This window comes from Streptomyces roseolilacinus (assembly GCF_014649335.1).
In the GTDB taxonomy this organism is placed as follows: Bacteria; Actinomycetota; Actinomycetes; order Streptomycetales; family Streptomycetaceae; genus Streptomyces; species Streptomyces roseolilacinus.
In genome coordinates this window covers 513,500-625,234 of the sequence record NZ_BMSV01000002.1, presented here as the reverse complement: position 1 = coordinate 625,234, position 111,735 = coordinate 513,500, and the positions used below count along the sequence as shown (strand labels likewise).

The 111,735-nt window shown below is 74.8% G+C and carries 102 protein-coding genes and 3 pseudogenes (2 of these 105 only partly in view); 55 read left to right on the top strand and 50 right to left on the bottom strand.

From position 1 onward, the window contains the following. Window positions 1–77: the final stretch of a hypothetical protein gene (locus tag IE106_RS06975; protein ID WP_189530926.1), read on the top strand. 418 nt of this gene lie to the left of the window's left edge; the window shows 77 of its 495 coding nt (coding positions 419–495); its start codon lies beyond the left edge, outside the window; it ends in the stop codon at window positions 75–77. Window positions 78–265: 188 nt separating this feature from the next. Here IE106_RS06975 and IE106_RS06970 read toward each other — a convergent pair whose 3' ends face one another. After that, complete coding sequence (locus IE106_RS06970) at window positions 266–727, bottom strand: ester cyclase (RefSeq protein WP_189530924.1); 462 nt, start codon at window positions 725–727, stop codon at window positions 266–268. An 89-nt stretch (window positions 728–816) separates the two neighbouring features. Here IE106_RS06970 and IE106_RS06965 point away from each other — a divergent pair, with 89 nt between their 5' ends. Continuing rightward, window positions 817–1,284, top strand: coding sequence for a MarR family winged helix-turn-helix transcriptional regulator (locus tag IE106_RS06965; protein ID WP_189530922.1), 468 nt, complete (start codon window positions 817–819; stop codon window positions 1,282–1,284). A 205-nt stretch (window positions 1,285–1,489) separates the two neighbouring features. Here the strand turns inward: IE106_RS06965 and IE106_RS06960 are convergent, their stop codons facing one another. Continuing rightward, on the bottom strand, window positions 1,490–2,389 hold the full coding sequence (locus tag IE106_RS06960) for a LysR family transcriptional regulator (RefSeq protein WP_189530920.1): 900 nt from the start codon (window positions 2,387–2,389) through the stop codon (window positions 1,490–1,492). Window positions 2,390–2,537: 148 nt separating this feature from the next. Here IE106_RS06960 and IE106_RS06955 point away from each other — a divergent pair, with 148 nt between their 5' ends. Further along, a complete protein-coding gene (locus tag IE106_RS06955; RefSeq protein ID WP_189530918.1) occupies window positions 2,538–3,590 on the top strand; it encodes a YncE family protein in 1,053 nt (350 codons plus the stop codon). Window positions 3,591–3,980: 390 nt separating this feature from the next. Here the strand turns inward: IE106_RS06955 and IE106_RS06950 are convergent, their stop codons facing one another. Together IE106_RS06950 and IE106_RS06945 are read right to left on the bottom strand one after the other, a co-directional pair. Then, on the bottom strand, window positions 3,981–4,943 hold the full coding sequence (locus tag IE106_RS06950; protein ID WP_189530916.1) for a S1 family peptidase: 963 nt from the start codon (window positions 4,941–4,943) through the stop codon (window positions 3,981–3,983). Window positions 4,944–5,197: 254 nt separating this feature from the next. Then, entirely contained in the window at window positions 5,198–5,707 is a 510-nt protein-coding gene (locus IE106_RS06945; protein WP_229840110.1) for a GNAT family N-acetyltransferase, read from the bottom strand. Between the two features lie 184 nt (window positions 5,708–5,891). Between IE106_RS06945 and IE106_RS06940 the strand changes: the two genes are divergently transcribed. The 4 genes from IE106_RS06940 to IE106_RS06925 all read left to right on the top strand — a co-directional run bounded on the left by IE106_RS06940 (window position 5,892) and on the right by IE106_RS06925 (window position 11,173). Next, window positions 5,892–6,959: an ADP-ribosylglycohydrolase family protein gene (locus tag IE106_RS06940; protein WP_189530912.1), complete on the top strand. Its 1,068-nt coding sequence runs from the start codon at window positions 5,892–5,894 to the stop codon at window positions 6,957–6,959. A 64-nt stretch (window positions 6,960–7,023) separates the two neighbouring features. After that, a complete protein-coding gene (locus IE106_RS06935; RefSeq protein ID WP_189530910.1) occupies window positions 7,024–8,463 on the top strand; it encodes a hypothetical protein in 1,440 nt (479 codons plus the stop codon). 104 nt (window positions 8,464–8,567) lie between these two features. Continuing rightward, entirely contained in the window at window positions 8,568–9,803 is a 1,236-nt protein-coding gene (locus tag IE106_RS06930) for a sigma 54-interacting transcriptional regulator (protein ID WP_189530909.1), read from the top strand. Window positions 9,804–9,868: 65 nt separating this feature from the next. Further along, the gene (locus IE106_RS06925; protein ID WP_189530906.1) at window positions 9,869–11,173 is read left to right on the top strand and encodes a vWA domain-containing protein; all 1,305 of its coding nucleotides are present in this window, start codon (window positions 9,869–9,871) and stop codon (window positions 11,171–11,173) included. Between the two features lie 304 nt (window positions 11,174–11,477). Here IE106_RS06925 and IE106_RS06920 read toward each other — a convergent pair whose 3' ends face one another. From IE106_RS06920 to IE106_RS06905, 4 genes and pseudogenes are all read right to left on the bottom strand, one after another. Further along, window positions 11,478–11,690: a DUF4287 domain-containing protein gene (locus IE106_RS06920; protein ID WP_189530904.1), complete on the bottom strand. Its 213-nt coding sequence runs from the start codon at window positions 11,688–11,690 to the stop codon at window positions 11,478–11,480. After that, window positions 11,687–12,007: pseudogene (locus IE106_RS06915) on the bottom strand (DUF998 domain-containing protein); the annotation flags it as partial. The pseudogene IE106_RS06915 and the gene IE106_RS06920, both read right to left, overlap by 4 nt. A 218-nt stretch (window positions 12,008–12,225) precedes the next feature. Next, complete coding sequence (gene pepN, locus IE106_RS06910) at window positions 12,226–14,694, bottom strand: aminopeptidase N (protein ID WP_189530900.1); 2,469 nt, start codon at window positions 14,692–14,694, stop codon at window positions 12,226–12,228. 334 nt (window positions 14,695–15,028) lie between these two features. Continuing rightward, complete coding sequence (locus IE106_RS06905; protein WP_189530899.1) at window positions 15,029–15,805, bottom strand: aminotransferase class IV family protein; 777 nt, start codon at window positions 15,803–15,805, stop codon at window positions 15,029–15,031. A 265-nt stretch (window positions 15,806–16,070) separates the two neighbouring features. On the opposite strand from IE106_RS06905, the gene IE106_RS06900 reads away from it, so the two are divergent. Genes IE106_RS06900 through IE106_RS06875 form a run of 6 tightly spaced genes read left to right on the top strand, consistent with a single transcriptional unit; the run spans window position 16,071 to window position 21,274 of the window. Continuing rightward, window positions 16,071–17,375, top strand: coding sequence for an ATP-binding protein (locus IE106_RS06900; RefSeq protein ID WP_189530896.1), 1,305 nt, complete (start codon window positions 16,071–16,073; stop codon window positions 17,373–17,375). After that, window positions 17,372–17,779, top strand: a complete 408-nt coding sequence (locus IE106_RS06895; protein WP_189530894.1) for a roadblock/LC7 domain-containing protein — start codon at window positions 17,372–17,374, stop codon at window positions 17,777–17,779. Before IE106_RS06900 ends, IE106_RS06895 begins: the two co-directional genes overlap by 4 nt. Further along, window positions 17,776–18,144, top strand: coding sequence for a DUF742 domain-containing protein (locus tag IE106_RS06890; RefSeq protein WP_189530892.1), 369 nt, complete (start codon window positions 17,776–17,778; stop codon window positions 18,142–18,144). The genes IE106_RS06895 and IE106_RS06890 overlap by 4 nt, the downstream gene beginning before the upstream one ends. Beyond that, window positions 18,122–18,715: a GTP-binding protein gene (locus IE106_RS06885; RefSeq protein ID WP_189530890.1), complete on the top strand. Its 594-nt coding sequence runs from the start codon at window positions 18,122–18,124 to the stop codon at window positions 18,713–18,715. Before IE106_RS06890 ends, IE106_RS06885 begins: the two co-directional genes overlap by 23 nt. Next, complete coding sequence (locus IE106_RS06880; RefSeq protein WP_189530888.1) at window positions 18,712–19,977, top strand: cytochrome P450 family protein; 1,266 nt, start codon at window positions 18,712–18,714, stop codon at window positions 19,975–19,977. Before IE106_RS06885 ends, IE106_RS06880 begins: the two co-directional genes overlap by 4 nt. A gap of 7 nt (window positions 19,978–19,984) precedes the next feature. Then, window positions 19,985–21,274, top strand: a complete 1,290-nt coding sequence (locus tag IE106_RS06875) for a cytochrome P450 family protein (protein WP_189530886.1) — start codon at window positions 19,985–19,987, stop codon at window positions 21,272–21,274. Between the two features lie 189 nt (window positions 21,275–21,463). Here the strand turns inward: IE106_RS06875 and IE106_RS06870 are convergent, their stop codons facing one another. Continuing rightward, window positions 21,464–21,847: a hypothetical protein gene (locus IE106_RS06870; protein WP_189531238.1), complete on the bottom strand. Its 384-nt coding sequence runs from the start codon at window positions 21,845–21,847 to the stop codon at window positions 21,464–21,466. A gap of 267 nt (window positions 21,848–22,114) precedes the next feature. Continuing rightward, window positions 22,115–23,755, bottom strand: coding sequence for an alpha/beta hydrolase (locus tag IE106_RS06865; RefSeq protein ID WP_189530883.1), 1,641 nt, complete (start codon window positions 23,753–23,755; stop codon window positions 22,115–22,117). A gap of 399 nt (window positions 23,756–24,154) precedes the next feature. On the opposite strand from IE106_RS06865, the gene IE106_RS06860 reads away from it, so the two are divergent. From IE106_RS06860 to IE106_RS06830, 7 genes are all read left to right on the top strand, one after another. After that, complete coding sequence (locus IE106_RS06860; RefSeq protein ID WP_189530881.1) at window positions 24,155–25,030, top strand: GNAT family N-acetyltransferase; 876 nt, start codon at window positions 24,155–24,157, stop codon at window positions 25,028–25,030. A 355-nt stretch (window positions 25,031–25,385) separates the two neighbouring features. Further along, window positions 25,386–26,663 (top strand): wax ester/triacylglycerol synthase domain-containing protein, encoded by a 1,278-nt coding sequence (locus IE106_RS06855; protein WP_189530879.1) that lies wholly within the window; start codon window positions 25,386–25,388, stop codon window positions 26,661–26,663. A gap of 37 nt (window positions 26,664–26,700) precedes the next feature. After that, window positions 26,701–26,976, top strand: a complete 276-nt coding sequence (locus IE106_RS06850; RefSeq protein WP_189530877.1) for an acyl carrier protein — start codon at window positions 26,701–26,703, stop codon at window positions 26,974–26,976. Beyond that, the gene (locus tag IE106_RS06845; RefSeq protein ID WP_189530876.1) at window positions 26,973–28,181 is read left to right on the top strand and encodes a beta-ketoacyl-[acyl-carrier-protein] synthase family protein; all 1,209 of its coding nucleotides are present in this window, start codon (window positions 26,973–26,975) and stop codon (window positions 28,179–28,181) included. The genes IE106_RS06850 and IE106_RS06845 overlap by 4 nt, the downstream gene beginning before the upstream one ends. Window positions 28,182–28,203: 22 nt before the next feature. Next, entirely contained in the window at window positions 28,204–29,463 is a 1,260-nt protein-coding gene (locus tag IE106_RS06840) for a wax ester/triacylglycerol synthase domain-containing protein (protein WP_189530874.1), read from the top strand. Between the two features lie 399 nt (window positions 29,464–29,862). Continuing rightward, window positions 29,863–30,495 carry an HD domain-containing protein gene (locus tag IE106_RS06835; RefSeq protein ID WP_229840108.1) on the top strand — a complete coding sequence of 211 codons (633 nt, stop codon included), beginning with the start codon at window positions 29,863–29,865 and terminating at the stop codon, window positions 30,493–30,495. Between the two features lie 460 nt (window positions 30,496–30,955). Continuing rightward, a complete protein-coding gene (locus IE106_RS06830; protein ID WP_229840106.1) occupies window positions 30,956–31,141 on the top strand; it encodes a hypothetical protein in 186 nt (61 codons plus the stop codon). Window positions 31,142–31,349: 208 nt separating this feature from the next. Here IE106_RS06830 and IE106_RS06825 read toward each other — a convergent pair whose 3' ends face one another. Next, on the bottom strand, window positions 31,350–32,033 hold the full coding sequence (locus IE106_RS06825) for a TetR/AcrR family transcriptional regulator (RefSeq protein WP_189531199.1): 684 nt from the start codon (window positions 32,031–32,033) through the stop codon (window positions 31,350–31,352). A gap of 107 nt (window positions 32,034–32,140) precedes the next feature. Here IE106_RS06825 and IE106_RS06820 point away from each other — a divergent pair, with 107 nt between their 5' ends. Continuing rightward, a complete protein-coding gene (locus IE106_RS06820; RefSeq protein ID WP_189530868.1) occupies window positions 32,141–33,118 on the top strand; it encodes an alpha/beta fold hydrolase in 978 nt (325 codons plus the stop codon). Window positions 33,119–33,307: 189 nt separating this feature from the next. Here the strand turns inward: IE106_RS06820 and IE106_RS06815 are convergent, their stop codons facing one another. Then, window positions 33,308–34,360, bottom strand: coding sequence for a VOC family protein (locus tag IE106_RS06815; protein WP_189530866.1), 1,053 nt, complete (start codon window positions 34,358–34,360; stop codon window positions 33,308–33,310). 188 nt (window positions 34,361–34,548) lie between these two features. Beyond that, window positions 34,549–35,169: a hypothetical protein gene (locus IE106_RS06810; protein WP_189530864.1), complete on the bottom strand. Its 621-nt coding sequence runs from the start codon at window positions 35,167–35,169 to the stop codon at window positions 34,549–34,551. A gap of 439 nt (window positions 35,170–35,608) precedes the next feature. On the opposite strand from IE106_RS06810, the gene IE106_RS06805 reads away from it, so the two are divergent. The 4 genes from IE106_RS06805 to IE106_RS06790 all read left to right on the top strand — a co-directional run bounded on the left by IE106_RS06805 (window position 35,609) and on the right by IE106_RS06790 (window position 39,694). Continuing rightward, window positions 35,609–36,508 carry an NAD-dependent protein deacetylase gene (locus tag IE106_RS06805; RefSeq protein WP_189530862.1) on the top strand — a complete coding sequence of 300 codons (900 nt, stop codon included), beginning with the start codon at window positions 35,609–35,611 and terminating at the stop codon, window positions 36,506–36,508. 947 nt (window positions 36,509–37,455) lie between these two features. After that, complete coding sequence (locus tag IE106_RS06800; protein WP_189530858.1) at window positions 37,456–38,496, top strand: vWA domain-containing protein; 1,041 nt, start codon at window positions 37,456–37,458, stop codon at window positions 38,494–38,496. A 153-nt stretch (window positions 38,497–38,649) separates the two neighbouring features. Continuing rightward, window positions 38,650–39,246 (top strand): hypothetical protein, encoded by a 597-nt coding sequence (locus IE106_RS06795; RefSeq protein WP_189530856.1) that lies wholly within the window; start codon window positions 38,650–38,652, stop codon window positions 39,244–39,246. Window positions 39,247–39,457: 211 nt separating this feature from the next. Continuing rightward, window positions 39,458–39,694, top strand: coding sequence for a hypothetical protein (locus tag IE106_RS06790; protein ID WP_189530854.1), 237 nt, complete (start codon window positions 39,458–39,460; stop codon window positions 39,692–39,694). 283 nt (window positions 39,695–39,977) lie between these two features. Here IE106_RS06790 and IE106_RS06785 read toward each other — a convergent pair whose 3' ends face one another. After that, a complete protein-coding gene (locus IE106_RS06785; protein ID WP_189530852.1) occupies window positions 39,978–41,504 on the bottom strand; it encodes a PH domain-containing protein in 1,527 nt (508 codons plus the stop codon). Continuing rightward, on the bottom strand, window positions 41,501–42,064 hold the full coding sequence (locus IE106_RS06780; RefSeq protein WP_189530850.1) for a PH domain-containing protein: 564 nt from the start codon (window positions 42,062–42,064) through the stop codon (window positions 41,501–41,503). Before IE106_RS06780 ends, IE106_RS06785 begins: the two co-directional genes overlap by 4 nt. Before the next feature lie 123 nt (window positions 42,065–42,187). On the opposite strand from IE106_RS06780, the gene IE106_RS06775 reads away from it, so the two are divergent. Next, window positions 42,188–42,865 carry a TetR/AcrR family transcriptional regulator gene (locus IE106_RS06775; RefSeq protein WP_189530848.1) on the top strand — a complete coding sequence of 226 codons (678 nt, stop codon included), beginning with the start codon at window positions 42,188–42,190 and terminating at the stop codon, window positions 42,863–42,865. Window positions 42,866–43,001: 136 nt separating this feature from the next. Here the strand turns inward: IE106_RS06775 and IE106_RS06770 are convergent, their stop codons facing one another. Continuing rightward, complete coding sequence (locus tag IE106_RS06770; protein ID WP_229840105.1) at window positions 43,002–43,505, bottom strand: DoxX family protein; 504 nt, start codon at window positions 43,503–43,505, stop codon at window positions 43,002–43,004. Between the two features lie 36 nt (window positions 43,506–43,541). Beyond that, window positions 43,542–44,417, bottom strand: a complete 876-nt coding sequence (locus tag IE106_RS06765; protein ID WP_189530846.1) for a VOC family protein — start codon at window positions 44,415–44,417, stop codon at window positions 43,542–43,544. An 85-nt stretch (window positions 44,418–44,502) separates the two neighbouring features. Here IE106_RS06765 and IE106_RS06760 point away from each other — a divergent pair, with 85 nt between their 5' ends. Next, window positions 44,503–45,489, top strand: a complete 987-nt coding sequence (locus IE106_RS06760; protein WP_189530844.1) for an Lrp/AsnC family transcriptional regulator — start codon at window positions 44,503–44,505, stop codon at window positions 45,487–45,489. A 130-nt stretch (window positions 45,490–45,619) separates the two neighbouring features. Here the strand turns inward: IE106_RS06760 and IE106_RS06755 are convergent, their stop codons facing one another. Continuing rightward, window positions 45,620–46,852 carry an FAD-dependent oxidoreductase gene (locus IE106_RS06755; protein WP_189530842.1) on the bottom strand — a complete coding sequence of 411 codons (1,233 nt, stop codon included), beginning with the start codon at window positions 46,850–46,852 and terminating at the stop codon, window positions 45,620–45,622. 97 nt (window positions 46,853–46,949) lie between these two features. Here IE106_RS06755 and IE106_RS06750 point away from each other — a divergent pair, with 97 nt between their 5' ends. Further along, window positions 46,950–47,954, top strand: a complete 1,005-nt coding sequence (locus IE106_RS06750; protein ID WP_189530840.1) for a helix-turn-helix transcriptional regulator — start codon at window positions 46,950–46,952, stop codon at window positions 47,952–47,954. A 214-nt stretch (window positions 47,955–48,168) separates the two neighbouring features. On the opposite strand, the gene IE106_RS06745 is transcribed toward IE106_RS06750, so the two are convergent. Both IE106_RS06745 and IE106_RS06740 read right to left on the bottom strand, forming a co-directional pair. Next, window positions 48,169–49,104, bottom strand: a complete 936-nt coding sequence (locus IE106_RS06745; protein ID WP_189530838.1) for a TIGR04222 domain-containing membrane protein — start codon at window positions 49,102–49,104, stop codon at window positions 48,169–48,171. Between the two features lie 150 nt (window positions 49,105–49,254). After that, complete coding sequence (locus tag IE106_RS06740) at window positions 49,255–51,627, bottom strand: bifunctional serine/threonine-protein kinase/ABC transporter substrate-binding protein (protein WP_189530836.1); 2,373 nt, start codon at window positions 51,625–51,627, stop codon at window positions 49,255–49,257. Between the two features lie 476 nt (window positions 51,628–52,103). Between IE106_RS06740 and IE106_RS06735 the strand changes: the two genes are divergently transcribed. Then, window positions 52,104–52,526 (top strand): ATP-binding protein, encoded by a 423-nt coding sequence (locus IE106_RS06735; RefSeq protein WP_189530834.1) that lies wholly within the window; start codon window positions 52,104–52,106, stop codon window positions 52,524–52,526. Window positions 52,527–52,756: 230 nt separating this feature from the next. Here IE106_RS06735 and IE106_RS06730 read toward each other — a convergent pair whose 3' ends face one another. Then, window positions 52,757–53,122 (bottom strand): YybH family protein, encoded by a 366-nt coding sequence (locus tag IE106_RS06730; RefSeq protein ID WP_189530832.1) that lies wholly within the window; start codon window positions 53,120–53,122, stop codon window positions 52,757–52,759. A gap of 98 nt (window positions 53,123–53,220) precedes the next feature. Here IE106_RS06730 and IE106_RS06725 point away from each other — a divergent pair, with 98 nt between their 5' ends. Beyond that, window positions 53,221–54,114 (top strand): LysR family transcriptional regulator, encoded by an 894-nt coding sequence (locus IE106_RS06725; protein WP_189530830.1) that lies wholly within the window; start codon window positions 53,221–53,223, stop codon window positions 54,112–54,114. A gap of 293 nt (window positions 54,115–54,407) precedes the next feature. Here IE106_RS06725 and IE106_RS06720 read toward each other — a convergent pair whose 3' ends face one another. From IE106_RS06720 to IE106_RS06710, 3 genes are all read right to left on the bottom strand, one after another. Further along, the gene (locus IE106_RS06720) at window positions 54,408–55,289 is read right to left on the bottom strand and encodes a D-alanyl-D-alanine carboxypeptidase family protein (RefSeq protein WP_189530827.1); all 882 of its coding nucleotides are present in this window, start codon (window positions 55,287–55,289) and stop codon (window positions 54,408–54,410) included. Window positions 55,290–55,741: 452 nt separating this feature from the next. Beyond that, on the bottom strand, window positions 55,742–56,161 hold the full coding sequence (locus IE106_RS06715; RefSeq protein ID WP_189530826.1) for a subtilase-type protease inhibitor: 420 nt from the start codon (window positions 56,159–56,161) through the stop codon (window positions 55,742–55,744). Window positions 56,162–56,597: 436 nt separating this feature from the next. Further along, a complete protein-coding gene (locus IE106_RS06710) occupies window positions 56,598–57,563 on the bottom strand; it encodes a YihY/virulence factor BrkB family protein (RefSeq protein ID WP_189530823.1) in 966 nt (321 codons plus the stop codon). Window positions 57,564–58,016: 453 nt separating this feature from the next. Between IE106_RS06710 and IE106_RS06705 the strand changes: the two genes are divergently transcribed. After that, window positions 58,017–58,697: a helix-turn-helix transcriptional regulator gene (locus IE106_RS06705; protein ID WP_189530821.1), complete on the top strand. Its 681-nt coding sequence runs from the start codon at window positions 58,017–58,019 to the stop codon at window positions 58,695–58,697. Between the two features lie 32 nt (window positions 58,698–58,729). Then, on the top strand, window positions 58,730–59,284 hold the full coding sequence (locus IE106_RS06700) for a DUF3291 domain-containing protein (protein ID WP_189530819.1): 555 nt from the start codon (window positions 58,730–58,732) through the stop codon (window positions 59,282–59,284). Window positions 59,285–59,432: 148 nt separating this feature from the next. Here the strand turns inward: IE106_RS06700 and IE106_RS06695 are convergent, their stop codons facing one another. Next, window positions 59,433–59,639 (bottom strand): hypothetical protein, encoded by a 207-nt coding sequence (locus IE106_RS06695; RefSeq protein WP_189530817.1) that lies wholly within the window; start codon window positions 59,637–59,639, stop codon window positions 59,433–59,435. A 154-nt stretch (window positions 59,640–59,793) separates the two neighbouring features. Beyond that, entirely contained in the window at window positions 59,794–60,411 is a 618-nt protein-coding gene (locus IE106_RS06690) for a TOPRIM nucleotidyl transferase/hydrolase domain-containing protein (RefSeq protein WP_189530815.1), read from the bottom strand. A gap of 307 nt (window positions 60,412–60,718) precedes the next feature. Between IE106_RS06690 and IE106_RS06685 the strand changes: the two genes are divergently transcribed. After that, a complete protein-coding gene (locus IE106_RS06685; RefSeq protein ID WP_189530813.1) occupies window positions 60,719–61,384 on the top strand; it encodes a maleylpyruvate isomerase family mycothiol-dependent enzyme in 666 nt (221 codons plus the stop codon). A gap of 340 nt (window positions 61,385–61,724) precedes the next feature. On the opposite strand, the gene IE106_RS06680 is transcribed toward IE106_RS06685, so the two are convergent. Together IE106_RS06680 and IE106_RS06675 are read right to left on the bottom strand one after the other, a co-directional pair. Further along, window positions 61,725–62,150: a DUF4259 domain-containing protein gene (locus tag IE106_RS06680; protein ID WP_189530811.1), complete on the bottom strand. Its 426-nt coding sequence runs from the start codon at window positions 62,148–62,150 to the stop codon at window positions 61,725–61,727. Between the two features lie 205 nt (window positions 62,151–62,355). Continuing rightward, window positions 62,356–62,526, bottom strand: a complete 171-nt coding sequence (locus IE106_RS06675; RefSeq protein ID WP_189530809.1) for a hydrophobic protein — start codon at window positions 62,524–62,526, stop codon at window positions 62,356–62,358. 139 nt (window positions 62,527–62,665) lie between these two features. On the opposite strand from IE106_RS06675, the gene IE106_RS06670 reads away from it, so the two are divergent. Continuing rightward, a complete protein-coding gene (locus IE106_RS06670; protein WP_189530807.1) occupies window positions 62,666–62,839 on the top strand; it encodes a CsbD family protein in 174 nt (57 codons plus the stop codon). A 410-nt stretch (window positions 62,840–63,249) separates the two neighbouring features. Here the strand turns inward: IE106_RS06670 and IE106_RS06665 are convergent, their stop codons facing one another. Then, the gene (locus IE106_RS06665; protein WP_189530805.1) at window positions 63,250–63,666 is read right to left on the bottom strand and encodes a hypothetical protein; all 417 of its coding nucleotides are present in this window, start codon (window positions 63,664–63,666) and stop codon (window positions 63,250–63,252) included. A 139-nt stretch (window positions 63,667–63,805) separates the two neighbouring features. Between IE106_RS06665 and IE106_RS06660 the strand changes: the two are divergent. Further along, window positions 63,806–64,372, top strand: a pseudogene (locus IE106_RS06660) (alpha/beta fold hydrolase); the annotation flags it as partial. Between the two features lie 514 nt (window positions 64,373–64,886). Here IE106_RS06660 and IE106_RS06655 read toward each other — a convergent pair. Continuing rightward, window positions 64,887–65,291, bottom strand: a complete 405-nt coding sequence (locus IE106_RS06655; protein WP_189530802.1) for a DUF6463 family protein — start codon at window positions 65,289–65,291, stop codon at window positions 64,887–64,889. Between the two features lie 178 nt (window positions 65,292–65,469). Here IE106_RS06655 and IE106_RS06650 point away from each other — a divergent pair, with 178 nt between their 5' ends. From IE106_RS06650 to IE106_RS06640, 3 genes are all read left to right on the top strand, one after another. Further along, window positions 65,470–66,057: a TetR/AcrR family transcriptional regulator gene (locus IE106_RS06650; RefSeq protein ID WP_189530800.1), complete on the top strand. Its 588-nt coding sequence runs from the start codon at window positions 65,470–65,472 to the stop codon at window positions 66,055–66,057. 108 nt (window positions 66,058–66,165) lie between these two features. After that, a complete protein-coding gene (locus IE106_RS06645; RefSeq protein ID WP_189530798.1) occupies window positions 66,166–66,996 on the top strand; it encodes a S1 RNA-binding domain-containing protein in 831 nt (276 codons plus the stop codon). A 468-nt stretch (window positions 66,997–67,464) separates the two neighbouring features. Then, a complete protein-coding gene (locus IE106_RS06640) occupies window positions 67,465–68,163 on the top strand; it encodes a GNAT family N-acetyltransferase (protein WP_229840104.1) in 699 nt (232 codons plus the stop codon). Between the two features lie 131 nt (window positions 68,164–68,294). On the opposite strand, the gene IE106_RS06635 is transcribed toward IE106_RS06640, so the two are convergent. From IE106_RS06635 to IE106_RS06610, 6 genes are all read right to left on the bottom strand, one after another. Beyond that, window positions 68,295–68,597: a sulfurtransferase TusA family protein gene (locus tag IE106_RS06635; RefSeq protein ID WP_189530794.1), complete on the bottom strand. Its 303-nt coding sequence runs from the start codon at window positions 68,595–68,597 to the stop codon at window positions 68,295–68,297. Beyond that, window positions 68,594–69,868: an MFS transporter gene (locus IE106_RS06630; RefSeq protein WP_189530792.1), complete on the bottom strand. Its 1,275-nt coding sequence runs from the start codon at window positions 69,866–69,868 to the stop codon at window positions 68,594–68,596. The genes IE106_RS06635 and IE106_RS06630 overlap by 4 nt, the downstream gene beginning before the upstream one ends. A 233-nt stretch (window positions 69,869–70,101) precedes the next feature. After that, complete coding sequence (locus IE106_RS06625) at window positions 70,102–70,791, bottom strand: ArsR/SmtB family transcription factor (RefSeq protein WP_229840103.1); 690 nt, start codon at window positions 70,789–70,791, stop codon at window positions 70,102–70,104. A gap of 256 nt (window positions 70,792–71,047) precedes the next feature. Further along, entirely contained in the window at window positions 71,048–71,431 is a 384-nt protein-coding gene (locus tag IE106_RS06620) for a hypothetical protein (protein WP_189530790.1), read from the bottom strand. Between the two features lie 57 nt (window positions 71,432–71,488). Continuing rightward, a complete protein-coding gene (locus tag IE106_RS06615; RefSeq protein WP_189530788.1) occupies window positions 71,489–72,244 on the bottom strand; it encodes a trypsin-like serine protease in 756 nt (251 codons plus the stop codon). Window positions 72,245–72,277: 33 nt separating this feature from the next. Beyond that, window positions 72,278–73,030, bottom strand: a complete 753-nt coding sequence (locus IE106_RS06610) for a DUF4232 domain-containing protein (protein WP_189530786.1) — start codon at window positions 73,028–73,030, stop codon at window positions 72,278–72,280. 746 nt (window positions 73,031–73,776) lie between these two features. Here IE106_RS06610 and IE106_RS06605 point away from each other — a divergent pair. Then, window positions 73,777–74,199 carry a hypothetical protein gene (locus IE106_RS06605; protein WP_189530785.1) on the top strand — a complete coding sequence of 141 codons (423 nt, stop codon included), beginning with the start codon at window positions 73,777–73,779 and terminating at the stop codon, window positions 74,197–74,199. Window positions 74,200–74,265: 66 nt separating this feature from the next. Here the strand turns inward: IE106_RS06605 and IE106_RS06600 are convergent, their stop codons facing one another. Then, window positions 74,266–74,928, bottom strand: coding sequence for a hypothetical protein (locus IE106_RS06600; protein ID WP_189530784.1), 663 nt, complete (start codon window positions 74,926–74,928; stop codon window positions 74,266–74,268). Window positions 74,929–75,226: 298 nt separating this feature from the next. Here IE106_RS06600 and IE106_RS06595 point away from each other — a divergent pair, with 298 nt between their 5' ends. The 9 genes from IE106_RS06595 (at window position 75,227) to IE106_RS06555 (ending at window position 87,486) form a co-directional block, all read left to right on the top strand. After that, the gene (locus IE106_RS06595) at window positions 75,227–75,538 is read left to right on the top strand and encodes an ArsR/SmtB family transcription factor (RefSeq protein WP_189530783.1); all 312 of its coding nucleotides are present in this window, start codon (window positions 75,227–75,229) and stop codon (window positions 75,536–75,538) included. Then, window positions 75,535–75,927, top strand: coding sequence for a VOC family protein (locus tag IE106_RS06590; protein WP_189530782.1), 393 nt, complete (start codon window positions 75,535–75,537; stop codon window positions 75,925–75,927). Before IE106_RS06595 ends, IE106_RS06590 begins: the two co-directional genes overlap by 4 nt. A gap of 1,416 nt (window positions 75,928–77,343) precedes the next feature. Further along, a complete protein-coding gene (locus IE106_RS06585; RefSeq protein WP_189530781.1) occupies window positions 77,344–77,538 on the top strand; it encodes a thiazolylpeptide-type bacteriocin in 195 nt (64 codons plus the stop codon). A gap of 54 nt (window positions 77,539–77,592) precedes the next feature. Continuing rightward, entirely contained in the window at window positions 77,593–77,775 is a 183-nt protein-coding gene (locus tag IE106_RS06580) for a thiazolylpeptide-type bacteriocin (RefSeq protein ID WP_189530780.1), read from the top strand. 137 nt (window positions 77,776–77,912) lie between these two features. Next, the gene (locus IE106_RS06575; protein ID WP_189530778.1) at window positions 77,913–80,720 is read left to right on the top strand and encodes a lantibiotic dehydratase; all 2,808 of its coding nucleotides are present in this window, start codon (window positions 77,913–77,915) and stop codon (window positions 80,718–80,720) included. A 32-nt stretch (window positions 80,721–80,752) separates the two neighbouring features. Then, window positions 80,753–81,901, top strand: a complete 1,149-nt coding sequence (locus IE106_RS06570) for a lantibiotic dehydratase C-terminal domain-containing protein (protein WP_189530777.1) — start codon at window positions 80,753–80,755, stop codon at window positions 81,899–81,901. Continuing rightward, entirely contained in the window at window positions 81,898–83,751 is a 1,854-nt protein-coding gene (locus IE106_RS06565) for a hypothetical protein (protein ID WP_189530776.1), read from the top strand. Before IE106_RS06570 ends, IE106_RS06565 begins: the two co-directional genes overlap by 4 nt. Next, window positions 83,748–85,697: a TOMM precursor leader peptide-binding protein gene (locus IE106_RS06560; RefSeq protein WP_189530775.1), complete on the top strand. Its 1,950-nt coding sequence runs from the start codon at window positions 83,748–83,750 to the stop codon at window positions 85,695–85,697. The genes IE106_RS06565 and IE106_RS06560 overlap by 4 nt, the downstream gene beginning before the upstream one ends. 97 nt (window positions 85,698–85,794) lie before the next feature. Next, window positions 85,795–87,486: a thiopeptide-type bacteriocin biosynthesis protein gene (locus IE106_RS06555; protein ID WP_189530774.1), complete on the top strand. Its 1,692-nt coding sequence runs from the start codon at window positions 85,795–85,797 to the stop codon at window positions 87,484–87,486. Between the two features lie 56 nt (window positions 87,487–87,542). Here IE106_RS06555 and IE106_RS06550 read toward each other — a convergent pair whose 3' ends face one another. Continuing rightward, on the bottom strand, window positions 87,543–88,214 hold the full coding sequence (locus IE106_RS06550; RefSeq protein ID WP_189530773.1) for a class I SAM-dependent methyltransferase: 672 nt from the start codon (window positions 88,212–88,214) through the stop codon (window positions 87,543–87,545). Window positions 88,215–88,714: 500 nt separating this feature from the next. On the opposite strand from IE106_RS06550, the gene IE106_RS06545 reads away from it, so the two are divergent. Next, on the top strand, window positions 88,715–89,419 hold the full coding sequence (locus IE106_RS06545) for a hypothetical protein (protein WP_189530772.1): 705 nt from the start codon (window positions 88,715–88,717) through the stop codon (window positions 89,417–89,419). Between the two features lie 26 nt (window positions 89,420–89,445). Here the strand turns inward: IE106_RS06545 and IE106_RS06540 are convergent, their stop codons facing one another. The 4 genes from IE106_RS06540 to tap all read right to left on the bottom strand — a co-directional run bounded on the left by IE106_RS06540 (window position 89,446) and on the right by tap (window position 95,767). Beyond that, window positions 89,446–89,727, bottom strand: a complete 282-nt coding sequence (locus IE106_RS06540) for a hypothetical protein (protein WP_189530771.1) — start codon at window positions 89,725–89,727, stop codon at window positions 89,446–89,448. Window positions 89,728–89,834: 107 nt separating this feature from the next. Next, entirely contained in the window at window positions 89,835–92,132 is a 2,298-nt protein-coding gene (locus tag IE106_RS06535) for an ATP-binding protein (RefSeq protein ID WP_189530770.1), read from the bottom strand. Between the two features lie 758 nt (window positions 92,133–92,890). Further along, complete coding sequence (gene tpg, locus IE106_RS06530; RefSeq protein WP_189530768.1) at window positions 92,891–93,448, bottom strand: telomere-protecting terminal protein Tpg; 558 nt, start codon at window positions 93,446–93,448, stop codon at window positions 92,891–92,893. Between the two features lie 219 nt (window positions 93,449–93,667). Continuing rightward, the gene (gene tap / locus IE106_RS06525) at window positions 93,668–95,767 is read right to left on the bottom strand and encodes a telomere-associated protein Tap (RefSeq protein WP_189530766.1); all 2,100 of its coding nucleotides are present in this window, start codon (window positions 95,765–95,767) and stop codon (window positions 93,668–93,670) included. 443 nt (window positions 95,768–96,210) lie between these two features. Between tap and IE106_RS06520 the strand changes: the two genes are divergently transcribed. Next, a complete protein-coding gene (locus IE106_RS06520) occupies window positions 96,211–97,065 on the top strand; it encodes an alpha/beta fold hydrolase (RefSeq protein ID WP_189530764.1) in 855 nt (284 codons plus the stop codon). A 321-nt stretch (window positions 97,066–97,386) separates the two neighbouring features. Continuing rightward, window positions 97,387–98,193 (top strand): SDR family NAD(P)-dependent oxidoreductase, encoded by an 807-nt coding sequence (locus IE106_RS06515; RefSeq protein ID WP_189530762.1) that lies wholly within the window; start codon window positions 97,387–97,389, stop codon window positions 98,191–98,193. 515 nt (window positions 98,194–98,708) lie between these two features. Here the strand turns inward: IE106_RS06515 and IE106_RS06510 are convergent. The 4 genes and pseudogenes from IE106_RS06510 to IE106_RS30175 form a co-directional block, all read right to left on the bottom strand. Further along, entirely contained in the window at window positions 98,709–99,266 is a 558-nt protein-coding gene (locus IE106_RS06510; protein WP_189530760.1) for a hypothetical protein, read from the bottom strand. A 177-nt stretch (window positions 99,267–99,443) separates the two neighbouring features. Continuing rightward, window positions 99,444–100,232: a class E sortase gene (locus IE106_RS06505; protein WP_189530757.1), complete on the bottom strand. Its 789-nt coding sequence runs from the start codon at window positions 100,230–100,232 to the stop codon at window positions 99,444–99,446. Between the two features lie 491 nt (window positions 100,233–100,723). Beyond that, window positions 100,724–101,788: an alpha/beta hydrolase gene (locus tag IE106_RS06500; protein WP_189530755.1), complete on the bottom strand. Its 1,065-nt coding sequence runs from the start codon at window positions 101,786–101,788 to the stop codon at window positions 100,724–100,726. A gap of 874 nt (window positions 101,789–102,662) precedes the next feature. Beyond that, window positions 102,663–102,905 (bottom strand): annotated as a pseudogene (locus IE106_RS30175) (NUDIX hydrolase); the annotation flags it as partial. 265 nt (window positions 102,906–103,170) lie between these two features. On the opposite strand from IE106_RS30175, the gene IE106_RS06490 reads away from it, so the two are divergent. Next, window positions 103,171–103,986 (top strand): GNAT family N-acetyltransferase, encoded by an 816-nt coding sequence (locus IE106_RS06490; RefSeq protein ID WP_189530751.1) that lies wholly within the window; start codon window positions 103,171–103,173, stop codon window positions 103,984–103,986. Between the two features lie 302 nt (window positions 103,987–104,288). Beyond that, complete coding sequence (locus IE106_RS06485) at window positions 104,289–104,900, top strand: DinB family protein (RefSeq protein WP_189530749.1); 612 nt, start codon at window positions 104,289–104,291, stop codon at window positions 104,898–104,900. A gap of 72 nt (window positions 104,901–104,972) precedes the next feature. Here IE106_RS06485 and IE106_RS06480 read toward each other — a convergent pair whose 3' ends face one another. Then, complete coding sequence (locus IE106_RS06480; RefSeq protein WP_189530747.1) at window positions 104,973–106,076, bottom strand: NAD(P)H-dependent flavin oxidoreductase; 1,104 nt, start codon at window positions 106,074–106,076, stop codon at window positions 104,973–104,975. Continuing rightward, window positions 106,073–106,687 carry a flavodoxin family protein gene (locus IE106_RS06475; RefSeq protein ID WP_189530738.1) on the bottom strand — a complete coding sequence of 205 codons (615 nt, stop codon included), beginning with the start codon at window positions 106,685–106,687 and terminating at the stop codon, window positions 106,073–106,075. Before IE106_RS06475 ends, IE106_RS06480 begins: the two co-directional genes overlap by 4 nt. A gap of 118 nt (window positions 106,688–106,805) precedes the next feature. On the opposite strand from IE106_RS06475, the gene IE106_RS06470 reads away from it, so the two are divergent. Further along, the gene (locus IE106_RS06470; RefSeq protein WP_189530736.1) at window positions 106,806–107,405 is read left to right on the top strand and encodes a TetR/AcrR family transcriptional regulator; all 600 of its coding nucleotides are present in this window, start codon (window positions 106,806–106,808) and stop codon (window positions 107,403–107,405) included. Window positions 107,406–107,680: 275 nt separating this feature from the next. Here IE106_RS06470 and IE106_RS06465 read toward each other — a convergent pair whose 3' ends face one another. Next, window positions 107,681–108,133 (bottom strand): DUF1801 domain-containing protein, encoded by a 453-nt coding sequence (locus IE106_RS06465; RefSeq protein WP_189530734.1) that lies wholly within the window; start codon window positions 108,131–108,133, stop codon window positions 107,681–107,683. A 525-nt stretch (window positions 108,134–108,658) separates the two neighbouring features. On the opposite strand from IE106_RS06465, the gene IE106_RS06460 reads away from it, so the two are divergent. Continuing rightward, entirely contained in the window at window positions 108,659–110,191 is a 1,533-nt protein-coding gene (locus IE106_RS06460; RefSeq protein WP_308427862.1) for a hypothetical protein, read from the top strand. Between the two features lie 218 nt (window positions 110,192–110,409). Here IE106_RS06460 and IE106_RS06455 read toward each other — a convergent pair whose 3' ends face one another. Then, window positions 110,410–111,735, bottom strand: partial view of an aminotransferase-like domain-containing protein gene (locus IE106_RS06455; protein ID WP_189530732.1) — the 3' portion only. Its footprint extends 159 nt past the window's final position; the window shows 1,326 of its 1,485 coding nt (coding positions 160–1,485); the start codon falls outside the window, past its right edge; its stop codon occupies window positions 110,410–110,412.

Below are 111,735 nucleotides of genomic sequence, written 5' to 3'. Positions count from 1 at the left end.
TCCTGCTGGTCGTCCTGGGCCACGGGCTGGTCTGGAGGTTCATGGCCGGTGAGGGCCGGCCCGCCGACGCGGACTGAGCGGTTCCTCCGGGGTTCCGGTCCGCGCCGGCGGGCGCGTGGGGCCGGGCCTGCTCGGCGTCCGAGGACGCCGCGACCGCCGCGTCCGCCGCCGAGGGCGGGCCGTCGGGGTGGCGGTGGAGGCGGGGCCCGGCCCCGCGCTCCGGCGGTGGAGTCGCCGGCGGCCGGTCGGCCCGGGCGCCGTCCGCTCAGTGCCGGGCGGGGCCGTTGGGGCCGGAGACGGCGCCGAGCTGGGACAGGCCGTCGAGGATGTCGGTGCAGGTCCAGTACTCGACGAACCGGCCGTCCCGGACGCGCAGGATGTCGTGGCCGCTGAAGGAGACCTTCGTGCCGACGGGGGCGGTGGCCTGCGGGATGCCACCGGTGTAGGTGGCGCGCATGGTCCAGCGGGCGGCGATCAGGTCGCCGTCGACGATCGGGCCGAGGTCGACGGTGAGGGCGATGTCGCCGAAGGCGGCCATGGTCTGCTCGATCTCGGGCAGCAGGCGCTCGGGGCCGGTGACGGCCTCGGAGTCGCTGCCGTCGGGGCGGGCCTGGTGGACGACGAAGCCGGGGGCGAGGATCTCCTCGGCGTGGGCGAAGTCGCCGCGCCACAGGTCGCTCCAGCGGCCGTAGAGGGCGCGCAGTTGCTCGGGGGTGCGGGCGGTCATGGGTGCTCCCTGGGTGGTGTGCTACAAAGAATCTACGCCACACAGTATCTGTGCGACGCAGATAAAAAATAGGACGTGAGGGTGGTTCGATGTCAAACCGAACACGTGAAGAGCTGGTCTCGGCGGTCACCACGGCGGCCCGGCGCCACCATGCCGCCTACACGCTGTTCAACCAGGCCATGGCCGAACACCTCGGCCTGCACCCCACCGACCTGCAATGCGTCAGCCTGCTCGCCCTGGAGCCCGGTCCCCGCACCACCGGGGAGATCGCGGAGCTGACCGGGCTGACCTCCGGATCGGCCACCCGCCTGGTCGACCGCCTGCAGAAGGCCGGCCTCGCCGAACGCCGCCCCGACCCCCACGACCGGCGCAAGACGCTGGTCGCCCTCACCGCCGGCCGCACTCCCGAGGTCGAGGCCGCCTGGGACGCCCCCGGCAGGGCCTTCGAGCGGGCCCTGGACGACTTCACCGACGACGAACTCACCGTCATCGAGCGGTACCTGCGGCGCACCACCGACGTCGGCGCCGAACAGACCGCGCGCCTGCGCGGCGACTGACCCGGCGGCGGCCCGGCCGGTCCACGCGCCCCCGCGCACCGCCCCGGGGCGGACCGTGCCGGAGAGCCGAGCCGCGCCCCCTACCCGCGGGGGCGCCCTTCGGAAGGCCTCGGCGGCCCCAGGCGGACAGCGCGCCACCGCGGTCAGGCTGCCGCCCCGGGGGCCCGCGGGCGCGGGGCGTCCGCGGATCGTGGGTGGCCGGTCGTCAGGAACCGCCGGCCGGGGCCAGGACGGCGGACGCCAGGTGTTCGCGGAACCAGCGGTGTCCCGGGTCCGCCGAGTTGCGGGGGTGCCAGGCCATCCCGAGGTCCAGGGGTTCCAGGTCGAGGGGGACGGGGAACGTCCGCAGGCCCATGGCCGCGATGGTGTCGGGGAGCCAGTCGGCCAGGCTGAGCGCGACGAGGTCGGTGTCCCGGGCGAGCATCATCGCGCTCGTGTGGCTGGGCACGACCACCGCGGTCCGGCGGCGCAGCCCGAGTTCCGCGAGGGCGCTGTCGATGGGTCCGAGGCGCTTGCCGAGTCGGGAGATGCCGATGTGGTCGGCCGCGGCGAAACGGCGGGCGTCGATCCGCCCGTCGAAGAGGGGGTGGCCGCTGCGGGCGATGCCGACCAGCGTCATCCGGGTGAGCTGCCGGGTCCGGATCTCCGGGTCCAGGTGTCCGAGGACGCCGAGTTCGACGTCCACCCAGCCCTGTCGCAGCCCGGGGCCGCCCTCCAGCGCCTCCGGCAGGAAGACGATGTCCACCTGCGGGGCCTCCGCGTGGATCCGCTCGGTCAGGCTCCCGGCCAATCCCACCAGGAGCAGATCGGCGGCCTGCACCGTGAACGTGCGCCGGAGGTGCGCGGCGTCGAATCCGGCGCCGGGTCGCAGCACGTCGTCGCAGCCGCGCAGCAACGCCCCGACCTCCTCCCGGAGTTCCACGGCGCGCGGGGTCGGGACCAGCCCCTGGCCGGCTCGGACCAGCAGCGGGTCGCCGACGGTACGGCGGAGCCGGGCCAGGGCGCGGCTCACCGCCGCGGGCGAGGTGCCGAGGCGCTCCGCGGCGCGGGTCACGCTGTTCTCCTGCAGCAGCGCGTCCAGGACGCGCAGCAGGTTGAGATCCACCGGTTCCTCTCCCCCGAACTGCGTTTTTACGCTTGCGGCAATGATGGGATGCCCATCTTTGCATTGCTGTCGCACCTGCCGGCGCCGGAGAGTGGAGACGCCCGCGAAGACGCGGGGCGTTCCCGCTTCCCCGTTCTAAGGAGCCGCTGTGCAGCAGTCCCCCCGTACCGGTCGGGAAGGCGATGTCCTCGCCGTCGTCAGTCAGAGCGGACCGACGGTGTCGTTCTTCGACGCCGCCTCCGACCGGCGCCTCGGCGACGTGCGGGTCTCCGCCGAGCCGCACGAGTTGTGCTACGACCCGACGCGGCGGCTGCTGTGGTGCACGCTGACGTACCGCTCGGGCTACTACCACGCGAACGGCGGCCGGCGCACCGAGCTGGTCGTCATCGATCCCGACAGCCGCCGCATCGTCGAGGTCGTCGACCTCGCCCCGGAACACGGGCCGCACGGGCTGGCGCTGGACACGGCACGCGGGCGGCTCTACGTCAGCGTGGAGGGCGCGGAGGACCGGCCCGGCGGTGTCGTGGTGATCGACACGGGGACCCGCCGACCCCTGGGCAGGATCGACACGGACGCGCCCGGCCCGCACTGGTTCGCGATCGATCCGGCGGGGCGGACGGGTTACGCCACCAACAAGGAAGCGCCGTTCGTGTCCGTCGTGGACCTCGAACGGGGCGTCCTCACCGCGAAGGTCGAGGTCCCGGGCAGCGAGGGGCTCGCCGTCTCCGCCGACGGCACGCACGTCTTCGTCGCCGCGCCGTACGGCGACTTCTCCGGCGGCGCCGAGGGCCGGCCGGCCACCGGCATCCGCGTCATCGACCCCCGGACGGCGTCCGTCGTCGACATCCTGCCCACGGAGCACGTCATCCTGCCGGTGCACCTGACGTCGACGGGCAAGCTGCTCGCGGGCGAGTCGCGCATGACCGCCGCCCCGGAGGCGCGGCTCGGGCGCCACGCACCGGGCCGCCTCAGCGTCTTCGGTGCCGACACCCGCAAGCGGCTCGGTGAGGTCGAGGTCGGGCTCTTCCCGCTGACCGTCACCTCCTCCCCCGACGGCCGGCTCGGCTACGTGGCCTGTGTCGTCTCCTCCACCGTCGACATCGTCGACTTGGAGACGCTGGAGCGCTTGGCCCGGCTGGACATCGCCAGGCTCGGCGAACCCGGCGCCCACGGCCTGGCGTACGTCCCACGCCCCGCTTGACCGCCGGGGAGACCGGTGAAGGCGCCGGGGTGCGGATCGCGGGAACGGTGATGCACCGCCAGGAAGCGTTCGGTGCCGAGACGGAGCCCGTTCGCTCGTTGCCGCCCCGGCCCGCGACGGTGCCGGACGCCCGCTCGCCGTGGCTCTGACGGGCGGGAACACCCACGACCGCACGCGGTTCACCGCTGCGACGGACGCGCCCCGGTACCCGTCCGCATCAGGGGCACGACGGCCCCTCGACCGGGGTCCCTGCCGTTTCCGGTCGCGTCCCGGGGCCGGGGTGCGTGGTCCCGGGGGTACGGCACGGGCCCCGCTCACCGTCGTGGCCGCGCGCGGGGCCGCGGCGGCGTTGCGCGTCAAGTGCCCGCCGGCGCCTGTCCGTACGGCGCGTCAGGCGGAGCGGCCGGCCTTCTTGCGGCGCAGCGCGACGGTGGTGCCGGCACCGGCGAGGACCAGTGCCGAGGCCACGCCGACGAGCACCGCCGCGCTGTCGTTCGCACCGGTCCCGGCGGGGTCGGAGCCGCCTTCCGCGGGCGTTCGGGCGCTGACGCTCCTCATGGTCTTCCGGATCCAGGCGGCGTAGGCGGGTGCGTCGGTGTAGAGGCCCGGTCCCTTCGAACACGGCACCTTCGGGGCGCCGGGGCCCGACGTCACGCCGATGAGCTCCCACCGTCCGTCCCGGCCCTTCTGGAGCTGCGCGCCGCCGGAGTCCCCGGAGCACGCCATGGCCCGGGGAACGGTGCTGATCGTGCACAGCCGGGTCCGGTCCGCGTACCCGGGAGCGCACTCGGACTCGGTGCCCCTGCGGGTGTCCAGCTCCCGCAGCCGGTCCGAGAACTCCATCCGGCCGTCGACGGTGGTGCCGAAGCCCACGATCCGCGTCGGGGTACCCGCCCGGCCCGTCTCCTTCGCGATCCGGACCGGCTTCTGGAGGACCGGGCGGTCGAGGCGGACGAGCGCGATGTCGTCCCGGTTGGCGGCCTTCGTGTCGCCGTTCGCGTAGCCGGGGTGGACGAAGGTCCGGTCGATCCTCCGGACGGTGCCCCCGGACTTCCGGCGGTCGCTGCCGATCCGGACGGCGCCCTCCAGCCGGAGGCCGTCGCCCGTCACGCAGTGGGCCGCCGTCAGCACCCACCGCGGATCGATCAGCGACGCCCCGCAGACGCCGTCGAACAGGCCGTACCGCGGAGCGGACTCCGGGATCGTCGCCATGAACGGGTAACTCTCGGTGGCGTCCTTCCCGTTGACGATCGCTCCGGCGCTTCCGGTCATGAGGGTGGCGCAGGCGGCGACGAGGACGCTGACGGCGGCAGTGCGCGCCGTACCGCGGCGCACCGGCTTCAGGACGGACACGGGGACTTCCCTTTGCTCGAAGGATCCGTACGCGTCCAGCCTGCTCGCCGGGGATCCGCCGGACCACGGTGGCAGCAGGTGGACACGCGGCCCGGGCAGCGGGTCCGCGGGGGGTGGGGGTGTCCCCCCCCGTCGTACCCGGGCGAGGCGGGAACGGCCGCCGGGGCGTTCCCACGCCGCTCATCCACGTGTCTCCCTCGTGCGGCGGCACGCGCGTCGTCGGCAGCGGCCGCCGTTCGCCGGTCGCGCGGGGCTCAGAGGTCCCTTCGCATGAGCACGCACATCGTCTCGTGGCGGCGGATCGATCCGTCGGGCCCCTCCTCGTCCCAGGCGTCCGGCGCACGGCCGTACGCGACGTAGCCCAGGCGCTCGTACAGGGCGCGGGCCCGGGGGTTGTCCTCCTCGACGGCGAGTTCCGCCCTGCGCAGCCCGCGGCCTCGGATCCGCTGTTCGGCTGCGCGTACGAGCAGCGTCCCCAGGCCGCAGGACCGCAGCGCGGGGAGCACGGCGAGCTGCCACAGGGTTCCGGCTCCCTCGGAGACCCGGTAGTCGACGCCGCCGATCGCCACCGGCAGGTCCGCCGGGGTGCACACCGCGAGGTAGTCCACCTCGCCCCGCGCGGCCCGGGCCAGTTCCCGCTCCACGTGGCGCAGGTGGGTGGCGGATCCGGACCAGGTGCACGCCGGCAGGTCCCGGGGGGACAGGTCGCGCACGCCGACCGGCAGGACGACGGTGGCGGCGGTGGGGTCGGCTTCAGCGGTCATGACCCGGAGCATGCCGACGGAGGCGACGGCACGACAACGGATTTCCCGCCCCGGCCCCGCGCGCCGGCGCCGGCCGGGCTCGCGGCGGTGCGCCGCCGCTTCCCGTGGGCGCGTCGTACTCGCTGCCGGGGGCCGGGGAGCCGAAGAGGGAACAGGGCCGCGTGGGCGCGGGTAGCCTGCGCGGATGAAGCGGATCCAGCGAGTCGCCGGCGCGGTCGTCGGCGCGGCGGTGGGGGACGCGCTGGGCGGCCCCTTCGAATTCGGTCCCCCGGGTGCGTTCTCCGCGCGGTTCCCCGTACCCGGTACCGGCGGCGAGATGGCCGGGGGCGGCGGCTGGGACCCGGGCGAGGCCACCGACGACACGCAGATGGCCGTCCTGGTCGCGGAGTCGCTGCTGGAGCGGGGCGGGCTGGACCTGCCGGACGTCTTCGCCCGTTTCCAGCGATGGGCGGCGTCCGACCCCAAGGACATCGGCCTGCAGACCGAAGAGGTCCTGACCAGCGGCATGCCCTGGGACCGCGCCGCCGCGATCCATTTCCAGGTCAGCCGGCGCGCCGCGGGAAACGGCTCCCTGATGCGCGCGTCGACCTCCGCGGTCCACTTCGCGCCCGCGGGCCGGGAGGCCACCATGGAGGCGGCCCGCCGCCTCGCCGCCCTCACCCACGGCGACCGCGCGGCCTGGGAAGGCACCGCGGTCTTCCACGAACTCGTCCGTGTCGCGCTCGAAGGCGCCGACCCCCTCACCGCGCTCCCGGACGTCCTGGACCTGGTCCACCCCGACCACCGCGGGCGCTACGCGACCGTCCTCGCACCCCACTGGCACCCCGGGCAGGCGACCGAGTTCAACGGTGCCGTCTGGCCCTGCCTAGGCTCCGCGGTCTGGGCCCTGCGCACCACCACCGGTTTCGAGCAGGCGATACGCGCGGCGATCGACCTCGGTGGTGACACGGACACCGTCGCCGCGGTGACCGGAGGACTGGCGGGGGCGTACTACGGGCTGGACGCGATCCCCGCCCGCTGGACCCGGCCGCTCCACGTTCCCCTCCCGGGATTCGGCGGGCGGGTGCTGCACCTGCCGGATCTGCTCCGCCTCGCGCACCGCCTCGGAGGGCGACCGGGGTCCGTCCGCCGGCCGGTCGGCGAGCGGGACGGGTGCGCGGCGGCGCGCGGCCGGACCGCCCGTCGTGACGGCGCCGCCCCGGGGCCCGGGACGGAAAAGGGAACTGACAGTCCGTCCCCGGGCTGCCTATGATGCCGGCGATGACGAACTTCTCCTCTCACGGATTGGGGGAATCGTCCGCGCAAGGTGAGTGCTGATGGCACATCACCCCGCGAAGACGATTCCGCCCCGCCTCTCGATGTGGCAGCGCGTACGCGAGTACGCCGTGCCACCGTCCATGATCGAGACCGCGACCGCACGGCGTGCGGTCGGTGACTGGGCGGGGGCTTGCGCCGCCGCCCGGATCGACGTCGACCTCGATCTGCGCGCCGTGCGCGACCGCCACGGCACCGACCTCGTCCACCGCCTCCGCGCGGACCTGCGCCGACTCGCGCCGGATCTGCTGCGGTGGCACATGCCCCGCATCGCCCCCGACGGGAGGCTCCGGCCCGGCCTCACCCTGTCGCTGGCCCGGTACCGGGGTCACGGCGCGCCGGCGGCGCAGCTGGTGGTGCGTACCCCGCCCGCCTGGGCGGACGCCGGGCAGCGGATGTCCCTCGCGCTGTGGGACGGTTCCGGCGGCGGCGACGCCCGGCACCACCCGCACCCGCATCCCGACCGGCGCTTCCGGCTCGACCTGCACCGGCACCTCTGGGACTCCTCCCGGAGCAGCGAACTGGCCCTGCGGTGCGGCACGCCGGGGGCCCCGCCCGGGGCACGGCCCGACCGGCCCACCGGCCACGACGGACCGTGGGCGGTGGACCGCTGGGCCGCCGAGGCGGAGCTCCTGCTGCGTGCGGAAGGACTCCCCCGGGGGGCCTTCGCCGTGCGGCTCGGTGCCCGAAGCCGCGCCGTGCTCGAACTGGTCGCGCCCGACGACAGCCATGCTCCGGCGTGCCGGGCGCTGCCCGGGCCGCGGTCCCCGCGGGGGGTCGCGGCGCTGCCGGTACTGCCGGAGGCGGCGGCCCGGGTCCTGCCCGACCTGGAGCTGCTGCGGGCCGGACTGGTCACGCCCGAGCGGTTGCACCCGCTCGTCGCCACGTCGCTGGCGGCCCGCCCCGGCGCGACGGCCGGCCCCGCGCCGGATCCCGGCACCCTCGGGTCCGAGCCCGCCGATCCGCACCGGGTGGAGTGCCGGGGCGAGGTCCACCGGATCGCCCTGAGGGACGGGGTGCTGACGGCGGTCGACCACGATCCGGCCCAGTTGCGGCGGGAGGGCCTGCTGGTGGCGCTCGGCGGGCCGCCGCTGCCCTGCCTGCGGGCCATCGACGCGGTGCACCGCGATCCGCAGGCCCTGCCCGCGGTCCGGGAGAGGCTCCGCCACGGCGACGTCACCGGGGCGCTGGACGTCGTCGAGGGGCTGCTCGGTCCCGGTGCGGTCCTGCGGGACGGACCGCTGCGGGACGCACTGGAGTCGGCGGCGCTCCGCCGCGTCGACCACGGACTGTTCCGCTCGGGGCTGGTCTCCGCGCGTCCCGCCCCCGCCGGCCGGGACGCGCAGCCGGGCCGCCGTCCCCGGATCGACCGCCGTACGCCTCCCGCCGTCCGGCGCAAGAGGGAAAACCGCGCCCGGCCCCGCACCGGGCTGACCGTCTGACCGGCCGCTTCCGCGCCTCCTCCGTGCCGTGCGCGGCGCCGTACGCCTCCACGTCCCCGGGGACGAGCCGTCCCGTCCCCCCTCCCACACACCAGGTGATGCCCATGTCCTCCCACGCCCAGCTCGCCCTCGCCGACGACCTGCTCGCCCTCCTCCGGACCACCACCACCGAGCCGCGCCCCGACGAGCAGCTCGAAGCGCTCACCCTGGCCGTCGCCGCCGACCTGCCCGTCCTGCTCTGGGGCGAGCCGGGCATCGGCAAGACCGCGGCCCTCACCCAGCTCGCCACCTCCCTCGACCTGCCGCTGACGACCGTGATCGCCAGCGTCCACGAACCGTCCGACTTCTCGGGGCTGCCCGTCGTGGGCGACGACCCGGCCGTCCAGGGGGTGCCGATGGCGCCACCGCGGTGGGCCGTGGAACTGGTGCGCGCCGGACGGGGATTGCTCTTCCTGGACGAACTCTCCACCGCCACCCCCGCCGTCCAGGCCGCGCTGCTCAGGGTCGTCCTGGAGCGGAAGGTGGGCGCGCTGCGACTCCCCGCGGGGGTACGGGTCGTGGCCGCCGCCAATCCGCGCGCGTCGGCGGCGGACGGGTGGGAGCTGAGCCCGCCGCTGGCCAACCGGTTCGTCCACCTCCACTGGCAGCACGACCGGGAGGTGGTGGTGCGGGGGCTGGGCGGCGTCTGGCCCCGGGCCCGGCTGCCCCGGCTGGCGGCGGAGGACCTCCCGGCGGCGGTCGCGTTCGCCCGGCGGGCGGTCTGCGGCTTCCTGAAGACCCGGCCGACGTTGATCCACCGGTTGCCGAGCAGCGAGACGCGGCGCGGCGGCGCCTGGCCCTCGCCCAGGAGCTGGGAGGCCGCGCTGACCCTGCTGGCCTTCGGCACGGCGGCCCGCGTCTCCCGCGACGTCCTGGCGCTGCTCGTGCGGGGTGCCGTGGGCGACGGGCCGGGGCTGGAACTCCTCGCCCACCTGGACCGGATGGACCTGCCGGACCCGGAGTCGCTGCTGGCCGACCCGGCCTCCGCCGACCTGCCCGAGCGGGGCGACCTGCGCCAGGCGGCCCTGGAGGCGGTGGTCGCCGCCGTCGGGGCGCGACCGGAGCGGGAGCGGTGGGAGGCGGGCTGGGCCGTGCTCGTCCGGGCGCTGGAGACCGGCGCCCCGGACCTGCTGGTCGCCCCGGCGTCGGCGCTGGCCGGGCTGCGACGCGATGACTGGGAGGTACCGGAGGCGGTGGAGCGGCTGACCGGGGTGATCGGCCTCGCCCGGCGGGCGGACCGGTCGGTGGGCCGGGCCACCGCGGCGGCCGGCGTCGGGAGCGCGACGGGGGCGCGGCGGTGACGGGGGTCGTGAGGCGCCCGGAAGCGCCGGTCCCCGGCGCCCGGCCGCGCCCGCTGCCGCGCCCGATGTCCCCGCCCGCGCCACCGCGCCCGGTACGGGCCGCCGTGCCGGAGGCCCCGCCCGGCCCCGGCCGGCCGAACGGCCGGACGGGGCTTCCCCTGGACCGGGAGAAGCTGCTGGCCGCCCGGCTCCACGCGGTGAGGGTCCGCCCCTACCTGGCCGACGCGCTCTTCGCCCTGCACGTGGTCGAGGACCGGTCGGTGCCGACGATGGCGGTGGACCGGCACTGGCGCTGCTACGTCTCCCCCGGCTTCGTGGCGCGCACCCCGGTGGAGGAGTTGGCGGGCGTCTGGGTGCACGAGGTCTCCCACCTGCTCCGGGACCACCACGGGCGGGGCGAGCGGTACGCGCGGCAGTACGAGGAGTACGGGCCGGGCGAGCGGCTGCGGCGGAACATCGCCGCCGACTTCGAGATCAACGACGACGTTTACGGCGACGGCCTGCCCCGGCCCCGGGGGGCGGTGCTGCCGTCGCTGCTGGGGCTGCCGGGTGACCTGCTGATGGAGGAGTACCTGCGGAGGGCCTCGATGTCCGGGCTCGCCGCGGAGTTCGCCTGGCTGGACTGCGGCAGCGGCGCCGACGGGCAGGACCGGCCGTGGGAGCTGGGCCCCGAGGGGGCGCACGGCCTGAGCAGGCAGCAGCGGGACGCCGTCCGGTTCCGGGTCGCGGAGGGGATCAGGGGCCGCCCCGGTGACGCGCCGGAAGGGTGGCGCCGCTGGGCGGACGAGGCGTTCCACGCGCCGCAGCCCTGGCGGCAGTTGCTCGGCGCGGCGGTCCGCTCGGCGGCCGGTGCGCCGGGGGTGGGAGAGGACCACAGCTACTGGCGTCCGTCCCGGCGCTCGGCCGGTGTGCCCGGGGTGGTGCTGCCGAGTCTGCGCCGCACACCGCCCCGGGTGTGCGTCGTGATCGACACCTCCGGATCGGTGAGCGACGCCGAACTGGGCAGTGCGCTGCTGGAGGTGGCGGCGATCTCACGGGCGGTGGGCGGGCGGCGCGACCTGGTCTCGGTGATCTCCTGCGACGCGGCGGCCGGAGTCGCCGTCCCGCTCTGCCGCGCCGAGAGCATCGAACTGATCGGCGGCGGGGGGACGGACCTGCGCTCCGGCTTCGCCCGGGCGCTCCGTTCCCGGCCCCGTCCGGACGTGGTCGTCGCCCTCACGGACGGGCAGACGCCGTGGCCGTCCGAGCCGCCGCCCTGCCGCGTCGTCGTCGGCCTCTTCCCCCGTCCCGGTGGTACCGCCGACGAGGCCGACCCCGACTACGTACCCGACACCCCGCCCCCCTGGGCGCGCGTCGTCACCATCGGCTGAGGGCCCGGGCCCGGTGGCGTGCCCCCGCGTCCGGTGACGGGCGACTCCGCGGCCGGGCCTCGCCGGCAGGTCGCCCCCGGGTGCCCGGTGGGCCGGCGGGTCACCGCCCGGGCCCGTCGTCGGGGGAAGCGCGTCGGGTCGGCGTCCGACACGGCAACCGGCCTTCCGCGCCGGCGGGCCGGCCGCCGAGGTGCGCGTGGGCGGTCGCCCCTCACCGGTTCGGAAGGCGGCGAGCCGACGGGGGCGGGGCGCGCGCTTCGACCACCCGCGCCGGGGGCCGAGTCCCCCGGCGCGGGTGGTCGGGCTACGCGCCGCTGCCTTCGGCGAGGGTGTGGGCGACGAGCGCGTTGGCGTGGCCGTGGCCGAGTCCGTGCTCGGTCTTGAGCCAGGTGACGAGCTCCATGTGCTTGGTCAGGGGTGCGGTGCGGATGAGGTCCTTCCACTCCGCGATCGGGCGGCCGTACTTCTTCTCGATGGAGGGGAAGTAGCTCGCGGGGCCCTTGGCCGGTGTGGTCATCTCCGTTGTCCTCTCTGCCGGTTCGTGGTCGTGACGGTAACAGCGGGGGTTGTCTGCGCCTTGAGCAGACGTGCGGTGATCGCGGCCGGCCACGGCAGGCCGAGGTCGGCGCCGATGGTGAAGGCCGCGACGGTGGGGGAGGAGCCCGCGAACCCGGCGAGGACGCCGAGGGGGACGAGGCGGGATCCGATCGCCCACCCGCGACGCCGGTGGGCGTCGAAGTGGCGGGCCGGCACGAGGAAGGCCGCGCACAGGGCGAGGTGGCCGATCATGCCGCCGAGCAGGTGGAGAGCGCCGTGCCGGCTCAGCGAGGCGGCGGGGGCGCCGGGGTCTGCGGCGGGGAAGCCACCGCCCGGGTCGGCGGTGAAAACGGCGGCGGAGGATGGGGAGACGGGTGGGTGGGGCCGGCCCGGTCACCGGGCAAGCGGCGCCCTCCCCCGCCGCACGGTGGGCGCCGGGGGATGCCGACGGCGTCCTGGACGAGCCGGACAAGGCCGTTCGCACGGCTCCGGCGACACCCGGTGCGGGACCGGTCTCACACGGCGTCGGGCTCCACGGTGCCGCGCGAGCGGAGCATGCGGCGTGTCACGTCGGCGTGCTCGGTCAGCGTCTTGCGCACGACCGGGGCCGCCGTCCCCGCCACCGCCAGTGCTTCGTCGAGGAAGCCGCCGTCGATCGCGAACCTCGGCAGCAGCCGGCCCGTGTAGACCATGGCGGGGATCATGCCTCCGCGGCCGAGGCCGGGCACGAGGTCGAGGTAGCGGCGGGTGAACGGCCTGAGCACCTCGTCCTGACCGGGACGCCAGAACGCCGCGGCCACCCGGCCCACCCAGGAGACGGGCACGGCCCGCTCGATCGCCAGCGCCTGCCAGACCGCCGCCTTCACGCGGGCGTCCGGCACGCCGGCGCGCACGCGGAGTTCCTGGAGGTGGGCGTCCGGGTCGGGATCGGCCGCCAGCAGGCGCGCCGCCTCCGCCGCGGTGTCCTCCCCCAGCTCGGCGGCGCGGGCCAGGGCGCGCCACCGCAGGTCGTAGTCGTCGTCCTCGACCGCCTCGGCGCGCAGGCGCTCCAGCGCGCCGCCCGACGCGGCGCGGGCCAGGGAGCGCAGCGCGACGCGGCGTCCCGCGGGGTGCCGGGCCCGGTCGGCGAGCCGGCGGCAGGTGGCGGCGAACTCCGCTTCCAGGGCGACTCGCCGGCCTTCCGGAGCCCACAGTTCGGCGATGTCCCCGGCGAGCGTGAGGTACGGCTCGACGGCCGCGTCGCAGGTCTCGGCCTCCAGGACGGCGCCGATGCCGCGGGCGGCCTCCGCCGCGGTGGCCTCCCCGTTGACCAGCATGTCCCAGACGGTCGCCACGGCGACGCCCCGCGACAGGGCGGTGGGCAGGTCGGCGGCGTACCGGAGCAGGGCGTCGCGGGAGGCGGCGTCCGGCCGGACGGTGGCGAAGGTCAGGTCGTCGTCGTTCACCAGGTAGAGGTCCGCGCCGGCGGGCAGGTCGACCGGCGTACGGGGGCCGCGGACCTCGACGGTGGTGCGGGCGGTGCGTTCCAGGCCGGTGGCCGTACGGCGGTAGGCGCCCACGGCCAGGACCTGCGGGCGGGGCGGGGCGCCGGACGGCCCGGTGGCGTGGAGCACCGCACCGCCGGGCCCGTGGTCGAGGGTCAGCCGGTCGGTGCCCGCGGTGTCCAGCCATCCGGTCTTCCAGGCGTCGAGGTCCCGCCCCGAGGCCCGGCCGAGCGCGTCGACGAGGTCCTGCAGGGTGGTGGTCCCCCAGGCGTGCCTGGCGAAGTAGTCGCTCATGCCCGCGCTGAAGGCCTCCTCCCCCAGGTAGGTCATGAGCTGCTGGAGGACGGAGGCGCCCTTGGGGTAGGTGATGTCGTCGAAGATGGCGGCGGCCTCGTCGACGTCGTGCACGGGCTGGCGGATCGGGTGCGTGGCGGGCCCCTGGTCGGCCAGGTACGCCTTGAGCTTGCCGCCGGCGAGGTGCCCGGCCCAGGCGTCCGTGTGGGCGGTGGCGCTGGTGGCGGCCCAGTGGCAGGCGAACTCCGCGAACGCCTCGTTGAGCCACAGGTCGTCCCACCAGCGCATGGTGACGATGTTGCCGAACCACATGTGCGCCATCTCGTGCAGCAGCACCTTGGCGAGCAGCTCCCGTTCGGCCGGGGTCGGCGCGGAGCGGCGCAGGAAGTCGTCGGACCAGGTGACGCAGCCGTAGTTCTCCATGGCCCCGCCGAACTCCGGTACGAAGACCTGGTCGTAACGGTGCTGCGGGAACGGCATGGCGAAGACGCGCGCGAAGAAGGCCAGGCCCTGGGCCGTGAGGGTGAGGATCTCGTCCGCGTCGCGCTCCAGGGCGCCGGCCAGGGACCGGCGGGTGTACAGGCCGAGGTCGTATCCGCCGGCGTTCCGGCGGATCTCGTGGAACGGGCCGGCGTTGACGACCGTGTTGTACGGGGAGAGGGGCGGGGTGTCGGGGAACGTCCAGCGGCGGGCGCCGCCGAGCGTCTCGGTGCGGGCCGTCCCCGCGTTGCTGGTGACGGTCCACCCGGCCGGGGCCGTGACGGTGAAGGCGTGCGGGGCCTTGAGGTCGGGCTGGTCGAAGCAGGCCCACACGAAGCGCGCCTCGTCCGGTTCGAAGGACGTCCAGACGTACACCTCGCCGTCGGAGGGGTCGACGGCCCGGTGCACGCCCGGGCCGTGGGTCGTGTCCGACTGGACGGTCTCCACGCGCAGCGTGTTGTGCGCGGCCAGGCCGCGCAGGGCGATGCGCCCCTCGGCCGCCGGGGGCAGGGGGACGTCGTTGAGCGTGGCGGAGAGCACCGTCGCCGCGCAGTCGACGAACGTCTCGCCGCCCGGCTCCGTACAGGAGAACGTGATGGTGGACACGCACCGTACGTCGGGGCCGTCCGGCAGGTCCGTGAAGTCGACGGACACGTCGTACCGTTCGACCTCCAGCAGCTCGGCTCGCTCCTCCGCCTCGGCACGGGTCAGACTGCGGACGCCCATCGCTCCCCCTGGTTCCCCGGCGCACCGGTGCGCCGCACGCGAAAAACCACAGCGTAGAGGGGCGCGCGCCGTACGGCCCCCGGTTTTCGGCCGGACGCGGCGGTTCGACGGCGGGCGTTCGGTCCGCCGGGGGGAGCGGCCGGCCGGTGCGGCCCCCGGTGCCGGCGCGCGGAACGGTGTCGGCACCGGCGCGTTCCCGGGGCGCTCGCCCTGCCGGTGCCCGGCCGGGCCGGGGCCGGCGACGAGCGGCCGTCCACGGCCGCGGTCGTAATGGGCGGGGCCGGCCCTGGGCTCGCGGCCGCCGTCGGCACGGACGGCCTCGCCGCCTGCGCCCCTACAACCTCTCGCCGGGGAGGGACAGGTAGGCCTCGCGCAGCCTGTCCAGGAGGGGGTGCTCGTCGGCCATGGGGGTGTCGTCGACGGCCGTCAGGGCCCGGACGCCGATGGCGGTGTTGGTGGCGAACGCGGCCTGCGCGGTCTTGGCCCGGGACAGCGTGATCGGGACGACGCGGTGCTCGACGTGCTGCCGGAGCAGGGCCATGGTCACTCCGGGCAAAACCGGGGCCTCGGGCCATACCACCCCTTCGTCGCTGATGAAGCCGACGTTCCAGGTGGTGCCCTCGCTGACGTGGCCGTCCGGCCCGACGAACAGGGCATCGTCATATCCAGCCAGTTGCGCGACGCGACGGGCGTGCAGAGCGCCGAACAGTCCACAGTGCTTGACCTGCGGCAGGTCGCGCTGGTACGGCACGCTCTTGGCGCGCAGCGGCGGGAGCGGTATCGCACCGGCCGCCCGCACGGTGACGAGGACGCCGGGCCGGCCGGCGTCCGCGGGGCGTCCGATGTCCAGGGTGGGGTCGTGGACCGTGATCCGGACGACGCACGGCCCGCTGTGCCCGTCCAGGGCCCTGGCCACTAGGTCACGTACGCGGCCGGTGTCCAGGTCGCTCCCGAAGACGGCCCGGCTGTCACGTACGAGGCGCTCCAGGTGGAGGGACAGGCCCCGGATGCGGCCGTCCTCGACGCGCACGGACGTGAAGTGCCCGTAGGACGTCAGCGCCAGGGGCAGCACGTCCTCAAGGGACGCGGGCTGTCCGTTCAGTGTCGTCATGGGGAACAGCATGTCGGACCCCAGCGTGTCCGGCCGCCCGAAACCAGTCGTTGACAAGCCAATTTCCTCACGGGTTCCTTCCCTCCCATCCGATCATTGCTGTTCACTGGTCACCGCCCGGACACCCGCCGTGACCGGCAGGGCGAAGGGGGTGCGCGCTGCGGCCACGCCGCCTGTCACCGGTACCGTCCCGCGGAGCCGGAACCAGGTCGGAGAACGGCTGTTGACGGCACGGCACATTGGACACCGCAAGTTCGAGGACCTGATGAGCTTTCTGACGCAAGACGCCGCGTTGTTACTGGCCCCGTCCGGCGGCATGGTGGCCGCGGGGGTGGCCGCCTTCCACTACCGCCGCAAAGCGGTCAGGGCCGAGCGGCGCGCCGGCGGGCTGGAGATCCGGGCGCGTGCCGCCGAGCAGCAGGTGGCGGCCCGGGACGCCGAGGCCGGGCACCTGGCCGGGATACGGCTGCCCGCTCTCGTCGACGCGCTGAACCGCGGCGGGGGCGGCACCCACCGCGACGGGGGGCTGCTCCACGCGCACCTGGCCGGCACTCCGGTCGGGAAGGCATACGCGGGGGTGTTGGAGCAGGTGTCGGCCCTGGCGACGGGGGCGTCGGAGAGGGCCGAGGGGGCTTCCCGGGCGGCGGTGCAGGCGGTCGTGCGGTCCTTCCAGGCCCTGGTGTACGAGCAGCAGACCGCCATCACCGCGCTGCTGGAGTCGCAGCACGACGAGCGGGTGCTGGAGTTCGCGATACCCATCGACCACGCGGGCAGCCAACTGGCGCGCCGGGCGCAGATCGTGGGTGTCCTGACGGGGATGTGGCCGGGGCGGCAGCGTGACGACGCCCTGCTCCTGGAGGCGGTGCGCGGCGGGATCTCGCGGATCCGTGACTACCGGCGGGTGCGGATCACCGGGGAGCGCGGCGAGTACGTCGCCGGGCGGTTCGTCGAGCCGGTGGTCCTCGCGGTGGCGGAGCTGCTGGACAACGCCGCCCGCCACAGCGAGCCGGGCACGCTGGTGGAGGTGTGGTTCGTCGAGGCGCACAACGGCATCAGCATCGTCATCGACGACGCGGGGATCGGGTTGAGTCCGGAGGAGCGCGAGCGGGCCGCGCACCTGCTGTCGGGGGCGGGCCCGGTCCGGCTGACCGAACTGCGCACCCCGCCGCGCTTCGGGTTCCTGGCCACCGGTGTGCTCGCGGCGCAGTACGGCTTCAAGGTCTCGGTCGAGCAGCAGTCCGTCCACGGCGGCGTCCGCGCGGTCCTGCACCTGCCGCGTGCGCTGCTCGCCAGGCCCCCGGCGCAGCAGCAGCCGCAGCAGCCGGCGGCCGCCCCGGCTCCGAGGGCGGACGAACCCGCCGTGGTCCCGCCGGTACCCGCCGAGCACCCGTATCCGGTGGCGGGGGACGGTCTGCCGGTGCGTCGCCGCAGAAGAGGGCCGAAACCGGACCTCTCCGCGCCACCGCCCGCCGTGCCGCCGGCCGCCGGCGCCGGCAGCGACCTCGCCGCGTTCCTGCGCGGCACCCACTCCGCCCGCCACCTCTCCGCCGACCAGGAGCCGTCCTCATGACCCCCTCGCCCAACCTCGACTGGATCCTCAACGAGCTCGTCACCACCTCCCGGGCCCGTCACGCGGTGCTGCTGTCCGCGGACGGGCTGGCGGTCGCCGCCTCCGCCGACGTCGACCGCAACCTGGCCGACACGGTGTCCGCCATCGCCTCGGGGATGCAGTCCCTCAGCCGCAGCGGCGCGCAGTTCGTCAGCGACACCCCGACGCCGTGGGAGCAGACGATGGTCAGCTACCACGACGGGTTCCTCTTCGTCCTCGCCGCCGGCGCCGGCTCCTACCTGGTGGTGTCCGCCGCCAAGGACGTGGACGTCGAGGGGCTGTCGTTCCAGATGGCCAAGACCATCGACCGCCTCGGCTCCGGTCTCGGTGTCGCGCCGCGCGAGCCGCAGACCGGCGTCGGATGAGCGCGGCGCGACCGTCAGGCGACGACCGGCTGGTGCGGGCCTACGTGGTCACCTCCGGCCGGTGGTCACCGAGCCGCAACACCCTCGACCACATCACCCTCATCAGCCTGACCGCCTCCGCCGCCCACCTCCGCCACACCCACCTCAACCCCGAACAGCGGTCGATCCTCGCCGCCCTGGCCGGCGGGGCGCAGTCGGTGGCCGAGCTCGCCGCGCTGCTGAGCCTCCCGGTGAGCGTGGCCCGCATCCTGCTGGCCGACCTGCTGGAGAGCGGCCACATCATCACCCAGCAGCGCATCACCCAGACCGCCACCCCCGACCGAACTCTGCTGGAGGCCGTCCTTGCCGGGCTTCAACAACTCTGACACGCCGGTGCTGCGCGGCGACGAGCGCACCGTGAAGATCCTGATCTGCGGGCACCTCGGCGCCGGCAAGACCACGCTGGTCAACACGCTGTCGCAGATCGCGCCGGTCAGCACCGAAGAGGTCATGACGAGCGCCTCGACGGCCGTGGACCGGCTCGACCTGCCCCACAAGCGCACGACCACGGTGGCGATGGACTTCGGCCGGCTGTCCCTGACCGACGACCTGGTGCTGTACCTGTTCGGCGCGCCCGGCCAGGAACGTTTCTTTCCCATCCTGCGGGACCTCGCCACCGGTGCGCTGGGCGCGCTCGTCCTGGTCGACACCCGCCGCCTGGCCGACACCTACCCGATCCTCCAGCTCGTCGAGGACCTCGATCTGGCCTACACCGTCGCGATCAACACCTTCGACGGCGCCCCCGACCATCCCGACGGGCGGCTGCGCGAGGTCATGGACCTCGCGCCCGACACGCCGCTGGTCAAGTGCGACGCCCGCGAGTGGGCCGGTTCCCGCGACGCGCTGATCGCCCTCGTCCGCCACCTGCTCACCCGTACCCCGGAGCCCGCCCGATGACCTCGCACCCCTCCCCCGGCGTCCAGCAGTGCCCGGCCCACGCACCGGTTCCTCCGCCCACGGGGCCGCTGCCGATCCACGGTCCGGCCTTCAGCGCCGATCCGCACGCCACCTACCGGCGGCTGCGCGAGCAGGGCCCGATCGCGCCGGTGGAGATCTCGCCCGGCGTGTACGGGTACCTGACCGTCACCTACCGCGCGGCGCTGCACCTGCTGCTGAACACCCCGGCCCGCTTCGCGAAGAACCCGACGGAGCACTGGGAGGCCCTGCGCCTGGGCCAGGTACCGGCCGACAGCCCGGCGCGGATGATGATGCAGCCGCGCGACAACGCCTTGTGGAAGGACGGCGAGGAGCACGCCCGGCTGCGGCGCGCGATCACCTCCGCCCTGGGCCGTGTCGACACCTTCGCGCTGGCCGCCTCGGTCGCCCGCATCGCCGACGGACTCGTCGACTCCTTCGCCGCGACGGGGCACGCCGACCTGGTGGCCCAGTACGCCGACCCGCTGCCCATGCTGACCATGACCAGCATGTTCGGCTGCCCGCCCGAGCTGGGGAAGCGGATCGTCATCGCGGTCACGCGGTTGTTCGACACCGATTCCGACGCCCTGCAGGCCAACGCGGAGCTCGAGGCGGCCTGCCTGGAGCTGACCCGCCTCAAGCGGGCGAGGCCGGGCCGGGACGTCACCAGCGACCTGATCGCCGCGGAGCTGAGCGACGCGGAGATGATCCAGACGATCGTGCTGCTCATCGGCGCCGGGTCCACCCCGTCCAGCAATCTGATCATGAACGCGCTGCGGTTGATCATCTCCGATCCGAGGTTCGCCGGCAGCGTCCACGCCGGCGTCAAGCCGCTGGCCGACGCCCTCGACGAAGTCCTGTGGGACATCCCGCCCGTCTCCAACTACTCCCCCCTCTACGCGGTCGGCGAGCAGACCTACGAGGGGGTGCGGCTGCAGACGGGCTACCCGATCCTCGTCAGCTTCGCCGCCGCCAACGGCGACCCCGCCCTCACCCCGGGTGCGCGGGCGGGCAACCGCGGTCACCTGGCGTTCTCCGCCGGGGTGCACGCCTGCCCCGCCCCCGACCTGGCCCGGATCATCTCCGAGACCGCCCTGGAACGCGCCGTCGACCGGCTCGCCGGACTCGAACTCGCCGTGGACCCGCGCGAGCTCGCCCCCCGGCCCGGCACGTTCCACGCCGGTCTGACCGCGCTTCCCGTCCGTTTCCAGCCCGACAACCGGCTCGCCCCCACGAAAAGGTGACCACTTCATGAACGCGCAGTCCTCCGCCACCGCCCCCGGCTGCCCCTACCGCCTGGACGGCACCGGCTCCGACATCCACGGCGAGGCCGCCGCGCTGCGCGCGCTCGGCCCCGCCACCCGCGCCCTGCTCCCCGGCGACATCCCCGTCTGGTCGGTCACCGACCCCGGCCTCATCCGCCGCCTGCTGGCCTCCCCCGACGTCTCCAAGGACGCCTACCAGCACTGGCCCGCCTACGTCGCCAAGGAGATCCCCGAGACCTGGCCGCTGCGGATCTGGGTCGACGTCCGCAACGCCCTGTCCGCCTACGGCACCGAGCACCGCCGGCTGCGCCGCCCCCTGGCCAACGCGTTCGCCACCCGCCGCGTGCGGGCGCTGGAGCCGCGGATCGAGGAGATCACCCGCGCCCTCCTGGACGAGCTGCAGACCGCCGGCCCCGACGAGGTGGTGGACCTGCGCGAGAGGTTCGCCTGGCGGCTGCCGCTGCTGGTGGTCAACGTGCTCCTGGGCGTGCCCGACGATCTGCACGACGACTTCCGCGACGCGGTCGGGCAGCTGTTCGTCACCGACGCCACCCCCCAGGCGGCCGCCGCGGCCACCGCGCGCGTCTACGAGCTGATCGGGCGGCTCGTCGACCGCAAGCGCGAGGCCCCCGGTGACGACGTGACCAGCACCCTCGTCGCCGCGAACGCGCTGGGTGAGATCAGCGACCAGGAGCTCGCCGACAGCTTCGTCCTCCTCATCGGCGCCGGGCACGAGACCACCGTCAACCTCCTCGACCACGCCGTGGCCAACCTGCTCACCCACCCCGACCAGCTCCACCGGGCCACCCACGGCCACACCGCCTGGGAGCAGGTCATCGACGAGGCGCTGCGCCTGGAGGCGCCCATCGCGACGATCATCATGCGCTTCGCGGTGCGCGACATCACCGACCAGCCCACCGGCATCACCTTCGCCAAGGGGGACGCCCTCGTCATCAACTACGCCGCCGCCGGCCGCGACCCCCACGTGCACGGGCCGGACGCCGACCGCTTCGACACCGGCCGCACCACCGCGCACGAGCACCTGGCCTTCGGCCACGGCGCCCACATGTGCCTGGGGGCCGAACTCGCCCGCATCGAGGCACGCATCGCGCTCGCCGGCCTGTTCGCCCGGTTCCCCGCCATGCGGCTCGCGGTCGACCCCGACCAGCTCCAGCCGCTGCCCAGCCTGATCTCCAACGGCCACCGGCACCTGCCGGTCGTCCTCGGCCCGGCCGCCACCCCGGCCACCGCGGCGTCCGGGAGCACCGGCGCCTGACCGTGCCGTCCCCGCCCCACTGCCCCGCGGCACGCCGCGGGGCAGTGGTCCTCGGGCGCACCGCGGCAGCCGTCGCCGCCTCGCCCCCCCTGTCCGGGGCCACCGCCGCCGGCCACCCGGACCGGCGCGGGGGGGAACCGCGCCGTCCGCCGCGGGCGCCCCGTCCGGTGCCCGCGCCCACGCCGCCCGTCACCCGACCGGGCCGTCGGGCCGTCGACGAGCCGGTGGCGCGCTGTCGCCGCCGAACTGCCCGTCCAGGTGGTCGATCAACCCGGTCTCGCTGCGCTCCATACGTTCCCGCTGGTCACGGGGGAGCGACGCCAGAGCGTCGACGAGGACCCGCTCCCGGGGGACGTGCACCATCGAACCGGAGTAGATCCGGCAACCGGAACACCAGGCGAGCCCGACGCACCGTTCGAACATCGGGGACTCGGGCGGGTGGAAGCGGTACTGGTACGAGCGGACGGGCGTCCCGCAGCTCGCGCAGACCCGCCGGTCCCCGTCGGGGATCGTCTCCCAGGACCCGACCTTGAGCCACCGCTGCCGCCGGTCGGACCCTCTTCGAACCGTCATGCCGGCATCCTTCCTCATGACGCCCTCCCGGCACGTCGACCGGCCGTGCCGGGGCCCGTGCGCCCGCGCCACCGGCCGCCGGCCCCGGCCTCCTCCGGCCGGCCGCGGGACGCCGCCGCGGGACCTGACGAACCGTTTCCCCGACTCCGGCTCCGGCTCCGGCTCCGGCTCCGACTCCGGTGATGCACGAGGGGGCGGGCCCCCTTCCTCCCGGAGGTCCCGCCCCCTCGTCGACCCGTCATGCGGCACGGGTCCGTGCGGCCGGGCTCAGAAGCGGCCCGGGGCGCGCTCCGGGAGCGGGGAGCCGGGGAGCACGTCCCGCTTCCGGTTCTTCCGCGCCTCCGCGTTGGAACCGGCCGTCGCCTTGCAGATCACGTCCTTCACCGGGAGCCTGCCGGTGAGCAGGTAGCCGGTGACCGCGCCGTCCGTGCACGCGTTGCCGTTGGGGTAGACGCCGTGGCCCTCGCCGCCGAGGACGGTGACCATCCTCGAGCGCTTCAGGACGGCGTGCAGGGCCTGGGCGCTGGGCAGGGGCGTCTGCGAGTCCCACTCGTTCTGGACGACCAGGGAGCCGACCTTGTTGTCCACCTTGGTGGCCGGTTCCACGGACCTGTCCCAGAACGCGCAGGGCTTGATGCCGGACGCGAAGTCGCCGTAGAGCGGGTACCGGGCCTTGTCCGCGATGGCGTCCCGCCGGTAGCTCTCGGGGTCGCGGGACCAGGCGGCCGAGTTGTCGCCGCACACCACGGCCCAGAAGCTCGCCGTCATGTTGTCGGACGGCACTTCGGCGGCGTCGGCGGCGTCCGCCTCCCCGGTCCCCCCGGATCCGGTGAACGCCTCGAGCCCCTTCGCGGAGGCGGGCTTACCGGCCGCGGCCTTCTTCAGCTCCGCCATCCCCTCGCTGGCGAACTCGGGGCTGAAGACCGCCTGGCGCATACCGCTCCGGATGTCGTCACCGGTGATCGGCTGCCCCTCGAACTCGATGGGCCTCTCGTCGGCCCGCGCGACCAGGTCCCAGAAGGTCCGGTCGACCTCCTTCGGGGTGTCTCCGAGGTCGTACTTCTCCGAACGCCCGGCGGCCCACTCGGTCCACCGGTCGAACGCGGGCTCGGCGCCCTCCGCCCACCACTGGATCATCCCTCGCCAGGCACGCGCCGGGTCGACCGCGCTGTCCAGTACGAACCGGTCGGCCCGGCCCGGGAAGAGCTGGGTGTAGACGGCGCCCAGGTAGGTGCCGTACGAGTAACCCACGTACGAGATCCTCTTCTCGCCGAGGATCGCCCGGAGCAGGTCCATGTCGCGCGCGGTGTTGCGCGTGGTGATGTGCGGGAGCGTGTCGCCCGCCTTCTCCCTGCACTTGTCCGCGACGCCGCGGGCCCAGGCGACGTCCTTGCCGAAGGTGTCCTTCTTGTACGGCCTCAGCCAGTCCTCCTCCTCCGGCGTCAGGCCGCAGGTGACCGGGCTGCTCCGTCCCACACCGCGCGGGTCGAAGCCGATGAGGTCGTACTTCTGCCGTGCGGACTCGGGGAGGTTCTCCTGCATCCCCAGCGGCATGTAGAGCCCCTGACCCCCGGGCCCGCCGGGGTTGGAGAGCAGGACACCGCGCCGCTTGTCGGGCGCGGTGCTCTTGATCCGGGATATGGCCAACTCGATCCGGTCGCCCCCGGGAGCCCGGTAGTCCAGCGGGACCTCGATCGTGGCGCACTCGAACTCCGCCGGGGTGTCGGCGCCGCACCGCTTCCACTGCGGCCTCTGCTTCGCGTACCGGTCCAGCACGCCCTCGGCGGCGGACGGGGAGGCGGCGGAGGTGGCGGCCGGAGCGGCGGTGGCCGTGGGGATGGCGAGCGCGGGTGCCAGCGTTGCCGTGACACTCACGGCCAACAGGGGCGCGAGACGTCGTCTGCGCACGATATCGATCCTTCCGGTCGCGTGTTCGGACAGGAAAGATCTTTCAGGACCCGCCCACCCGTCCGGATCCCTCGCTGGGCTGCATCTCCCCTCCCCCCGGGGAATGACGCAACAACCTTGGCTAATCCTGGAGTTGTAGGGGAAGGACCCGTACTCACCCCGGTCCGTACCGCCGGACCGGCCGGTCTCGCCCCACCTGCCGCGACACCACGAAGCCCACCCGAACCGGGGACGCCTCACCATGACGAGCCGGCGCCCGGCCGCAGGACCCCCGCACCCGCCACCGGACACGGACGACCCCGGCGTGATCACCCCTGCTCGGGCCCGCGTGTGCGGCATGGCGACGAACCGTCTTCGGGTACCGGCCCCCGGAACCGAGTGCCTGAGGGATCATGGAGCATGCGCCCGGATGCCTGGCACCTCACCGAAGACCTCGACGACTTCCTCGCCCGGGCCGGAGACTTCCTCCGCTCGCGCCCCGTCCTGCACAACACGCCGCTCACCGTGACGGAGAAGTGGCGGACCCGTCCGGGGGCGTTCGTCCCCGGAACCGTCCTCTTCGGCCTGCTGGAGTCGGAAGGCGACGTCCAGGCGGTCTTCTACCGTCCGCCGACCCGCCGGCTGACCCTCACCCCGCTCTCCCCCGAACGCGCCGACGCCCTCGCCGCCCGCCTGACCGGCCTGGGTCACGTCCTCTCCGGCGTCACCGCGGACCACGACACCGCCACCGCGTTCGCCGACGCCTGGCAGCGGCGCACCGGCGCGGCACCCACCCTCCGCGTCGGGATGCACCTGTACCGCCTCGACACGCTCACCCCGCCGGAGCCGCGCCCGGCGGGCCGCGGCCGGGCCGTGGGCGAGCAGGACCACGAGCACCTCATGCGCTGGTGCCGTGAACTCGCCGCGGACCTCGGGGAGACCGTCACCATCGACGCCGACTCCTGGGCCGGCACCCGCTTCGCCGAGAAGCGGTACACCTTCTGGGAGACCCCGGACGGCACCGCCGTCTCCATGGCGGGCGTGAACCCGCAGGTCGCCGGGATGGTCCGGGTGGACCCCGTCTACACCCCGGCCCCCCTCCGCGGCCGCGGCTACGCCGCCGCGGTGACCGCCGAGGTGAGCCGGGCCGCGCTCGCCGCGGGCGCCACGGAGGTCGTGCTGTACACGGACGCGTCCAACCGCACCAGCAACGCCCTCTACCAGCGCCTCGGGTACCGCCGGGTCGCCGACTGGGCCCCGTACGACTTCGCGTACGCCGAACCGGAAGCCGGATAGGAACCGGGAGCACGACCGGCACGGCCGACGCCATACCGTCACCGTCACCGTCACCAGGGCGCCGTCGCCGGTGCGGGAGGGGTACTCGACCGCGAAGCCGGCGGCCCGGGTGGGCCCCCGGCCGACGGCGCGTGCGGCGGGCGGGCCCGGTCCGCGGGCCGCATCCCGCCGCGGCGGGCCGGAGCCGGGAGAGGGGCCACCCCCGGTAGGGCTCGCTCGCACCGCAGAGCCGGGAGTCGGCGTCGACGCCGATCGTGCAACCGCGACCCGGCCGGGGGTGTTTACTCTACGAATGTGATTCGTGACCCTGCGTGTAAGGTGTCCTCGTTACCAAGAAGGGTGGGCGACCTGTCGCATGAGACTGTCCTGTGCCGACGAGATACTGTTGCTCAACGGGTGCCCGGGCGTGATCGGCCTGGCGGCGGTCTTCTCCGGTGAGCAGCCCGACGTGGAGCGGGTACGGGCGCGCGTCGCCGAGCGGTGGGCCGGCCTGGAGCGGATGAGCTGTGTGCTCGACCGTGCGTCGGGGGACGCCGGGGCGGGGCGTCGGGGGCTGTTCGGGCGGCGCGGAGACGTGCGGTGGGTCGTGCCGGGGCCGTTCGACCCCGCCGCGCATGTCACCGTCGCCCGGAGCAAGTTGGACGACCTGTGGGCGGAGAGCGTGGACCGGCCGCTGGACGGCGGGATCCCGCCCTGGCGGCTCCTCGTGGTTCCGGACGCGGCACGCGGCGGCGGTTTCGCCCTGGCGCTCGTGGCCCAGCACGCGCTGCTCGACGGACGTTCCCTGGCGACGCTGATGTGCTCGCTGACGGACACGCCCCCGGCGGCGAGGGGGTCCGCGCGGTCGGCGCCGCTCGCGCGTGCCGGGCTGCGCGCGGTGGCCGGGGAGCTCAGGACGATGACGACCGCCGGGCAGGCCCTTCCCCTGCACTCGCCCGGGGAGGCACGCCCCTCGGTCGTGGTGTGTGAACTGCCCGCGCACACGGTCCGGTCCGCCCGCCGGCACCCCGCCGACGGCCGCGGCGCCACACTGAACGAGCTGCTGGTGGGTGCGGTGGCCGGGGCGCTGCGGGCCGGGTACGGGCCGGTGCGGGAGTGGCGGCAGCGGGAGGAGCCCGTGTACACGGCCGTGCCGTGCGACCTGCGCGCCCGGGCGGATCGGAGGGACCTCGGCAACACGCTCACGGCGGTCCGGGTCCCGCTGCCCGTCGACGTGGAGGGCCCCGTGGCGCGACTGCGGGCGTGCCAGGCCGCGATGGCCACCGTCCCCGAGCGGGCCGCCGTCCACGCCGGTGTGCTGTTCCCCGCCGCGGAAGCGGCTCGGCGGACGGGGCCGTGGGTGATCAGGCTCCTGACCGGCCGCGGTCGCCGCTCGTGCTTCGCGGCGACCACGACCACCGCCATGAAGTGGCCCGGCGGGGCGAGCACCTTCGAGGAGGGCCGGCTCGTGCGCACGGTGGGGCTGCCGCCCTTGCGGCACCCGGGTACCGCCGGCTTCGCCCTGGCCCAGGCGGGGGACGCGTTCACGCTCACCGTGGTGGGAAACGTGCGCCCGGACGACGCGAGGCGGCTCGCCGACGCGGTCGTCACGGAGTTCGAGACATGGGCTCGGACGGCGGCACCGTCCGTGTGAGCCGGACCTGACGGCACCAGGAAATGGAGACAGCTGCATGGATGTGGAACACGGCGACGTATGGGAAGCGCTGCGCCCGCTCTGCGCGCGGGTGATGTCGGTGCCGCCGGAGGCCGTCGTGCCGCGGGCCCGGCTGGTCGCCGACCTGGGAGCCGACAGCCTGGACATCACCGAACTGGAAGCGGCGTCGGAGGAGTTGTTCGGGGTCTCCCTCAGAGGCACCGACAAGGGCGGGGTGTCCACCGTGGGTGACGTCGCCGACCTCATCGTGCGGCTGTGCGCCCGCGAGGCCCGCGGCCCCCTCGTCCGATGAGCCGCCGACCCGCCGTCGCCGTCACGGGGCTGGGCGTCCGCTGTGCCGCCGGGGCGACTCCGGCGGCGCTGTGGGAGAGCCTCGTCGAGTGCCGTCCGGCGACCTCGCTGCACGCTTTCGACGACGAGGGCACCGTCGTGGGCCCGGCGTCCGCCATGACCGGCTTCGACCCGACCGGCTACCTCTCGCCCAAGGAGGTACGGCGCACCGACCGGTCGGTGCAGATGGCGGTGTGCGCCGCCGCGGACGCCGTGGAGGACGCCGGAGGAATCCATGTCCCGCCCGGGCGGCGGGCGGTGGTCACCGGCACCGGCTACGGCGGGGTGACCAGCCAGGAGAACGGCATCGGGCATCCCGACGTGCTCTACGCTCCCCGGCTGATGCACAACGCGGGGGCGTACTGGATCAGCGCCGGGCTCCGTGTCACCGGCCCCAGTCTGACGATCTCCACCGCATGCGCCTCCGGCACGCACGCGGTGGGTGAGGCGATGCAGATGATCCGGGCGGGGTGCGCCGACGTCGTGGTGGCGGGAGGACACGAAAGTCCCCTGACCCCCACGACGGCGCTGGCCTTCGGGCGGGCCGGCGCGATGGTCACCGAGTGCGAGGATCCCGCCGCCGCGTCACGGCCGTTCGACGTCGGGCGGCGCGGATTCGTCCTCGCCGAAGGGGCCGCGTTCCTGGTGCTGGAGCGACTGGACCTCGCCCGGGCGCGGGGCGCCCGGATCCACGCCGTGCTGACCGGATACGGGCGCAACTCCGACGCCCACCACCTCACCGCGCCGCATCCCGACGGCGCAGGTGCCCGGGCGTGCATGGAGCAGGCGCTCGCGGACGCCGGTACGACGGCCGGCGCCGTCACCCACGTCAACGCGCACGGCACCGGCACCGAGCTGAACGACCTCGCGGAAGCACGGGCCATCGCCGCCCTGTTCGGGCCCGCCGCGGTGCCGGTCACCGCCCCCAAGTCGGTGACCGGGCACGGGCTGGGGGCGGCGGGAGCCCTGGAAGCCGTGATCACGGCCCTGTCCGTACGGGAAGGGCTCGCACCGCCGACCGCGTCGCTCACCCGGCTGGACCCCCGGTGCGCCATCGACGTGGTCACCGCTGGACCACGCAAGATCTCGGACGGGCCGGTGGTCAGCAACAGCTTCGCCTTCGGCGGACACAACGCCTGTCTCGTGTTCGACTCACCCCACGCCTGAACGCCGAAGGAGACCGCGGAGCATGAGGCTGACGGCCGTCGAGGAGGGGCACCTCCGCAACGGGCTGCCGGGGACGATCGGCATCGCCGCGGTGTTCTCCGGCGGTCCGTTCGACCTGGTGCGGGTACGGTCCCGCGTCCGTGACCGGTGGGGCGCACTGGACCGGATGAGGCTGCTCATCGAGCCGCCCACCGGGCCCGCGGCGCTGTCCGGCCACCGGTGGGCGGCGGACCGGTCGTTCGATCCCGCCGCCCACGTCACCGCCACGGACCAGGAGCCGGAAGCCCTGCTCGCCGACGGCACGGCTCACCCGCTGCCGCCCGGACGGCCTCCGTGGCGGCTGTTGGTCACGCCGCACGCCCTCGTGCTGCTCGCCCATCACGCGCTGCTGGACGGCCGGTCCCTGGAGACCCTCTTCCGGCTGCTGATGGACGACGCCGTACCGCCGCGCCCTCCCGGGCCGGCTTCGGCGCACCCGCCCGCGGCGGCGCGGCTGCGTCCACGCGTCCGTCCCGGCGGCGTCGGCAGGGAGTTGCGCCGCGTCACCGCCCCCGGCCGGCGCCTCCCGGCGGTTCCCCCCGGTGAAGCGCGGCCGTCGGTGGCCGTGGTCGAGCTCGACCCGCAGGTGATGCGTGCCGCTCGCCGCCAGCCGGCCGGCGGGCGCGGGGCGACGCTCAACGAACTGCTGCTGAGCACGTACGCCGGCGCCCTCCGCGCCTGCTACGGCCCCCTGCGCTCCTGGCCCGCGGGACCGGCCCCCCTCTACGCCACCGTGCCGGTCGACCTGCGCACCCGCGCCGACGCCCGGCGGCTCGGCAACGCCGTGACCGCGCTGCGCGTCCCGCTGCCCGTCGACGTCGAGTCCCCGGTCGCCCGCCTGCAGGCGTGCCAGGACCTGGTCGCGGCGTTCCCCCACCGCGGCGACGCCCACCGCGCGATCCTTCCCGCGCTTCGGGCCGTCGCCCGTACCGTGCCGTGGTTGGCCGGGGTGACGGCCAGGAGCCTGGCCCGTCCCGAGGTCACCACGAGCCTGTGCACCGCCTTCAAGTGGCGGGACAACCCCAGCCGCTTCCTCGGCCGCCCCCTGTCACGCGTCGTCCCGCTGCCGCAGCTCTCCCCGCCGGGCACGGCGAACCTCTGTCTCGTCCACACCGCCGACGCCTACACGCTCACCGTCGTCAGCCACCTGCGCGCGGGGGACGCCGCGATGCTCGGTGAGGCCGTGGCCCAGGACATGAAGGCGGTCGCGGCGTCCGGTGCGCCCGCCGCGCGGGCCGGTTAGCCCCGTTCGCGCCGCCCCGCGGACAGGGTGACGGCCCACCCGCTCTCCGAGCACCTCCCGGCGTGCCCGATCCGGTCGGCGTCCTTCTGGCGCGCCCGGACGCGCGGTCCGCCGTGGGCCCCATGCGGCGGCCCTGCGCGGCGTCGGCGTCCGCACCGACGCCGTGTCCGGACGCGGCTGGTCACCCGATCGAGTCGAGTTGCCGTGGGGAGGGGCGCTGGACCGCGGTTTCGTGAACCGGTCTTGCTTTCCTTGTCCTCAGCAACAGGACCTGCGGACCGCCGCCCCGCGGCCGGCCCGCGACGATCGCTTCCGGGCGAGCCCCTCACCCCCCCACCTGCCTCCCCTGTGAGTGAGCCGATGGACGCATACGACGCACTACCGTTCCCCCGCACCGTCGTGGCGCTGAACACCCTGGACTTCGTGAAGGGCATCGAGGACCAGGCGATCTTCAACCACAGTCTGCGCAGCTACCTCTACGGACGCCTCCTCGGTGAACGGCAGGGGCTGCTGCCCGACCGCGACTACGACGACGAACTGCTGTTCCTGGGCTGCCTGCTGCACGACGTCGGCCTCACCCACGAAGGCAACCGCGACTGCTGCTTCCACCTCGACGGAGCCGATCTGGCCGTCGACTTCCTCACCGAGCAGGGAGTGTCGCCCGAGCGGGCCGAGGTCGTCTGGGACGCCGTCGCGCTGCACCTGCACCACGAGATCGCCGTACGCAAGCGACCCGAGATCGCCCTGGTGTCGACCGGCGCCGGATTCGACCTCGGTTTCGAGGGCCGGCCCGCCCTTCCGGCCGACTACACCGACGACGTCCACGCCGTGCTGCCCCGGCTGCACGCCGCCGCCGTGGTTCACGACACGATCGTGGGCCAGGCGCTCGACAAGCCGCAGAAGGCGCCGCCCTTCACCCCGCCCGGTGAGCTCGTCCGCCAGAAGACCCACGAGGTCTGGCCCACCTGGGAGCAGCTGGTCACCCACCCCTCCGGCTGGAACGACTACGACGGGTACCGGCCGAAGACGTGAGGCCGAGCCTCCGGCCGGTCGTTCGGCGTCACCGTCCGGCCGGGGGCTCCTCACCCCCTGGTTGCCCGCGCGAGGTGCCCGGCGCGCGCTGTCGAGACGCCGAGAGATCGGGGGCGGGGGCGGGGAGGAACCGCGGGGGAAGGGTTGCCCGGTGGGACCGGGTGGCCTTGCCGTACCGGGTGGCGATGCCGCGACGTGAGGTGCAGGGGAGGGAGCCGGGGTTCCGTCCGGAGGGGGCGGGGGCGCACGCCGGGGCGGTGGGGGCGTGCGGAGGTAATCCGAGGCAAAGAACCGGTCAGGAAACCGCCGGCTCGTCGGTAAATATGGCTGATTCGGGCATCCCTTCCGCGTCGAGGACGGCCTCGGGCAGGGGGCGGGAATGGGCGATCGGAACACGGATGCGGGCCGGCGCTGCCTGGTGGCGGATCGGAACGATCCGACGCCTTGCGAAGGGGAGTTGATGGCGGTGACGGTCATCACCGGCGACGGGAAGGAGATCACGGGCTGCGTGCATCACAGCGCCCGGCAGCTCGCCAGTCTCCAGGGGTCCCGGCTGCACCCCATGGCGGCCCTGATGCCGTGGGTGGTGGACGTCTACTGCCGCGCGGCCGCGCTCACTCCCTTCCCCTGGGAAGTCGGGCTCTGACGGCACCGCCTGCACGGTCGCCCGTGCGACGAAGACGACGACGGCCCGGGTGACGGTCCGCCGGGTGATCGGGGAGGGGTTCCGTTCCGGCGGATCCCCGCGGACGCCGGCCACGGCGGACGACGCGGGCGCGCACCGCCGGAGACCGCCCGGCCACCGGGTCGATGACCGTCGCGGGACCGGATGACTCCGGCTCCCGCCGGACCCGTCAGGGAGAGTCGGGCCTGATGAGTCCGGTGAGTACCCGACGCATCGTCCGCTCGAACATCGCCTGTGGCGCCTGGGGCGAGCCCGCTTCGACGCCCTCGGCCATGGCGGCGGCGACGTGCGGGTGGGTTCGCCGGGTGGCCGCCTCCCTCAGGTAGGCGATCTGTCCCGCCCTGCGGTCCGCGTCTTCGCGGCTCGACCCGAGTTCCGTTCGGGCGAACTGGGTGACGAGGGCGTTCATGAGGGCGACGGTCTCCAGCTTGATCCGTCCCGGCAGGGGCACGGGCGCCAGCGCCCTCAACGCGTATTCCAGGTAGTCCAAGCCCCGAGGGCCCAGCCGGAGGGGTTCCGGCGAGACGTCCACCAGCCACGGGTGCCGCAGATGGACCGCCTTGGTACGGGACGCGAGGGCGACCACGTCCTCGACGGGGTCGCCCGTCAGGGGGACATCGAGGTCGACTTCTCCCGTGACCGCGTCCGTCATCAGGTCGATCAGGTCGTCGCGGCTGGAGACGTAGCGGTAGAGCGACGCCTGGCCCGTGCCCAGGGCCTTGGCCACCTGGCGCATGGACGCCGCCGCCAAGCCGCTCCGGTCGGCCAGTCCGATGGCCGCGGCGGTCAGCTCCGCTCGGCTGTGTACGGCTGCGGGGCCGCGGGCGCCGCGTTCGGGCCGTGCCCAGACCATCGTGTGTTCCCGTGCCAAGTCGTCCACCCGTCCCGACCGTCCTGGTCGTGTTCGTGTCGTCCCCCTACACTAAATTGCGAACACCGATCGCAGTTATGGAGGCCCTCATGTCCTCGTCATCGGCCGGCCCGTGGAGCGCGACCCGCTGGGCCGAGAACGGCACGGTCCGGCTCGCTTTCGACCGGTGGCTCGAACCGGCCGACGGTGAGCCGCTCCTACTGGTCATCGGGCTGGGAGCGAACCGCCACTGGTTCCCGGACGGGCTGTGCCGGATGCTGGCGGGGCGTGGTTTCGCGGTCGCCCGTTACGACCAGCGCGACGGCGGGGAGTCGACCCGCCTCCCGCCCACCGCCACCCGAAGTCCCCTCTCCGCGCTCTTCGGGAAGCGCGGGGAGGCGTACACCGCGGAGGACATGGCAGACGACGCCGTCGCGGTCATGGACGCCCTGGGATGGCCGTCGGCTCACCTGCTGGGTGTCTCACTCGGCGGCGCCGTCACGCAGCGCGTCGCGCTGCGGCACCCGGGCCGGGTCCGGACGCTCACGTGCGTGGCGGCCGTGCCCGCAGACACCTCGGGACTGCGGGCCGCGCGCTACATCCGGATGAGGACCCTGGCGAAGTTCGCCGCTCTGAGGTTCCCCGACACACCCGAGGGCAGCATCGCGGCCGGCGTCGCCGTGTCCCGTCTCCTCGCCTCGCCGAACCGCCCCTTCGACGAGTCGGCGGCCCGGGAAAGCGCCGCCCGCAACGTCGACGGCGGCGTGCACGACCGGCAGGCGCAGAGCCGTCAGATCGGCGCGCAGTGGCACGGCGGGAAGATCGACGCCATGACCCGGCCCACCCTTGTGCTCCACGGGGCGGACGACCCTCTCATCAAGCCCGCGGCGGCACGGGCGATCGCCTCCCGGATCCCCGGCTCGCGCCTGGTCCTCCTGCCCGAAGTCGGTCACGAGCTTCCCGAGCACGCGTGGGAGAGCGTCACCACGGAGGTTCGCGGACTGGCCGACACCGCTCACCGCCGGCCTCCACGATCCGCCGGCCGAAGCGGTCGGACCCGCCGCCACGGGGGTCGGCCCGCCACCTGACGTGCTCGGTCGCACCCGTCGACCGGCAGGGGCGGGGCGTCCTCCTTCCATGGTCCGAGGGGGCCGCCCGTTCGGCCGGTCCGGCTCCCCCGCCGCGTGCGCGCCGGCCTTGCGGCCGCGACGGCGCCCCCGGCACCGTCCGCTGCGACAGCTCCCCCGACTCGTCCGGCACCGAACGCCCCACGGCGATCACGCGCCCGGGCCGGAACCCCACCCGCCCCGGACGGGCCGGGTGGTGGATGACCCGCCCGCTGCCGGTCCGGCCGCGGGGTGGAAGACGACGGCGGTGCCCAGCGCGGCGTCGGCCGGTACGAACACGTCGCCGGACGGCGTCTCGCGCGCGGGGAGCCCGTTGCGGCGCAGCAGGTCGCAGGTGGCGGCGAGGTCGCGTACGACGACGGTGTAGCCGACGAGCGCCGGGAGCGCGCGGGGTCGCTCGCCCGGCAGGAAGGCCGCCAGACGCGAGTCGGGGACGAGCGTCAGGGCGGCGCCGTCGAGGTCGAAGACCCGGGCGGGCCCCTCCTGCCGCGCCGACCGGCCGAGGTACGCCTCGTACCGCTGCCGGACCGCGGTCGTCTCCGGGTCGGCGACGCAGAGCACCGCCCCGACGAGCTCGACGGCGCCGTTGGGGTGGTCGAGGCGGCGGGCGCCCTGGACGTCCGGGTCCAGGTCGGCGACGACACCCACCCGCCCCTCGGCGACCGCGCCCGGCCCGGCAGCGGGCTCGTCGCCGTCGATCTCCAGGTAACGGACGGTCTCCACCGGGATCCCGGCGCCCCGGGGCGCGGGCCGCCGCACCGTGTTGACCCCGCCGTGCCGGACGCCGGTGGCGGTCAGCCGCGCGGCTGCCTCGTCGAGGGCGGGCGAGGAGAACATGAGGATGTGCAGTCCCTGGAAGCGGTCCAGGCACCGCACCAGGTTGGCGCTGGTCTCACCGATCCGTTCCACGAGCACGGGCAGTACCTCGGCCGGTGCTTCCAGGGGGACGAGGTGCGTGCCGGCGGGCAGGCGTCCGGCGTCGCCGTCCCCCACGCGGGTCGCGAGTTCGAGGAAGGAACCCGCGAAGTCGGCGTGGGTGTTGGCGGCGCCGAAGGGTTCGGGCGCCCCGCCTTCACGCCGGGGCATCGCCGGGCAGCTGGGCGGTGGGACGACGAAGCCCAGCCGCTCGTACAGGCTGATCGCCTGCGTCAGGTCCTCCACGACGTGGCCGACGTGGTGGAGGCGGGCGATGTCGTGTCCCATGGCCGTCACCGTAGGAAAGGCTCGATCGCCGGTCAACGCACCACCGGACGGGCCCGCCCCCGGACCGCCGGGGCCGGCGCGCATTCGCCGCCCCCCTACGGTCGGTTCGCCGTCCTCGTGCGTGTCCGGCGGGTCCTCGTGGATCCGCCGGACACGTGCGGGGCACGCGGGGTGCTCCGCTCCCGGGCTCACCGGGCCCCTGTCCGCTTCAGCGGGTGGAGGGGAGGCGGCGTGGCGTGCCGCTGGGGAGTGACCTCGGGCGCAGGCGGTCGGCTGCCCTGGAACCGGGCGGACGAGGCGAACTCGTGACCTGACCAGACGTCACCGCCACGCCATGCGGATCCGTCCCAGACGAAGGCCGAGGCGATCGTCCCGTAGTAGCCCTGCCCGCATGCCTGCCATCCACCCCAGTCGTACACCTGCTTCGGTCCCCACGGGCCGGGGAACTCGCCCCCCGACTGGCCCGTGGCGCCGTACTTCCAGGGGCTGGTGCGGCACACCGCCCAGGCGGAGCCGTTCCACCGGTAGACGGTGGCCCGCGCGGCGGCCCAGCCGTCGGGCCTGGACAGGCCGGTCCCGCACCCGGGGGTCAGTGCGTAGGTGTTGGCGTAGGCGATGTTGCCGGAGAGCGTTGCGGGTCGCAGGTGGTCGATTCCCGCGTCTCCCTGGACGCACAGACCGGAACCGTTGTACACGGTCACCCTGGTCGCCCAGGTCCACGCGTTCGCCGGTTGCGTCCAGACCACGGTCATCAGCAACGCGACGACCGAGCACCACGCGGCTTTCAGAGTCAGGCGGAGTACTGTCATGGTCCCTCCGTTCCTCGATTCCCCGGTTCGCCCGCGAACCGGGATCCCGCGGGCCGCCCCCGGGCGCCGCCCGCCGGCGGAAGCCGTCGGGAGCCTCGGACGGACGGGTGTGACCGGCCGGATGACGCGATCGGTTCCGGCACCGGTCAGGCCGGTGCCGGCCGGCGGGGCATGCTGCGGACACGTGACGTGGCCGGCGTACTCACGGCCCCACGAGACGAGGTGTGTTTCGGTGCTGCGAACCAGATGGTCGCGAGAGGGTGAGCCCCAGTCGGCTCACCGCCTTCCACCATAGGTGATGCAGTCACGCCACGCCTGTCGGCAGCTTCCCCGCACGTGAGCACCGCTCCCCCGCCCCGGATCGCGTACGGCGACGTCCCGGGCCGGTGGCGTCGTCCACCGCGAAACGGGGAGGGGGACCGTTCCGTACCCTGGCGGTATGCGCATGCGCCCCACTCTGAGCTGGACCCCCACCGAGGACCTTCCGCCGGGCACCACGGACCTGGAGCCGGTCGCCGAGGCGTTGAGCGCCGGCGGTGTGCTGGTGCTCAGCGGGGCGGGCCTCTCCACGGAGTCGGGCATCCCCGACTACCGGGGCGAGGGCGGGAGCCTGAGCCGGCACACCCCGATGACCTACCAGGACTTCGTTTCCGGCGCCCGGGCCCGGCGCCGGTACTGGGCGCGCAGCCACCTCGGGTGGCGCACCTTCGGCCGTGCCCGACCCAACGCCGGGCACCGTGTGGTGGCCGCGTTCGGGCGGCACGGCTCGCTCCTGGGCGTGATCACCCAGAACGTCGACGGCCTGCACCAGGCCGCCGGCAGTGAGGACGTCGTCGAACTGCACGGAAGCCTGGACCGGGTCGTCTGCCTTTCCTGCGGCGTCTTCAGCCCGCGCCGTGAACTCGCCCGGCGGCTGGAGGAGGCCAACGCGGGCTTCGAGCCGGTGGCCGCCGGAATCAACCCGGACGGTGACGCCGACCTCACCGACGAGCAGGTCGGGGACTTCCGCGTGGTGCCCTGCTCGCACTGCGGCGGCATCCTCAAACCGGACGTGGTGTTCTTCGGCGAAGCCGTTCCGCCGCGGCGGGTCGAGCACTGCCGCGAGCTGGTCCGCGAGGCCACCTCACTGTTGGTCCTCGGCTCATCGCTGACGGTGATGTCCGGACTTCGGTTCGTCCGCCAGGCGGCCCAGGCGGGCAAGCCGGTGCTGATCGTCAACCGGGATCCGACACGGGGCGACCAGCACGCCCTCACCCGCGTCGCGCTCCCCCTCGGAGCGGCCCTCACCGCCGTGGCCGACCGGCTGAACGTCCCCGTCGACGGCCGGGCCCCGGCCTGAGCGGCAGCAGCGGTCGCCGCCGGGTGGAAAAGCCCCGCCGATCACCGGCCGGGCGGACGAGACGGGCGGCGGGGTGCGGTCCGCGGTGGCGCGGCCGGGCCCGGCGGCGTCGCCGTGGCACCAGCACCCGAACGGATCGGCCGGCCCCCTCCCTCCGGCAGGGGCCGGAGCCGGACGGCCGGGTCAGCGAGCGAAGATCATGAACAGGATGGCCGTCACCGCCGCGCTGAGGAGTAGGGAGCCCAGGCAGCCGATCCGATTGCTGAAGAAGAAGAACATGGCGCCCGCCTACCCCGAGATCCCCGTATTCGCACAGCGGAGTCGATGGCGCCGATGGTCCGGGGGGTACGGGCGGGCGGTCCCGCCCGGCACGGCCGTCGTGGTGCGGGTCGTACGGCGTCCGCCCGCGCCGTACCGCCCGAGTGTGGCAGGGGGATCGACCCCCGTGCGGGCCTCGCCCCCGCTCCGCCCCATGGCGCCCGGGCGGCGGGGTGTCCAGCGGCCCGCCGGCTGGTTCGCCAAGTACCCTCTGGAACAGGCCAGTTGGGCAGCCTGCCACCCCGAGTGGAGTGAGAGGAAGCGGCCCCTGCCGGTACCCCCGGGGGCACAGTGAGCAGGGCGCGGTCGACGGCGAGGGGGAACCCGTGCCGGTGAAGCCGGACACGGAGGGTCTGCGGCACCCACATCAGGGGGCGGGCTCACCCCCGGACGACACGACGCACCGACGGGGCCGGACACGAAGCCCCCGCCACGGGTGGAGGGTCGACCCTGCCGGCACACCGGCACGCGGAGCGGTCCCGGACCGTGGTGGTGCCCCAGGTCTCGTGCGGTGCCCCGGGCACCACCACGGTCCGGGGGTCTTCATCCGGTCCGGGAGCTCACGTCGATTGTCAGTGGTGGGTGAGACGGTAGGACCATCGAACCGGAGAGAACGGGGAGTTACTACCATGTCCGGAGCCCAGAACTACATCAACCACGTTGCCCTCGTGCTGGACGCCAGCTCGTCCATGGCGCGCCTGAGTGGCAAGGTCGTCGAGGTCGCCGACCAGCAGATCGCCTATCTGGCGCGCCGGTCACAGGAGTTGGACCAGGAGACCCGTGTCACGGTGTACGTCTTCGCCGACAAGGTGCAGTGCGTCATCTACGACAAGGACGTGTTGCGGATGCCGTCGCTGAAGCAGCTGTACCGGGTCGGTGGGATGACGGCGCTGCTGGCGGCGACGCTCAAGTCGCAGCGGGAGCTCGCGCAGACGGCTCAGCTCTACGGTGACCACAGCTTCCTGACGTTCGTGCTCACCGACGGGCAGGAGAACGCAAGCCACCGCTGCCCGGACGCCCCCACCAAGGACCCGCGTGAACTGGTGCGGTCCGTGGCCGAGATGATCGAGACGCAGGGCGACAACTGGACGCTGGCCGTCCTCGTGCCGGACCAGATGGGCAAGCGCGAGGCCATGCAGTGCGGTTTCCCGAAGGACAACATCGCCATCTGGGACGCCACGAGCACGCAGGGCCTGGAGGAGGCCGGGCAGGTCATCCAGCAGGCCACCGAGAAGTTCATGGTGGGCCGCACCCAGGGCATCCGGGGGTCGCGGGCGGTGTTCTCCACGGGCGCGGACACGGTCAACAAGGACACCATCAAGGCCGCCGGCCTCGCCCCGGTGAACCCGTCGGCGTACCAGCTGCTCCCGGTGGCCCGCGCGGCGGCGATCCGTGACTGGGTCGTCGAGTCCGGGCACACCTACCGTACCGGGGGCGCGTTCTACCAGCTGAGCAAGTCGGAGAAGATCCAGCCGAAGAAGCAGATCGCGGTGCTGGAGAAGAAGACGGACCGGGTGTACACGGGGCCCGAGGCCCGAGCCCTGCTCGGCCTGCCGGACGTGGAGGTCCGCATCAAGCCGGACCACAACGACGACTTCACGATCTTCGTGCAGAGCACCAGCGTGAACCGGAAGCTCGTCCCGAACACGCGCCTGCTGCTGATGAACTGACACCTCGAGGACCCGTCGGGGTGGTACGACACCACGGACATCCAGCCGAAGGGCGCCCTTCGATGGCATCCGGGTTCTCCGCCCTGCCGCCAGGGGGCGTTCCTCGAGGGGAGGGGCTGCTGGGGCACCGGGGAGTCTCAGTACGGTTCTCCCATGGAAGATCAGCGTCATCAGGAGGGGGCCGCTGCCCGGCCGGGCGGCGAGCAGGCCGCCGTGCCTGACCCCACCCTCACCGAGGGGGCCGCGCCACAGCTGACCGTGTTCGTGTGCGCCGCCTGCGGCGCTGCGCTGACGGGGCCGCTGAAGCGTCTGCCGGCAGTGCCCGAGGCCCCCTGCCGCGCGTGGTGGGAGGCCGAGGAAATGGGGCCGTCACCGGCCACCGTGCCGTCGGGCTGCTACGCGATCGAAACGGAGCCGTACGGCCCGCCTCTCGTCGTCGCCGAGGCACCCGGCCCGGTGATGCCGCGCCACGGGACCCGCTACAACGTCGACGGGCAGCCGCTGGTCTCCCGGGGCCCGCGAGGGAACATCGTCATGAACCCGGACGACGCTCGCGGATTGACGACGCGGCACGCCTCCGCCGCATGCTGCGGGGCGACCCCCGAGGGGGGACTGAACCAGCTCTGTGCCTGCGGGACACTCGTCGCGACCCTCTGCTCCGACTGCTGCCTGCCGTACGAGCTGCACCTCTCCCCCGACCACGTCCGCGCCCTGCCGTCCCCCTCCCCGGGCTCCGGCCCGGCCGCGTAGGCGCATGCGCCGAACCGGTGCCGTCGCCCTCCAGGAACAACGCGGCGCCTCCGAGCCGGCGGCCGCTGCCGGAACCCACCCCCGCAGCCGGCCCCTCTCACCGGCCGGTCGATCCTGACCGGCGGCCCTCCCCCCACACCTCTCACCTTTCACCCCGCACCCCGCACCCCGCACCCCGCACCCCGCACCCCGCACCCGCGAAGGGAACGCCATGACCGACACCCCGCCCTCGGGTTTCCTGCGCATCGTCCTGCGTGCCGACTCCCTCGCCGCGTCCTCGGCCGGGACGATCATCCTGATCACGGTTCTGCTCATGCTCGTCTTCAGCGACACCGTCGCCGGCATCGCCACCGCGGCAGGGCTCTTCGCCCTCTGGGTCGCGGTCGGCTGGACGGGCCGCAGGCACCAGCGGTCCACCGGGCGGGACCAGGCGGCTCCTGACCGCTGAACGATGAAGCTCCCGGCTCGCCGTCTGCCGAAGGACACGGCCGAGGGCCGGCCCGCCGGGGGCGTTCCCGAGCCGGTCGGCGACGCGTGTGCGGCACGGGCCTTCCGTGTCGGCCTGGGCGGGGGGGCGCCGCACCGGCCGTCCCGCGCGTCGGGGTGTTCCGGACTCGGGGCCCGAACGCGGCCGTGGTCGCGCCGGCTCGGTCCCCGGCCCGGCTCGCGGCGCACGGGGTCGCGTCGCGCCTGCTCCCGCCCTTCCCCCGCCGGAGACGGGAGGCCCCGGTTCAAGACCGTGGACGTCGTACGGGAGGGATGGTGGGGGCGTGGTGGTCCAGGAACTCCTCCAGGATGCCCGGCCGGGTCGCGGTCGCGAGGGGGACGGCGTCGGCGGCGGCCATGTCGCGTACGCGGTAGGCGTGTCGTCCCGCGGCGACCGCCGCCGTGAGCGTGAGGAGGCCCGCGCGGCGGCCGGACGGTGAGGTGGAGAACGTCCAGGCGACGATCTCCGAACGTTCCAGCGCCAGGGTGTCCCGGCTGAACGTGCCGGAACGGACCAGGAGATGGCGCCCGTGCAGGGCGTGGCCGAGGCTCCGGTACGCGTCGCGGGCCAGCAGCTCGGTCACCGCCGTCGCGAGCAGGGCGTGGACCCAGGCGGCGTGGAGGAAGACCGGCGTCACGAGCAGTCCGAGGGCGAGGAACACGACCGTCGCGGGCAGGACGGCGCACAGCAGGCCGCGGGTCCTCCGGCGGCGCAGCGCGGCCCGCGGATGGGGGGTCAGCGCGACGGAGTCCCACGGAGGAGCGGGCGCGCGGAGCGCTCCGGCGACGACGCGCGCGGCCTCGGTACGCGGCGCCGGCGGGAGCAGGGCGCCGCGCGCGTGGGCCTCCTCCCTGTCGCCGAGCCCGCCCGCCACGGCCGTCACGCTCGCCCCTCCGGCCGCCCGCAGCAGCAGGGGTTCACGGAGCAGCACGCCGTGCAGCCGGCCGCGTTCGAGCGCGACCGCGCGGGTGGTCAGCAGACCGCGCCGTACCGTGAGGGTGTCGGCGTCGGTCCAGGCGGCGTTGTACCCCCACCAGTTCTCCGCGTACACGACGACGGCGCCGAGGGATCCCAGGGCGGTCACGGCGACCAGGAGCACCGGCACGGCGAGCCACGGCGTGTGGGCGCCGAGCGCGCCGAAGGCGTCCTGGACGTACCGCGCCCGCCACGGGTCGATGCCGGCTCCGTCGAGGATCCGGTACGCGGTGCCCACGGCGATGCCCACGCCGCCGAACACCCAGAAGGTGAGGGGCGCGTAGCGCAGCCAGCGCCAGTCGAGGCGGCTGAGGACGGCGTCGCCGGCGACGGCCCGGTCGTCGGGGCGGGCGAGGAGGGCGGCCCTGAGGCGGTGTGCCTCGCGGACCGTGACCGCGTTGAGGGTGATCCCGCCGTGCTCCCCGCCGGAGGCGGTGGTCGCGGCCCGTAGGACGACCAGCCCGAGCAGCCGGTGGAGCGGGGTCGCGGTCAGGTCGACGTTGCGGACCCGGTCGAGCGGGATGGTGCGGCGCTGCCGGCTGAACACGCCGCTGTGCAGGACGAACGCGTCGGCGGTGAACCGGTAGCGGGTGCGTGACCAGGTGATCAGGCCGGCTGCGGTGACGGCGGCGAACGAAGCGAACAGGGCGGCCAGGGTGATGCGGGTGCCGGCGGGGATGCGGCCGCCCGTGGCGAGCACGGTGAGGGCGAGCGGTCCGAGCGGTGGGGCGAGCCAGCCGCAGTGGACGAGCAGGGTGCGGGCGGCGGGCCGCCGCCAGGGTCCGGCGTGGTTCACGCGGCGCCCCCCGGTACGCCCGCGTCCGCGCCGCCGGCCGGGGCGGGGGGAGCGGTGCGGGTGGTGTGGGCGGCCCGGCCGATGGTCCGTGCGAGTTCCTCGGCCAGCGCGTCCGGCAGGCCCATGATCTTGATGTCGCCCGCGGTGGAGGCGGTGGTGACGGTGAGCGTCGCCAGTCCGTACCGCCGTTGGATGGGGCCGCGGACCGTGTCGACGGTCTGCACCTGGCTGAGCGGCGCGACACGGCGCCACTGCCACATCCAGCCTCCGGCGCCGTAGACGGCGTGCGCGCCGAGTTCCCAGGCGTGCGTGGCGTACCGGCGGCGCGGCATGAGGAGCAGGTAGCCGAGGGCGGGCACCACGAGGACGGCCAGGAGCAGCGGGGCGAGCCAGGGCAGCGCGCCGGCGAAGAAGAGGGTGCAGAGCAGGCCGAGCGCGAGGGCGGTCAGCAGCATCGGGCCGCTGACCGTCACCAGGGCCTGGAGCGTCCACCAGCGGCGGGCCAGGGGGTCGACCCGGTGGCGGGGCGGCCTCAGACGGGGCGCGGGAGGGAGGGACATGGGGGCGGCCCACTTTCCAAGTCAACTGTATTGGATAGCGATACGTTACAACGGTACAAGTGACTTGCCAAAGCGATGGCCCGGGGGACCCGGCCCGCCGCACGGAGGAGATGAGGTCGTCCGGTGCCCAAGAGGGTGGACCACGAAGCCAGGCGCACGGAGATCGCGGAGGCGCTCTGGCGCATCGCGGGGACGCGGGGCCTCGACGGCGTGAGCCTGCGCGAGGTGGCCGCGGAGGCGGACATCTCGCTGGGAAGGCTCCAGCACTACTTCCGCACGAAGGACGAGATGCTGCTCTTCGCCCTGCGCCACATCAACTCCCTCGCGGAGCGGCGGATCCGCGAACGCCTCGGCGCGCCGGCGGCCGGCCCGGACCGGGGCGAAGACCAGGACCGGGGCGAAGACCAGGACCCGGACCCGGAGCAGGGCCCGGGACCGTCGCCGCGGGTCGTCCTGCGCGCGTGTCTGGCGGGCATGCTGCCGCTGGACGAGAAGAGCCGGGTGGGCGCGCTGGTCGGCGCGGCGTACTTCGCCCGCGCGGTCCACGACGAGCGGCTGTGCGAGGAGGCCAGGGAAGGGATCCCCAGACTGGCGGAGTTCTTCGCCGCGCTCCTGCGCGGTGCCCAGGAGCGCGGCGAGCTGGCCGCGGGGCGGGCCCTCGACCCGTACACCGAGGCGATGCTGCTGATCAGCCTCGTCGACGGCCTGACCACGTACACGCTGCTCGGCGTCCAGACGGGCGAGGAGGCCCTGGCGCGGCTGGACGCGCACCTGGAGCGGCTCTTCGCCGACGCCGGCTGAGCCCCTCCCCCGCGGGCCGCCCGGACAGACGACCCGACGAACAATCACGCCACCGGAGACGGCGTCCGCGCCCCACCCGGCAGGGCGAGCTTCGCCGGGTGGCCCCCGCGGCCGCCGCGCGGAGCCTCGGGCAGACTCATGCGCGTACTTCCTCGGGCCGGTGGACGGCGTCCCTCCTCGGTGCGTACGCCCACACCGCGACCGCGATGAAGAGCAGCTGCTCGGGTATCCGGAACCAGAGGGGGGTGGCCGGCTCCCCGTTGAGGGGGATGCCGTCGACGGCGGCGTGGACGTTGGCGGGGATCATCAGGACGAAGAGCACGGCGAGGCCCGCTCCGGCGGCGCGGCGGGTCCTCTCCCGGAGCAGGCCCACGGCCCCGAGGATTTCCAGGACCCCGGTGGCGTGGACCGCGAGGGCGGGAAAGGGGACGTAGGGCGGCACCATGGCCACCAGTTCGTCGCGGCCGGGCACGGGGCCGACGGCCGTCGGGGCGAAGTGGGCGGCGGCGGTGCAGAACAGCATGACGGCGAGGCCGTCGGCGGCGGCGGTCCGCCAGGTGGCGAACCGCCTGACGCCGAACGCGCCGAGCAGCCGGAACACGAGGGTGGGGCCGACGAGGAGCATGAGGGTGCCGAACACGGCGGGGTCCTTTCGGTGAGGTGTTTCCCGGGGCGCTCAGGCCGCGGCGAAGAGGAGTCCGGCGCCGTACGCGTCGCGCGCGGAGACGAGGAAGCCTTCACGGGTCGACAGGGTCGCCGTGCCGTTGTCCTCGACCAGTCGCCGCGCGCCGCGGAGGTCATCGACCACGATCGTCATGGCGGCGAAGTACGAGGGGGCCGGAGCCGGTTCTCCGGGCAGTACCTCCCCGGCGTCCGAGGCGCGCAGGACCCGCAGCCGCGCCGCCCCCGCGTCGAACACCGCCATGGGCCCCTCCTGGCGGGCGGCCGTCCGCAGGATCAGGGCGTACCGCCGGGTGATCGCGTCGAACTCGGCGTCGTCGGCCACGAGGAGGACCCCTCCCAACCCGCGGGCTCCGTTGCGGTGGGTGAGGTGGCGCGGTTGGTGCACGTAGTGGCGGGTCCGGTGCTGGGCGACCCCCACGTACCCCTCGGGGGTCGAGCCGGGGTCCAGGTGGACCGCCCGTGCCCGGACCGTGCGTCGCCCTTCCTCCGTGTCGACCTCCCGCTCCAGGTCGAGCACGCCCGTGGTGCCGAGGCCGGCATCGGCGAGCCGGCGGGCGGTGGCCTCGGCGTCGTCGGTCTCCAGGTTCAGCATCCGGAAGCCCTCGTACTCCTTCGCCATCTCCCTCGTGTGCCAGGGGTCCGGCGCGTGTTCGTCGACGATGCCGAGGAGCTCGATGTACGAGTCGCCGAACAGCGCGCACCGGTTGGCGGTGCAGCCGAGGACCGGTGCCTGTCCCGGCCGCGCGCCGAGGAGGTGCCGCGAGCGGGGGCTGAGCGTGAAGCCGAAGGCCGTGAAGGTCCGTACCAGGCCGTCGAGGTCGCTGGTGAGGACGGCGGTGTGGTGGATGCCGCGCGTGCTGTCTGTCATGGCACCGATGGTGTGTCCGCCGCGCGCGCTTGTCCCGGGCCGGAGGCGGTGACGCCGCAATCCGACGCCCACCTATGATCTCCTGGTGCGATCCGTCACCCTGGACCTGCTCGATCGGCAGCTCCTGCACGCGCTCCAACTCGACGGGCGTGCCGCCTTCAGCGCGATCGCCGAGGTGCTCGGGGTGTCGGACCGGACGGTGGCCCGGCGCTACGACCGGCTGCGGAGCAGCGACGCCGTCCGAGTGGCGGGGGTGCCCGACAGCCGCCTGACGGGGCACGCCGATTGGCTGGTGCGCCTGGGCGCCCTGCCGTTTTCCGCCGCCCCGCTGGCCCGGGCACTGGCTCGACGCCCCGACACGGCGTGGGTGACCCTGGCTTCCAGCGGCACCGAGATCGTCTGCGTCTTCCGCGTCGCCGCGGGCGGGCCCGCTCCCCTCGCGGACCTGGGCCGCCTGCCGCAGGTCACCGGGGTCCGGGCCCAGCGGCTGCTGCGGCCGGCGATGAACGGCCGCTGGCGGGGCCGGACTTCGGCGCTCGACGAGGACCAGATCGCCGCGCTGCGACCGTCTGCCGCCGTGGACCCCGCCCCAGGCCCCCTTGCGGAGGCCGACGGCGCGGCGGTCCCCCTGACCCGTCTCGACCGCAGCCTGCTCCCCGCCCTCGCCGCCGACGGCAGGGCGACCTACCCGGCACTGGCCCGGCGCAGCGGCTGGTCCGAATCCGCGGTACGGCGCCGCCTGGCGGAACTCCGGCGTGCCGCGGTCGTCACCTTCGACGTCGAGGTCGACGCCGGCTTGCTGGGGTTCTCCGCGCAGTGCCTCCTGTGGCTCACCGTCACACCGGCCCGTCTGGGCGACGTGGCGCGTACGCTCGCCGAGGACCCGGAGGCGGCCTTCGTCAGCACCACCACCGGCCCGGACAACCTGTTCGCCATCGTCGTCTGCCGCGACACCGATGCTCTCGACACCTACCTCACGGGCCGCCTCGGTGTCCTCGGCGGTGTCGACCGGGTGGAGACCGCACTGGTCACCGCCTATGCGCGCCGAGCCGCCCGCGTCGAGCAGGGGTGAACGACAGCCCCCTCCGCGGGGGCCCGCAGGAGAGTCGCCGCACCACCGGCCGGTTCCCCGGCCCCACCGTGCTCGGTCGGGCCGCCCCCGCGCCCGGGCCGGCAGGACGCGGGCCGCACCGACGTGATCGTCAGCGCCGCAGCCGGGCGGCCGCGGCCAGGAGCGGAGTGGTCGCGGCGGTAGCGGCGGCGCCGAGCGCGGTGTCGGTGGCCAGGACCAGGCGGACCGTCCTCATGGCCAGGGTGAGGATCTCGCCGCCGCGCCGGCGCATGCCCGCCTCGAACCGGGCCACGGCCTCGACCGGTGCGGTACCGCCGTCAGCGACGTCGCCCAGGTGCCGGAGCAGGGCGGCGGCGTCACGGATCGCCGCGCCGGCCCCCATTCCGGCGGTGGGCGGTGTGGCGTGGACGGCGTCACCGAGCGCGGTGATGCGGCCCGCGGGCCACGGCGCGAGGTCGGCGGCCCGGGTCGAGGCGGCGTTGAAGCGGTACGCGGCCACGCTGTGCGGGTCGGCGCGGGCGAGGAGTTCGAGGGTGTGCTCGGCCCAGCCCCGCTCGCGGAACCGTCCCACCAGCGCGGCCCGCAACGCACCCTGGCGCAGACCCCGCAGGGAGTCGGTCACGGCGCTTTCGGGGAACATGGCGCCCCAGATGTAGGTGGGGCCGGTGGTGACGGACATCCGCAGTTCGGGGGCGTCGAGCGCGGCGTTGCCGACCGGGTCGAGGAAACCGACGTAGAGCGCCGCGCCCCGCGGGCCGACCGCCAGCCCTGATCGTGTTCCGAGCCGCTGCCGTTCACCGGGGCTCAGGTCCTCGCGGAGGGTGCGGCCGGAGAAGCCGATGATGCCCGCCGGGCTGTTGGTCGGGCCGCCCGCCAGGTGCCGGGCGACGAGGGAGTGGGTACCGTCCGCACCCACCACCAGGTCCGCCGAGGCGGGTGCGGCGTCGGCGAACAGCACGCGGGGCACACCGTCGCCGTCCCGGTCGACACCGGACACGGTCCGCCCCAGGCGGAGGTCGTCGCCGACCGCCTCCGCCAGCAGCACGCGCAGGGTGACGCGGTCGACATCGACGCCGGCATCACCACTGAGGTCCGGCCCGCGGCCGAGCAGCCGGCCGCGCCGGTCCCAGAACGCGTCGCGGTCGCGCAGCCGCAGCGCCGAGGCCAGCAGCCGCCGCATGATCTGCGGCGCCACCATCTCCCGCAGCGCCGACTGGGCCCGCCCGTCCAGGGTGATGTGGTAGCCACCCGTCGCCGCCACGTCGGTGTCGCGGTCGAACACCGCCACCTCGAACCCCCGGCGGCGCAGACCCGCCCCCAGAGCAAGCCCACCGATTCCCCCACCGACCACGAGAACACGCATGCCGAACCGTCCTGTTCCGTCACCGCTTGCTGGTACGAGGCCCCACCCTGGCAGCGGTGGTGGACACCGAGTGGCCACCACCGGTCATGATGGGACGATGGCGAGTACCTCACGGCGAGCACTGCGGCTGCTGTCCCTCTTCGCATCGCGCCGGCTGTGGCCCCTGCGCGACCTCGCCGCCGGGCTCGGAGCCAGTGAGCGCACCGTCCGCCGTGACATCGAGACCCTGCGCCGGCTCGGGTACCCCATCACCACGGTTCACGGCCCCGGCGGCGGGTACCGGCTCGGCGCGGGGCACCCCCTCCCGGCCCTCGTGTTCGACCGTGACCAGGCCCTCGCGGTCGCGGTGGCCCTGCAGACCGCGCCCCGCACGGTGTCCGGCCTGGAGGACGACGCGGCGCGGGCGCTGGCCGCCCTGGAGCAGGCCGTACCCGCGGCGCTGCGGGCACCCATGGAGTCCCTCCGGCTGACCAGGCTGCAGAACTACTGGGAGTTCCCGGCGCCCCCCGTCGACCCGGCCGCGCTCACCGCCGTGGGAACCGCGGTACGCCACCGCCACGTCCTCGTCGTCGAGACGCTGCGCGCCGACGGCTCACGCCCCGGACCCGGCGACGACGACTTCCTGCCCGCCCGCCGCATCGAACCCCACCACCTGGTCGTCTGGGCCGGCCGCTGGTACCTGGTCGCCTACGACCTCGGGGACGACCAGTGGCGCGTGCACCGTGTCGACCGGCTCCGCCCGCGCCCCACCACACGGCCCTTCGGCCCGCGCCAGCACCCCCACGACGACCTCGCCCGCTTCGTCATGAGCAGTCACGAGCGCGGCGACACCCCCGCCGCCTGGCCGTGCACCGGCAGCGCCCGACTCGACCTGCCGGCCGGCGTCGTCGCCCGCTGGGCACCGGGCGGCTCGGTCGTCGAACACCTCGACGCCGGGCACTGCCGGCTCACCCTCGGCGCCTGGTCCTGGGCGGGCGTCGCCGGGATCCTCGTCACCTTCGACGCCGAACTCACCGACCTCCGGCCGCCCGAACTCGCCCACGCGTGCCGGCGGATCGCCCACCGGTTGGCCGCCGTCGCGGACGCCGGAGGAGAACCGTAGCCCCCCTCGGAGGCGCTCCGCCGGGATGCGGGACGACGCGACCGGGTCCCGCCGGAAGCCGGGCCGGTGGGGGCGGCCGGGCAGGGGTGGAGGCGGACGCCGGCCGGGTCGATCGCACGCGGGTCGTCACCGGCCCCGCGGTCTTCGCGCGGGAGCCGGCTCCGCGAAGCCCCGTCCCGCTCCCCCGCGTCGACGCGCGTCCCCGTCCGGCCGCTCACGAACCCCCGCCGCACCCGCCTCCTCCGCCCCCGCACCCGCCGGACCCGCCGGCGTCTCCCCCGCACGCGCCGCCGTCGACCGAGGAGTGCCAGTCGGCGAGGGTGCCGCTCAGGGCGGCGCCGGTGCCGTCGCCGTAGGGGCTCTGCCGGGCCTTCCAGGACTCCGGGGTGACCAGCGCCCGCAGTTCGGGGTCCCGGGAAGCGGCCAGGCCGTCGAGGGCGACGGCACCGAGGGGGGTGCCGGCGAGGACGGTCAGGGCGTCCGCCGGACGGGAGGGAGCCGGGCGCACGCGTCCGGCGCGCAGCGTGTCGAGCTTCCGCTGGACGCGGTACGGCACCCGCGCCGCCGTCGGCCTGACGAGCTTGGCCGGTACGGCCGCGACGGCGGACAGGGCCAGACCGGCCCACCAGCGGTGAGGCGTACCGACGGTGAGCTCGTACAGGGTCAGCGTCGTCGGAAGCACCGCCGCCCACCACAGCAGGCGCCCGGCGCGGTGCTGTCCGCGCCGCAGGGAGGCGGCGGTCAGCAGGCCCTCCGCCTGCAGGCGGTCGTCGACGGACCGCACCGCGCGGCTCGTGGCGGCGCGGGCGACCAGTTTGCCGAGGCGCTCGGTGCGGGAGACGCCCGCCGCCTCGACCAGCGCCTTCTCGATGCCGTCCCTCACGCCGGCCGCGTACGCACCGTCGTGGAGGGTGACCGTGCCGTCCTCCGCGACGGACAGCCGGCCCTCCCCCTTCATCCGGAACAGCACCGTCGCGACGACCCGGCGGGGTCCGCCCGCGAGGAAGGCCAGTTCCTCGGCGGACAGGTCCTCGCGGACCGGTCCGCCGCTCCTCAGCACCGCCCTGATCCGCGCGGCGACGGTGAGCCGGTAGCCGATCGCACCGGTCGTGAGGACCAGCGCGGCGAGATGGAACCCTTCGTAGGACATGGCCGTTCCCCCGTGTTCCCCCGTTGCCCTGGAGGGGTTGTCCCCGGAGGGGGAGATCGGCAAGCCCACCGGCGACGGCCCGGCAGCGGAGCGGCCGCCCGGCCCCGCGGCCGGGCCGTCCGGCGGGTGCGGGGCGACCGCCGGGCCGGGTCAGCCGGTGGAGGACCCGCTCGTCACGGGCGTCCAGCCGCCGTCCTTCACCGCGTGCACCGTCAGTCGGCGGTCGACCGCGTCGCCGTACTCGTCGAAGGCCACCCGGCCCGTGACGCCGTCGAACGACACTCCCGCCACGGCCTGCGGCATCCTCGCCCGGGCATCCGGCGGGAGGGTGCCGCCGTGGGCCGCCACGACGGCCTTCACCGCCTCGATGACGGCCCAGGTCGCGTCGTACGCGTAGGGACCGTACGCACCGGCCTCCTCCGGGAAGCCCGCCTCCCGGTACTGCGCGAGGAAGGTGTCTCCTCCCGCCATGTGCTCGGCGGGGACGCCGATGTTGGTGGCGAGGTCGCCCTCGGCCTTCGGGTTGGTCTCGACGTACTGCTGGTCGAAGAGGCCGTCGCCGCCCATCAGGGGGATGTCCGCGCCCGCGTGCTCGAGCTGCTGGGAGAGCGGCCCGGCGGCGGTGTGGTAGCCGCCGAAGTACACGGCGTCGGCGCCGGAGGCCCGGATCTTCCGGGCGAGGCCCGAGAAGTCGTTCCGCGCGGTACCGACCCGGTCCGTGCCGACGACGGTCCCGCCGAGCTTCGCGAACTCCGCCCTGAACCCGGAGGTGAGGCTCGTGCCGTACTCGCTGCCGTCGTCGATGACGTACAGCTTCCTCTTCCCGGCCTCGTCGTGGAGGTACCGGGCGGCGAACGGTCCCTGGTCGACGTCCGTGGCGATGGTGCGGAAGTAGGTCTTGTGCGGGCGGGATTTGGTGCCCGCCGCCCAGTGGGGGCCGAGCGTCAGCGCGGGGTGGGTGTTGGCCGGTGACACGTTGACCAGGTCCGCCTGTTCGAGCGGTTTCACCATGGTCTGGGCGACTGCGGAGTTGAGCGGTCCGACGACGCCCAGCACTTTCCCGTCGGCGATGAACCGAGCGGCGTTCGGCTCTCCCTTGGCGGGGGTGGCCTCGTCGTCCAGGGCTTTGATCTCGAACTTCACGCCGGGTACGTGCCGGGTCCGGTTGGAGGTCCGCACCGCCAGTTCGGCGGAGTTCCTGATGCCGACACCGAGGGAGGACAGGTCGCCGCTGAGCGGTGCGTCCACCCCGATCACCACGGTGACGGGGGAGGCCGCGGGGCCGCTGCCGGCCGCCCCGTCGCCCGGCGGGTGGTCACGGGTGAGGTTCCAGGTCAGGATGGAGCCGGCGGTGAGCGTGGCCACGGCCACTCCCAGGACGGCGGAGCGCCGGGTGAGGGCGCGCCGCCGGACGGACGTCTCCTCCCGCTCCCTCCCGCCGAGCGCGATCAGGTCCTCGGCGCAGGACGCGGACACGAGCGGGGTGGTCGGCCGGTCCGGTTCGGGGTGGCGGGGGGTGCCGGGGGTGGGGGAAGCGTCCCTGGCCGTGGGCGTCGGCGACGACGGTCGTTCCGCCTCCCGCTCCGTCGGGGCGGGGCCGTGCTCGGCCGCCGTCTCCGGTGCGGGGGGCGCGTCCGGTACGGATGCCGGCTCGGGTTCCCACCGGACGGTTTCCGCGGGCGCGTCCGCCCGGGCCCGGGAGGGCCGCAGCACCGACGCCAGCATCTCGGCGGCCTCGGCGGCGCCGGCGCGCCGTGCCGGGTCCTTGGTGAGGAGCGCGTCCAGCACCGGCGTCAGCGGGCCGGCGTGGGTGGGCGGCCGGTGGGGGCGGGTGAAGACGGCCACGGCAAGGGCGTGGAGTCCCTCGGCGTCGAAGGGCGGGCGCCCCTCGACGGCGTGGTAGAGGGTGGCGCCGAGCGCCCACAGGTCGTTGGCGGGCGTCGGACGCTTGCCCTCCAGCTGCTCCGGCGGCATGTACTGCGGGGTGCCGATGACGGTCCCGCTGTGGCTGAGCTTGGTCGTGGCGTCCGCGAGGTGGGCGATGCCGAAGTCGGTGAGGACGACGCGGTCCTTGGCCAGGAGCACGTTGTCCGGCTTGATGTCGCGGTGGATGATCCGCGCCTCGTGCGCCTCGGTGAGCGCGTCGAGCATGGCGGAGCCTATCTCCGCCACCCTCCGCACGGGCAGCCGGCCCTGCCGGCGGATGGCCGCGGCGAGGGACTCCCCCCGGATGAACTCCATGACGATCACGGGGGCGCCGTGGTGTTCCACGACGTCGTGGATGGTGATGATCCCGGGATGGCTGAGGGTGACGGCCGCGCGGGCCTCCCCGGTGAAGCGCCTGAGCAGCGTGGCGCGGTCGCCGTCGTCCAGCCCCGGTGGGAAGAGGATCTCCTTGATGGCGACCTCGCGTCCGAAGAGCTGCTGGTCGACGCCCCGCCAGACCCGGCCCATGCCGCCTTGGCCGATGCGTTCGACCAGCCGGTACCGGTCGGCGATGAGTTCGGCGTTCTCCTCTGTCACGCGCACACTCTAGGACCTGTTTCCGGACGGCCGGCACGGAGAAGCAGAGCCGGACGCGCGGCGGCGGTGGCGGGCGGCGGCGCCCCGGGCCGGTACGGCCTGAGCCGCACGTGCGCCGGCGGCGGTCGCGGGAGGCCGGCGAGGTGCCGGTCGCGTCGCCGCGGCCGCGGGTCGACGGGGCCGGCGGTGTCGTACCCGAGCCCCGCCCACCGCATCCGGGAGAGGCGGTCTCCCACGCGTTCGCCGGTCCTCCGCCCGAGGAACTGTGCGCCCGGATCGGCACCCGGGCCCACCGGTGCGTCGCTCCCACCGAGGCCGCCATGGGCCGCTGGGGCCGGCGCGACGTCTTCGCCTGCCCCGACGGCCCCGAGCGCCCCCACCCGTCCGGCCGACCGGCGGGTTCCTGTTCCGCCGTGCCTCAACCCGCCCGTGCGGGGTAGACGCGGCAGGACAGGAACCCAGTCAGGAGGACTCCAGTGAGCGGATCGTCACTACGGGCGGTGGGCTGGGCGCGCTCCCTGCCGCTGGACAGCGATGTGAAAACGGCGCGGGACTGGACTCGGGAGCACCTGCGGAAGCTGGAGTGGGCCGCCACCTCCCCGGAGACGGCGGACGCCGTGCTGCTGACCGTCTCGGAACTGGTCACCAACGCCCACCTCCACGCCCACAGCAGCGCCCAGTTGGTGATGACCTGGGACGAGAGCTGCCTGCACGTGGCCGTGCACGACGCCTCGCCGGACCTGCCCACGCCGCGTCCGCCGAGCACCGAACGCACCGGCGGCCGGGGCATGTTCCTCGTCGACGCCCTGGCCGACGACTGGGAAGCGCGCCCCTGCCCCGACGGCAAGACCGTCATCGCCTGCTTCCGCCCGCCCACCGCGCCCCGGGACGACCACTGACCCCGCCCCTCCCACGCGCCGTACGGCGCTGACGCGGCACTCGTGGACCGACCGGGCGGCGGGCCTGAGGCCCGGCCCCTCGGCCGAGGGGTTCGTCCTCGTCTCGTGGAGGCCGGCGCGGGGCTCTCCGAAGAGGGCTCGGGGGGCGCTGCGGTCACCAGGGGCCGCCCGCCGGCCCCCGCTCCCCCACATGACGGCCTCCGTCCCCGCGGACTCCCGGGGCGAGGGGGTCAGCGGGCGGGCGGGGCGAACTCGGGCTGGTCGAGCAGGCGCAGCCAGCTCCCGTCGGACTGCCGGCGGACGACCTGCGCCCGTGCGCCGGCCCCGTCCTTCGGTGGGGTCGAGGTGAGGGCGATGTCGCCGTTGACCAGCGTCGGCAGCGGCTGTTCCGGCTCGAAGCGGGGACCGCCGGCCAGCACCTTCTCCCACAGCGCACGGATCGCCTCCCGCCCCACCGTCAGCTGTCCGGGCGGGTAGGCCATCACCGCGTCCTCCTCGTAGAGCGCGGCGACCCCGGCCGCGTCACCGGCGTTGGAGCGCTCGACGAACAAGCGGGTGATGTCCTCGGGCCGCATGGCCTTCTCGTACTCCTGCACGCTTTCCTCCCGGTGTCGGTTTTCGGTGCTTCTCAGCGTGACCGCCCCAGGATCAGAAGTCCAACAGATGGTTTTTCTGGGAACTAGAATCCAGACTCATGGAACTGAGGCAGCTGGAGTACTTCGTCGCGGTCGCCGAGGAGCAGAACTTCACCCGTGCCGCCGAGCGGGTGCACATCAGCCAGTCCGGTGTCAGCGCTCAGATCCGCCGGCTGGAACGTGAGCTCGGCGCCGAGTTGTTCGACCGGTCGGCCCGCACCGTCACCCTCACCGTCGCGGGGAAGGCCGCGCTCGGACACGCCCGCGCCGCGCTCGCCGCGGCCGGGGCCCTCGGCCGGGCGGTGGACGAGGTGACCGGACTGGTCCGGGGCCGGCTGACCGTCGGGATGGTCATCGGCTGCACCCTCACCCCGCTGTTCGACGCCCTCGCCGCGTTCCACGAGGCGCATCCCGGTGTCGGGATCTCCCTGCTGGAGGACAGCTCCGACCGGCTCACCGAGGGAGTGCGTACCGGCGCCGTCGACTTGGCGCTCATCGGGGCCGCGACCGCCACACCCGAGGGCCTGGACGCGCTGACGCTCATCAGCGAACGGCTCGTCGCGGCCGTTCCGCCCGGGCACCCGCTGGCGGAGCGGCCCCGCGTCACCCTGCGCGACCTGGTCGCCCACCCGATCGTGTGCATGCCCCCCGGTACCGGCCTGCGCGCGGTGTTCGACCAGGCTTGCGCCGCGAGGGGCCTCCACCCCACGATCACGCTGCAGGCCAGCGCCGGGGACGCCATCGCCGACCTCGCCGCCCGCGGGCTCGGCGTCGCCGTCCTCAGCGACTCGATGGCCGCGGGCCACCGGGACCGGCTCACCGTCCGCACCCTCGACGACGTCGAGACACCGGCGCTGCTCGCCCTGGTCTGGGGGAACGCGCACAACCCGGCCGTGCGCGAGCTGCTCGCGCACAGCCGGCGGGCCTTCGCCGGGTCCCTTCCCGGGCGGTAGCGCCTCGGGGGACCCGTTCGGGCCGCGCCGGCAGGGGTGGCCGGCGGTTTCGCCGCGAACCCACCGGCCCTCCCGCCGTGGGGCGTCGGGCCCGCGGGTTCCCGTCCGGTGGTTCACGCCACCGGGTACGGCTGCCGGCCTGTTCGCCCGCTCTTGACTCTGCGGTGCGGGGTGGGTCGGCCACCCGCTCCGGAGTGGCCCCTCGGGTCGGTGCAGGGCCGGGCAGGACGACGGCGGGGGCCGTTCACGACCCTGTGGTCGTGAACGGCCCCCGCCGTGAGGGCCCGGCCGTGTTACTTCTTGAAGCCGTAGTCCAGCAGCTTGGTGGCGTCCGCGGTGCGGTTGGCCTCGGAGGAGGAGGCCAGGACCGTGCCGATGACCGTCTTGCCGTTCCGGGTCGCGGCGAAGACCAGGCAGTACTTCGCCTGCGGTCCGGATCCGGTCTTCACGCCGGTGGCACCCGCGTAGCTGCCGAGCAGCTTGTTGGTGTTGGTCCACGACATGTTGCGGTAGCCACCGTTCTTCATGGTGACCTTCTGCGTGGTGGACTTCGTCTTCACGATGGAGCGGAAGGTCGAGTTCTTCATCGCGCTGCTGGCGAGCTTCGTCAGGTCGCGCGGCGTCGAGTAGTTCGCCCCGTTGCCTATGCCGTCGAAGGAGTCGAAGTGCGTGTTCTTCAGGCCGAGGCGCTTGGCGGTGTCGTTCATCTTGCCGATGAACGACTTCACGCGCGCCGACCGCGTGGAGCCGCTGCCGTAGGTGTCGGCCAGGGCGTACGCGGCGTCACAGCCGGACGGGAGCATCAACCCGTACAGCAGCTGCCGTACGGTCACCTTGTCCCCGACGATCAGGCGGGCCGACGAGGCGTTCTTCGAGACGATGTAGTCGCTGTACGCCTTCTGCACCGTGACCTTGGCGTCCAGATTGAGGTTCTTCTGCGCGAGCACCACCTGGGCCGTCATGATCTTGGCCGTGGAACCGGTGGAGAGCCGGGTGTCCGCGGCCTTCGTGTAGAGGGCCTTCCCGGTCCCGTCGTTCATCACGAAGCCGCCCTTGGCGACGATGGTGGGCACCGCCGGTGCGGTGGCGGCCTGCGCCGGGGCGACGAACGCCCCACCGGTCAGGACCGCTCCTGCGACGACGCAGGACACGCTTATGCGACGAGTGTTCTTCATACCGTTTTTCACGTTTGATTCTCCGACTGCAGCTGCGGTACGGCCGCGTGAGGAAGCCGCTGCGTCATGAGACGCACGAGACGGCTCCATGGATGTACCGCGAAGTGGCCCTCTTGCCATCGCGTCTTCCCCGATGCCGCCGCGAGGAGGGCCGAGGGGGGCGAGGTGGGTGCGGGGAGAAGCGAAGCCCCCGGTGGGCGGGGCGACCACGACCGGCCTGCCCGTCCGGGTCTTCGCGTAAGCCTGTCCGACCGTCAGGACCCGGCTCGGCCGGCCGGTCCGCCGGCCCGTGGGGGTGGTCCGGGTCGTGGCCGCCGGCCGCGGGTCACGACCGGGCTCCCCGCCGCACCGCCGGGTGCTCGCCGCTCCGGCGCCCTCGGTACGGGAACGCACGTCCGCCCCCGCCGGGGGGCGGGGGCGGACGCACGGGGAGGGCGGTCCGGTCGGATGCCTCAGAAGGCGAAGACGGAGTTGCCGTTCAGGGTCGTGGACATGACGCACGCGTTGGAGAAGGTGTGCTTCCAGGAAACGCGGCTGCCCTGCCAGACGCCGTCCATGGTGACGGTGATGGGGTCGTAGTACATCGGGCAGGCGCGGTCCGAGTCGGGGGAGGCCAGGAGCAGGCCGAAGTCGCCACGGGTGGACTTCAGTTCGGCGCAGGCGGCCTGGGGGTTGGGGTGCGTTCCCTGGGGAGCCGGCGCGCAGCTGAGGGTGACGGCCCGTACGACGGTCTCCGCGTTCTCACCGTCGGCGACGGCCAGGACGACCGCGGAGGGGGCGTACAGGCTGGAAGCCTGGGCCTGTGCGACGCCGGTGGCGCCCGCCAGGGTCAGGAGGGTGGCGGCGAAGACGGCGGCGATGCGGTGACGCATGAGAGACGTCCTTTCAATTTGAAGGAAATAAGCGGAAGTTGTCTGCGTAATGCCGACTGGTCGCCACCGAGTCTGTCGGATATGAAGGAGGCGCGCACATCCATCACCGATTTACAGACACGACGTTCGATTATCGGTGACCGAACGACCGTTCTGGCAGCTCAGACCGGGTATGCCCGCTTCTGCGCGCGGCCCGACGCACCCCGAACACTGCGTGTGATCGCCTTATGACGGCCCGTTGACCTGCTGTCCGTGGCGCAGGGTTCATCGAACGTCCACCCGAAGTGACCGAATCGCGTCGCTGCCCGCGCGGCACGTGCCGGCGGACCGATCGAGGAACGGGAGGAAGCCGTGGCGGGACGAAGCCGTGGCGGGGTGAACGGCCGTGCTTCCGCGGGGAGGAGGCAGCGGTGACCCGGGGGCCGTCCGCGCGCCGTCAGGCGCCGGGGCCGGGATCCGGGTGGACCGGTTCGGTGATGCCGGCCCGCGCGGCTTCGAGTTGGGCGGCGAAGGCCACCCCGAGGAAGAGGGCGACGCCGGTCACGTTGGCCCACAGCAGCAGCGCGACGAAAGCGGTGAGCGGACCATACACGGCGCCGAAGGAGCCGCTTCCGCCGACGTAGAGGGCGAGCAGCCAGGTGGCGGCCACCCAGAGCAGCAGGTGGACACCCGAACCGAACACCAGCCACGTGTAACCCGGCTGGTCACGGCGGGGCGCCCAGCGGAAGATCACTGCCGACGCCAGCGCCGCGAGCAGCACCCCCACCGGGACGTGCAGCGGCTGCCACCAGTCGAGCAGCGACGGCGGCCAGTGCAGGGCCCGGACCACCGACACCCCGATGTCCCGGCCGACGACGACGGCCAGGAAGCCGCCGCCCAGCGGAAGCCCCGCACACACGGCGAGCAGCACGCCCCGGCCGTACTTCGCGAGGAAGGGGCGGTCACGTTCGATGCCGTAGATCCGGTTGCAGCCGCGTTCGATCTGGCCCATGGCGGAGGCGAGGTTGAGGACGGCGAAACCGAGGCCCGACCACATGGCCACGGCCCCCGCGACGTCCGCCCCGGCACTGCGCCGGGTGTCGGCCAGGGCCTGCCGCACCAGGTCCGCGCTGGTGCCCGGCACGATCCGGGCCAGTGTCAGCTCGATGACCCGGCCGAGCCCCTCGGTGTGCATGGTCGTCGCCACCCCGACCAGGGCGATGGTGAACGGCACGATGCCGAGCACCACCTGGTAGCCGAGGGAGCGGGCGAAGCTGAAGCCGTCCGCGTAGCGGAAGCGGGCGAAGGAGTCGAGGACGAGATCGCGCCCCCCGTAACGCCGCAGCGCGGTGAACGCCTCGTCTCCGGAGAGCTCCTCCCCCACCATGTCCCGCGTCTGCGGCACATGCACGACCGTGCCCATGTCTTCCCTTCGGCCAAGCCCCGGCGGTCCCGCGCCGCGTCCCGCACGGTGGCGGCCCGCCGCGCGACGGGCGGAGGGGTGGTCCGGCCGCCCCTCCGACGCGGTGCCTGCCGTGTGCCCCCGGCGGAGCCGTGTACGCGCACCGGGTCACCGGACCCCACCGTACGGTCCCTTCCGCCCGCACGGCCCGTCGTACACGCCCGGCATCCGCGCGATCCCGCCCCTGCCCGCCGGCGCTGCGACCGGGCACGTTCGCCGGGTCGGCCGTCGTGCCGGCGGGAGGCGGCGCCCCGCCGAGGGCGCGGGGTACGGCGCCTTCGGCTCCCTGCGGCCGCTCACCGGTGATCGTCGGGCCTCCGCGGTCCGGCCGCCCGGGGCGCGCCGCCGGCCGCAGGCGGTGGGGCCGCACCCCGATCTTCTATCTCCAATCTGCATTGTTCCTAGAATGACCGGATGGAGGACATCAACGCGATCGCGGCGCTGCAGGACCCGGTGCGCCGCCGTCTGTACGAGTACGTCGTGGCACAGGGCCGCGAGGTCGGCCGCAACGAGGCCGCCGAGGCGACGGGGGTGGCGCGCACGCTCGCCGCGCACCACCTGGACAAACTGGCCGAGGTGGGGCTGCTGGAGAGCGGAAGCCGCCGGCTGACGGGCCGTTCGGGGCCGGGGGCGGGCCGCCCCGCCAAGGTGTACACGCGGGCACGGGGCGAGCGGACGCTGTCACTGCCGGCGCGCGACTACCGCACCGCCGCCGAACTGCTCGCCGAGGCCGCCGAGCAGGCCGGACTGGACGCCGGGCTCTGCGCGGCGGCGCGCCGCCGGGGCGAGGCCCTGCGCGGCTCGGCGGCGCCCTGCGGCGGTCTCGAAGAGGCCGCGGAGGTGCTGGCCGCCCGCGGTTACGAACCGTACCTGGAGGACCCCGAGGAGCCGACCGACGCGGTCGCGCGCGTCGTCCGCATGCGCAACTGCCCCTTCCACGCCGTCGCCGAGCGCTTCCCGCCGCTCGTCTGCGGCATGAACCTCGCCCTGCTGGAAGGGCTGTTCGGCACGGACGGCCCCGTCCGCGCCCGCATGGACGCCCGCCCCGGGGAGTGTTGCGTGGTGGTCGAGAATTCTAAAAACAACAACGATTGACATAGAAAAGCGGGCCGTGCTGGGATGTGGCCATGACCGCATCCGCGCATGCCGCCCACCTCGCCCAGCTCAACGTCGCCACGCTCCGTCATCCCCTCGACGACCCGCGCATCGCGCCGTTCGTCGAGATGCTCCAACCGGTCAACGCCGCCGCCGACGACACACCCGGCTTCGTGTGGCGGCTCGTGGAGGAGGGGACGGCCGACGCCACCGGCCTGCGCCCGGCGGGCGAGAACGTCATCGTCAACCTGTCGCTGTGGGAGACCCAGGAGGCCCTGTGGGACTTCACCTACCGCAGCGGGCACCTGGAGGTGATGCGGCGGCGGCGCGAATGGTTCGAGCGGCACGTCGAGGCGCACATGGCGCTCTGGTGGGTCCCCGCCGGGCACCTCCCGACCGTCGAGGAGGCCCTGGAGCGGCTGGCGTACCTGCGGGCGCACGGGCCGTCCTCCCACGCGTTCACCTTCACCTCCTCCTACACCGCCGCCGAGGCCGCCCAGGACCTCCGGTCCGTACCGCCGGCGCGGCCCGAGCCGACCGGCCGGAGCGTGCGGCCGGCGTCGGCCGGGGACGCGGCGGCCGTGTAGGCGCTCCCCCCGCGGACGCGGGAAGGGCCCCGGCCGGGGCACCGGAGCCGGCTTCCCGCCGGGGCGCCCCCGCCGGTGACCGGGCGCCGTGGCCGGCCGGGGGGGGCCGACCACGGCGCTCAGGGCTCCGAGGCGTGGCGGGGGCCTTTCACCGGGACGGAATGCCCGAGGCCGGAACGAGAGCGCCGAGCACCGGGACGACGACCTCGGTGACCTGCTCCAACTGGTTGGGCCGGCTGAGCGTGTTCAGCGGGTCGGTTCCGTCGGGGACGCCCGCCGCATGGGCGGGAGCAGCGGCGGCCAGGGCGCCGAGAGCGAGCGCGGTGGAAGCAAACAGGGTTCGCGTAGACGTCATGCCCTGAGCAACGACGGCTCTTCCCTTTGGACACTCCGGGGGCGGGACGGCGGCCGATGCGCGTCGTGGTGACGGCCCCGGCGGCGGATGGGTGCTTTCCCCGGCACGTCCGTCCCGGCACCCCGACCACCGGCATCGGGGGCACACCACCGGGTCACAGGCTCGCGAGGAGGTCGTCGAGCGGGGCCGGTACCTGTCCGGAGTCGAGGGCCTCGACGAGGATCCTGCCGTAGCGGATCTTGCGGCCTTTCTTCGTGCCGAGGAAGCGCCGCAACTGCTGCTGCCGTGGGCGGCCCCGGTGCGCGGGCTGGTGCAGGAAGGTCCGCCAGGCGCGGAAGTCGTCCTCGGCCCGGACGACTTCCTCGACCCTTGCCGTGCCCAACGCGCGGATGAGCTCGTCCTCCAGGTCCGTCACACACACGAAGACGTCCCCGTGCCGTGCCCCCGCCCGCTGCAGGCCACGGTCGTAGAAGCGCCGCTCGCCCTCGTCACACAGCCCCACCAGGCGCAGGCCGAGGCCGGGCTGCCCGAGGAGGTCGGCGTAGCGGCCCACGTTCATCGCCCCGCCCATCGGTACGACGCACACCCCTTCGGCGGCCAGGTCCCGGCCGCGCCGGGCAGCCAGTGCCTCGACGGCCGCGAGGTCGCTCAACCCCTCCAGCAGCACCGCCGTCCGCACCCCCGGTCGCGAGGCCGGCTCACCCGCCGACCCGCCGGGGCCGCCGGCCACCCAGCCGATGACCTCGTCCCGGAACGACCGCGTCTCCACCATGGGGCAAGTCTGCGCCTCCACCGGTGATACCGCACGGCAATATCCGGCGGCCCCGCTCGGCGTGACCGGCGCCGAGAGGCCGCCGCCGGCGCGGGCACGCCGGGCCCGGGTGCCGCCGGCGCGGGCACGCCGGGCCCGGGTGCCGCCGGCGCGGGCGCCGGGTCCGGGTGCCGGAGGAAAGGCCGCTCACGGGCGATGACTTCGCTCCGGAGCAGGAGTCTCCTTCGGGAACGCCCCTGCCGGACGCCCACGGGTTCCGGCCCGGGGTGTGACGTGGAACGCGACCCGTGACAGGAGCCCCTCCCCCATGACCGATCCGAAGCCGACAGCGAACCGCAGCCACGGGACCGGGACATGGTCCTCGATCCGCACCGAGCGAGCGGCGTTGGCGGCCGAACTCGAGGACCTGACCGACGAGCAGTGGGCAACGCCCTCGCTGTGCACCGGGCTGACGGTGCGTGAGGTGCTGGCGCATCTCACGGCGGGGGCGAGCCTCACCACCGTGCGCTGGCTGGCGGGGGTGATCCGCTGCCGCTTCGACTTCGACAAGCAGGTGGCCGTGCGGCTGGCCGAGCAGGTGGGCGCGACTCCGGCCGAGACCCTTGAACGATTCCGGCGGATCGTCCCGAGCACGACCAAACCCGCCCTCCCCGTCATCGCCGTGCTGGGCGAGACGCTCGTCCACGGAGAAGACATCCGGCGCCCGCTGGGCATCCGTCACGACTACCCGATCGACGTGGTCACGCAGGTGGCCGAGTACTACCGGGGCTCGGACCTCGTGGTCGTCGCCAAGGGACGCGTCGGCGGGCTGAGACTCGTCGCGGACGACGGCCCCTTCACGACCGGTTCCGGTCCCGTGGTGTCCGGCCCCACCCTGGCCCTGGTGATGGCCATGACCGGGCGCGCGGCGTACTGCGACGACCTCGAAGGCGACGGTGTGGAACTCCTCCGCGGTCGCTGCGGGACAGCGTGACACGACGCCGGGCCCCTCCCGTCCCGGCCCCGGGCCGGTGGCCGGTGCGAGGCCCGGGGCCGGACGGTCGGCCTCGGACGGTCACCGTCGGGACGGCACGACCGGCCGGTACGGGAAGGCGATCCGGGGTCTCGGCGCGGCCGGCGGTCCCGGGTCGCCGCCCACGTGGGGGCGGTCTCGCTCGGTGCTCCGTCGGTGCGGGGCGCCGGTCAGGCGGTCGCGGCACTGCCGGGAGCCGCGTCATCCGGACGGTCGTCCCCGGGGGGGCAGTCCCGCTCCTGAGCAGTCCGGAGCTTCGCAGTCCGGTGCTGCGGCGAGGAGGGGGGCGGTGGGAGTGGGGTCAGCCCAAGGGGAGTCGTTCGCCCGGAGGTCGCGGCAGCAGCGTGTTCCGCAGCCGGTCGATCGCCGCCTGCCAGGGACCGCCGTCCGATTCGGTCCAGAGGTCCATCAGTTCGGACGGATCGGTCACGACGCGGTCGAGGGCCCGGAGGGCGAGATCGCGCAGGCCGGTGAGGTCGGGAAGGGGCTCTTCCGGCCCGTAGACGGGGTGGGCGGGCTCACCGCCGGGGCACTGTGCGGCAACGAGGGCGGCCGCGGCGACGGCTTCCTCGGATTCGGGGGCTTCCAGGCAGCCCGCCGCGCCGATCACGCGGGTGAGGGCGTCGCGGATGATGCCCTCGCGTCGGCCCGCGGGCGCTTCGTCGAGGTCGCCGCAGAAGTCCGCCGCGGTGTCGTTGTCGAAAGGCCCGATGTCCCAGGTGCCCATGTGTCTCTCCTGCGTCGTGGTCTGGCCGGGGCATTCTGGCAGGGGCCACTGACAGCGGCTGCGGCCGCGCGTCCGCGCCCGTTCCCGTTGCGGGACGCCTTCGTCCGGTTCGGTGCGGTCCGTGCAGGTGCCCTGCGGGCATGCCCGCAGGGGCCCGGCCGTCGTCGGCCGGGCCCCTGCGAAAAGGCGGGAGTTCGAGGTCAGGTCACCATCGGTACCAGCGGCCTCGACCACCGCCGGCGTGGGTGGAGCGCATGACGAAGCCGAGGAGCCACACCACCAGGACGGCGAGGGCGATCCACCACAGAATTTTCACGGCGAAACCGGCACCGAAAAGGATCACAGCGAGAAGCAGAACAAGAAGCAGGGGAACCATAATTATCAACCTCCTGCACCCCCTTCTGCCCCGCCATTGCACCCCCACTCCCCCGGGGACACCTCGTTTACGGAGGGAGGGTCGGGGCAGGAGCCGATTACCGCGACAGCGGCACAAGACCTATGAGGAGGCGTGTTCCATGACTGCCAGCGAGAAGGCCAAGGCGAAGACCGAGCAGGCCAAGGGCAAGGCCAAGGAGGCCCTGGGAAGCGCCACCGGCAACGACCGGATGGCCGCCGAGGGGCAGGCCGAAAAGAGCACGGGCGACGTCCGTGAAGCCAAGGAGAAGACGAAGGACGCTTTCAAGCACTGACGTCGCCTCCTCCCCTTTTCCCGGAAGGGCCTTCCCGAACAGGGAGGCCCTTCCGGCATTTTTTGCGCCGTCCTGCGGCCGTACGCCGAAAGGGTGCTTTCCCGGGGAATGAATGTGCGCGTTCCTGGTGATCCGACACCGCTCCTCACGGCGGTGCGAGAACCGCCCGGCCGGACTCCGCCCTCGCCCCTCCCGGGCGGCCGGCACCTCCCCCGCGTGCCGGGCGGCGACCGGTTACCGCGTCCCGGGGGCCGATCGCCGCGTCGCGCAGGCGCGGCGGGGTCTGCCGGCACCGCGACGGGGTGCGGGCGCGCCCCCACCGGCGACCCCTCATGGGGCATGAAGCCCTCGTCCCCGCGGGTGCCCGCCGCCGCATCGCACGCCGCGGACCGGCACGGTCCCGGGCGGCCTCAGGAAGAGGGTGCCTTCCCCCGGCCGGACGCCTCGAGACAGTTGAAGCCGGCGAGGCGGGGCAGGACGACGAAGGGGAAGGACGCGCCGTCGGGGGTCTGGAGGGCCGCCACGATGTCGTGGTCCGGTTCGCCGAACACCTCGAAGTGCTGCACGGTGCAGTGCTCCATCACCCCGCGGATGTACGGGTCCGATAGGCGCCAGTGGGTGCGGATGGCGTCGGAGTCGCGGTAGAGCTGGAAACTGCGCGCCAGCATCCGCTCCTCGTCCACGAAGACCTCCACCATGAGTTGGGGGCCGTACTCCTGGGCGAATGCCACCGCTTGCGCGATGGCGTGCCGGAAGCCGTCGAGGTGGCCGTCGATGATGCGCATGGTGTTGTGGAAGAGAATGGTGTTGCCGTCTGTGGTCTGCATGCGTCAACGATCACACCTCGACCAAGGTTGAGGTCAAGGGTGCGGTGGAGCGGCCCGCCTCAGCGGTCCGGGCCCCGAAGAGGCGTCCGCGCACGCCGGCTCCCGACCGGGAGGACGGGGAAGAACGGCCGCGGAGTGGCCCTGCCCCCGCGACCTCTTCACCCGGATGGGCGGGGAGGAGTTCTACGTCTCGTACTTCCAGGAGCCGGGCCGCGCCGAGGCCGAGGTCGAACCCGGTGTGCGGGGCTGGCTCGCGGGCTTCTGCGCGGCCCTGTCCGCCGACACGATGCACGCGCCCGGCGCACCCGACCCGCACTTCGTCGGCGGGTCGGGGACGCTGCGCGACCGGTTCCCCACCGGCCCGCTGCCCGCCTGGCTCTCCGAGCGGGACCTCGACGTCTACGCCGGGGAGTTCGAACGCACCGGGGTGACCGGGGCTCTCAACCGGTACCGGAACATGGACCGCGACGGGGAGGACCTCGCCGCCTTCGACGACGCCCCCGTCACCCAGCCGTCCCTGTTCGTCGGCGGCGGTCTGGACGCTTCCACGACGTGGCTGGCCGACGCGATCGCCGCGTACCCGGTCACGCTGCCGGGCCTGGTCTCCTCCCACCTCCTCGACGGCTGCGGCCACTGGATCCAGCAGGAACGCCCCGCCGAAGTCAACCGCCTCCTGACCGGCTGGCTCGCCGCCCTGCCCGCCTGACGCACCGGCGCGCGCCGCCCGGTGCCGTCGAACGGACGGGAACGTCCGCCCCGTCCGAAGAGGCCCTGCCGCCGACCGCGTCGCCGTCGGCGGCGGGCTCGGCGTGTTCCTCGACGGCGGCGTCCCGGTGGTGCGGGCGGTCGACCTGCGCGGCGGGACGGACGCCACGGGGCTGCGCGCGAAGGGCGGCCGGGCGACGTTCGTGACCGACTCCCCCACGTACGGGGACACGCCGTACGTCTTGGACGCCGCCACGGGCGAGGAGGAGGACGAGCGTGCCTTCCACGACGACCCGGTCGCCGGCTACGGCACCCCGAGGGCCTCTTCACGTACGGGGACCTCGTCATCGCCTTCCGCCACGGCCAGGGCGCGCGGCCCTTCTCCGTGTACGAGCGGTGGCAGGGCCTCATGGCGCGGGGTGGGCCCGCGAGCGCCTCCGGCGCGGTCGCCCCGGTGGGCCCGCTGCCGGAGCGCCTCGCACCGGCCTGCCGTCCACCGCCGGCGCGGCGCGTGTTCACCCCCGGGGGAACCCGGCCTCGGGGCCGGCGCGGTGCGCGCGACGGGCCCCGATCAGCAGCAGGACGCACGCGAGCACGAAGAGCGGCCAGGGCGTGAACGGGAGGACCACGGCGTCGACGACGGTCCAACCCCCGAGCGTCCAGGCGATGAAGGCCGGCGGGGTGAGGCCGCGGCGGTCCAGCCACAGCACCGTCAGGCCGATGAGGATGAGCGGTATGCCGAAGCTCGCCAGGCTCAGCCAGTACGCGCTGCCCGCCGGGCTCATGTCGGTGAAGTCCTCGCTCCACAGCCCGCCGCTGAACCACGTCCCGGCGTGGCGCGCGGCCCTCTCCACCGTCAGGGCGCCGAGCGTGTGCCCCGTCCCGCATAACGTGATGATCCAACCGGCCCACTTGATCACCTGAGTTCTCCGTTCCTGTCGGAAGCCGCGCGGTGCGACTTCGTCGCGGTCGTGCCCGGGCGGCGGGTGGTGCTCTCCGCGGCCAGAGTTACGGTACCGCCGTTTCGATACTCTCGTTTCGTATAATGGAGGCATGGCAGCGAGCGGGCAACGGGGCGGGCGCCCCCGAGACAGTCGCGTGGATCACAGGATCCTGCAGACCACGCGTGAGCTGATCGAGGAAGTCGGCTACCCGGCCCTGACCGTCGACCAGGTCGCGACGCGCGCCGGAGTGGGCAAGGCGGCGATCTACCGCCGCTACGCCTCCAAGGCCGAGATGGCGTTCGTCGCCACCATGCACGACCGGCAGCCGCCTCCGTCGGTCGACACCGGCTCCCTGCACGGGGACCTGCTGGCGCTGGCCCGCACGTTCCACGCCCGCATGGCCGCACCGGCGGCCCGGCAGCTGGCGCCGGCCCTGATCAGCGAACTCGCCGTCAACCCCGTACTGGACGCCCGGTTCCAGGACACCTTCCTGGCCGCCGAGCAGGCCACCTTCGCCGAGATCATCGAACGGGCCGTGGCCCGAGGCGAACTGGCCGGGACCGTCGACCCCGCGATGGCCCACCTGCTGCTGCTCGGTTGCCTGGCGTCCGCCCTGTACGTCCTGTGCCTGCCCGTCGACGACGCGGTGGTCACCGACCTCGTCACCGCCGCCGCAGCGGGCATCACGGCCCTGGCCGAGCGGGACCACGGCGTCTCCGGCGCACCCGCCGAACCGTCCTGACGGGCCCCTCTCCCCCGTGCGTTCCCGCCCCCTGCCGCCGTCTCGGCCGCCGGGCGCGGGGCACCCCCGAGCCGCGTCGCCGGACCGCTTCCGTGAGATGCTGGCGGCATGAGCGGAGCGTCCGGCGACGAGGCTTCCCGCAGGTTCCTGGCCGCGTTGCGGGTCGGTGACACCTGGGGCGGGATCGCCGCGGAGGTATCGCCACGAGGGGTTTCAGTGGTCCTGGACGGCTTCGCTCAGCGCCCGTTGGGGTTCGTGGGATCGTCGGACCTCTCGTGGCGCACGTTTTCGGCCACGGCGGTGGAGGTCGGCCGGCGGATCACCGCCGAGGTGACCGCCGTCGACCCGGACCGGGGCCGGGCCCGGCTGTCCATGGCCGCCACGGAGAACGCCGAACTCTGGGCGTTCCTGAAGTCCCGACGCGTCGGCGAAGTCCTCTCGGGCAGGATCGCGTCGATCGAACGGTTCGGTGTGTTCGTGGCGTTGGACGACGGCCCCGATCACCCGGTCTTCCCCGGCGTCGGGTTCATCACGATTCCCGAACTGTCCTGGCGGCACTTCGAGACGGCTTCGGACATCGTCCGGGTGGGGCAGCGTGTCTCGTGCGAGTTCCTCCGGTTCGACACGATGAACGGAGAGGCCAGACTGTCCCTGCGGGCGACGCGGCCCGACCCGTTCCGGGCCTTCGCCGAGAACACCACGGTGGGGCGGACGCTGCCGGGGCAGGTCACCAGGCTGGTCCCGTTCGGCGTCTTCGTCCAGGTCACCCAGGACATCGAGGGATTCGTCCACCTGCGAGAACTCACCCGGACGGCTGTCGAGGCTCCGGAGGAGGCGGTCCGGGTCGGCGACAGGATCATGGTGGTCGTCACGGAGATCGACCCGGAGCGACGCAGGCTGGTCCTCTCCCGGCGGCAGGCTTCCACGGACCTCGCATGACCTCCCCCGGTATCGCCGACACCGGAAGCGGGCCCTGAGCCGCCGTCTTCGCCCGGGTGAACGCCGTTCCCGAACCGGCCGGTTCGGGAACGACACTCCTGTCATGCGCGGTCCCGCCCCCGCCGAACGCGCCACGGCCGTCACCGCCCCGCGCGCCTACGAGGCCGCCTCGGGACAGGCGGGCGACCGGCGCCAGGACGCGCGGCCGCGTCAGCGGGCTCGGCCGAGTCGGTACGGCGGGGCCTGCTGCCACAACCGCTCTCGCGTCCCACGGGCGCCTTCCCGCCTCGAGACCGCCGGCCGTCGACCGCTGCCCGAACCAAGGGGCGGGCTTTCGCGACGACCCGGCGCCGATCGGGAGGAGGCCGCCCCCACCTGGTCGTTTTTCCGGGAGGGGGGATCCGTACGATGGTCGGCGCGGGTGGAACCCGTCCAGTCGACCCCGTACGACACGAGAGGTGCAGCACCGTGGTGGACCGCCTCGCCGCACTCGACGATCCGGTGGGGGAATCGCTCCGCGGTCACCACGCCCACCTCGCCCGTCGGCTCGGCCGGGCCGCCACCTACCTGCCGGGAGCCGCGACCTTCTCCGCGGTGAGCGCCGAGGCGGAGGCGCAGGAGTGGGCCGATCTCGCTCGGCTGCTCGGTGGAGGCGTGCTCGCCGACATGTTCGGCTGCGCGGCGACACCGCCGTCGGACTGGGAGCCGGTGTTCGCCCTCGAAGGACGCCAGATGGTCTGGGCCGGCGGCCGTCCCGGTCGTCCGCGTGCCGAGGCCGCCACCGACGTGGTGGAGCTGGGCGCGGACAGCGTGCCCGAGATGCTCGACCTCGTCGCACGGACCCGGCCGGGGCCGTTCCGGCCGCGCACCCACGAACTCGGCACCTACCTCGGCGTCCGTCACCACGGCACGTTGGTGGCGATGGCGGGCGAACGACTGCGGCCACCGGGCTGGACCGAGATCAGCGCTGTCTGCACCGCTCCCGAGGCCCGCGGGCGGGGTCACGCCGCCCGCCTCGTCGGCGCGCTCGTCGCGCGCATCACCGCTCGCGGCGAATGCCCCTTCCTGCACGTGGCCGAAGCGAACGGCGGTGCGATCGCCCTCTACGAGCGGCTCGGCTTCGAGACCCGGAAGCACACGGTCTTCCGGGGGTTCCGCACGCCGTGACGGCCCCCGGCGCCGTCCTCGGGTGACCGCCGCCGCTCGTCCCGACGGGTCGTCCCGCGCCGACGGCCGCGGGCTCCGCCGGCGCGGGACGCGCGCACGGCGTCCCGGGGGGGAGCGGGTGGTGCCGGAGGTTACGGGGTGGCCGGGTGCCACGGGGCGTCGGCCCGGGTGGGCAGCGCGTCGGCAGCCAGCCGGAGCGCGTACACGGGTCGCTCGGCGCCGGGTACGGGGCCGAGGTAGGCGTGTCCGGTCATGTGGCACCAGGCGGGCAGGTCGAGCGGGGCCGCCGGGTCGGTGGCGATGACGTGCACGACGGTTCCGGGCGCGGCGCCCTCGATCTCCTCGCGCAGGCGCAGGAGGAGGGTGACGCAGAGCAGCCCGGTGCCGTCGAGCGTGAGGTCCGGCGCGGGGCCGGGAGCGTCGGGGTGGGTCATCGGCGGTGGGCGGCGACGACGGGCAGGAGGGCGAGGGCGAGGGCACCGCCGGCGAGGGCGAGGACGGGGAAGCCGGCGGCGGCGACGACGGCACCGGAGACCATGCCGCCGGTGGCACCGGCGATGGCGACGGCCACGTCGACCAGGCCCTGGGTCTTGGCGCGGGTGGCCGGCGGCACGGCGTCGGTGATGATCGCGGTACCGGACACGAGGCCGAGGTTCCAGCCCAGTCCGAGCAGGGCCAGCGCGAGCGCGAGGAGGACCACGGAGTCGGCGGGGGCCGCTGCGGCGAGGGCCCCGGCGGCCAGGAGCGTGACGCCGGAGGCGGCGGCGATCCTCATGCGGCCGTAGCGGTCGACGAGCCAGCCGGTCAGCGGGGAGGGCAGGTACATGGCGCCGATGTGGATGCCGATGACGAGGCCGGAGGCGGCGGTGGAGTGGCCGTGGTCGTGCATGTGGACGGGCGTCATCGTCATGATCGCGACCATGACGAGCTGGGTCAGGACCATCACCAGCGCACCCGGGACCACGCCTCCGCGGGCCCCGTACGCGGCCTCGTCCCGGGCCCGCGGCGTGCCGCTGCCGCCGTCGGGGGCGCCGGCCGGCCGGGCAGCGGCGTGGGCGCGGGCCAGGAGCAGCGGGTCGGGGCGCAGCCAGAGGGCGAGGACGAGGGCGGCCAGGGCGTAGGCGGTGCCGGAGAGGAGGAAGAGTCCGGCGAGGCGGGGAATGCCGAGGGCCTCGGCGAGGGTGCCGGTGGGCGAGGCGAGGTTGGGGCCGACGACGCCGCCGAGGGTGGTGGCGACCAGGACGGTGGAGACGGCGCGTCCCCGGCGGTCGGGGGCGGAGAGGTCGGCGCCCGCGTAACGGGCCTGGAGGTTGGTGGCGGTTCCGGCACCGTAGACGAACAGGGCGGCGAACAGCAGGACGGGGCTGCCCAGGACGGCGGCGGTGATGACACCCGCGCTGCCCAGGGCGCCGGCGAGGTAACCGGTGGCGAGTCCGGGGCGGCGGCCGCGGGCCTGGGAGATGCGGCCGACGGTGACGGCGGCGAGAGCGGACCCGGCGGTGAACAGGGCGCTGGGCAGCCCGGCGAGCGTGGTGGAACCGAGCATGTCCTGGGCGAGCAGGGCGCCGACGGTGACACCGGCGGCGAGGCCGGCACCGCTGAGGACCTGCGAGGCGACCAGGACGCGCAGGATGCGGCGCTGCGCCGGGGCGGGGTCGGGTATGCCGGGTCCTGCGGTCGTGCCGGCGGGAGCGGAAGTGGTCACGGGGGCTCTTTCACAAGGCGGATGGGACGGCCGCCCCGGACCACGGCCGGGGGCCGGGGCGGGGGGTGGGGCAAGGCGGGCGGTACGGGCGCCGTCTACGGGGTGTCGGGGGGCGGCCGACCGGAGGGCTCCGGTCTCGTGGGCGGCGGCCTCCGCGGCACGCGAACCGACGGGCGTGCCGGCGTCGTGGTCCGGGTGCGCCGGGCCGGGGGGCGCGGCGGCCGTCCGGCCGGTCACACCGGGCTCCCGGCGTCGACGGGCATCTCGGACAGCCGCCACTCGAGCATGCCGTCGTTCAGGCGGATCGCGCGACGTCCGCGGTCGGCCAGCAGCCGCACCGCGTCGTAGGCGAGCACGCAGTGCTCGCCTCGGCAGTACACGACGATCTCCGCGTCCTCGGGCAGTTCGCCGATCCGCCCGGCCAGTTCCTGCACCGGGATGGACCGGGCGCCGGGGATGTGCCCGGCGAGGTACTCCTCCACCGGCCGCACGTCCAGCACCACCGCCCGGCCGGCCCGGACGCGGACGGCCAGTTCCTCGCGGGTGATCTCCTGCGCGCCGTCCTCGCCGAGGTGGGCGGCGCGGGCGGCGGGAACGGACGCCTGGTGGGCCTCGGCGACCTTGCACAGGAGCGCGAGGAGCCGGGCGACGTCGTCACCGGCGAGCCGGTAGTGAATGCGCACGCCTTCACGGCGGGTGGCGACGAACCCGGCCTGCTTGAGGGTCTGCAGATGGGCCGAGGCCGTGGTCAGGTTCAGGCCGGCCGCTTTCGCCAGCGCGTCCACGGTGCGCTCGCCCTGGGCGAGCAGGTCGAGCAGTTCCAGCCGCTTCCCGCTGGCCAGCGCCTTGCCGCCGGCCGCGAAGGCGTCGTACAGCTGCGCCTTCGTCCGGGCCTTCGAGCCTTCCACCATGCCTTCCTCCATAAATCCATGGAAGATTGTAGATCAGGTGAGAGGTGCGGCCGGCCCCTCCCCGGAGCCTGGTTTGCGGAGGTCACGCGGGGGCCGCCGACGGTCGCCTCGGGCCGGTGGCGGGGGAGCCGGTGCCGGCTGGGACCGGCACCGGCCGTACGGGAGGTGGGCGAGACGCCGGTACGGCCGGTGCTCGCAGGAGTGCGCCCCCTGCGGGGCCGGAGCTCGCAGGGGGCGCACGCGCGGTACCGGCCCGGGCCGGCGGGGATCAGCGGTGGATGGACGGGGTGCGCCAGGTCTTGCCCCGGGTGAGGTCCTTCACCTGGAAGGAGCAGTAGCCCTGGCGGGGGACGTTGAACGTCCAGTTCAGGACCCGGGTGTTGACCTTGTACGACGTGCCGCCGTAGTGACGGTCGTCCTTCCGGCAGATCAGGGAGAACTCCACCTGGTGCCCGTGCATGTCCTCACCCGGGTACAGGACGCCCTGGTAGCCGTTGGGCTTGTCGTAGACGCAGACGGTCGACTCGTCCTGGTACCCGGCCGTCGCGCACATCGTCTCGGCGGCGTGAGCGGTCGGGGCGGAGACGAGGGCGGTCGCGAGGGCGCCGAACGTGCCGAGGGCGAGGGCCGCCCGCCGTGCGGTGCTGTTCATGGGAGGTTCCTGACTCTGGGTCGGTGCTGTCCGGGTGGGGAACGGGCGGTCGGGGCGTCACCAGGCGGTGTTGACCGGTACGTGCATGTCGGTGAGGAACCGCTCCGCGCTGTCGTCGAAGAGCGAGATGTGGGCGTGGTGGGCGTCGTTGGGCCCGCTGTCGTCCGAGACCACGCCGACCTGCCTGCCGTTCCACAGCATCGGACCGCCCGAGTCGCCCTCGCGCAGCGCTCCGTTCTTCGGCGAGCCGAAGACCCGGTAGGCCGGGCCGCCGGCCAGGTCGGTGCCGTAGTCGACGACCCGGACGCGGGCCTGCTTCAGCTGCAGCGAGCCACGGCACGTGAGGCAGGTCCGCCCCCAGCCCTGGACGTGGGCGTACTCGCCGTGGGCGGGCTCGATCCTGGTGTTGAGCGCGACGTGGTGGACCTCGGAGTGGCGCCTGACGTCGGCCGTGAGGCTGGCGACGGCGAGGTCCTTGTGCTTGTTGACGTTGCCGACGCGGATCCGGTGGCCCTTGCCCTTCTCGGTGTGCCCGACCAGGACGTAGAAATCCGTGTAGTCCACGCCCGGCTTGAAGCAGTGGGCGGCGGTGAGGACCTTGATCGGGCCGACGACGCTGCCGCTGCAGCGGTACGCCGGGCCGCCGGGCGTCATCTCCCACACCTGGGCCATGCCGGTGCCCCACGTGGACCCGATCGTCGTCCCGCCCTCGACGGCCTGGGCGGGCGGGGTGGCCAGGCCGAGGGCGACACCCAGGGAAAGCAGCGCGGCGGCCGCAGTGCGTCGTGCGCGGTGCTCGCGGATGTTCTTCACTCTGTTCTCCGTGCGGTGGGGTCGGTCGGGTGGTCAGTAGGCCAGGGCGTCCTCGAGGCTCTCCGTCCAGTGCATGACCCGCGCGTCGTCGGTGAGGTACGTGCCGGAGGGAAGCTTCAGCCGTACCGACGGGCCGACGGAGCCCGCCCCGTCCGCGGCGGCGAAGTGGACGCCGAGCCGGGAGGCGGTACGGCCGTTGACCTCGTCGCCGGTCCGCTCGCCCACCAGGACGACGGAGGCGTACGCCGACCGGCCCGGGGCGAGCCGGATGACGCTCTGCAGGCGGGTCGAGTCGTCGACGGCGGTGGCTGCCTGGTCCTGGTCGAAACGCAGGTACGGCGCGCCGTGGAGGTCGCAGGACGCCGAGCCCTTGTTGGTGGCGGTGAGCAGCAGGTGGTTGATGGGGCGGGCGGGCCGGTTGACGACGACGCGGGTGTGGGCACCGGTGCAGGTGGCGACGGCCGCGCCCTGGCCGGCCGGCTTCCGGGCGGCGGCGGTGGTGACGGTGGCGTACGCGGCCGCCGAGGGGGCGGAGGTCGGGGTGCCGGTCGTACCGGAGGCGGAGGGAGCGGAAGGAGCAGTACCGCCCGCGGCCGGGCCGGTGGTCGAGGGGGCCGCGCTCGCCGTCGGCGCGGTGCTCGCGCTCGTCGTCGAGGTCACGGACGGGTCCTTGGAGACCTCCGTGATGCCGCAGGCGGTGGTCGAGAGCGCGGCCGCCAGCACGGCGGCGGCGAGGGCGGTGCGGCGGACGTGGTGGGCGCGGGTGGTGCCGGTGGAGATGCGCATGGTGAGACAAGCCCCCGTCGGAGAGTGGATGTGCGGCAGTGGTGGAGCGGTCGAAGCGCGCCGGTTCGCGGCGCCCCGAGGGCTTCGCGGTTCCGGTACGACCCGGGGCGGTGTCCGCCTCCGGTCGGTCGGCCCGGTGGTCCGGGCTGCGCCGCACTCACTCTGCGGGACGTCCCGGCGTTCGCGCCATCCAGCCGGGAAACGGGGGACGCCGGAATGGCCGTACGGCCTCTGACCTGCGGCGACGGGGTCCACCTGGAACGACTTCCTGGAACGTGGAACGGGCGCGACGCCTGCCCGCGAGCGGCTTCGAGACCCGTGACCGGTCACTGCGGAAGCGGCGGGTACGGCGTCTCCCACGGGCAGGGCGGCGCGGGCGCTCCCGGCCGGCGGGAGCGGCGCGGACCGGGGGCCGGGTCCGGGGCCCGGGCACCGCCGAGGTCGGCAGGACGGCCGTGGCGGTGCCCGTGGAGAGCACCGAACGGCCGGGGAAGACGGCATGGGGCGGCAACCCGTCGGCACCGCCGAGCGGACACGGACCGTGAAGCCGTCCGCCCATCGGCACGACCACCGTCACGAACGGCGCGGCGGCGCCGAGGCGCATCACCGGCGGCTCCGGGGCGCCGGCTCCCGGCGAAGGCACCGGCGGCCGCGATGCGCGGTTCGACCACCGCGAGGCGGACGCCGAACGGGAGCCCCTGAGGCCGGGACCGGGCGTTCCGGGGTGCCGTGCCAGGATGGAGGCCATGACTCTCTCCGACCCCGGCGACGCGTTGGGTTCGGCGCTTCGGGACGCCCGCTCGGCATCGTGGTCCGTCAGAGCGGCAGCCGGCCGGCGGCTGGCGGGCGCGGCGGAGGACGCCGAGGTCGCCGCGGTACTGCACCGGCTGCTGCTCGACGGTCAGGACACCGCCGTCACCCAGGACACGGCGGAGGCCCTGCTCGAACGGGGGGACGCCCACGGCCTGCGGATGGTCCTGGCCGCGCTCGCCCGTGCGGACGACGACACCGCCGACCACCTCGACGCCGCCGTCGACAACGTCTGCCGTCAGTCCGACGAGGGCCTGGCCCGGCTGGAAGCCCTGTGCCGGGTCCTGGTGTCGGACGCCGACGCCTCGGTCCGCGACGAAGCGCGCGAGATCCTGCGCGCCCGGGACGACCGCGGCTGACCCTGCGGGGTTCCCAGGACCGTGATCGGAGCCTCCGGCGCGCCGCGGGTGCGGGCCGGCGGCCTTCTACGGCCTGTCGTCGGCGCGGGGGGCGCCGTACCAGCGCCACGTGGCGAGGCGCGGCCGGCCGGGGAGCTCCGCGCGGCCGGTGGCCCACAGGAGGGTCGGCCACCGGTCGGTGTCGGTCGGGGCGTCGGGGAAGAGGCGGGCCAGTGCGCGGTCGCACAGGCCGGCGGGCGGCGTCCAGTCGACGCCGAGGCCCTCGGCGACGTCGTGGGTGTGCACCAGGGTCTCGACGACACCCATCGCGGCGAATCCCTCGGGGTCGGCCGCGCCGAAGATGTGGTGCGCCCGGACCGTGGGGGGCGTGGTGCGGACCATCGCGGCCAGCAGGGCACCACTGGCTTCCAGTACGTGCAGCAGACCGGCCGGGCCGGCCTCGCGGTCCGCGAAGACGGCGTTCGCCGGCCCTCCCGGCCTCCTGCGGCTCCACGCGAACGGGACGTGGGTGTCCGGTGGCAGGTTCGCCGGGCCCAACTGGACGGCGTAGGCGAACAAGTCGTCGGCGAGGTGCTCGACGGTCTCCCAGCAGTCCCACTCCAGGGAACCCGCCTTGACGCTCCAGTCCGACGCCTCCGCCCCGCGCAGGGTCGCGAGCGCCGAGCGGACGGCGTGTTCGACGTCGGCCGCGGTGATCGGACCGCTCGGTGGTCTGCGTGCTTCAGCCATGGCGGGACCGTATCAATGGTCGAACACCCCGGGCACTCGCATTCGAACAAGGGGCGTGCGTGCGGCTGGTCCCGTGAGCGGCCGGGCCGGCGCAGGGGCCGGGCCACTGCGCCCCACGGACGCGTGCCGCCGGTGGCACCGGGGTGGTTCCCCACGTCCCCGACGGGCGTGCGTCCGCGCCGTCGACGGCCGAGCGCTCCACTCCGGTCCGGCGAAGGGGGCCGGACGGCGGGCTCGCCGCCCGGAGCGGGACACCCCCCTCTTGATAGGCAAGTGAACACTTGCCTATCCTGGAGGCGTGGCCGACGTCCTCTTCAAAGCCCTGGCCGACCCCACCCGCCGCACCATCCTCGACGAGCTCGCGGAGAAGTCCGGGCAGACGCTGTTCGAGATCTGCTCCCGACTGAGTACGAGGCACCGGCTCGGCATCTCGCGCCAGGCGGTCTCCCAGCACCTCGCCGTACTGGAGGCCGCCGGGCTCGTCGAGACCAGACGGGAGGGCCGCTGCAAGTTCCACGACCTGAACACGGCCCCGCTGCGGCGGATCACCGAGCGATGGCCCACGCCCGACACGCCCGACACGCCCGAACCGGAGAAGAGCACCCCATGAAGATCCATCTGACCAGCGTCTTCGTCGACGACCAGGCCAAGGCCGAGCGCTTCTACACCGAGGTCCTCGGCTTCGTGAAGAAGCACGACGTCCCGGTGGGCGGGAAGGACCGGTGGCTGACCGTCGTCTCGTCCGAGGAGCCCGACGGCACCGAACTCCTCCTGGAGCCCGCCGGCCACCCGGCCGTCGCGGCCTACCGCGACGCGCTCGTCGAGGACGGCATCCCGCTCGCCCAGTTCGCCGTCGACGACGTGAAGGCGGAGTACCGGCGCCTGCGCGGCCTCGGCGTCCAGTTCACCCAGGAGCCCGTGGAGATGGGCCCCGTCACCACCGCGGTCTTCGACGACACCTGCGGCAACCTGATCCAGATCGCGACCGAGGCACGGTAGGCACTCCCCCTCGCGCACGGCCCGGCCGCTGCGGCGACCGGGCCCCCGCCCCAGGGTGCGCCGGCGGCGCAGGCACGGCTCCGCGGATCCCCGCACGCCCTCTCGTACCGATGCCCGCCGCTGCCCCGAGGCCGGTGCGGGACGGCCGTGGACGCACGGTCGCGGCCCACGCCGACGGGACGCCGTACCGGTCGCGCCGACCCGCGCGGACACCTTGCCCGCCGCGCCGCCTGAGCGGTCGACGCGTCGTTCGACGGCGCCGCGCCGCTCACGGCTCTCGCGGCCGGAGCCGGGCGGGACGGCCGCCGCGGCGTCCCGCCGCAGACGGGGTCGGACGGCCGCGCGATCCGGCGGGAGACGGTGGGCCCGTACGGCCGGCGGGCCCGTACGACCGGCGGGCCCGCCGACACGGTCCGGTCGGCGCCGATGCCGGTGTCCGCCTCCGCCGGGGAGGGGAGCGGAGCCCCTCCCCCGAGTGCCGTCGACGGCCCGTCGATCCGCCGTCCGCAGGAGGCCCGGGCCCGTCGCGGAGGTCCCGCCGGGGCGAGTCGGTGCGGCGCTTCCGCACGACGTCCTCCCGGGGCGGCCCGCCTCCGGCCGGGAGGTGGGGCGGCGCCCGGTGCCCACGGCCGGGCGGGGGTGGTCCGGACCGGGTGCGGGGCGGTCGCGGGCGGAGTTCCGTCGGGCCGTTGGGAACGGGAGCGGGTTCACACGGCGCCCCGGCGGCTCCCACCGAGCCGGGCACCGCGTACCGCTTCCCGCCGTCCGTTCACGGGGCGGTCCTCTCCCGGGGTGCCGTCGGCCGACGCGGACGCCCGTGAGGCCGCTCCCGCGCTGTCTCGAAATCGCCTCCGGCACCTGTCCGCGGCTCGTGTGCGGAGCAACCCCCGGAGGCACGGGACCACCGGGAAGCGCTGCTCCCGAAGGGCTGCGGCGGTCGGCGGGCAGGGTGCCGGGCCCGTTCGGGGGCCGATGTGGCGGATCGGTGGATTCCGGCCCGTTGCGGCTCAATTGACCATCCCGCCGGCGTACGGGGAGTCTTCACAGACCCCTCACTCGGTGGCGGTATCCGGAGGCATCGCGTCCATGGCCGCCGAAGGGGGTGACATGGGGATGAACGCCTCGCCCTGCAAGGCCCGGAGCGGTCACTTCGACTCCCCCGCATGGCTCGAATACGCCCCCGCCGCTTATGAGCCAGGGCATCGAACCGGCCAAATCATCACGGGGCTTGTGAAGGTTCTCGGAGCGCCCGACGGCGGCCATATAGTCGGACCGCACATGCTTGATCACTTGCGGTCGCGGACGTCCCTCCTGCGGTTCCCGCCGGAGGGGCGTGCTTCCCGTGGACCGCACGGCTCCATCCGGCACCGCCCGTTCGGTGCCTTCCGGTTCCCACCCTCACAGAAGGAGCTCCGCATGTCCGACGTCACCTCCACCCCCGGCTTCGACCTCCAGGACCTGGAGCTGGACCTCAGCGACCTGACCGTCACGTCCATGCGCGACACCGCCGCCCTCCCCGAGGGTGGCGCGTCCTGGGGGTCCTGCTCCTGCCAGGCCTCGTCGTCCTGCGCCCAGCCGCAGCTGGAGACCATCCCGCTCGCCGCGGGCTGACCGACGCGGGCGCGCCTTCCCCGTCCATCGCCACGGCAGACCAAGGAGACATCCATGTCCGACACCACCGGTACCGCGGGCTTCGACCTCGCGGACCTGGACCTGGGCGAACTCACCGTGACCTCGATGCGCGACACCGTCGCGCTCCCCGAGGGCGGCGCCTCCAACGGGGGCAGTTCCTGCTCCTGCGGGTCGTCCTCCTGCGCCACCCCGCAGCTGCCGGACCTCTCGCTCTAGGGACGGCACCCGTGCCGTCCCCGGGCCGCGTCCTCTGACCGCGGCCCGGCCGCACGGGACCGACCGCCCCGCCGCGGGGCGCACACCGGTGTGCGCCCCGCGGCGGGCTCGTACGACGAAAGGGAGAGGGGACCCGCATGCCGTACGTCGAGAAGGCCGACGCGGAGACCGCCGCCGGCACCGACGCGCACACCGTCGACCGGCCCGTGCACTCGGCGCCGTACGCACTCGTCCGCGCCACCGTGCTCGCCCATCCGCCCCAGACGCCGGCCGCGGCGGACTTCCGCGCGCTGATCGGCCGCCTGACGGAGCTGGACGGGCGGCTCGCGGACCTCTCCCACCCCCTCTGCGACGACCTGTACGCCAGCCGGGACGGCCACCCCGAGGACTTCCACCGGGACGTCGTCCTGCCGCTGCGGCGCACCGTGCACAACGGGCGCACCCCGCGGCCCGCCCTCCTGGCCCGGCTCGGCGACCTGCCCGGGCGGCTGCCCCGGCTCGCCCTCTGGCTCACCCTGCGGGAACGCCGCGCCGCCCTGCTCACCGAGCTGGACCTCGCCGTCCCCCGCGCCCTCGCGGCCGAGCGCTCGGCCCTGGCCGCCCTGTGCCGGGAGCCGGCCCTGGCCCGCGCCGTCGCCCTCACCAGCGCCGACCTGCTCCGCGCCCTCGAACGTGCCGGCACGGGCGCCGACGATCGGAAGGCCCGCAAGGAAGAACCCAACGTGCTGCGCTACGCCCTGAGGGCCAGCACCAAGACCAGCCCTCTGTCCTGGTTCACCGCCGTCGGCTGGGGCCCCCTGCCGCAGTCCCCGGCGCCGCTGCCGCACGTACGGTCCTGGGGGCACGAGGCGCTCCTCGACGGCCCGCTGCACGCGGTGGTCACGGTCAACCGCACGCTCACGGCCGCCCTCACCGCCGCCCTCCTGGACCGGCCGCACCGCCGTGCCGCGCGCCCCCACCGCATCACCAGCACCGCCCGGGTCACCGACGGCCGCGCCACGTATGCGCGCAGCCGGACCGCCTTCGCCGGCGGCCGGTACCTCGTCACCGACGAGGACGAGGTGGAGGTGGCCTTCGGCGGCCCCCTGCGCCTGCTCACCGACCGCGCCCGGACCCCCGCCCCGCTCCACGAACTGGCCCTGGCGCTCGCCTCCGCCCTGCCCCCCGCACCCGGTGCGGGGAACGCGGGCCCCGCGGAAGGCGGGGACCGCGGGGAGGGCAACCTCGCCGCCGCCACGGCCTTCCTGGACCGCCTCGCCGAAGCCGGTCTCCTCGTCCCCACCGATCCGGTGCCGCCCCAGGACGCCGCCCCCCTGGCACGCCTCTCCGCGTGGCTGCGCGCCCTCGGCACGGCCGACGCCGCGGACACCGCCCACGGCGAGGACGGCGCCGGCGCCGCGGGAAGCGTCCGCGCCGAGGACGTCACCCAGGCGGACCGCATCGACGAACTGGCGGCGCTCGTCGACCGGTTCGCCGCCGCCCCGCCTCACGAGCGCCCCGGCGTGCTCACCGGGCTGGCGGACCGCTGGACCGGGCTGCTCGCGGACAACGGCCGCCCCGTCCCGGCCGGGTCGGCTCCGCTGAACCTCCTGTCCGAGGACGTCGTCGCCCCGGAACCGCTGCGGCTCGACGGCTTCGTCGGCGCCGCCGACCACGAGGCGCTCGGCGAGGTCACCGCCCTCGCCGAACTCTTCGACCTCGGCCACCTCGTGCGGCGCGTCGCCCGGGACCGCTTCGTCGAGCGGTACGGCCGTGGCGGACGCTGCGCCCACCCGTGGGAGTTCGGCGCCGACGTCGCCGCGGCGTGGGAGCGGGCGGGGCGCATCGCCGCCCTGCGCCCGGAGGACAGCGCCGCGTTCCCCACCGGCGGCGCCGAACTCGCCGCCCTGCGCGAGGACGTCGCCGACGCCGTACGGGGGGCGCCGGCCGCGAGGACACCGTCACCCGGGCCGGACGACGACGTCGTCCTGCCGTCCGGCCTCGTCCGGGACCTGGCGGCGCGGTTGCCGCGCTGGGCGACGGAACGGCCCGTCAGCTACGCGTACTTCCTCCAGCGCGACCCGGCCGGGGGGCTGCTCTGCGTCAACCACGTCTACGGCGGCTGGGGGCGTTTCACCAGCCGCTTCCTGGACGCCCTCGACCCGCGGGCCGCCGAGGGCGTGGCGCGGCAGATCCGTCGCGGCCTGGGGCACGGGGCCGGGGAGCGTGTCGCCCAGATCCGTCCCGTGAACGGCTTCAACGCCAACCTCCACCCCCTCCTCGTCCCCGACGAGATCGGCCCCTACCGCGGGGCGGCGTCGATCGCGGAGGACGAACTGGAACTCTTCCACGACGAGGCCACCGACCAGGTGCGGTTCGGGATCCGGGGCACCGGTGACGTCCTGGACGTGCTGTACCCCGGCTTCCTCGCCCCGGTCATGCTGCCGCGCCGCATCGCGGCCCACCTGTCCGACCACCCCCACGGCATGGTCGACTTCCGCCCCCTCGTGCCCCGCCACACGGTGCGGGCCCCGGGCGGAACCGTGGTGCGCACCCCCCGGCTGCGCCACCGGCACGTCGTCCTGCTCCGCCGGCGCTGGGTGCTGCCGTCCGGCGTCGCGGGCGCGCTGCGCGAGGAACTGGCCGCCGCCGGCACGGTCCCGGTGGAGGCCGTCGCCCGGTGGCGGGCCCTGCTCGCCCTGCCCGACCAGGTCTTTCTGCACCCCGTCGTCACGGCGCCTACGGGCCGTGCGGCCGACGACTTCCTGACGCAGCTGAGCCGCCCGAAGCCGCAGTTCGCCGACCTGGGCAACGCGCTGCACCTGCGCTGCCTGGCCAAGTGGCTCTCCCGCCACCCCGACGGCGTGGTCCTGGAGGAGGCGCTGCCCGCGCCCGGCGGATCGGCCGCGCCGACCCGGGCGGTGGAACTCGTCCTGGAGACCTACCGCCCCCGCCGCCCGTCATGACCCGCCGCAACCGGAGAGCCGAGGAGAACACCGTGCCCGCCGGACCGTCCCGGACGACCGCCTGCCTCGACGTCGTCGCCTACTACCACCAGCCCGTCAAGGCGCCGCTGCTGCGCGAGGCGGTGCTCCCGCTCGCCGAAGCCCAGGCGGACCGGGGCCTCGCCGCGCACGTCGAACGGCACTGGCTGCACGGCCCCCACGTGCGGCTGCGCCTCGAAGGCCCCGCGCAGAGCGTCCGCCCGGCCGCGCGGGACGCCGCCCGCGCCCTGCGCGACTGGATCCGCGACCACCCCTCCCACAGCGACCTCGGGGAGGACGAACTCCTCGCGCAGGCCGCCGAAGCGGGCCGTGCCGAGCTCGTCGCCCCGCCCTACGGCCCGATCGTGGCGGACAACACCGTGCGCGTCGAACCGGTCGACCGCACCTCCCTGCGCGGTCTGCTCGGCGCCGACGGGGTGGCCCTCCGGGACGACCTGCTGCGCGGCGGGCTGGGCGCGCTGCGCGCCGGCACCGCCTTCCTGGGTGCGCACGGGGACAGCGCCCAGGCGCGCGTCCAGCTCGCCGTCGCGGCGCTCGCCGCCCACGCGGCGGCCCACCCGGAGGGGCTCGCCGGCGGTCACTACTCGTACGTGTCCCACCTGGAGGACTTCCTGGTCCACGACGACCCGGACGGGCGGCTGCGGGACGGGTTCGCCCGTCGCTGGGACAGCGCGGGCGAGGTGGTGACCGCGCTCGTCGGCCGGATCGCGGAGGGCGGCGCCCTGGGGTGGGAGAGGGCGTGGGCCGCGTGGTCGGCCGCGGCCTGGGACCTCGCGCAGAGCCGTCACGACGCGGGGGCGGACCTGCACGGCTCCCCGCTCGAGTACCGCGTGCGCGCGGCGGCGACGGGCGACGCCGCCGCGATGGAGCGGTGGAACCAGGACGTACGCACCCGCTACAGCGAGTTCCACCGGCTCCTGCGCCGTTCGGACCCGCACGGGACGATGTGGAGCCGCCCCGACTACCTCGTCTACCGGGCCTGCACCAACGCCCTGTACCGGCTCTTCGCGATCTGCGACGTCCGGCCGCTGGAGCGCTACCTCGCCGCGTACCTGGTCATCCGTACGGTCCCGGGCCTGACGGGCTGCGACTGGCGGGAGCGGGTCGGGGCGGTCATCGACGCGGTGGAGGGACGCTCATGACGGCCGGGACGCCCGCACCGGCCGCCTCGGGCACGGACGCGCCCCAAGACGGTCCGCCCCTGCCGTGGCGGCTGCGCCCCGGGGTCGCCGTCACCCCCCTGCGCAACGGCCTGCACCTGCGCGGGCGGCGCGGCAGCGTGACCCTGGAGGGCAGTTCCGCGCTGCCCCGGCTGTGGCAGCTGCTGGAAGAGCCGCTGCGCACCGGCCGCCTGACCGGTCCCCTGCGGCAGGCGGAGCCGGGCACCGCCCTGCGCGAGGCCGTGGACACGGTGGTCGGCCGACTCCTGGAACACGACCTGCTCGTGGCGGAGCCCGCCGGCCCCGCGGCGGACTGGCTCGCGGCGACGGCGGAGCGGCCGCCCGCGGCGGCGGCCGCCCTCGCGGCGACGCGGGTGGAGGTCGTCTCCGGTGCCCCCGCCGCCCCCCTCGGGGCGGCCGCGCCCCCGCCCGCCCCGGGCGCCCTGGCCGGCGCCGCCGGGCGGGCGCTGCGCCGCGGCGGGGTGGCGGTGGCGTACACCGTCGACCCCGCCCTGCCCGACGGGCCGGTCCTGCTGCGCGCCGCCGCCGGCGACGGTCCGCCGCGCGCGGTGGCCGCGGGCGTGCACGGCGGCCTGGGGTTCGTCACCGCCCCGGGCAGCCCGGAGCAGGCCGCGGCGGACGCGCGCGCCCTGTCGGCCCGGCTGGCCGCCGGTGCCGGCGCCCCGGCGGCCGGGCCGCTCCCCGCCTCCTTCGTCCCGCTGCTCGCCGCGGCGGCGGCCCAGCGGCTCCTGTGCGCGGCGGGCGGACTGCCCGACCCCGCCGACGAAGGTGACGACCACCGGCTGCTGCCCGGGCTGCCCGCCGTGCTGGTGGCCGACGCGCGACCGCCGCGCGCCGAGTACCGCAGCTGGCTCGGGCCCGACCGGATCGATCCGGACCGCCGCACCCCCCTGGAACCCGCCGACAGCCTGGCGGAGGCGCTCGAACGGGTGGCCGCGCTCGGCGCGGAGCACATCGGCGCGGGCCCCGCGCCCACCCCCGGAGCGCTGCGGCAGCTGCCCGTACCGCTCGCCTCCTGTGGCCTTCCGGCCGGCGCGGTACGGACGCCGCGCTCCGAGACGGTCGTCGCCGGGGCGCCGCGCCTGGACCTCGCCCGCCTGGAGGCGTTCTGCGGGGCGGCCGAACAGGGCCTGGCGGGCGCGGACCCCACCGTCCGGTACGCCGTCGGGGCGAACCCCGGCCACGCCTGGGGGCGGGCCCTCCGCCGGGCCGCCGGCCCGGGCGCACCCGGTCCGGTGAGCGGTCCGCTGCCGGAGGCCGTCTGGCGCGGCCATCCGCAGGCCCGCCACTGGTGGACGACGCTGACGGGACGCCTGGGCGTCCGGGCCCGCATGGAGGTGATCCGCCTGGACCGGGACCGGGAGGCGTACCGGGCCGTGGTGCTCGCCGGCACCGGCCGGCCGGACGCGGGGCGGGTGCCGGACCCGGCCGCGGAACCGGGGGCGGGGCTCGGCTGGGCCGTGGAGGCCACCCCGGGCGACGCGGCGGCCTTCGCCGCGCTCACCGCCACCGCCGCCGTCAGCGCCGCCCGCCAGGGCGCCACCCTCACGGACCCGTGCGCGCCGGGCGGTTCGGCGGCCCCCTCGGCGGCGGTCGGAGCCCGGCCCGCGCCCTGGGAGGACGACCGGTGGACCACCGGCTGGCTGACCGGGGTGGCCGCCCGCGAAGCGGCCCTGCGCGGCACCCTGCGCACACTGACCGGCCTGCACGACCTGGACGCGCTCCCCGCGGCCCCCGAGGCGCGGGAGTTCGCCGCGCTGCTGCGCGCGTTCGGCTTCACCGTGCTCGCGGTGGGAGGGGACCGGCGATGACCTCGGACCCGCACGAGACCCTGGAGCCGCACGAGACGCCGGACCCGTACGGGGCGCTGGGGCCGCTGCCCGTGCCGGTCCTCGACCCCGGCACCGCGCTGGCCACCACCGCGGGACGGGCCGTCGTCCTGCTCACCCGGTGGACGCTCGGACTCGCCGAGGAGCTGAGCCGCCACGCGCTCGCCCATCCGGTGACCCTGGTCCCGGTGCGCCTCGACGGGGCGCTGTCCGTGGTCGGACCGGTGCTCGGACCGGCGTCCGCCGCGTGCCTGTGCTGCTCGGAACACCAGCGCCTGGCCACGACGGGCGGCCGGGTGCCCTGGCAGAGCCCGGCGCTGACGCTCGGCGGGGTGCCGGCGCCCGCCCTGGGCGAAGCGGTCGGGGCCCTCGTCCTCGACCTGCTGGAGGAGACACCGCCGACGACACCGGCCGCTCCCGCCACGACGGCGACCGTCCACGTCGTGCACCACGGGCGCGCCACCTGGTCCACCCACCAGGTCCGCCCGATCGGCGGCTGCGCGGTCTGCCGCCCCCTGCCGGAGGACTCGGCCGACGCGGTCCGGCCCCTCCCGGCCGGTCCGCGGCCGGTGGCCGACCCGGCGGTGCTGCGCGGCGCCAACGACCGCACCGGCGCCGAGGACCTGCGCGCGGCGCTGCACGACGAGCGCTTCGGACCGGTGCGCCGGCTGCTGCGCTCGGAGGACTCGGCGTTCTGCCTGACGACGGCGTTCGTGACCGACGGACGTCCGCTCGACGACGGCGGGTACGGCCGTGCCGGCGACTTCGCCGGCAGCGAGCGGGTGGCCCTCTTCGAGAGCGTCGAGCGGTACGTGGGCATGCGCCCCACCGGCCGCCGCACCGTCCTGCGCGCGCCCTTCGCCGCGCTGGGGCCCGACCGGGCGGTCGACCCGCGGCGGCTGGGGCTGCCCGACCCCGCCTTCCACGGCCACCCGGCGTCACGGACGGTGCCGTACGACCCCGCGCTGGAACTGGACTGGGTGCACGGCTGGTCGCTCACGCGGGGCCGGCCCGTCGCCGTACCGGAGCACGTCGCGTACTGGGACGTGCCGGGCGGCGGCACGCGCGTGGTCTACGAGTCGTCCAACGGCTGCGGGCTCGGCAACAGCCCGGAGGAGGCGACGCTCTACGGACTGTTCGAGGTCGCCGAGCGCGACGCCTTCCTGATGGCGTGGTACGGGGCCACGCCCCTCCCCCGGGTCGAACCGCCGGACGACGACCCCGACACCGCGCTGCTCACCGACCGCGCGGCGCTCCACGGCTACCGGCTCCTCCTCCTCGACGCCACCAACGACTTCGGGATCCCGGCGGTCGTGGCCGTCTGCCGCTACGAAGGCGCCCATCCGCGGGCGCCGCGGATGTTCCTGGCCGCCGGCGCGCACCACGACCCCCGCATCGCGATCCGGTCGGCGGTCGCCGAAGTCGTCACCAACGTCCTGGAGTCCCCGCACCGTGCCACCGCCGACGGGCGGCCCCGCGACCCCGAACGGCTGCGGCCCATGCTGGACCGGCCGGACCTCGTCGTCACCCTCGACGACCACGTGGGGGTGAACACCCTTCCCGAGGCGGGGCCGCGCCTGGACTTCCTGTTCCGCGACACGCCCGCCCGGCCGGTCGCCGCCGTCTGGCCCGGCGCGCCGGAGCCGGTCACCGATCTGAGCGCCCTCCTCGCGTCGGCCGTCGCCCGGCTGGCGGACGCGGACCTCGAGGTCATCGCCGTCGACCAGACCGAGCCGGGACTGCGCGACCGCCTGGGCCTGTACGGGGCGAAGGTCATCGTGCCCGGGTCCCTGCCGATGACCTTCGGGCACGTCAACCACCGCACGCGGGGGCTGCCCCGGCTCCTGCACGTCCCCCACCGGCTCGGCCGCACCTCCCGGCCCCTGCGCCACCGCGACCTGGCGCTCCACCCGCACCCCTTCCCCTGACCGCCCACCCGCCCCGGCGCCGCGCCCGGCCCACCGGCCGGTCCGGCCCCTCCCGTACCCCCCTCCCGTCCACCTTCCCGCCGAACGAGGGCCGCACGTGACGACCGACACCTGGCACAGCCACCACCTGTTCCTGCACTCCGGCACCGAGGACACCGACGCCTTCCTGACCCGGTGGCTGGCCCCCCACCTGGACGGACTGGTCGCCTCCGGCCAGGCCGCGCAGTGGTTCTTCATCCGGTACGGCGAGGACGGACCGCACCTGCGGGTGCGGGTGCGGGGGCTGAGCCCCGCTGCCGCCGCCGAACTGCCGGGCGCCCTGGCGCGGGCCGCCAAGGAGCAGCCCGCGGTGGCGGACGCCCCCTGGCCCTCCCATCACGGGGAGGTCCGCGCCGTGGAGTACGTACCGGAGACCGGCCGGTACGGCGGGCCGCGGGCCCTGCCCACGGCCGAGGAGGTGTTCGTCGTCTCCTCCCGCCTGGCCGTCGAGGCGCTGCGGACGCTCCGGGGCGGGTCCGGCGGCGCCGCGCGCCTCACGATCGCGGCCGACCTCGCCCACGCCACGGCGTACGCCCTGGGCATGGACCGGCTCGCGGCGGCGAGGTGGCTGCGGCGCCACGCGTCCGGCTGGCGGTGGGTCACCGAGGTGGCGCTGCTCCCCGGCGCGGCGGTGCACTCCCGCGTCCACACCGTGTACGCGGCCCAGCGCACGGCGCTGCGGCGGCGGGCGCGCAGCCTGGAGGAGGCGCTGCGGGACGGCAGCGGGGAACCGTGGCTGCTGGAGTGGGTCCGGTGCGTGCGGGAGGCCGACGAACGGCTGCGGACCGAGCTCGGGGCGGGGGCGGCCGACACCGTGCTGCCGTGGGTGTGGGCGTCGCAGCTGCACATGCTGTTCAACCGTCTCGGCGTCACCCCCGACGAGGAACGCGCGGTGTGCCTGCTCGCCGCCCGGACGCTGCTGGACACCGACGACCCGCAGTCGTTCTTCCCCGAGGGGCACCACGCGGTGGACCTCCAGTACCTGGAACGCAGCAAGTTCCGGATCGGACGCAACGAGGACTCCTCACTGCGCCCCCTGCCCCCGTCGTCGCTCCCCCTGGGCGCGGCGGAAACCTCCGGCCCGCCGGAGGTGCCCCTTCCGGCCGGCCCGCTGCCGGAGGTGTCGCTGCGCGCCGCGCTGGCCGGCCGGACCTCCCTGCGCGGTGCGCTCCGGGGGCCGTTGGACGCCGAAGGGCTCGGCACGCTGCTGTGGAACGCGCTGGCGCACAGCGGCACTTCGGAACAGCGCCTCGCCGACGGCACCACACGCACGCTGGACCACCGCCCCTACCCGAGTGCGGGGGCCCTCTACACGGCCCGGGTGCGGCTGCTCGCCCTCGACGTGGCGGGCGTCCCGGCGGCCACGTACGACTGCGTGCCCGAACGCCGGACCCTGCGGCCCGTGGGCCCGGTACCGCCCGTCGCGGACGTCACGCCGCTGTCGACGTACTTCTCCCGCCCGCCGCAGGACCCCGACCGGATCGGCGTCGAGGAGGCACCGGTCCTGCTGGGGGTCTACGTCGACCTGGGGCTGCTGCGCCGCCGGTACGGACTGCGCGCCCTGCGGCTGGCCCTGCTGGAGGCCGGCCACCTGACCCAGACCCTCCTGCTGACCGCCACCGCCCTGGGCCTGGCGGGCACCCCGCTCGGCGGCTTCCACGACGACCTGGCGCAGGAGCTGTTCGGGCTGGACGACCTGGACCACCCCCTCCAGTACCTCCTGCCGCTCGGCCGCCGCGCGGCGGACTGACGCCCCGGGCCGGAGGTCCCGGGCCCGCCCGCCGGGCCCCGTGTGTCACCCCGGGTTCATCCCGCCGTCGGGATCCGCTTCCGGTCCACGCCCCGGTGCCGTCGCAGACGCCATACGTGGTCCTCGCGGAAACCGTCGAGGCCTTCGGGGGAGACGCCCGGCCTGCGGACCGTCTCCCGGGTCTCGACGGTCCACTCCTCCTCGGGCAGCGAGAGTTCGTCCAGGACGCCGTCCAGGGTGGGGAACACGGCGTCGAAGGGCGGCTCCGTCACCCAGGAGGGCCAGCCCGCGTGCATGACGACCAGCAGGGTGCCCCCGTCCGCGACGGCGTCGGCGGCGCTGCGCAGGATGCCCTGCCGGTCGAGCTCCACCGGGGACTGCAGGTACTGGGCGCTCACCAGGTCGAAGGAGCCCTCGGGGAACGACCGGCCCAGTTCATGGCGCTCCCAGGAGGTGCGCTCGCCGACCCCGGCCTCGGCGGCGTGCCGGGCGGCGCGCGCCAGCGCGGTGGCCGAGATGTCCACCCCGGTGACCCGCCAGCCCGCCGAGGCCAGCCAGACCGCGTCGCCGCCCTCCCCGCACCCCAGGTCCAGGGCGGTGCCGGGCGCCAGGCCGGTCACCTCCCTGACGAGCAGTTCGTTCGGGCGGCCGCTCCAGACCCGGTCGCTGTCGCGGTAGCGGGCCTCCCAGAACTCGGTGGGCCGATCGGGCGCGGGCGTGTCGGTCATGGCGTGCCTCCGGTGCTGTGCGCGGTCGTCTGCTCGGTCGGGCGCCCTCCGGTGCGGCGCCCATGAGGGGAGGCTGCACCATGCCGCCCCCGGACGGGAAACACCCGTGCCGATACGGCAACCGCCCGCCGCGGCCCCCACCCCACGGCCCGGCCCGCCTCCGGCCACGCCCCGTACGAACGCGCCGGTCGGTGGCCACGCCGCCTTGTTCCCCCGCCGCCTTGCCGGCCGCCGTGACGGCCGCCGTGACGGCCGCGGTGACAGCGGTACCGCGGTGCGTGGGACGGCAGGCCGGCCGGGGCCCTCTCCGCGGAGTCGGTTTCCCGACGGGTGCCTCGTCGCGGTCGATCCGGTCGCGCCGCGGGGCCGCCGGCCGAGGAACCGGGGGAACGCGCTCGGTTTCCCCGTCGGGCGGGCCGGGAGGCCCTGGTTCCTCGTGGGGGGTGAAGGCGGCTTCGGCCACTGAGGGTGGAGACCCCGCGCTCCGGTAGCCTCCACGAATGCCGAACACCCTTGCGTATGGCGCTTTCCGCACCGGTCGCCTGTGGGCGGCGGCCGGTGTGTCGTTCGTCCTCCTCCTCGTCTTCTCGGGCTGGTCCTGGCTGACCTCGCTGGAGTTCGACGAGCGGTGCGCCCACGGCCTGGTCCAGGGCCCCGGCAGGTTGCTGGACACCCGGCACCAGGCCTTCCCCCCGGCCGTCATCTGCGAGTACGAGAACGGCGAGGTCTCCGCGGGCGGCACGGGCCTGCTCGGCGCGGTGCTCTGGCTCAGCCTGGCGGTTCTGGTCCTCTCCGTCCTGCCGGCGCTGCTGGCCGAGTGCGTCGAGCTGCCCGCCGGGGCCGGGGCCGCCCTCTCCCTCACCCGCGTCGAGAAGCTGCGCCGTACGGCGACGGCCCTCTTCGTCACCGCCTCGCTGTTCCTCCTCGTCTACGGACTGGCGGCGTGGCCCCTGGTCACCGGCCCCTCGTCGGCCTGTGCGGCCGGAGGGGAATGGGGGACGTACCCGCCGCGGACGCTGGAGTACAGCCTGTTCCCGCCCCAGGCGACCTGCGTGTACCGCAGCGGGGAGACGGCGATGCTGAACCCGGGCTGGGTCGGGACCCTGACGGCGGCGTCGGCCGTGCCCGCGGTGATCGCCGCGTTCGGCACGGCGCTGGCGTGGCGGCGCAGGCGGGCGGAGCTGCGCGGCCCGGCGCCCCGCTGACGTGGACCGGGCCGGTCCGGTGCCGCTCAGCCGGCGGGCGTCAGGAAGTCCGCCACCGCGGCGGCGGAGTCGGGGTGCCGCATGACCGCCAGGTGGTCGCCGGGCAGTACGCGCAGTGCCGCGCCGACGAGGGCGTGGACCCGGCGGCCCCGCGCCACGAGCGCCGCGACGATGCCGGGGTCCACCCAGTCCAGGTGGGCGTCGGCGGTGAACCCGTGGTGGAGGAACACCGGGGGCAGCGCGTCGCCGCTCCCCCACGCGTAGTACCGGACGGTCAGGCCGTCGGAACCGCGGAACTCCAGGGCCACGCACCGACGACAGGACCGGTCGGGCCCCAACGTTCCTTCTCTCGAAGGAATTCGGGGCGACGAGGTGGCGGACGGGCGCTCGGCCCGTCGTGGGCGGGCCGGCGGGGTCAGGCGCCGGCGGAGAGCCCGTCGAACGCGGCGGCGGCCTCGTCCTGGCGCGGGCTCCTCAGTGCGGCGAGCGCGTCGCGGGCGGCGAGCAGCGTCTCCCGGGCCTCCGGGTGCCCCGTCGCGCTGAGCAGCTGCCCCAGGTCGAGCCGGGCCGGTTCGCTCCAGGCCGGCATCTGCGCGGCCTCGAAGAAGCCGAGGGCCTGCCGGAGTTGTGCTTCGGCCTCGCTCCAGCGGCCGAGGGTCGCCAGGTCGTTGCCGATCTGCTGCTGGGCGACCGCGTGGTACAGCTCCACCAGTTCGTCCGGCTGCCCCGGGATCCCGGCGCGGCAGATCTCCGCGCTGCGGCGGTGGATGTCCAGCGCCTCCGCCGCCCGGCCGGCCTGGCGCAGGTAGCCGCCGAGCGTGTTGAGGACCGTCAGCTCGCCCAGCCGGGCGTGCGGGGAGTCCTGCTCGCGCAGGCAGCGGGCCGCCTCGCGGAGGCGCTCGTGGGCCTCCTCCGCCCGGCCCAGCCGGTGCAGCGCCCCGGCGCCGTAACCCAGCGCCCACCCCACCTGGAGCCGGTCCCCGCACGCGCGGGCCGCCGTCAGGGCGGCGTCGGCGGCCGTCAGGGCGGCGTGGGGGTCGTGGACGCAGAGGTTGTAGGCCCAGGCGAGGTAGTTGAGGTGGACCGCCTCCTCCCGCCTGCTGCCCAGGGCGCGGGCCGCGTCGGCGGAGCGCCGGAACACCTCCACCCACAGTTCCCAGTGCTGGTTGAGGTCGGAGAACCAGTGCATCGCCTCCGCCGCGTCCACGACCTGCCGGTGGCGGCCGGTGTCGTGGGCGCGGCGCAGCGCGGCGAGCCACTGGGCTCGTTCGGCCTCCAGCCAGGCCCGCGCCTCCTCCCGGCCGACGGGCGCGCCGGCGGGGTCGGGGTCGCCGTGCGGCGCGTCCCGGTGGTGGTCGGCGTCGAAGCGGAGGGCGGCGGCGGTGGCCCGGCGCAGCATCCACTCCGCGGCCCGGTCCAGTGCGGCGTTCCGGGCCTCGGGGCCGTCCTCGGCCTCCAGTTGCTCAGCGGCGTACAGCTTGAGGAGGTCGTGGAACCGGTAGCGCTCGGTGGCGGGGTCGCTCTGCAGCAGTCCGGCGTCGGTCAGCTCCTCCGCGCAGGCGACCGCCTCGTCGTACGGGAGGCCGGCGAGCAGCGCGCCGGTCTCCGGGCTGAAGTGGGGTCCGGCGGCCAGTGAGGCGCGGCGCAGGAAGACCCGGCTCTCCTCGGGCAGTTGCCGGTACGAGAGGGCGAAGGCGGCCCGCACCCGCAGGTTGCCGGCCTGGAGGCCGTCCAGCCGACGGCCGTCCTCGGCGAGCCGGGTGACGAGCTTGCCGAGGCGTTCGTGCGGCCGGCCGAGGAGCCGCTGGCCGGCGATCCGGACGGCCAGCGGGAGGTGTCCGCAGAGGTCGGCGAGGTCGCGGGCGGCCTGCGCTTCCGCCCTGACCCGTTCCGGGCCGATGATGCGGGTGAGGAGTTCGACCGCCTCCTCGCGCCGCAGCAGCGTCAGGTCGGTGCGGTGGACCGACTCCAGGCCCGCCAGGGTGTGCCGGCTGGTGACGATGGTCAGTGCGGGGCCGGTGCCGGGCAGCAGGGGGCGGACCTGGGACTCGTCGGCCGCGTTGTCCAGCAGCAGCAGGACGCGGCGGTCGCGGATCAGGGACCGCCACAGGCCGGAGCGGTCGTCCGTGCCCGCCGGGATGGCCGCGTCGGCGACCCCGAGGGCGCGCAGCAGCCGGGCGAGCGCGTCGCGCGGGGTGACCGGCTCGGGGTCCATGCCGTGCAGGTCGAGGGCGAACTGCCCGTCCGGGAAGTGCGGGGCGAGGCGGTGGGCGGCGTGCACCGCGAACGTGGTCTTGCCCAGGCCGGGCTGGCCCGCGACGACGGTGACCACCGGACGGGCGGGGTCGGCGTGTTCCACGAGGTCCAGCAGGTGGGCGAGGGCCGGGCCGCGGGCGGTGAAGTCCTGGAGGTCGCGCGGCAGGGCGAGGGTGGTGGGGGCGGCCGGTGCGGTGGCCGTACGGGGGCGCGGGCGGCCCGGGGCGGCGGCCTCCTCCAGGCGTGCGGCAGCGGCGGCGTCCAGTCCCAGCCCTTCGGCCAGGGCCCGCACCGTGCGGCGCTGCGGTCCGCGGGTGCGGCCGCGCTCCAGGTCCGCCAGCGCGCGGACGCTGACTCCGGAGGCGTGGGAGAGCGCCTCCTGGCTGAGGCCTGCTCGCGTGCGCAGTTCGCGCAGCCGCTGCCCGAAGTCCCCTGTGGTGGGGGTGTCACTACCCACAGCCGATGTCCCCGATCACCCGGCTCGTCCGGATGCGAGCCCCCGGCAGAAGTATGGCGGATGCCATTTCTGCCGGAAGGACTGCCTGGGCCGACGGCGGTGGCGGTGGTCGACTGGGAGCAGGTGGGGGCGGGCCCGCGCGGGCCGGTTCGTACACGGTGTCGGCCGGCTCCGCGGCGTGTCCTCCCCCTCCTGTCCTGAGGGGGCGTCGGGACCCGTCGCCGCGTGTGGTGCCGGGCCCCGACGAGGGCCACCGGCCGGGCACCCCGCCGGGACGCCCTCGGTGAACCGGTGCGCACGCCCGGCCGTACGGGGCGTCTCCCATCGCCCCGTACGGCACCGGGGTCTCCCGACCGGGGGGCGTGGAGGACGTCGGGCCGCCGCGGGTACGCAGGGGGGCGGTGGTGGCCGTCGGCGGGCCGGACTTCACGCGGTCACCGGCGCCGTGTCGGCCGCCGGTCGGTCCGTCGTCCACCGCGCCGAAAGGTGACACACCCCGCCCGGGCCGGCGGGCGGACCGGGGAAGACGCCCGCCCCACGCGGTCCGGCCGGGTACGGGGGCGCGCCCTCCCAACGGCGGGTGGTGTTGCCGCGCCCCCGCTCGGGGCGGTTGACGCGCCGCTCCACGGTGTTGCGCCGCTGGCGGGCCTCGCGATCAGGGGCCGGTGGCCTTCCGCCCCGGCCACCGTCGCGGGGGCCGGGGCCCGGACCGGCCGCGGCGGCGGCGATCCGGGGCGCGGCGTGGGGGTGCGCGGCCTTCAGAAGTCCAGATCCAGGTAGTCGATGTCGGTGAAGGTGACGTCCGAGAGCCCCGTGGCGCGGCTTCCGCCGTCCTGGAAGTAGACGTCCCTGAGGCCCTCGGCGATGATCCGGCGCATCTGCTGGTCGCCGGCGCCCTGGTCGCGGGCGTCGAACAGGCGCTGGGCGTAGGCCGGGGGCAGGTGGACGGTCAGGCGCCGCACCCGGCCGTCGTCGGTGGTGCCGATCGGCGCGGTGTAGCCGAACCGGGCCCTGGTCTCGATGGTGATGCCGGTGGTGGTGGCGGCCTGCTCGCGGCGGCGCCTGCGGACCTGCGGCTGCCAGCGGGCCCGTACGGCCGCGTCGATCCGGTCGGCGATGTCCTGGGGCGGGTGCTTCCGGGCGCCGCGGCGGTAGCGGTTGACGGAGTCGGCGGTGACGCCGAGCTCCGCCGCGACGGCCTTCGCCGTCTTGAGCTGCCTGAGCAGGAAGCCGATCCGGCCCTTGAGCGTCTTGGGCGGCTCGCGGGTGAAGCCCTCCCGGTCGGCGCGCTCGATGGCGTCCTCGATGTCTCCCACGACTTCGTTCAACTCCCTTCGGGGGTGGGGTTCCGGCCGTCCGCGACGGCGGGGCGGCACCAGGTCCCGCCCCGGTCGTACGGCCGCGGTCGCGGCGAGGTGCGGTGGGCGCGCGCGAAGGGCCGCGGGGCCTTCGCGCGCCCCGGGGTCCGCTCCCGTCCGGCCTCGGCTTCCGGCCGCGACGTGCCGGGGTCGGCGCCGGTGTGGGCGGCCACGGCCCTACTCGCCCTCGTCGAACTTGGCGTCGTGGCCGTCGCCCTTGATGTGGCGGGCGGGGTTGTGGCCCTGCTCCATCAGGTCGACCGCCCACGCCATCTCCTGCACGCCCTCCAGCTTCGCCAGTCCCGGGGTGGGCCCGAGGCGGAAGGCGCCGGGGATCGGCTTGCCGGAGGCACTGTAGGGCAGGAAGTCCAGCGGGCTGCGGCCGGGGCTGGGGTAGACGACGCAGTCGGACAGCACGGCCAGCGGGTACAGGCCGGTGGTCTCCGCCGTCTTGAGCATCTTGCGGTGCATGTTGACCCGGGCCCGGGAGATGACCGCGGCCCGGATGTCCGGGCGCCAGGTCGGCCGCTCCAGGGCCGGCCACCTCTCACCGTCCCGGTAGCGGCGGCCCTGGGGGCGTTCGCGGAGCTTGCCCACACCGCCCTTGACGGTCGCCTTGACGGCCGCGAGCACCGCGGCGAGACCGGGGTCGGCCTGCTTGTGGCGCTCCATCGCCGCGAGGAACTCGGCGTCGCCCATCTCCTTGGTGACGCCCAGATCGGCCATCGTCTCCAGGTAGGCGTCCCTGAGCCGGTCGTGCCACGGGTCCAGGTACGCGCCCGTCTCCCGCCGCAGGTACGCCTCGATCGGGGTGACGTTGCAGCCGAGTTCCTGGGCGTAGGCGACGGTGTGCGTCTGGTACCAGGCCGGGCCCGTCGGACGCTCGCCGGACGGTGTGAACGGCGACGGCAGGCGCGGGTCCAGCTCGACGTGGGACAGGTCCACCAGCCAGGAGCCGGGGACCTTCTTGTCGAACACCGGGCGCCGGACGTGCTCGGGGCCGGACAGGCCGACCGTCAGGCGGGAGGAGGCCGCGAGGAACGCGGTGTTCAGGTCCAGGCCCACCGCGAACGGCAGGGCGACCTCTTCGCCGGTGAGCAGGTCGACGTCGCGCACCCACTGGTACGCCTCCTCGTCCAGGAACCCGCCCGTCCAGCCCTGCGCCACGGGGTGCTCGGGCGTGGCCTCCGGCGGGGCCGGGTCGACCGGCTCCGTGCCCAGCGAGCCGGGGTTGCGGGCGGGGACCCACTGGCCGGTCGCACGGTCCTGCACGGCGCGGGTGGGCGGGCGCAGCGCCGTCATCAGCTCCAGGCCGGAGACGGCCGTGCTGCCGCGCGGGGTGATGACGCGCTGGGCGTAGACGCCGAGGACGCGGGCGATGTCGGCCGGCTCCATGGCGGAGACGCCCGGCCAGAACCGGGAGTCGAGCGCGTCCCACGGCAGGACGGCGAGCTGCACGCACTGCCGCCGTCCGGCCTGCGTGGGACGGTAGATCCGCGCCCACGGGCCGAAGCCGCGCCGGGTGAGCTTCCACCGCGCCCCCGTGATCTGCCGGACCACCGGATGGTCGTCGTCCAGGCGCAGGTCCCGGCGGTCCTCCAGGCGCTCGGGCAGCCCGAGCTTCACGGCGGCGGCCGTGGTGAGCACGATCAGCGGGTCGGAGTCCTTGCCGTTGCGGTGCAGACGCGCCGCGCCCAGTCCCGACTCGCGCAGCGTCCACTCCACCAGCTCGGGGACCGTGGTCGCGGGGCAGTCCAGCACGATCCCCTGGACCCCGTACGCGGAGCCGTCGCCGTCCAGGACCGCGAGCGGGCCGTGCTGGTACGGCGGGGCGGCGATGTTGGGCACGACACGCTTCCCGACCGGACGGCGTACCGTCGCGGCGGGCCGGGCCGCAGGGCGCCGTGCGGCGGGCGTCGCCGGTGGGGCCGCCTCCGTCTCGGGCGCGGCCGGCCCGGTGGGCTCCGCCGGGGCCGGTCGCGGCGCGGCCGGGACGGGTTCGGCGGCGGGGGCCGGGACGGTGCCGGGGAGCGGGTACTTCGCGGCCCAGCCCTTCAGCAGCCGCTGGTACGCCTCCAGGCGGGGCGGCTTCGGTTCGGAACGGCCGTTCTCCCAGTTCTTCACCGTCTGCGTCGTCGACCTCAACGCCTGGGCCAGACGCGCCTGTGTGACCCCGGCCGCCTCGCGAAGCCGGGCCCGCTCCGCCGGCGGCGGCAACTGCGGCTCCTCCGCCAGCAGGGCCTCGACCGACGCGAACAGCTCTTCCTCGGACGCCATACGCCCCACCTCCACCCCGAACCCTACCAATGCTTAACCTTATCTTTAGCCCATCCCTTTAGCTCGATCGGGGCATTTTCGAGGAGGTTCGCCGACGCCGGAAGGGCACCGGGCGGGCAGGCCGGCGTCCCGCCTCGACGCCGTGCGGGCGGTCCCGCTCCTCCACGGGCGCACGGGGCCGGGTCCCGGTCGTGTGGGGCTGGGTTCCGGGGTGTTCCGGCCGGGTGCGGACGCGACGCGCACGGCGCTTCCGCGGTCGAAGGGGCCGGCCGGCGCCGCACCCGGAGCCCTCACCGAAGTCCATGGCCGCTTCCCGGCGCAGGCGCCCCCGCGAGGCGTCGGCCGCGCCCGGCTCAGCACCCCCTCGAAGCCACCGCCCCACGGATCGAAGCCTCTTGAGCTCCTGATCTTGCCCAGAAGATCGTTCTGTTGGAGGCTGAGGCATGCAGAATCCACCGACGTTCGTTTTTGTTCACGGAGCCTTCGCGAACTCGTTCACGTTCGCACCGCTCCAGGCCGAACTCGCCCTGCTCGGGCACCGTTCGGCCGCGGTCGACCTTCCCGGGCACGGGTTCGAGGCGACCTTCCCCGCGGCCTACCAGGCTCCGCAGATGCTCGACGCCCTCGCCGCGGAACCGGGGAGCATCAAGGGAGTCACGCTCGCCGACAACGCCGCCCGCGTGATCGACGTCCTCGAACGGGCCAAGCGGAACGGGCCCACCGTCCTCGTCGCCCACAGCAGGGGCGGCATCACGGCCACCGCCGTCGCCAACGCCCGCCCCGAGCTCATCGACCGGATCGTCTACGTCTCCGCCTGGTGCCCCGTCGACCTCGACGTGAACGACTACTACGCCCAGCCGGAGATGGCGGACGTCGACGTGGAGTCCTTCGCCGCCACGCTCGTCGGGAACCCGGCCGAACTCGGTCTGCTCCGGACCAACTTCCGCACCGCCGACCCGGCGGCGCTCGCCGCGTTCAAGCGAGCGTTCGCCGCCGACCTCACCGATGACGAGTTCCGGACCTTCCTGAACACCTTCCAGCCCGACGAGAACCTCGACGTCGGCACGTCCGCCGACCGGGCGCAGGCCACGACCTGGGGCCGGATCCCCAGGACCTACGTGCGCCTGGCCGCCGACGCCAGCCTTCCGCTCGCCGTGCAGGACCGCATGATCCGCGAAGCCGACGCGCTCACGCCCGACAACCCCTTCGACGTCCGGACACTCGAGGGGAGCCACCTGCGCTGGCTCGTCCACCCGAAGCCCGCCGCCGAGCTGCTCGCAGACCTCGCCGCGGGCTGACACCCCACCAGGCGCCCGGCGGTCCCGGTGGGTGCGCGGGGCCGGCTTCCTCCGCCGCCGGCGCCTCCCGGCTGCGGAGGAGCACCCGGGGCGGCGGGTGCGCACGGGGCGCGCGCCGGGCGGGCGTCGTGGAGGGCACCGCGTGGTAGGGGCGGCGCGTGGGTGGGGGCGGTGCCGGCAGGTGCCCGGGAGGGCCGTCGGCCGCTGCGGTCGGAACCGGTGCAACCCCTCACGCCCAGCGGTGTTCTACCTGTCGAGAGCGCGATGCGCTGCTCTCCCTCCGTCTTCTAGGCGGGGGCTTCCCTCTGGAGAAGGACAGTCATGGATCTTCAGCTTTCCGACCGTGTGGCCGTCGTGACGGGCGCCTCCAAGGGCATCGGCCTTGCCGTCACACGCTCCCTCCTCGAGGAGGGAGCCAAGGTGGTCGCGGCCTCCCGCAAGATGTCGCCGGAGCTGGAGCGGCTGCAGGGCCCGAGCCTGCTGCACGTGTCGGCCGACCTGTCCCTCCCGGAGGCTCCCGATCAGGTCATCGCTCGCGCGGTCGAGCATTTCGGCGGCCTGGACATCCTCGTGAACAACGCGGGCGGCCCGCCCCCCGGTGTCTCCATGCCCCGCACCGGCTTCTTCGACAGCAGTGACGAACAGTGGCGCTCGGTCTTCGAGTTCAACCTCTTCTCCGCCGTCCGCGCCATCCGCTCGGCCATACCCCGGATGCTCGAGCGCGGTGGCGGTTCCATCGTCAACGTCTCCACCGGCCTGGCTCGTCAGCCCTCGCCCATCAACATCGAGTACGGCGCCGCCAAGGCCGGCCTGTCCAATCTGACCAAGGCGCTTTCGGAGGAGTTCGGCTCCCAGGGCATCCGTGTCAACACCGTCTCGCCGGGCGCCGTGCTGACCGCCTGGTGGACCGAGGAGGGAGGCGTGGTCGATGTCATCGCCGGCATAGCCGACGCCGACCGGGAAAGCGTCGTGCAGAGCATCGCTCCGCAGATGATGGGCCAGGTCACCGGTCGTCTCATCGATCCGCAGGAGGTCGCCGACGCGATCCTGGTGCTGGCCTCGCCCCGTTCGGCGAGCACGACGGGATCGGACTACGCGGTCGATGCCGGTTACCTCAAGTCCTTCTGATCGAGGCGCCCTTCACCATTCCCGTACTTCACCGAGGACCCACCAGGAGGGTGCACCGCCCTCTCGGTAGGCGTGGCGCCCCGGGTCCGGCTGTCACCGGTTGCCCCCCAGCCGGCGACAACCGGACCGTACGGAGTGACGGGGAAACACGCCGCGGTATCGGCCCGCCACCAGCGCCGGTCCGGGGTCTCACGGACGTTCGGACACGTCAGCGTCTCCGGCAGTTGCCACTCGATCCCCCCGTGCCAGGACCCCGGCCACGCCGGCGCCGGGGTCCTGGCACGGGCCGGGCTCTCGACCGTCCGGAGGCCGGCGGGAACAGCCTCAAAGGACGGTTCGTGACTTCAGGGGCGGTTCTGGCGCCGCCCGCCTGTCGCCCCACCGAACAGCACCGTAGGAGTAACCACTGATGAGTGCCCTCCAGACCGAGTCGCCACCCAACGCCCTCACAACGACCTCCGGAACACCGCCCCTTCCCCCGACCCACCCGTCCAAGCCGTCGGCCCCGTGCCGCGTCAGGCGGTCCGCGGGGCCCAGGTCTTCGGTGACGGCGTGTCGGCCGCCGAGGGGGGAACCTTCGCGCAGGGGGTGTAGCCCGACAGGAAGAGGGAGGTGGTCGAGTCGTTCCACGCCAGGTCGAACTGGTCCCCCGTCGTAGGGTCCTGGACTCGGAAGCCGATCTCGACGAAGTCCTCGCCCTGGCGGTTGCCGTCGCGGGTGAGGGTCCAGCCCACCGAGGTGAACTTCCGGCGCAGGCGCGCTTCCGCGGCACGCGCGACGTCGGCCGGGATGTCTTCGACCGTCCAGCTGAGGTCGAACGTGACGACGTCCGGCAAGCTCTTCTCGATGCTGAGGCCGCCTGCGTGGCAGCTGTGGCCGGGGGTCACCTGGACGGGTCTCACCGTCTCGTGGGGCGGCAGGGCCATGCCGTCGTACGCCCACTGCGCGCGGCCCGTCAGGCGCTGGACGAGCACCGCCGGGTCGGCGGCAGGGTACTCGCGCTCCAGCACCGAGCAGCCCGTGGCCGTCAGGGCGGCAAGCAGCAGGGCCGGGAGCGTGACGATCTTCCTCATGGGGCCGATGGTACGAACGAGGTGGTGGACGGCCGGAACGCGGGATACGGCAGCACCGGGAGGCATGGGGCCACACGCCCCTCTTCCCGCGCTCGAAGCCCCGGGGGTCAAGGGAAACGTCCGGGTGACGAGGTACCGAGGACCGCCGGGGCGCCTCGCTCGGATGCGGTTGTGGTGCTAGGAGGCGTCGGGTGCGTCGGCCGTGGGCTTGGAGGAGACCAGGACACCGATCTTGTCGATGCGGTGCTCGGGGTTGCCGCGGTCGTCGCGCCAGAAGTTGCCGGCGGCGTTGTCCTCGGGCGTCGCACAGGTGGAGATCGTGATCATCGCCCGGGTGGGCTTCTTTCCCGGCTCACCCGGGACCGCGGCCCGCTGCTCGGCCAGGGAACGCTCCGATCGGAAGGAGGTCTTCCGGGTCTGCGTGATCCGGTACTCGTACACCACGCCGTCCGCCGTGACGCGGACGAAGTCGCCGGTGTCCAGGGACGGAAGGTCGCGCAGCGGCCCGCCGGCGGAGAGCCGGTGCGCCGTGACCAGGTAGTTGCCGACCTCGCCGGGGCCGACGCCGCCCTTGTCGCCGTACGGGCTGGCGGCGACGCCCTTGTTCTGGATCCGCGTGCCGGGCCAGTCGTCGGTGGTGCCCTCGTACGGGACGACGCGCAGGCCCTTCAGGCCGATCTCGGGAATGGCGAGCACGGCGGGCCGGGTGTGTGCCTCGCTCTTCGAGGGCGAGGGCTCGGGCGACGGCACGACGGCGACCGAGGGCCCGGCGGCCGAAGCCACGGCAGCACCCGGAGCCGGGGTGGACGCGGACACGGTGGTCGCCGTGCCCACGGAGGAGGCGGCGGCGGGGACGGCCACAGGCCTGCCGTCATCGCTCGTCGTGTCGACCCCGGCGGAGCAACCGACCAGCGCGGCAACGACGACGGCGGCGAGCGCCGCGGGAACGGTTCGGTGTCTCAGCATGGCATTCCAGATTGATGGCCGGGTGGTCGCACCACGACGGGAACGCACCTATCAGACAGAACCACACTAATCGAGCAATTGTTTCCCTCACAGGGGTCTCGCGCGTGAGGTCGGCCATCCACGGAGCGCGGTGGCACGCGAAGGGCGACGGAGCCGGCACTCTCCGCGCCCGTACGGAGGTCTCGGGCAGCGGAACGGGAGAGCCCGACGTGTGGAAAGGCAGCATCTCCGGCGGAACGACCGGGCCCAGCGGGCGGTGACGCAGCCGACGGCCGGATCGTGCGCGAGGTCCGGATCGGAGCACGGATCGCCCCGGCGTTCACCGGTCGGCGGTGGACGTTCGTGCTCCTGCGATGGACCACGCCGTCCGGCGCCGGCCCGGACACGCCCCGGACCGGCACCGGGGCCGTCGGGCCCGCAGGCGAACACCGGCCGGGGCATCCGTTCCGGCCGACGTGCGGGGCGACCGGTGGGGGCGTACGCGCCGGTGGTCACGGGTTCAGCAGCATCGGCAGGACCCGGCGCAGCTCACGCCCCCAGTACGGCGGACTGTGGGTGCCCCGGTGGAAGTGGGTGGTGACGTGGACTCCGGATTCCTGGAGGCGGCGGGCCACGGTGCGGGACTCGTCCCCCATGACGGCCTCGGTCAGCGAGATCACCTCGTCCGGGTAGAGCGGGGCGAGGTCCTCCAGACCGGGGATCTCGGGATCCGGCTCGGTGCCCGGCGGATCGAGGGCGCCCGGGGTGCCGTCCCCGGCGGCGATGTGGACCCGCGTACCGCGGAGCCGTTCGGCGAGGTAGTAGGGGTCGTTCCGCTGCCAGATGTGGCGCTGGCGGACCGGGTCGCCCCAGATCCTCCGCCACGGCACTCCGAGGTACTCCGCGCCGCCGCTGACCGCCTCGGGGTACTGGAGGGGGTGGAGGTAGCCGCCGAAACTGGCGGCGGCACGGAACATCCCGGGTCGGCGCGCCGCGTACATGAGGGCCCCGTACCCGCCTTGCGACTGCCCGGCGATCGCCCGCCGCCGACCGGCCCCGTAGTCACGTTCCAGGAGGGTGCGCACCTCGTCGAGGTGGAAGGTCTCCACGGCCGGGGCACCGCCCGCCCCGTCGTTCCACCAGTTGGTGTAGAAGCCGTAGAACGGCATCCCGGGCACGACGACGAGCGTCTTGCGCAGCTCGGGCCATTCCTCGACGTGGTGGTCGTCGGTGTAGGTCCGGTAGTCCCCGCTGCCGTCGGGCAGCAGGTAGAGCACCGGCCAGCGGTCGCCGGGGCGCCGTGTGTCCCAGCCGTCCGGTGTGAGCAGCCGCACCTTCCCGGAGCCCGCCAGGGCCGGGGACCGGATGGTCAGGTCGAGCTGCCGGGGCCCGGTCCGCTCCTCGTCGACGACACGGGCCGGGGGCCCCGAGCGGGCTCCCGGGCGTTCCCGGGATTCCGAGACGGTCGCCGGGTCGCCCTGGACGGGGGCCGCCGCTACGGGAAGCAGCACGAGCGCCGTCAGGAGGGTCACCACCGGCGCGATGGGGCCGCGGCGCGTACGGGTGCGTACGGTCATGCCTTCAGGGTGGCGGGCCGGGGCGCGCCCGACATCCGGGACCTCACGGGTTTTGACCCGGACGGGTCCCTCGGGCACCCCGGACGGCAGCCGGCCCCCGGTCCCGCCACCCTCTCACCGCCGGGGACGCTCCGGGCGGCAGTCGCCCGGCCGCGGTGACGAGCCCGGGGAGGTTCCTGCGTATCGGGCCGCCACGCCGCGACCGGAACAGCACCGGGCCGGGTGGCCGGCGGGACGGAAGAGCTACCGTGCCGCGAAGGCCGGACCGTACGCCGGGCCCGGGGACGCTCTCGCCGGTCCGGGCCGGCATCACCTCCACGGGGCTCCGGCACCGTCCGCCCCGTCAGGTCAGCCGCGGTCGTTCCGGGGTGTGCCTGCGTCTTCAGCACCCAGTACTCGCCCGAGCAGCCGGTGGGCAGCGGCGGAAAGCGGTGGCCCTTCACATCGGTGCTCCAGTGGTGCTCCCCACCGCAGTCGCACTCGTGAATCCCGCTGCTGGGCCCGATCTCACCGGGGTGCCACCACGTCTTCTCCTCGTTCATGGCTTCTGTCTACGGCGACGCTTCACGCTCCGCGACCCGGCGCGGCGGGCGTCACCGTCCACCGCCCCGGCACCACACGGCGTCCGTTGCGACGGTTCCGGATCAAGACGCTCGTCCCTCCGGATCGCAGCGGACAGCTCCGCCCCCGACAAGCCCGTCCCGGCCTCCCGACACGACCGTGGTCAGGCAACACGGCCCCCGACACGACCGTGATCGACGCACAGACCCTGCCGCCGCCGGACGGTCAGGTGGGCGGGCGGACCAGTGCGTTCACTTCGCCGAGGGCACGTCGCAGACCTGCCGGCCGGTCCACCGGCGAACGGCGCCGCCTGTGGGACGGCCCGTTCGGCCGCGGGGATCACCCGGGAGTCCACGCCCAGCAGGCGTTCGACCACCGCGTCGCAGCCGGTCTCCTCAGCGACCTCCCGGGTCACCGCGTCGAACGGGTCCTCCGCGTGCTCGACCCTGCCCCCCGGAAGGGTCCGGGTGCTCTCGCCCTTCGGCGGGACGTGACGGGCGAGCAGTACCCGCCCGCCCTCGATGCGCACGGCGTACGCCGCCGGCCGGAAACTCATTCCTCCCGCACCTCCCACCGGACCCTGTCCCGGCCTCCGGGACCCGCACGGCGCCATGAGCGCGGAGGGAGCCGGATCGACTTCTCACGCCCGGATCCCCTTCGGTTCCGTGCGGTGGAGCCCCACGCAGTGCGTACGAACAGGGCGGGACGGCACGACCGTGTGCGGCGCGGGTCGTGGGCGGTTCGCGGCACCCCGCGCCGGAGCACCCGAACCGTCGGACCGGCTCCGGTCGTTGTCACTCGACGGCTTTGCAGAACACTCGATGATCAAAGGAGTCACGGTGACGCATCGTGCGCACTCGGTCGAATCGATGGAGCAACTCGCCACGGTCTGGCGGTCCGTGGTACTCGACCGGGACGCGGGAGCCGACGTGCGGGACCTTCCGGGGATCGCCGTCCGCTGGGCCGACTGCCGGTTCCCCTTCTGGAACTGCGTCACGCTGACCGAGGTGGGGGCGGACGCGGCGCTCGTGGAGCGGCGGCTGGCCGAGGCCGCGGACATCATGCGTTCGAAGAAGCACCCGGGTTTCCTGTGGGTCTTCGAGGGGCTGCTGGACGCCGGGGCGCGCGCGGCCCTCGCGGAGGCGGCCGAACGGGCGGGTCTCGCATACGCCTTCCCCGGCACCGGCATGGCCGGAGACCTGCTGCCCGTGCCCGAGCCGGCCCACCCCGACCTGACCTTCGTCCGTGTGAGGACCGACGAGCAGCTGCGCGCCTACGCGGACCTCAACTCACGCGCGTACGGCCTTCCCGTGGAACACGGTCGTGACGGGCTCGCCGGTTCCGTGTTGTGGAAGGAAGAAGTGCACGCTTACCTGGGCATGCGGGGCGACGTTCCGGTGACGTGCGCCGGAACGCTGGAGGCCGAGGGGCGCCTCTTCGTCGTACTCGTCGCCACGGACCCCCGGTGGGAGCGCAGGGGCTACGGCGAAGCCGTGACGCGCAAGGCCCTGCACGAAGGCGGCCGGGCCACCGGGCTGACCCGCGCGACCTTGCACGCGACCGCCGCGGGGGCACCCGTCTACCCGCGCATCGGCTTCGAACCGAACTCGCCCCTGCGCTTCTACAGCCTGCGGTAGCCGAAGCCGGGCCACGGCCGGGGGCGGGCGCGGCACTCGACGCCGGTGGTGCGGTCCTGCGTGTGCCCGCCCGTCCCCGTCGGCGGGCGTGGTCACGGCGGCGGGTTCCGCCCGCGCGGCGGCAAATCGTGGTGCTCCCGGCGATGCGGTCCGGTGGCCGAGTGCTCCAGCGGCCCGAAGGTCCCCGCCTCCTGCGCTCGGGGCCGGTCTGCCGCCGGGGAGCGGCAGTGAGCCCGGGTCGGTGACGCGGCCGCCCGCGATATCCGGTGGCGGGCGGTGCCGGTGCACGCGACGATGCCCGCATGCAGAAGGACGATCACACCGATGAACTGGTAGAGACCCGGTGGACGCAGGCAACCACCTATCCCGACATGTGGGTTGATCCGGAGGACGACCCGCGCGAGGCCGCCGCCAAGCCGGTCGACGAGCGCGGCATCCTGCTCGACAGCCTGCGCCACCACCGCCTCACCCTGGAGATGAAGTGCGCGGGCCTGGACGCCGAGCAGATGGCCCGGCGCTCCGTACCACCGTCCACGATGTCCCTGCTCGGCCTGGTGCGGCACCTGACCGAGGGGGAACGGCACTTCCGCCGGGTGATGGCCGGCGAGGACGCGCCGAAGCTGTACTGCACCCCCGAGGACCGTGACGGCGACTTCAACGGCGCGGTCGCCGATCCCGCGGTCGTGGAAGACGCCTGGCGGCAGTGGCGGACGGAGGTGGAGCGCACCGACCGGTACCTGGCCGGCGTCACCGACCTCGGCACCCGGAACGCCGGCTTCTCCGACCTCGGTCCCGAACCCGGTGGGAGCGAGCAGCTTCGCGACGTCCTGGTGGCGGAGATCGCGGAGTACGCGCGGCACTGCGGCCACGCCGACCTCCTGCGCGAACGGATCGACGGCCGAGTGGGCCAGTGACCGGGTGCCGGTGGCACGGCACCGGCACCCGGTCACGGCGTCACATGGCCGCGCTTCGCCACGCGGACTTCCTCAACGGGCGCGAGGCGGCCCGAAGGGAGCGTCCTGGCGTGGGAGTTCCCTGACCAAGCGGGCCAGGTACTCCCCCGCACCGAGGCCGTCGCCGGTCAGCGCCGCCGCCTGTCCGGCCCACAGGTTCACGTACTCCGGCCTCCCCTGGGCGGCGGCGGCCCGGCGGATGGGCTGCATCAGGGCGTTCTGGACGGGGTAGGGGGGCACGACGTCCTCGTACGCCGCCATGTCGCGGACGAACCGGTTGGGTATGCCGCGGGCGGTGCGGCCGGAGAAGAGCCGGGTGAGGACGGTCGTACGGGCCGCCGGGGTCCCGAGCCGGTCCTTGTGGGCCCCGCTCGCGCCGGACTCCCGGGTGGCGAGGAACGCGGTGCCGATCTGCACGGCGTCGGCGCCGAGGGCGAGGGCCGCCCGGACGCCGCGGCCGTCGGCGATGCCGCCCGCGGCGATGACGGGCGCGGCCACGGCGTCGGCGATCTGCGGTACCAGGGAGAAGGTGCCGACCAGCGACTCCCGCAGGGGTGCGAGGAACGCCCCGCGGTGCCCGCCCGCGTCGCTGCCCGACGCCACGATCGCGTCGAGGCCCGCCTCGTCGAGGGCGACGGCCTCGTCCACGGTCGTCGCCGTACCGATCAGGGCGATGCCCCGGCGGCGCGCCTCGTCGACGACACGGCGAGGCGGGACGCCCATGACGAAGCTGATGACGGGCGGCGCGGCGGCGAGGAGCGCGTCGATCTGGTCGTCGAAGTCAGGCAGGGCTTCGACGTCCTCGTAGGCGGGGGCGGCGGCGCCGAGTTCGTCGTAGTAGGGGCGGAGCCGCTCGGTGTGGGCGGTGAACTCGGCGTTGTCCGGCAGTGCGGAGCGCTCGCCCTCCAGCGGTATCCAGAGGTTCACGGCGAACGGCCGGCTCGTGGCGGCCTTCAGTTCGGTGACGAGCGCGGTGATCGCGTCGGGCGTGAGGACGTGCGCGCCGTAGGAGCCGAGGCCACCGCCCTCACTGACCGCGGCGGTCAGGGCGACGGAGGACAGTCCGCCGCCGAAGGGGCCCTGGACGATGGGGTGGTCGATGCCCAGCAGGTCGCCGAGCCGGCCCGGGGCGCTCACGCGGTCACCGCCGGGGCGGCGGCCTGGTGGCCGTGGGCGAACCGGAGGGCGGTGCGGGCGACGCGGGCGCCGAGGTGGTGGGCGGTGCGCAGGTCCGAGTCGGTGGGGGCCTGGTCGGGGCCCAGGTCGGAGGAGGACTGGGCCATGGCGCCGACGAAGCCGCCGAGACGGTTGAGGTCGTCCGGGCTGCCGGTGGAGGTGTAGGCCCAGCCGGGGAGCAGACCGAGCGGGACCCAGGTCATGCCGTGCTGCGCCGCGAGGACGACGAGGGAGAGCAGGACGTTGTCCTTGTTGCCGTTGACGCCCGCGGAGTTGGTGAAGCCGGCCGCGAGCTTGCCCTGCCAGCCCTGCTCGGCCCATACCTTGCCGCTGGCCTCGGCGAACCGCTGGAAGACGGCGGAGGTGGACCCCATGTAGGTGGGTGAGCCGAAGATGATCGCGTCAGCGTCCTCAAGGGCCGTCCAGAGGCCGTCGTCCAGAGTGGTGACGTCCCGCAGGTCGGCGCGCACGCCGGGGACCGAGTCGACGCCGGCCGCGACGGCGGCGGCCTGGCGTCTGGTGTGGCCGTAGCCGCTGTGATGGGCGATGACGACGGAAAGTGGCGCGGACATGGGTGTCCCCTGGTTCTGTGTGGTGTGGTGCGCGGATCAACGAACCCGAATCTAGACGACCGGTCAACTATTTACCACCCCATCTGTCCGATAGTTGACCGGACGTATACTCGCCCTCATGGGACGCACCAGCACGGCACGCGAGCGCCTCATCGACGCCACCGGTGAACTGATGCAGAGCCGCGGCTACAGCAGCCTCGGTGTTGCGGAGATCTGCGCCAAGGCGGAGGTGAAGAAGGGCAGCTTCTATCACTTCTTCGAATCCAAGCAGGCGTTGACCGTCGAGGCCGTCAACGCCTACTGGAAGACCGAGCGCGGCTACTGGAACACCGAGCTGGCCGCCGCCGGCCCCGCCCTCGACCGCCTGCGGCGGCTCCTGGACGCCATGGTGCAGCTCCAGCGCCGGATGAAGGAGGCCTCGGGGACGGTCGACGGCTGCCTCCTCGGCAACCTCGCGCTGGAGCTGTCCACCCAGGAGCCCGCCGTGCGGACCCGCCTGGAGGAGATCTTCGACGAACAGATCGCCCTCGTCGCCGCCACCCTCGACGCCGCCGCCGACGAGGGGGCCGTCCCCCGCGAGCGAGCCACGGCGGCCACCGCGCGAGCCGTGGTCGCCCACCTCGAAGGACTGGTCATGTTCGCCAAGCTCAAGAACGACCCCGCGGTCCTCGACGACCTGTGGCCGCACACACTGCTGCTGCTCGGAGCCGCGGGCTAGGGTCGCGGGACGAGGGTGGAACCCGTTCGCCGACGGCCACGCGCCGGGGACGCAGGGGGGCGGCGGATCGGCGGGGGCCCGGCTCAAGCGGTTGCTCCCGCGAGGTGTCGAACCGGGTCGTCCGCGGGTGGGGACGCGGCGGCGGACGGCACACGGCGGCAGGCCCGCCAGTCCGGCTCCCCCACTCCCCCGGTGCTCCCGGCCGAAACGGGCGCCCGGCCGCCGTGCGTGTCACAAAAGCCCCGGGCCCGGCCCGCCCGCCGGGCGCTCGTGCCTCAGCTCACCGCCTGCTTCACGAGCGCGCTGATCCGCTCCTCCACCTCGGCCGTCACCTCGGTCAGGGCGAAAGCGGACGCCCACATCGTGCCCTCGTCCAGCTTCGCCTGGTCGCTGAACCCGAGCGTCGCGTAGCGCGTCTTGAACTTCCCCGCGCTCTGGAAGAAGCAGACGACCTTGCCGTCCAGCGCGTAGGAGGGCATCCCGTACCAGAGCTTCGGCGCGAGGGCCGGGGCGGCGGCCGTGACGACGGCGTGGACGCGCTCGGCCATGATCCGGTCCGAGTCCTGCATCTCGGCGATCTTCGCGAGCACGTCCCGCTCCGCCTGCGCCGCCTTGTCCGCCCGCGAGCTGCGGCGCGCCGCCGCCTTCTGCTCCTGGGCGTGCTCCTTCATCGCGGCCCGCTCCTCGGCCGTGAACCCCTCGTACGTGCCGCTGTCGACGTCGCTCATGGCAGGTTCCCCCTGAGATTCCTGGTGACGAGATCGTGAGAAGGGACTTTATCCCGGCCCACTGACACCGGCCCCTCAACGACCGGCGTGTGCGGGGGGCATGGGCCAGGCGCCCGGCGCCCGTCCGATTCCCGCACCACGGCCCCGGCCGCGGGGCCCTGACCGGCCGAGTCCGCCCAGGGCCGCCGGCGGGACGTGGACGCGCCCCGGTCCGTCGCCCTCGTGTGCGCGCCGGGGCCGAGGAGGCCCGGCCCGGCGGCTCGGACGCCCCCGGACACCGGCCGGGTCGGCCGTCGGCGGACCCGCCGCGGTGAAGGACCGCACCAGACGGAGGACCCGCGGCCGGCGGAGGGCCGGTCAGGAGGAGGCCGACCGTTCGCAGGCGCGAACCGCCCGGGGCGGGCGGCCGGGGGTGGGGTGTTGGGCTGGATGACGTTCCCGTGTGGTGGGCCGCGCCCGCCGCGCCCAGGGTGGGGTGACAGGAAGGCCGGGACGGTCCCGGCCCGGTACCGATGAGGTCACGCCATGCAGGAACCCCGTCTGCTGCCCGGTTCCCCCCACGACCGGAGCCCGTCCGGTCCGCCGCGCACCGGACCGCACGGCCCGCCGCCCCCGGGCGGCGGGCCCGCCGGAGCCCGGATGTGGCCGGCCGCCGTGGCGGCGGTGTTCGTGGTGGCGCAGTTGACGCTGGTGGCTCCGGGGCTGGGCCTGGGCTGGGACGAGACGGTGTACGTCAGCCAGGTCGGACGCCAGGGGCCGGCGGCGTTCTTCAGCGCGCCGCGCGCACGCGGTGTCACCTTCCTCGCCGCGCCCGTCGCGGCCCTCACCACCTCGACGGGCGCGTTGCGGGTGTGGCTGGCCGTGCTGTCCGGCGTCGGCCTGTTCCTCGCCCTGCGGGCATGGCGCTCCCTGCTCCCGGCCCGGGTGGTCGCGCTGGCGGGAGCGCTGCTCGCGACCCTGTGGTTCACGCTGTACTACGGGCCGCAGGTGATGCCGAACCTGTGGGTGGCGTACGGGTCCCTGGCCGCGGTGGGCTTCTTCCTGCGCGCGGCCCGCGACCCGGGTGACTCCCGCGCGCTCGTGGGCCTGGGCCTCGCCGTGGGGTTCGTGGCGCTGATGCGTCCGCCGGACGCCGTGTGGCTCGTCCTCCCGCTGGCCGCGGCTTCGCTGCTGGTGCGTGCGTGGCGGCGGCCGCTGCTGCTGTGCGTGCTCGCCGCGGGCGCGCTCGCGGGTGGCGCCGAGTGGCTGGTGGAGGCGTACGTGCGCTACGGCGGCCTCGCGGCGCGGTTGCGGCGGGCCGGGGAGATCCAGGGCGGCCTGGGCTGGCACGTCGCGGTGGACGACCACGTCCGGGCGCTGGGCGGCCGTACGCTGTGCCGCCCGTGCGACGTACCGTGGCGGCACCCGGTCACCGCGCTGTGGTTCCTGGCGCTGCCCCTGCTGGTCGCGGGCGGTGTCCGGGCGGCCGCCCGGACACCCCACCGCACGGCCGTGAACCTGGTCGCCGTCACCGGCCTGGTGCTCGCGGTGCCGTACCTGTTCACCGTCGACTACGCCGCGCCCCGCTTCCTGCTCCCCGCCTACGCCCTGCTGGCCCTCCCGGTCGCCGTGCTCCTGGTACGGCTCGTGCGCCCCCGCACCGCCTGGCGGCCCGCCCTGGTCGGCCTGTGCGCGCTCGCGCTCGTCGGGCACCTCGTCGTCCAGTACACGGTGCTCGGTTCGGTGACGCGGCGGGTACGGTCCGACACGGCGACGCACGTGCGGATCGCCGCCGAGCTGCGCGCACGCGGGGTGCGGCCGCCGTGTGTCGTGACCGGTGAGGAGGCCATCCGCCTGGCGTACCGTGCGGGCTGCGCTTCCCGGCAGCCGACCGGCCCCGACGCGAGCATCACCCCGGCGGGCCTCGCGCGGACGGCCGCGCGGCAGCCGGTCGCCGTGCTGCTGTCCCACGGCCGTCCGGCTCCCGCGTACGCGCGCGACTGGCCCGCGTACCCGCTGCCCGACCTGCCGCTCCGGCCGGACTTCCGCGTGCTCGTGTCGCCGTCGGCCGGGCCCTGAGGCGTTTTCCGAGGACGGCTGCACCGCGCCGGGCGGGCGGGCGGACGGCGGTCGTGCCCGGCGCCGCTGCGACCGCGCCTCACCGCGCCGGGGCGCGATCCGCCCGGTGGGGTAAGGCCGTTGGGCGCCCCAGGCGCGAGGGACCGGTCCCGGCGCGCCGCCGTGGGGATCGCGGTCGCGGCGCCCCCCGGGGGCGCCGCGGGGCCGGGCCACCGGCTCTACGCGCCGGCGGGTTCCTTCTGCGCCGGGAGCGCGAAGTCCCGGGAGAGGGCCTGGTGGAGCCGGCGGACGCCTTCCTCCAGCTGTGCGGTGCCGGAGGTGCTGACGTAGCTCAACCGCAGGTGGGGGGCGGGTGCCTCGGCGGTGAAGTAGGGGCCGCCGGCGGTGACCGCCACCCCGTGGCGCAGGGCGGACGCGGCGACGGCGTGCTCGTCGGTGCCGTCGGGCAGCCGCAGCCACAGGTGGTATCCGCCGCGGGGCGGTCGGTGCGGGAGGAGGGCGGGCAGGGTTCCGCCCAGTGCGGCGAGCAGCGCGGTCCGGCGGTCGCGCAGAGCGCCGGCGAGCACCCGCAGGTGACCGGCCCAGGCGGGGGATCCGACCAGTTCGAGGGCGGTCTCCTGCAGGGGCCGGGGGACGAAGAAGCTGTCGACGACCTGGATCGCCCGCAGGCGCTCTCCGACCGGGCCGCGGGCTGACAGGGCGCCGATCCGCAGGCTGGGCGAGGTCGCCTTGGTCAGGGAGCGCACGTGGACGACGACGCCGTCCGGATCGTCGGCGGCCAACGGGAGGGGCAGGGGCGGGGAGTCGGCGTGCGCCAGGCGGCGGGCGAAGTCGTCCTCGACGACGAAGGCGCCCGCCGCCCTGGCGATGCCGAGCACGTCGCCGCGCCGCCGCGGGGACAGGACGGTGCCGGTGGGGTTGTGGAACAGCGGCTGGCAGACGAACACCCGCGCCCTGGTGGCCTCGAACGCCTCGGCCAGCAGGTCGGTGCGCACGCCGTCGGCGTCGACCGGGACGGGGACGGGCCGCAGCCCGGCGGCGCGGGCGACGGCGAGCATGCCGGGATAGGTGGGGGATTCCACCAGGACGGGTGAACCTGGGGCGGCCAGCGCCCGCAGGGCGGTGGTGAGCGCGCTCTGGCCGCCGGCGGTGATCAGGACGTCCGAGGCGTCGAGCGAACCGCCCGGCCCGCCGATGTCGCGGGCGAACCAGTCCCGCAGCTCGGCCAGTCCCTCCACCGGGGGACGGGACCAGGTGCCGGGCCTGCGGCCGGCCCGGGCCAGGGCGGCGGCCAGGGCCCGCTCCGGCTGGAGCGCCGCGTGCGGGTAGCCGCCGTTGAGGTCGATGACCTCGGGCGGCGGGGTGGTGAGGGTGGCCAGAACACCGGCGGCGCCCACGCGGCGGGGGCCCGTGTCGAGCGCGGTGTGCGGCGGGTCCGCGCTCAGGGCCACCTCCTGCCAGGAGACGTCGCCGAGCGCGCCCGCGGCACGGCGGGCGGTGGCCTTGAACACCCCGGCTCCGGGCCGGGAGGCGACGAGGCCCTC

Coding starts and splice junctions, on each gene's coding strand:
- IE106_RS06820 (WP_189530868.1), top strand. CDS start 32,141: ATGTCCTCGTCATCGGCCGGCCCGTGGAGCGCGACCCGCTGGGCCGAG.
- IE106_RS06675 (WP_189530809.1), bottom strand. CDS start 62,526: ATGGTTCCCCTGCTTCTTGTTCTGCTTCTCGCTGTGATCCTTTTCGGT.
- IE106_RS06855 (WP_189530879.1), top strand. CDS start 25,386: ATGAGACTGTCCTGTGCCGACGAGATACTGTTGCTCAACGGGTGCCCG.
- IE106_RS06895 (WP_189530894.1), top strand. CDS start 17,372: ATGACCCCCTCGCCCAACCTCGACTGGATCCTCAACGAGCTCGTCACC.
- IE106_RS06645 (WP_189530798.1), top strand. CDS start 66,166: ATGAGCGGAGCGTCCGGCGACGAGGCTTCCCGCAGGTTCCTGGCCGCG.
- IE106_RS06680 (WP_189530811.1), bottom strand. CDS start 62,150: ATGGGCACCTGGGACATCGGGCCTTTCGACAACGACACCGCGGCGGAC.
- IE106_RS06485 (WP_189530749.1), top strand. CDS start 104,289: ATGCAGAAGGACGATCACACCGATGAACTGGTAGAGACCCGGTGGACG.
- IE106_RS06745 (WP_189530838.1), bottom strand. CDS start 49,104: ATGTCCTACGAAGGGTTCCATCTCGCCGCGCTGGTCCTCACGACCGGT.
- IE106_RS06795 (WP_189530856.1), top strand. CDS start 38,650: ATGGAAGATCAGCGTCATCAGGAGGGGGCCGCTGCCCGGCCGGGCGGC.
- IE106_RS06860 (WP_189530881.1), top strand. CDS start 24,155: ATGCGCCCGGATGCCTGGCACCTCACCGAAGACCTCGACGACTTCCTC.
- IE106_RS06490 (WP_189530751.1), top strand. CDS start 103,171: ATGATCAAAGGAGTCACGGTGACGCATCGTGCGCACTCGGTCGAATCG.
- IE106_RS06970 (WP_189530924.1), bottom strand. CDS start 727: ATGACCGCCCGCACCCCCGAGCAACTGCGCGCCCTCTACGGCCGCTGG.
- IE106_RS06825 (WP_189531199.1), bottom strand. CDS start 32,033: ATGGTCTGGGCACGGCCCGAACGCGGCGCCCGCGGCCCCGCAGCCGTA.
- IE106_RS06750 (WP_189530840.1), top strand. CDS start 46,950: ATGGCGAGTACCTCACGGCGAGCACTGCGGCTGCTGTCCCTCTTCGCA.
- IE106_RS06780 (WP_189530850.1), bottom strand. CDS start 42,064: ATGTCCCTCCCTCCCGCGCCCCGTCTGAGGCCGCCCCGCCACCGGGTC.
- IE106_RS06465 (WP_189530734.1), bottom strand. CDS start 108,133: ATGAGCGACGTCGACAGCGGCACGTACGAGGGGTTCACGGCCGAGGAG.
- IE106_RS06845 (WP_189530876.1), top strand. CDS start 26,973: ATGAGCCGCCGACCCGCCGTCGCCGTCACGGGGCTGGGCGTCCGCTGT.
- pepN (WP_189530900.1), bottom strand. CDS start 14,694: ATGGGCGTCCGCAGTCTGACCCGTGCCGAGGCGGAGGAGCGAGCCGAG.
- IE106_RS06755 (WP_189530842.1), bottom strand. CDS start 46,852: ATGCGTGTTCTCGTGGTCGGTGGGGGAATCGGTGGGCTTGCTCTGGGG.
- IE106_RS06580 (WP_189530780.1), top strand. CDS start 77,593: ATGTCCGACACCACCGGTACCGCGGGCTTCGACCTCGCGGACCTGGAC.
- IE106_RS06830 (WP_229840106.1), top strand. CDS start 30,956: ATGGCGGTGACGGTCATCACCGGCGACGGGAAGGAGATCACGGGCTGC.
- IE106_RS06940 (WP_189530912.1), top strand. CDS start 5,892: ATGAAGCGGATCCAGCGAGTCGCCGGCGCGGTCGTCGGCGCGGCGGTG.
- IE106_RS06690 (WP_189530815.1), bottom strand. CDS start 60,411: ATGGTGGAGACGCGGTCGTTCCGGGACGAGGTCATCGGCTGGGTGGCC.
- IE106_RS06765 (WP_189530846.1), bottom strand. CDS start 44,417: ATGACAGACAGCACGCGCGGCATCCACCACACCGCCGTCCTCACCAGC.
- IE106_RS06890 (WP_189530892.1), top strand. CDS start 17,776: ATGAGCGCGGCGCGACCGTCAGGCGACGACCGGCTGGTGCGGGCCTAC.
- IE106_RS06925 (WP_189530906.1), top strand. CDS start 9,869: ATGTCCCCGCCCGCGCCACCGCGCCCGGTACGGGCCGCCGTGCCGGAG.
- IE106_RS06685 (WP_189530813.1), top strand. CDS start 60,719: ATGACCGATCCGAAGCCGACAGCGAACCGCAGCCACGGGACCGGGACA.
- IE106_RS06505 (WP_189530757.1), bottom strand. CDS start 100,232: ATGCTGAGACACCGAACCGTTCCCGCGGCGCTCGCCGCCGTCGTCGTT.
- IE106_RS06605 (WP_189530785.1), top strand. CDS start 73,777: ATGACTCTCTCCGACCCCGGCGACGCGTTGGGTTCGGCGCTTCGGGAC.
- IE106_RS06715 (WP_189530826.1), bottom strand. CDS start 56,161: ATGCGTCACCGCATCGCCGCCGTCTTCGCCGCCACCCTCCTGACCCTG.
- IE106_RS06725 (WP_189530830.1), top strand. CDS start 53,221: ATGGAACTGAGGCAGCTGGAGTACTTCGTCGCGGTCGCCGAGGAGCAG.
- IE106_RS06700 (WP_189530819.1), top strand. CDS start 58,730: ATGACCGCATCCGCGCATGCCGCCCACCTCGCCCAGCTCAACGTCGCC.
- IE106_RS06870 (WP_189531238.1), bottom strand. CDS start 21,847: ATGACGGTTCGAAGAGGGTCCGACCGGCGGCAGCGGTGGCTCAAGGTC.
- IE106_RS06565 (WP_189530776.1), top strand. CDS start 81,898: ATGACGGCCGGGACGCCCGCACCGGCCGCCTCGGGCACGGACGCGCCC.
- IE106_RS06810 (WP_189530864.1), bottom strand. CDS start 35,169: ATGACAGTACTCCGCCTGACTCTGAAAGCCGCGTGGTGCTCGGTCGTC.
- IE106_RS06720 (WP_189530827.1), bottom strand. CDS start 55,289: ATGAAGAACACTCGTCGCATAAGCGTGTCCTGCGTCGTCGCAGGAGCG.
- IE106_RS06665 (WP_189530805.1), bottom strand. CDS start 63,666: ATGCAGACCACAGACGGCAACACCATTCTCTTCCACAACACCATGCGC.
- IE106_RS06900 (WP_189530896.1), top strand. CDS start 16,071: ATGAGCTTTCTGACGCAAGACGCCGCGTTGTTACTGGCCCCGTCCGGC.
- IE106_RS06945 (WP_229840110.1), bottom strand. CDS start 5,707: ATGACCGCTGAAGCCGACCCCACCGCCGCCACCGTCGTCCTGCCGGTC.
- IE106_RS06905 (WP_189530899.1), bottom strand. CDS start 15,805: ATGACGACACTGAACGGACAGCCCGCGTCCCTTGAGGACGTGCTGCCC.
- IE106_RS06550 (WP_189530773.1), bottom strand. CDS start 88,214: ATGACCGACACGCCCGCGCCCGATCGGCCCACCGAGTTCTGGGAGGCC.
- IE106_RS06790 (WP_189530854.1), top strand. CDS start 39,458: ATGACCGACACCCCGCCCTCGGGTTTCCTGCGCATCGTCCTGCGTGCC.
- IE106_RS06880 (WP_189530888.1), top strand. CDS start 18,712: ATGACCTCGCACCCCTCCCCCGGCGTCCAGCAGTGCCCGGCCCACGCA.
- IE106_RS06705 (WP_189530821.1), top strand. CDS start 58,017: ATGGAGGACATCAACGCGATCGCGGCGCTGCAGGACCCGGTGCGCCGC.
- IE106_RS06875 (WP_189530886.1), top strand. CDS start 19,985: ATGAACGCGCAGTCCTCCGCCACCGCCCCCGGCTGCCCCTACCGCCTG.
- IE106_RS06545 (WP_189530772.1), top strand. CDS start 88,715: ATGCCGAACACCCTTGCGTATGGCGCTTTCCGCACCGGTCGCCTGTGG.
- IE106_RS06470 (WP_189530736.1), top strand. CDS start 106,806: ATGGGACGCACCAGCACGGCACGCGAGCGCCTCATCGACGCCACCGGT.
- IE106_RS06930 (WP_189530909.1), top strand. CDS start 8,568: ATGTCCTCCCACGCCCAGCTCGCCCTCGCCGACGACCTGCTCGCCCTC.
- IE106_RS06585 (WP_189530781.1), top strand. CDS start 77,344: ATGTCCGACGTCACCTCCACCCCCGGCTTCGACCTCCAGGACCTGGAG.
- IE106_RS06805 (WP_189530862.1), top strand. CDS start 35,609: ATGCGCATGCGCCCCACTCTGAGCTGGACCCCCACCGAGGACCTTCCG.
- IE106_RS06510 (WP_189530760.1), bottom strand. CDS start 99,266: ATGAGGAAGATCGTCACGCTCCCGGCCCTGCTGCTTGCCGCCCTGACG.
- IE106_RS06965 (WP_189530922.1), top strand. CDS start 817: ATGTCAAACCGAACACGTGAAGAGCTGGTCTCGGCGGTCACCACGGCG.
- IE106_RS06695 (WP_189530817.1), bottom strand. CDS start 59,639: ATGACGTCTACGCGAACCCTGTTTGCTTCCACCGCGCTCGCTCTCGGC.
- IE106_RS06460 (WP_308427862.1), top strand. CDS start 108,659: ATGCAGGAACCCCGTCTGCTGCCCGGTTCCCCCCACGACCGGAGCCCG.
- IE106_RS06935 (WP_189530910.1), top strand. CDS start 7,024: ATGGCACATCACCCCGCGAAGACGATTCCGCCCCGCCTCTCGATGTGG.
- IE106_RS06590 (WP_189530782.1), top strand. CDS start 75,535: ATGAAGATCCATCTGACCAGCGTCTTCGTCGACGACCAGGCCAAGGCC.
- IE106_RS06670 (WP_189530807.1), top strand. CDS start 62,666: ATGACTGCCAGCGAGAAGGCCAAGGCGAAGACCGAGCAGGCCAAGGGC.
- IE106_RS06600 (WP_189530784.1), bottom strand. CDS start 74,928: ATGGCTGAAGCACGCAGACCACCGAGCGGTCCGATCACCGCGGCCGAC.
- IE106_RS06840 (WP_189530874.1), top strand. CDS start 28,204: ATGAGGCTGACGGCCGTCGAGGAGGGGCACCTCCGCAACGGGCTGCCG.
- IE106_RS06815 (WP_189530866.1), bottom strand. CDS start 34,360: ATGGGACACGACATCGCCCGCCTCCACCACGTCGGCCACGTCGTGGAG.
- IE106_RS06635 (WP_189530794.1), bottom strand. CDS start 68,597: ATGACCCACCCCGACGCTCCCGGCCCCGCGCCGGACCTCACGCTCGAC.
- IE106_RS06625 (WP_229840103.1), bottom strand. CDS start 70,791: ATGGAGGAAGGCATGGTGGAAGGCTCGAAGGCCCGGACGAAGGCGCAG.
- IE106_RS06920 (WP_189530904.1), bottom strand. CDS start 11,690: ATGACCACACCGGCCAAGGGCCCCGCGAGCTACTTCCCCTCCATCGAG.
- IE106_RS06500 (WP_189530755.1), bottom strand. CDS start 101,788: ATGACCGTACGCACCCGTACGCGCCGCGGCCCCATCGCGCCGGTGGTG.
- IE106_RS06515 (WP_189530762.1), top strand. CDS start 97,387: ATGGATCTTCAGCTTTCCGACCGTGTGGCCGTCGTGACGGGCGCCTCC.
- tap (WP_189530766.1), bottom strand. CDS start 95,767: ATGGCGTCCGAGGAAGAGCTGTTCGCGTCGGTCGAGGCCCTGCTGGCG.
- IE106_RS06520 (WP_189530764.1), top strand. CDS start 96,211: ATGCAGAATCCACCGACGTTCGTTTTTGTTCACGGAGCCTTCGCGAAC.
- IE106_RS06850 (WP_189530877.1), top strand. CDS start 26,701: ATGGATGTGGAACACGGCGACGTATGGGAAGCGCTGCGCCCGCTCTGC.
- IE106_RS06800 (WP_189530858.1), top strand. CDS start 37,456: ATGTCCGGAGCCCAGAACTACATCAACCACGTTGCCCTCGTGCTGGAC.
- IE106_RS06575 (WP_189530778.1), top strand. CDS start 77,913: ATGCCGTACGTCGAGAAGGCCGACGCGGAGACCGCCGCCGGCACCGAC.
- IE106_RS06475 (WP_189530738.1), bottom strand. CDS start 106,687: ATGTCCGCGCCACTTTCCGTCGTCATCGCCCATCACAGCGGCTACGGC.
- IE106_RS06710 (WP_189530823.1), bottom strand. CDS start 57,563: ATGGGCACGGTCGTGCATGTGCCGCAGACGCGGGACATGGTGGGGGAG.
- IE106_RS06560 (WP_189530775.1), top strand. CDS start 83,748: ATGACCTCGGACCCGCACGAGACCCTGGAGCCGCACGAGACGCCGGAC.
- IE106_RS06620 (WP_189530790.1), bottom strand. CDS start 71,431: ATGAACAGCACCGCACGGCGGGCGGCCCTCGCCCTCGGCACGTTCGGC.
- IE106_RS06610 (WP_189530786.1), bottom strand. CDS start 73,030: ATGCGCATCTCCACCGGCACCACCCGCGCCCACCACGTCCGCCGCACC.